Origin of the sequence: Sporosarcina sp. P25 (genome assembly GCF_002743235.1) — a bacterium.
Classification (GTDB): domain Bacteria; phylum Bacillota; class Bacilli; order Bacillales_A; family Planococcaceae; genus Sporosarcina; species Sporosarcina ureae_B.
This window is the reverse complement of the sequence record NZ_PDYV01000007.1, coordinates 57,672-146,294: the sequence shown is the minus strand read 5'-3', so window position 1 is coordinate 146,294 and position 88,623 is coordinate 57,672. Positions and strand designations below refer to the sequence as shown.

The following is an 88,623-nucleotide window of genomic DNA, read 5'->3' as shown; positions in this document are numbered from 1 at the left end:
CAAGCTTTACTCAAAGAGTCTAGTAACGATGGCGAAGAGGTCACACCCGTTCCCATACCGAACACGGAAGTTAAGCTCTTCAGCGCCGATGGTAGTTGGGGGTTTCCCCCTGTGAGAGTAGGACGTTGCTAGGCTTTATTTTTTTTGCTTATTTTCAGTGGTCCCGTGGTGTAGCGGTTAACATGCCTGCCTGTCACGCAGGAGATCGCGGGTTCGATTCCCGTCGGGACCGCCATATTCTAACATTCCAAAACGATTTCACCTTAATGGGTGCAATCGTTTTTTTATTGTAAATAAACAAGGTTGTCTTCTTAGCTTTTGTTTTGCAAGGTTTTTCTGTACACTAGTACTATAATAGGAAGAGAAGGGTGAGTTGGCTGTGTGGAAGAAAGAAATTAAGTCTGTTGTAGAGATGGAGAATTTAGCTGCCAAGATTGGTAGCTATCTAAGACCTCCTGATGTTCTGACACTTGAGGGCGATCTCGGAGCTGGTAAGACAACATTCACAAAAGCGCTTGCAAAAGCAATGGGCGTCACACGGACGGTCAGTAGTCCTACTTTTACGATTATCAAGCAGTATGAAGGGGATTACCCTTTCAATCATTTGGATGTATATCGGTTAGCCAATAGCGAGGAAGACTTAGGTTGGGACGAACTGTTTTATGGAGATGCGATTTCTGTGGTGGAATGGGCACAATTTATTGAAGAAGAGTTGCCTGAACATCGATTAGAATTGGTCATCCATCATACGGGGCCCGATTCCCGTAGAGTTGAATGTACGCCAAAAGGTGAACGATTTACACGTATTTGTGAGGAGATTTTTACATGATATGGTTAGGTATAGATACAGCAAATTCACCTTTATCTGTAGCAATCGTTAAAGATGATGTATTACTTATCGAAGAGTCAAGCATGATGAAGATTAATCATTCTCTACGTGCGATGCCAGCAGTGGAAGAGGCGTGTCGTAAAGCTAGTATTACCCCTTCGGAAATAGACGCTATTGCTGTTTCTGAGGGCCCTGGTTCGTATACAGGCGTTCGGATTGGCGTGACAATTGCGAAGACGCTAGCTTGGACGCTTGATAAGCCTCTTTATGGTGTATCGAGTCTAAAGGCTTTAGCGGTGAATGGACAACTGTTCAACGGTCTGATCTGTTCCATAATGGATGCTAGAAGATCTAACGTTTACACAGGTGTCTATCGAGCGAAGGGGACTGAATTGGTCAATGTGTTAGAAGATCAGCACTGTGCACTTGCAGAGCTGTTGGAGAAGTTAAAAGAGTATGAAGAGACGGTTTTATTTGTTGGAGAAGATGTGAAATTGTATGAATCAATTATTCGTGAGCATCTTGGAGAGCAAGCATATATTGCTTCATTTGCATTGAATGTGCCACGTGCATCTTCTGCTATCTTACTAGCGCAAAGTGAGAACCAACCCGAAACGGTCCATACGTTTACGCCACAGTATAAGCGGATTACTGAGGCAGAAGCTAATTTGGTGAAGAAGGAGTCTTCCCATGAGTAATGAAGTGCTATTCCGAAAGATGACGTATGAGGATATTCCAGCGGTTGCGGGAATAGAACTCGAATCGTTTGCGACGCCTTGGACAGAAGAGATTTTCGAGCATGAATTAACAGGAAATGAATATGCGCATTATATTGTAGCGGATTTAGACGGTGAAGTGATTGGGCATTGCGGTATGTGGATTGTTCTCGATGAATGTCATATTACCAATGTGGCCGTACTTTCGGCTTACCGAGGTAAAGGCTATGGAGAGGATCTGATGCGCCAAGCGATGGAGTTGTGCCGCTTGAATGAAGTGAAGTCCATGACGCTTGAAGTGCGTGTGAGTAATGAGCCAGCACGGATGTTGTATCGTAAGTTAGGTTTTCAAGAAGGCGGTATCAGGAAAAACTATTATACAGACGACCATGAAGATGGACTCGTCATGTGGGTGGAATTCTAATGGATAAAGATCATTATATTTTAGGTATTGAAACAAGTTGTGATGAAACAGCAGCTTCTATAGTGAAAAATGGTACAGAAATTATTTCATCTATTGTTTCGTCACAAATTCAGCAACAAAAGCAATTCGGGGGTGTCGTTCCCGAAATAGCTTCGCGTCTGCATGTGGAACAAATTACACTGGTAATTGAGGAAGCATTGAATGAAGCGAAGCTTGTACCAAGTGATTTGGAAGCGGTCACTGTGACAGAAGGGCCTGGATTAGTAGGAGCCCTGTTGATCGGTATCAATGCAGCGAAGGCTTTTGCATTTGCGAATCAGTTACCATTGATTGGTGTGCATCATATTGCAGGCCATGTCTATGCCAACCAATTGATTCATGAGATGGAGTTTCCTTTGCTGGCGCTCATCGTCTCAGGGGGTCATACCGAGCTTGTCGTCATGAAATCACATGGTTCATTTAAATTGATCGGTGAAACGCGTGATGATGCTGCAGGCGAAGCCTATGATAAAGTAGCTCGTGTACTTGGTTTGCCTTATCCAGGAGGTCCACAAGTAGATCGGCTGGCGCTAGCGAGTGATGAAAGTATTGACTTCCCACGCGCTTGGCTTGAAAAAGATTCGTATGATTTCAGTTTTAGTGGACTGAAATCTGCAGTTATCAATTATAAGCATAATATCGAGCAAAAAGGCGGAAAGATCAATCATGATCATGTTGCGGCGGGCTTTCAACAAAGTGTTGTCGACGTACTGACAGTCAAGACAGTGAAAGCGGCAAAAGAATATGATGTGAAGCAAGTGATTGCAGCAGGTGGTGTAGCTGCCAATCAAGGACTGCGAAACTCATTGACTGCTGCACTTGAAAAAGAAGGAATTCCTTTTTATGTTCCACCTATTTCATTGTGCACAGATAATGCGGCGATGATTGCCGCGGCTGGCTATGAGATGTGGAAAAGTGGTGTTCGAAGTGATTCTAGTATGAATGGTCGACCTGGAATGTCATTAAAATCATGGAATTAATGAAGATACACACAATTTGCTAACTTTCAGCAAATTGTGTGTTTTTTTGTTAGACGAATATTCGTTTGTCAAGAGGGAACGTTCGTACTTATGCACAGTTTGTGGATAGAATGTTAGTAACATTTGTAACCTGTGAATGGTAAACGGATACATAATGGATAACTATGTGGACTAATAAACATATAATTGTGGATAACGTGGATAACTATGTTCATATGTGTTCAAATGGGGATTTATTCTGTGGAGAAGATTGTGGAGAAATAAAGTGTATTTTAGCTACCATTTTTTAATGAAAGTATGAAAATGACGAATGATAGGAGGAACGGAGGGGTTCTTGTCGCAATTTGTCGTCTAGTTGTTCGGCAAAGATAGTTGAAGCATGGTGTTTATATACAAGTGTTCATAAAGTTTCTTGATTGCCCTATAGAATGTGATGTGCGCTTTATGTGATGCTGCAAACGCTCATAGTTTCTAGGCATCCGCCCTATGAGATAACATATCCGCTCATACCTCTCCGGCATATGCTCAATGCAACCGCGTACCCGCTCATACCTCTCCCGCATACGCTCAATAAAACCGCGTACCCGCTCATAACCAAGACTCTATAGACAAAAAAGCATCAAGAACCATTCAGTTCTCAATGCTCATTTCGTTTTAGACAATTTCAAGTTCCAGACGTCTTTACAAGTTCTCTAACTCATCTTGAAGTAACAACCACTCTTCGGATTGTTCGTCATGGGCAGTCTGGATTTCATCGATTTGACGTTGGATATCCATTAGTGCGATGTGATCGTTCGCTAGTTCGGGTTCTAGTAGTTTTGCTTGCAAAGATTCAATTTCTTCGTCGAAGGCTTCGAGTTTATTCTCTAAGTCTGCAATGGATCTCTTAAGCCGTCGTTCATGGCGTTGGTTTTCTTTATTCGTCACTTCTTTCTTGACGGTAGGTTGTTTTGCTCGTTGTTCGAGTTGTGTTGCCGCTAATATCTCTTCCGTCTCAGTTTTTTTCTCGACGAAGTAATCGTAATCACCCAGGTATTCCACTGCTCCATCGTCACTCATTTCGATAACTTTGGTTGCAAGTCGATTGATAAAGTATCGGTCATGAGATACAAACAAAATCGTTCCGGGGAAATCATCCAGTGCATTTTCTAATATCTCTTTGCTATCGAGATCTAAATGATTCGTTGGCTCGTCCAATATCAAAGTATTGGATTTCTCGAGCATTAATTGTGCCAATGAAAGACGCGCTTTTTCTCCACCTGACAGGGAAGAGACGCGCTTTTCTATATCGTCACCTGTGAACAGGAAGCGTCCGAGTAGTGAGCGGACATCTTTCTCATTCATTAGTGGCCAGTCGTCCCATATTTCCTGCAAGACGGTGCCGGAACCGATAAGTGTTGCTTGATTTTGATCATAGTAACCAAATTGGACATGGGTGCCGTAGCGAATTTCTCCGCCCATCAATTCGTTACGCTTTACTATAGTTTTAAGCAACGTGGATTTGCCGACACCGTTCGGTCCGACAAATGCTACGCGATCACCTTTATAAATACGCAGATTAATATTCTTTGATACAGGTTCTTCACCATAGCCAATTTTGACATCGTCTAGCGACAGTACATCGTTACCGCTTGGTCGGTCAATCGAGAAGGAGAAGTTCGCAGATTTCTCGTCGCCATCGGGAGATTCCATCCAGTCCCTACGCTCTAGTTGTTTCCGTCGACTCTTGGCCATTTTGGAAGTGGACGCACGCGCAATATTCTTCTGAATGAATTCCTCCAGCTTGGCACGTTCATCCTTTTCTTGAATGAACAACTTCTGATCGCGTTCATAGTTCTTCGCTTTCTCATCTAAGTATGAGCTGTAATTACCGCTGTATCTTGTGACTTTCCGTCGAGATACTTCATATACAGTAGTAACTACTTTATCGAGGAAGTATCGATCATGTGAAACGATTAGAATCGCACCTTCATAGCCTGACAAATACCGTTCGAGCCAATTCAATGTTTCAATATCCAAGTGATTCGTCGGTTCATCGAGTATCAACAAATCTGGCTTACTCAAAAGCATCCTCGCAAGCGCTAAACGAGTCTTTTGACCGCCTGATAGTAAGTGCACGGGCTTGTCGAAATCATCTGGGTAAAACCGCATGCCGTGAAGCACAGAACGGGCATCAGCTTCAAACTGATAGCCGCCTGCCTCCTTAAATTCAATTTGCAGTTCATCGTATTCCGTCATGATGCGAGCATAGCGATCCGCATCTTCATACACCGCAGGATTCGACATTTCATGCTCTAGAGCGCGCAGACGACTTTCCTTTTTACGAAGTGGCGCAAATACCGTCATCACTTCATCCCAAATCGCTAATTCCGAATCTAGTCCGCTGTGCTGCTCGAGATAGCCCATACGTACATCTTTAGGAATGATGATATCTCCTTCATCCGCGGATATTTCACCTGCAATAATTTTCAATAATGTTGATTTTCCAGCACCATTTCGTCCGACCAGTGCGACGCGGTCTCGATGCTGTACTTCGAGACGGACGTTCTCTAGTAGATCCGTGCCGGAAAAAGACTTGGTCAGTCCATTTACTTGTAAAATAATCAAGCCCCACACCTCTATTCCTTATTAGTTTAATGGAATGGGGCGTCCCATGCAATAATCGGCTTTACAATGAACTCGTTGTGCTGTACGATAAAAGCGGCTATACCCTTGTTCAGGGGTTGGTCATTGAAGTGACAATGGAGGTAGGGCACAGCTGTGAGTAAACCTAGAATTCCGCAGGCAACATCAAAACGGTTGCCTTTATATTATAGATTTTTACGAAATTATGCAGATAAGGGTGTACAACGCATTTCATCAGGCGAATTAAGTGAAGCAATGAAGATTGATGCAGCAACCATTCGCAGGGATTTCTCGCATTTTGGGGCGCTTGGACGTAAAGGATACGGCTATGACGTTGATTCGTTATTGCAATTCTTCCGCGAAACACTTGATCAAGATGAAGAAACCAAAGTGGCATTGATCGGAGTAGGTAGTCTCGGCAACGCTTTTTTGAAATACAATTTTCAAAAGATCCACAATACGAAAATTGTCGTGGCATTCGATCCGAAAGCACCGCATGAAGGTGAATTAAAGAACGAAATTCTGATTTATCCACCTGATCGTATTGAAGAGAAAATTAATGAACTAGGTATTGAAATGGTTATTTTGACCGTGCCATCACGTGTTGCACAAGAATTGACGGATCGTCTCGCTACAACGTCTGTGAAAGGGATATTGAACTTTACTCCAGAACGGCTGGCGGTACCAGATACAATCCGTATTCAGACCATCGACTTGTCCGTTGAGTTGCAAACACTGATTTATCTTATCAAAACGGACGTAAAAGATTCACAAATTACGTGACACCACGATAGTAAAATTATAGGTTTTCATGTAGAATAGACATATTATGAGGAGGTGGCCAACATGGCTCCAGGTATCGGAAGTTTACTGATTATCGCTGTGATTGCATTGCTTATATTTGGTCCTAAGAAATTACCTGAAATCGGTAAAGCATTCGGTTCTTCATTGCGTGAGTTTAAAAACGCAACAAAAGGCCTTACAGAAGACGAGGATGACGTAAAAAAGGTTGAAGACAAGAAAGAAGAAGTGCGCTGAGTTAGGGTGTTATTCTAATGGCAGATAAAGACTTAACAATCATTGAACATATAGATGAAGTTCGAAAACGGCTGATGGTAATCGTCGTTTTCTTTATTGTTGGGGCAATCGGTAGTTTCTTTTTAGCGAAGCCGTTGATTAATTTTATACAGTTCGATACACCGGCTGAACAAGTCACATTGAATGCATTTAACGTCGTGGATCCAGTTGTGATCTATTTGAAGGTCATTGTGTTTCTTGCGATTGTTATTATTTCACCGGTTATCATGTATCAATTTTGGGCCTTTATTTCACCGGGCCTTCGTGACTTGGAACGGCGTGTCACGCTATCGTATATCCCGTTTGCTTTTCTCCTGTTTTTAGCGGGAATTAGTTTCTCTTATTTTATATTGTTGCCGTATGTCATGAAATTCATGATTAACCTGTCAGGTCAATTAAACATTGAGCAGACAATCGGTATTAATGAGTATTTCTCTTTTTTATTCTCACTATTATTGCCGTTCGGTTTTGTCTTTCAATTACCGATCGTCATTTTATTTTTATCGCGTCTCGGCGTGTTGCAACCTAAAGTGCTCGTCAAAATACGGAAAGTCGCGTATTTCGTCTTGTTCGTTATTGCGGCGTTCATTACACCACCGGATATCGTATCGCATTTATTCACCTCGGTTCCGCTATTCATCTTATATGAGATCAGTATCGTGATTTCACGTCTAGGCTATCGGAAGTTCGAGAAATCTGAACGTCTACGCCAGATGGAAGAAGTGAAAGCAGAACAACAGCGTCAAATTGATGAAGTGATGAATAAACCGGATGATAATTAAATCAATTCAATTCAGATCCTCTTGCTAATGCGAGAGGATCTTTTTAGTTTACGTTGTAACGACCGAATATGGGTTCATTTACCAATGTCCCTATGGTAAACTATCTAAGAATAGAATGAGTAGGGGGAAATGAATACAAGTGAATAGAAAAAAGACTCCAACTAGATGGAGCAAGTGGCTACTAGGTGCAATGTTGCTTATGGCGAGTGTTACGACTCCTATTATAGAAGGTCAAGCAGCTGCGGCTCAGCAGTCGTATAAAGGATTAGAAATAGGAATTAATCAAGTTATGTCAAGTCAACGTATGCGTGGTACACGAAGCAGTGTCATTGTACGTGAAGCGGATACTAATCGCATTGTCTATCAATATCGTGGCAATCAAGGTGTCACACCCGCTTCAAACGTCAAAGTTCTAACAAGTACATCAGCCCTTGAAGTGTTAGGAAAAGATTATACATTCGATACAGATGTTCTAACGAATGGTACAGTGAAAAATGGCATTCTCGACGGTCATCTGTATTTGCGTGGGACAGGCGATCCGACATTACTTGAATCTGACTTATTGCGTATGGCCCGACAAATGCGTGAATCAGGTATCCGTTCCGTAACTGGACATATCGTGGCGGACGATACATGGTTTGATACACAACGTCTATCACCGGGTATTCATAAGTCAGACGAAACGTATTATTACGCAGCACAAGTTTCAGCACTGACGATCTCGCCAAATAAAGACTATGATGCAGGTACGACAATCGTTGAAGCGAAGCCGACACGAAACGGGAAAGCGGGAGCTGTCACATTGACTCCTCACACGGATATCGTAAAAGTCGTCAACCGCACACGTACTGTACCAAAAAACCAGCGCAACACAGTGACGATGAAACGTCAGCAAGGTACGAACACGATTATTGTTTCAGGAAACGTACCACTCAACTCAAACGGCAAGCGTCAATGGGTAACGGTATCTAATCCGACAGCCTATACAGCAGATGTCTTCAAACGCGCACTGGCTAAAGAAGGTATCAAGCTTCAACCAACTGCTCGTGTAACACGTGGAAAAACACCTGCGAGTGCAGAGTTACTAGCAAAGAAAGAATCGATGTCGTTGTACTATTTAATGATGCCGTTCATGAAATACAGCAACAACTCTCACGCAGAAATCTTGGCGAAGTCCATGGGCCGCGCGGTATATAATGAAGGAAGCTGGAATGCCGGCTTGCGTGTGGTGAGGGAAACGTTAGAAAAAAACAGCATTAGCACAAAAGGTATTTATTTAGAAGATGGTTCAGGTATGTCGCATAAGAATAAAATTCCTTCCGAGAAGATTGCGGAAGTGTTGTATGCAGCCCAGTCTAAAGAATGGTATCCGGCATTTGAGCGGTCGTTGCCAATCGCAGGTGTGAACGACCGTATGCTAGGTGGAACGTTGCGCAACCGTTTGACGAGTCCTATTGTCAGAGGCAAAGTGCAGGCGAAGACTGGTTCGCTCAACGGTACGGATTCGTTGTCGGGCTATGTGAAGACGAAGAGCGGACAAGAGTTGATCTTCAGTATCCTGACAGAGAACGTCAAAGGAACAGCAAAGCCTGATATTGATAAGATGGTACAGGTAATGGCTGCGCAGTAAAGACTTTGAGAGTGGGTAAGGCACCGTTGATCGACGTTCCAGGCGGACGCGTTTTGGAGGGCTCGCGGTGAGCCAACTAGTCACTTCGTTCCTTTAGTTGTCTCACCTGTCGAGCTGATCCTCCCAGAGTCGCCGCCTTCCACTTACGATCAACTAGTTTTCATTTCTAATTATAGTAAGTGAAAGTGAAGTTACACGAATTATATAATGACGTTATCATAATCTCCTTGTAGGGATTGGAGTGGAAGCAGGGGCCACGCCCTCAGGAAAGCGTCCCCTGCTGGAACTCCAATCCCCAAGCCCAATTTAACTTTATATATATCCACATTAAAAAATCTCCCCATTCACGGGGAGATTTTTTCTATTGCAGGAATAATACGATACTCTGTTGCATATCTTGTAATTGTTGCAGTTTATCCGCATTCCATTGCACGACAGTGACGAAACTGTTCATGAGGAAATGGGCAATCATCGGGGTTAGCAGACGCTTGGTCTTGTAATAGACGAAGGCGAACGCGAGACCTGGCATTAAGTACATCAGCAAGTGTTGCAACTCACCGTGCACAGCTGCAAATACGATGGCGCTGACAATCGCAGCGACCCAGAAGTTCGTCTTTGTGTACAAGCCACCGAAGATAATCCGACGGAACACAACTTCTTCAAGGAACGGTGCAAACAACACCATGGCAAAGATGATAATAGGAGCGGTTTTTGAGATATTCGACAATAACTCTGTGTTCTCGGAACCAGCGGTCACACCGAACACGGACTCAATCGCGGCGCCTACAATCTGTCCAGCCATGGCAAGGAAGAAACCGAGTACTCCCCATAGAAGAACGCTTCCGAATCCAGAAGGCTTTCCTTTAAATACAGGTAAGAACTTTTTATTTCGTAACAAGAACGCGGCGATTATGAGTGCTGCGACACCTTGCGTGATAAATAACGTCCAGGCGAAACCTTGAGAAACGGCTTCTACTTTAGACAAGCCTTTGCCGGTAAAGTACACAATTAATTCAGGGGCAAGAAAAATGCTGGCAATCTGCAGCAACACATACGACATGAAAATCATTAGAGCAACAACCCAGTTTTTCACGGTGCACAACCTTTCTTTCATACATGTTGACTAGTTTAACGCGAAAAAAGACGTTTTGCAAAAGAAGAAAATGTCGAACGCTTTTACTTGCAATTATGTGTGAAATTCTTTAATATAAGAGTTGTGTTAGCACTCGACATAAGTGAGTGCTAAGAAAATTAAAAACTACACATTATCTCGAGGAGGTTGTTTCATTTGTTGAAACCACTAGGTGACCGTATCATTATCGAATTAATCGAAGCAGAAGAAAAAACATCAAGCGGCATTGTTCTACCGGACTCTGCGAAAGAAAAGCCACAAGAAGGAAAAGTTATTGCTGCTGGTACAGGCCGTGTTCTTGAGAACGGACAGCGCGTCGAACTAGAAGTAACTGAAGGCGACCGCATCATCTTCTCAAAATACGCAGGCACTGAAGTGAAGTATGAAGGTACTGAATACTTGATCCTTCGTGAAAGCGACATTCTTGCAATTATTGGATAATTAATTTAAAAGTTAAAGTAGTAGAAAAATAGAAAACTCTGGAGGGTATCAAATACAATGGCTAAAGAACTTAAATTTAACGAAGATGCACGTTCCGCAATGCTCCGCGGTGTAGATACACTAGCAGACGCTGTAAAAGTAACACTTGGACCAAAAGGTCGTAACGTCGTACTTGAACGCAAATTCGGTTCACCACTTATTACAAATGATGGTGTAACGATTGCAAAAGAAATCGAGCTTGAAAATGCATTCGAAAACATGGGCGCAAAGCTTGTAGCAGAAGTTGCATCCAAGACGAATGACATCGCAGGTGATGGAACAACAACAGCAACTGTCCTTGCACAAGCCATGATTCGTGAAGGCTTGAAAAACGTAACAGCTGGCGCAAACCCGGTCGGTATCCGTAAAGGGATCGAAAAAGCGGTAATCGCAGCAGTAGAAGGCCTTCAGAGCGTTTCCGATGAAATTGAAAGCAGACAAGAAATCGCACAAGTTGCGGCTATCTCTTCTGGAGATGAAGAAGTCGGTGAGTTGATTTCACAAGCAATGGAGCGCGTAGGTAACGATGGTGTCATCACAATCGAAGAATCTAAAGGCTTCATTACAGAACTTGACGTGGTAGAAGGTATGCAATTCGACCGTGGCTACGCATCTGCTTATATGGCAACTGACACAGACAAAATGGAAGCAGTACTTGATAATCCATATGTCTTGATTACAGATAAGAAAATCAACAACATCCAAGAAATTCTTCCTGTGCTTGAGCAAGTTGTTCAGCAAGGTAAACCATTGTTGATTATCGCAGAAGACGTTGAAGGTGAAGCTCTAGCTACACTAGTTGTCAATAAACTTCGCGGTACATTCAACGCAGTAGCAGTTAAAGCACCAGGCTTCGGCGATCGCCGTAAAGCTATGCTTGAAGACATCGCTATCCTAACTGGCGGTCAAGTGATCACAGAAGATCTAGGACTTGATCTGAAATCTGCTGACCTTACTTCATTAGGACGAGCTGCGAAAATCGTAGTAACAAAAGATAATACAACAATTGTAGAAGGTAGCGGTGACGCAGGTTCTATCGAATCACGCGTTGGCCAAATTCGTTCACAGTTGGAAGAAACAACTTCTGAATTCGACAAAGAGAAATTGCAAGAACGTCTAGCTAAACTAGCTGGCGGTGTAGCGGTTATCAAAGTCGGAGCTGCAACTGAAACAGAGTTGAAAGAGCGCAAACTTCGTATTGAAGACGCATTGAACTCCACACGTGCAGCAGTAGAAGAAGGAATTGTATCTGGTGGAGGTACTGCACTAGTTAACGTCTACAAGCAAGTAGAAGCATTACTTGAAGATACTGAAGGCGATGTATCTACTGGTATTAAGATTGTACTTCGTGCACTTGAAGAACCAGTACGTCAAATCGCAACGAACGCGGGCCTTGAAGGTTCTATCGTAGTAGACCGCTTGAAGCGCGAAGAAGTCGGCATTGGCTTTAACGCAGCAGAAGGCACATGGGTAAACATGGTAGAAGCAGGTATCGTAGATCCAACGAAAGTAACTCGTTCCGCACTACAAAATGCAGCATCTGTAGCCGCTATGTTCTTGACTACTGAAGCTGTTGTTGCAGACCTACCAGAACCAGCAGGCGGCGGTGGAATGCCTGATATGGGCGGTATGGGTGGAATGGGCGGCATGATGTAAGTCGTTTTCCCACTATATATTTTAAAAGCGCCAACTCCATTATTATGGAGTTGGCGCTTTTGCGTCTGCTGAAATGTAAATGTTTTATATAGTAAATGGGGTAGAACGTAAGTATCCAAGAACTTGGATACCTTATAGATAAAGGTAGTGTATCTATGCGCTGAGAAGTTAAGAGATATTACGCAACTTCACTTTCGAATTGTTAGTAAAATATAAATATAGCTGTAACAGTCAATATAATAATCACTGGTAATGATAAAACATAAATCCACAGTAAATTGGAAAAGCTTTTTTTACTACTGTAACTTTTATTCTTGGAATTAGTACTGGAATTAGCAACGGATAGGGTCAAAATTAGTCCGACCACTAAAACAATGACAACAATAATCATTGTTGCAATAAGGGCTAGGTTCATGCCGTCCTCCTTTTCAGAAATGAATTTCTTCGTTCTCTACATTATGATTGTATCATATAAAGTCATTTCGAAGACCATCCAATTAGAGGTTATCAGATCGTCAAGAATTATGTATCAATAGGTAAAACCTCTTTTGCTAATTTATATGCGGACTATTCACTACTAGATAATCTGAATGTCATAGATATTGGGACAGGTAACGACGAAACCTATTTAGTTGAAGTATAGAAAGAATGATGATGAGCACCTTCAACCATCATCCATATAAAAAGAAGCAGGCATACGATACGACATGCCTGCTTTTTTCAAAGTAATACAAAGATGTTTTTCGGGGATTTTCAGTTCCTTTTTCCTATCTTCCATAATTATTTCTGCGAATGGATAAAATATTCTGATGAAATAAGAGGAGTTTATTGATGAGTAGCCATACTTGAAGACAGTAGTGGGATTGGAGTTTCAAGTGTCCAAGTATAGATAAAGGTACCTCGGTGAAACGAACGTAAATGTTTACACATTCACGTTTGCTTCGACCTCAGGTACCTTTTAATGTATTACTTAAATACAGTGGCCGCTTTCACAGCTTTTTGCCAGCCGCTGTAGAGTTTTTCACGTTCAGAATCCTCCATATTTGGTTGGAACGGTCGATCTATCGCCCATTGTGCTGCAATTTCTGAACGATCTTTCCAGAAGCCTACAGCAAGTCCAGCCAAGTATGCAGCACCGAGCGCTGTTGTTTCATTAATCGTTGGTCGTTCAACCGGTACATTTAGTAAATCGGATTGGAACTGCATAAGGAAGTTGTTCTTGACTGCTCCGCCATCTACCCGTAACGTTTTTAGGGAGATACCTGAATCCGATTCCATTGCATCAACGACGTCTTTCGTTTGGTACGCAAGAGCCTCTAACGTAGCCCGTACAAAATGCTCTTTCGTCGTTCCACGTGTTAAACCGAATACGGCTCCACGCACATCACTATCCCAGTAGGGGGTACCGAGACCGACAAAAGCTGGTACGACATAGACTCCATCTGTAGAGGAGACACGCTTTGCGTATTGTTCACTTTCAGCGGAGTTGCGGAACATGCGTAATCCATCACGTAGCCATTGAATAGCGGAACCTGCAACAAAGATACTACCTTCTAGCGCATACTCTACTTTACCGTCGATCCCCCAAGCGATTGTCGTCAACAGACCGTGATTGGATTTTACAGCTTTTTCTCCCGTGTTCATTAACATAAAGCAACCTGTCCCATATGTGTTTTTCACCATGCCAGATTCGAAACACGCTTGACCGAATAGTGCAGCTTGTTGATCACCTGCAATACCTGCGATAGGAACCGCGTGACCAAAAAATTGTTCTGGATCTGCATACGTATAGATTTCAGAAGAAGGACATACCTTAGGCAACATAGACGCTGGAACTCCTAGGATAGATAATAACTCCTCGTCCCATTGTAGTTCGTGTATATTGTACATTAACGTACGGGAGGCATTGGAGTAATCTGTTACGTGTGCAGCACCTCCAGATAACTTCCAAATAATCCATGTGTCAATTGTTCCAAACAGCAAATCTCCATTTTCTGCTTTTTCACGTGCGCCTTCCACATGATCTAAAATCCATTTTACTTTTGTTCCGGAGAAATATGCGTCAATCAATAGTCCAGTCTTGTCTCTGAATAGGTCATTGTAACCGCTTTCTTTGAGACTTTCGCAAATATCTGCAGTTTGGCGGGATTGCCATACAATTGCATGATAAATAGGATTACCTGTGTGCTTATCCCAAACAACTGTTGTTTCACGTTGATTCGTGATTCCAATACCTTCAATTTGTTCAGCTGATATATTCTTTTCAGACAATACCCCGGCAATGACTGATAAAATGGAGCTCCAAATTTCATCGGCATTGTGTTCGACCCAACCGGATTGCGGGAAATATTGAGTGAACTCTTGTTGTGCGGTATGAAAAATCTTTCCTTTTTTATCGAATAGGATTGCTCTTGAACTTGTTGTACCTTGGTCTAATGCCATAATATATTTTTTAGTCATGATTTTTTCCTCCTGTATGTATGAGTAGGTTAGTCATTCGTTGTTTTCGCTGTTTGCATTTGAAGATTTGATTGTGCGACTTCTTTACGGATTGAAAACTGTGCGGCAAGAAGAATCGCGAGTACGAATGCGCCGACAATCCAAAATGTTATGCTGTTTTCATTAAGGAAAAATTGTTTATAGAATAGGGCACCGAATGTACCGCCAACTATTGGACCTACTACTGGAATCCATGCATACTTCCATCCGGATGGACCTTTACCGGGAATGGGCAAGAAACTATGGGCAATCCGCGGTCCGAGATCACGTGCAGGATTGATCGCGTAGCCAGTTGTTCCACCTAGTGACAAGCCAATTGCGATGATCAACGCGCCAACGATTAACGGGTTGAGGCCTTCAGTAAATTCATTGGCACCAATAGATAGTAAACCAAGTACTAAAATGAACGTTCCGATTATTTCACTCGTTACGTTTGACAGTGGATTGTAAATGGCAGGTGTAGTAGCAAATACATCACGTTTAGCAGTTGGATCTTCTGTTTCTTTCCAATGAGGTAAGTAGTGGAAGTACACTATTACTGCACCTAGGATCGCGCCAATCATCTGCGCTAAAAGATACATAGGGACGTCCGCCCAAGGGAAATTACCTATAGTTGCGAAACCGATTGTGACTGCAGGGTTTAAATGAGCACCACTAGCTTGGCCCACTGCGTACACACCAAGTGTAACCGCAAGACCCCATCCTACAGTAATAACAATCCATCCTCCACTTTTTGCTTTGGACTTGTTTAGTGCTACACCAGCTACTACGCCACCACCAAATAGTATTAATATCATGGTTCCGATCAATTCACCTGTAAAGGGTGTCATCTATATCTCCTCCTACCCAAATTTAAGTCTGGTAGTTGAGCATATACGACGCAAAAAAAGTCCCCAATTAAATCTTGCTATGTGCAAGAACTTAATTGTGGACTCCTAAACTCAACCACTTACATTAACTTGTTTCCAAGTATAGAGTGGCAAGTTTATTCTGTCAACAATGACGCAAAAGTTCTCTATTTAAATAAAGTGTTCCCATAATTGGTTATCGGATGTTGTCACGGCTACAGCACCTGCTGCTAGTGCGTCCTCAATATGTTGTTTTGTACGAATGAGTCCACCGTTAATAATGGGAATACCTGTGCGCTCATACACTTCTTCGATGAGTTCCGGAATGACACCCGGTAGCATTTCAATGAAGTCTGGAGCAGTTTGATCAATTAGAGAATAGCTTTTTTCTAATGCGATTGTATCGAGTAGAAACATACGCTGAATAGCGATAATATTTTTAGACTTTGCTTTCAAAATCATATTGGATCGAGTGGAAATAATACCTGCTGGACGAACATCATTACATAAAAAGTCGGCTGCAAAGTTATCCGTTTTTAGGCCCTGCACTAAGTCGGCATGAATAATTAGTTTCTTGCCTCGCTTGTCTGCTTCTTGTTTTACGGTTTTTAAATTGCTGATGTGTACTTCTAATAGAACGATATATTCAAAAGTACTTTCTAAGAGTTTTTCAAATTGTTTTAGTGTACGTGCAGCTGGTAACACTTTTTGGTTATGAAAAGACATATGAAGTAACCTCCGTCTATAGATATACGTTTATATTATAGTATTTACACAACAGATGTTGACTTTCGTAACTCGTCTTCCAATTCTAACTGATAGCGTTGTTGTTCATCTGCAGACCAGTTCAACAGTTGGCCCATTTTAACTAGTACGTCTTCTTTTGCATCCTGTACATTTTTAATATTGAAGAACAAATCACCCGTGCGTCGAATGAAGAAGTCAGTCGGTTTCGCAGTCATCTCATGTTCAATCGCATAGCGTAATTTAACATAGAGAATACGTGGCATCGATTCGGATTCATCATAAGGAATTGTTAATACTTTGTCCACGTTTGAGCCATAAAGTGCAGCCAAATGTCGGCTTTCTTGTTCTGTGAAACCGAGCAACATGCCGCGGTTGACAGCTTGGTTGAAGTAACGAGAGTAATGAGCAGAGCCTCCAACATCGCCACCTGAGATGGGCATGTTCTTCGTGTTAGATCGTTTGAAGTGTAATCCTTTTTCTTGTTGAAGCAAGTCGGAGATCTTATTCACTACAGTTTCCGCCATTTTGCGGTATCCTGTTAGTTTACCCCCCGCAATGGTGATCAGTCCACGTTCAGATTCCCAGATTTCATCCTTTCTGGAAATCTCAGAAGGGTTTTTACCGTCTTCATGAATCAGTGGTCGAACGCCTGCCCAACTGGATTCAACATCTTTTTCAGTAACAGATACATCCGGGAACATATAATGAATGGCATCTAAAATATATGTGCGATCTTCTTCTGTAATTTGCATTTCTTTCGGATCACCATCAAAGAATGTATCCGTTGTTCCAACGTATGCTTTACCGTCACGTGGTACTGCAAAAATCATACGTTGATCAGGGGTATCGAAATAGATTGCTTGGTGTAGAGGAAATACGCTTTGATCGAATACAAGATGAATTCCTTTAGACAATATTAAGTTCTTACCGTTTGAGTGGCCATCGAACTCTTTTACTTCATCTACCCACGGACCTGCTGCGTTGATGACTTTTGTCGCTTGAACGGTCATCATTTCGTTTGTGATCATGTCGCGAACTTGGACGCCTGCTATTTGGTTAGTATCATTGTAGATGAAACCTTCTGCTTTTGCATAATTTAATAAAGTTGCACCTTTTTCAGCAGCAGATTTAGCCACTTCAATCGTGAGGCGAGCATCGTCCGTGCGATATTCTACATAATAACCACTACCTTGGAGACCTTCTCTTTTAATAAGTGGAGCTCGTTGGATAGTTTGTTCAAGATTCAGCATTTTTCTTCGTTCACTGCGCTTAACACCAGCTAGAAAGTCGTATACTTTTAATCCAAGCGCCGTAGATGTAGGACCGAATGTACCTCCTTTATGAAACGGTAGTAGCATCCATTCAGGTGTTGTAACATGTGGACCATTTTCGTAGACAATCGCGCGTTCTTTGCCCAATTGGGCCACTTCTTTTATTTCAAATTGCTTCAAATAACGCAAACCACCATGTACTAGTTTTGTTGAACGACTAGATGTGCCTGAAGCAAAATCCTGCATTTCAATAAGTGCAGTTTTCATCCCTCTTGCTGCAGCATCCAATGCGATACCAGCACCGGTAATTCCACCACCTATAATTAAAACGTCAAAGTTCTCGGTACGTAACGTGTTCGCAATCTTATGTCGATCCATTGATGAAAATGTTGTCAATTCCTTCATCTCCCTTTTATAGTGGATAAGAGAACAAAAAGACCCCAAGATAGTGATTGCTTTTTATCGCAATCACTTCTTGAGGTCTTCTCAGTAACTCAAACCCGGACTATTAACTTAATTCCTATAATAACACAGCTGTCATGAAATTCAACTCATTAAATTCCGAGTCTAAAATAAATAAAAAATGAGTACTTAATGTGCATACATGATGGCGTTATTAAGCTAAACTAGCCCGAATAGCTAACACATAGTGCCTTTTAATGGAGATGGTGGTGAAATTTCATCGCATGAGCACTGGCCGGTAGTATTGCTCCAAGTCTCTCATCGTACTCTTTGCTTCCTCATCCACTGCGTTGCTACATATTTCTCTCCGATTTCCACCGGTGCTCCGCCATGCAGCGTCAAGTCGTTCAACAGGGAATCGTTATAAAAATACTCGAAATAAATGGCCATTCCTTTTTTGGGTGTGACGGACAGTTTCAGATGAGGGAAAAACGTTTCGCCACCTTGTTCGACATCGTTCAAGTACATGACAAGTGTGCTGATTCGATTGTTGGAGACATTGCTCGCTGCCGAGAAGAAATCATGGTGTGCTTTATATTGCTGACCTGGCAGATAGTGAAGAATCTGTAGTCTTTCGCCGTGTTCGATAGGGATGTTCATAACCGCTTCAATCCGTTTTTCGATTCTCATAACCATCTGGTTGTCCTGTTCTTCAATAAACATACTACTACTTGTTCTAATTTCGTTTTCCGCATGAACCATGCCGATTTTGGATCGTTTTAACTTGTCAGTCGACAGCCTGATCAGTTCGTCACATTCTTCGTCACTCAACATATTGCCTAAAACGACGACTAATGGATCCTCCACTTTTGCAATAATTTCGATGTCACGGTCCGTTACAATTTTCTTTCCTATATGATTAAATATCGTTTGTTCTCTATTTTCTGTTATCAACTTCGAACACCTCTTTACTAGTTTGATTTCTATAAATCAAATACAGTGTAACGTGATGAGTATACAGCCAATATCGGACTTCTCTTGAGTTTCACACATCCTCTTTGGAATTGGATTCACTATATTTTAGCATGTAGGATTAACTGACGTATATTCTGAATATAGTCAAAAAGGTAGTGATATATAACTGTTTTTTACAATCTACTTTCTTTTGCCAAAATACCTGAATAGGTAGGAGATTTGCGAATGAAGTATTAATTAAAAGAAATTTTAGCTATAGTAGTCTAACAGCATGGTGTTTGAACTTCTCTACTTCCATACTGATTTCCAATCGGCCAGATAAGGACGATGGCGAGCTTTATTTTTATAAAATGGCATAAGCCGTAAAGGGTCTTCATATATTGAACCGCTCAGTCCTTAGTCTTACATATAGTTCAGTCATTTGATGGACTCCATTTAAGTGAGTTTCGCTTATGATATAGTAAAGGGGTGTGAATATGCGGAAAATACTGATAGTAATAGGTGTAATATTGTTGGGGATGGTAGGTTTTTGGGTGTATGGCTGGATGAAAACAGACCGAGTCTCCGGAGCATTGGCCATTGAAAAGGACGACGCGAAATCACTGGAAGTCGATATCGATTTTGGTGCGGGCGATCTTTTGATTGAGGGCGGTGCAACGAACTGGGTGGACGGTGACATTGATACTAACGTAAAGAAGTGGCTCCCATCCGTTATGTATAAAAATAAAAGAGATATTGGTTATGTTGAGATAGAGCAGAACATGAAAGGACTTTCTGCATTGGGCAATAAAAGAAACAACTGGAACGTTCAACTGACTAATGAAATCCCCGTTAATCTTGATGTCGAAATGGGTGTCTCCGATGCAGAACTGAACTTGTCTGGAATTCAACTCAGTCAGTTGTCAGTCGATGCAGGAGTGGGTGACACGACGATCAATTTGTCTGGTGATTGGCAGGAAAGCTTTGATGCTGAATTTGAACTTGGGGTGGGCGATGCGAAAATTCGTTTACCTCAAGAGACAGGAGTTAAATTGTCTGTTTCCAAGGGAATCGGAAGCGTAGGGACGAAAGGTTTCATTTCTAAGGGCAAAGGTGTCTATGTAAATGAAGCATACGGGAAAACGGATACTACTATTCATCTCAAAGTTGATGTGGGTGTTGGCGGAGTTGAATTCTTGCTTGTAGAATAGATGCCTTTCTCCGAAGTGTGATCGAGTAAAAATAATGCATGATTATGTACCGTGAAAAAGTTAGTATTTTGCAATGATCCTAGCACTTGCACTACGCTTTTCAAGTATTAGAAACACATAAAACGATAAGCTGTAATAACAAGAAACACCATAGCAGCTGTATAGGCTATGGTGTTTCTATGTCTTATGTTTTCCTCCTAGATCACTTTGAATGGAGCAAACTTCGCAAACGTCAACTGTTCTTTCGTACCAGACTATTTTGTGAGTGTATAGAGGTTGGAGAAAAACAGAGCCGGAACTGTGGCAATAATAAAAGGAGGGACAGGCAGTGAAGATTCATTTAGTGGCTAAGGATCATTTAGAAGCAGAAGGAATTCGTTGGCTTGTTGAATCTCAAATGACCGGAATGGAACTATACAGATGGGATTCCATCGAAGAGTTTGTGAAAGAGGGTATAGACGAGTTTCCTGATTTGCTTTTATTGGATATGGACACATGGGTGCAACAAGATGATAGTTTTGGGGAGTTGCTTAGAAAAAGTCATGTGCGCTGGTTGGGTATTTCATCGGAGCGCATTTTTCAAACCGCTTACCGTGGACTTCGTTATCGAGCGGAAGATGTCTTATTCCGTCCCTTTTCACCGGATGACTTAGTGAAACATATTCAACAAATTCGCTATCTGGTAAGAAGTGAAAGACATCGTTATAGTAATGACCTCTATAATGAAGATCAGTCCATGATGATTGACTACTCGGATCTTTTTCTAACGGACAGGATGACAACCCAACCAATTACGATGATTGCCATATCAACACCTGATTTAAATAGCTTACCGCGTTTATACGATGAGTTGCATCAATTTCCATTCACAGTGGAACAACAATTATTTGCGCTGGCGGATTGTGTGTTATGTGTGCAGTATGAGGGAGAAAAGAAGTTGTTCCATGAAGAGTACCATGCATTTCTTGCTTGGTGGAAAGGTGACAAGGGAGAGTCACTTGCAATTGTCATCAATGACCCACCGTCGTTTCAAACGCTAAAAGAAACGTATGCACAGACAAAGCAATTAAAAGAAAAAGTATTCTTTGATGGTTATGATATCATTCTATCAAATAGTCAATATACAGACTGGTCTGATCTGGATCCGTTCCTTACGCCATTGGAGCAAAGGCAATGGATTGAAATGCTTGAAAAACGGGACGCAAAAGAAATACGGAAATGGCTGGAGCAAGAGTTTTTCACGTATGGAGAACCCTATCCAGACCCTGAAATGGTTCGCATCCGCCTGACTAGTGTACTGGCACAAGTACGCCGATATATGAAGTCATATAATATTCAAACGATGGAGTGGGAAGATTGTTATCATGCAGTATTTCAACAGATTATCAAGAAACCTGTTATACATGAGATCGTGCAGGAGTTGCTTGCCTTTATTACTAGGCTTCTTTCATATGGAGATGGAGATGTGCACTTGCAAACAGAAGAACGTTCCCTTGTAGAAAGAGTAAAGACGTTGATGGAATCGAATTATTGGAACTCGCAGTGGAATTTATCGGATTGTGCGGATACACTTAGGCTGAATAAAAGTACTCTCAGCCGGCGATTCTCCGCTGAATCCGGACAGTTTTTTAGAGACGCACTACATCAGGTAAGGGTTCGCGAAGCCAAACGTTTATTGAAGGAAACGAATTTGTCGTTGGAAGAAATATCGGGATTGACAGGTTACTCCAACCAAAGCTATTTCACTATGAAATTTAAACAACTTGAAGGCAGGACTCCTTCTTCTTTTCAATCGAATGTATGAAAGAACTGTACATATGTATGGTTCTTTTTTTAGTCAAGATTCGACATATTAATTGATATATAAAGATAAAATGAAATATATTATAAAATTTGAAGACGATAAAAATTGAAATAGTGCACAGATTATAAAATTATCAATAATTAGTAAATAATAAACAGAATCTTTTATGTATACTAAAAGTATAGAAAAAAAGGAGGTTGTTTATTCATGAAAACAATTGCTGACGAAAAGGTAATTCGATATAGAGGGTCTGAGTTAAATACGAAAGGGTGGCTTCAAGAAGCTGCACTTCGAATGTTGATGAATAACTTGGATCCAGAAGTGGCTGAACACCCGGAGAATCTTGTAGTCTATGGTGGAATCGGAAAAGCGGCTCGTAACTGGGAAAGTTTTGACGCGATTGTAAAATCGCTAAAAGAGCTTGAAAACGATGAAACATTACTTGTCCAGTCGGGTAAACCCGTTGCCATATTTAAATCACATGCGGATGCGCCGCGTGTTCTAATAGCAAATTCAAATATTGTCCCGGCATATGCCAATTGGGATACTTTCCATGAACTCGATAAAAAAGGCCTCATGATGTACGGTCAGATGACTGCTGGAAGTTGGATCTATATCGGTTCACAAGGAATCGTACAAGGAACATATGAAACATTCGTAGAACTTGGCAAAAAGCATTATAATAGCAATTTGCAAGGAACGATTACCGTAACAGCAGGCCTTGGCGGAATGGGTGGAGCGCAACCGCTTGCAGTGACTATGGCTGGTGGCGTATGTATCGCAATTGAAGTGGATGAGACGCGTATCGACCGTCGAATCGAAACACGCTACACAGATTTGAAAACGGATTCATTAGATGAAGCGATCCGTCTTGCAGAAGAAGCGAAAAAAGATGGAAAAGCATTATCGATCGGATTGTTAGGTAACGCATCTGACATTTTACCGGAAATGATTGCACGTAACTTCATTCCGGATATACTGACTGACCAAACATCAGCACATGATCCGTTGAATGGATATGTCCCGTCTGGCATGTCTATGGTAGACGCTGATTTGCTTCGTTCAAGCGATCCGGAAAAATATGTACAATTATCCAAAGCATCTATGGCGAAACATGTGCAAGCAATGCTTGACTTGATGAATAAAGGTTCTATCACATTTGATTATGGAAACAATATTCGTCAAGTGGCAAAAGACGAAGGTATCGGAAATGCATTTGATTTCCCAGGATTTGTTCCTGCATATATCCGTCCCCAATTTTGTGAAGGAAAAGGCCCATTCCGTTGGGTAGCATTATCGGGAGATCCGGAAGACATTTATAAATTGGATGAAGTGATTTTGAAAGAATTTAGCTATAACGAACATTTATGTAACTGGATTCGCATGGCGAAAGAAAAAATTGAATTCCAAGGATTGCCTGCCCGCATTTGCTGGTTCGGTTACGGTGAACGTGCGCGTTTCGGAAAAATCATTAATGACATGGTAGCAAGTGGCGAGTTAAGCGCTCCAATCGTCATTGGCCGTGATCACTTGGATTCAGGTTCGGTTGCTTCACCAAACCGTGAAACGGAAGCGATGAAAGACGGATCGGACGTTGTGGCGGATTGGCCTATTTTAAATGCGATGATCAACGCGGTCGGTGGGGCAACGTGGGTATCGCTACATCACGGTGGTGGAGTCGGAATGGGTTATTCTGTTCACTCGGGAATTGTCATTGTTGCAGATGGAACAGATGAAGCGGCTGCTCGTATCGAGCGTGTGTTAACTACGGATCCTGGTATGGGAATCGTACGTCATGTGGATGCAGGATATGAAATTGCTGAAAAGACAGCATTAGAAAAAGGCGTTAATATTCCAATGCTGAAAAAAGGAAATGATATAAAATGAAAAATATAGTTTGGATTAAATACGCTTCCCAGTTGGCCACGTTGGCCTCGGGGAAGCATGGTCCACGCGCGAAAAAAGATATGTCGGATCTTGGGATTATTGAAGACGGTAGTGTATGGATTGAAGACGGCATCATTCAAGCTGTAGGAACAACAAAAGAGCTTGAAGGTACGTATGGTGAAAGAGCGCAAGATGCAGTAATTGTAGACGCGTCTGGAAAGCTAGTGACTCCAGGTTTAGTGGACCCTCATACACATGTGGTGTATGGAGGGAGTCGGGAGCACGAATTTGAAATGCGTCTGCAAGGCGCCACCTACATGGACATTATGAATGCCGGTGGCGGTATTCATGCAACGACTCGAATGACAAGAGAAGCTTCAGAGGAAGAGTTGATCGAGCAAACAACGCGCCGACTTGACTCGTTTCTAGCTCATGGAGTAACTACAGTAGAAGGAAAAAGTGGTTATGGAATGAATCTAGAAACGGAATTAAAACAACTTCGTGTGATGAAAAAACTTCAAGAAACCCATCCGATTGACTTAGTTCCGACATTCATGGGGGCGCACGCTGTTCCTCTTGATTATAAAGGCCGAGAAGATGAGTTCATTGATTATTTAATCGAAACAGTATTACCGATAGTGGTAGAAGAAGAACTAGCAGTATTCAATGATGTATTCTGTGAAAAAGGTGTATTCACACCGGAGCAATCCGAGAGAATGCTGGAGGCCGGAAAGAAAGTGGGCTTGATTCCGAAAATCCACGCAGATGAGATTGAGTCCTATGGCGGTGCAGAACTTGCAGCTAAAGTAGGTGCCATTTCAGCTGAGCACTTGTTAAAAGCATCTGAAGAAGGTATACAAGCAATGGCAAAATCGGGTACAATTGCTTGTCTTCTGCCGGCGACAGCACTTTATTTACGTGAAGAAGCCGCTGCTGGAAGACGAATGATCGACGAAGGAGTGCCTGTGGCCATCTCGACGGACTGTAACCCGGGGTCTTCCCCCACGACATCGATGCCACTCGTGATGAACTTAGCTTGCATCTCCATGCGTTTAACACCAGCAGAAGCTTTGACAGCTGCGACATATAACGCAGCCTGCGCGATTAAGAGCGAGGACAAAGTAGGTTCATTAGAAGTAGGTAAGCAAGGTGATGTGGTAGTATGGGACGCAAAAAATTATCAAGAACTCCAATACTTATTCGGCGTTAACCACGTCCAGTCGGTTTGGAAAAAAGGCGTGCAGGTCGTTGGTAACGCATCAAACTAAAGCGATACGAGTAGTAAGTAAAGGATTCGTAAAAATTATGTACGCAATATAACAAACTCGGACTACACATTTGACTGAGTGCCTGAGTATTCACTCAGGCACTTGAAAGTTTCACATAGTACTAAAAATGGTGTGAGGATTCAGTGAATAGATCCTATTATTTGTAAGCGTATTCAAGTTCTGTCATATAGATTTTTTTATTGTGACGTTACTTGAGCAACGGAATTGAAGGGAGAGAAAAAAGATGGTCGTATTAAATGGACAAACGCTTAATTTTACAGAGGTGCATAGCGTACTTTACGATGGTGACCACGTAAAATACTCAGAAGAAAGCATGAAAAAGGTTCAAGAAAGCCGAAAAGCAGTAGAAAGAATCGTAGATGAAGAAAGAATTGTATATGGTATTACAACAGGGTTCGGTAAATTCAGTGATGTGCTTATAGATAAAGACCATGTAGAATCACTGCAGTTAAATTTAATCCGTTCCCATGCATGTGGTGTCGGGGAAGCATTTCCGGAAATCGTTTCACGGGCGATGATTCTTCTTCGTGCCAACGCGTTATTGAAAGGTTTTTCAGGAGTGCGTCCAGTCGTAATTGAGAGATTGCTCGATTTAGTAAATGCGCATATTCATCCCGTCATTCCACAGCAAGGATCTCTTGGTGCAAGTGGTGACTTGGCTCCGCTATCGCACTTGGCGCTAGTTTTAATCGGAGAAGGAGAAGTGTTTTATAAAGGGGAAAGAATGCCTGCGAAGGAAGCTTTAACGAAAGAGGGAATTACGCCGATTGTATTAACGGCAAAAGAAGGTCTAGCTCTTATTAACGGCACGCAGGCAATGACTGCAATGGGAGTCGTTGCGTATTTGGAAGCTGAAAAATTGGCCCATCAGACAGAACGCATTGCTTCCATGACAATTGAAGGTTTACGCGGAATCATTGATGCGTTTGACGAAGATATCCACCTTGCACGTGGTTACAAAGAGCAGGTCGAAGTAGCAGAACGAATTCGGAATATTTTAGTTGACAGTGAGTTAACGACAAAGCAAGGAGAAATACGTGTGCAAGATGCGTATTCGATCAGATGTATTCCTCAAGTTCATGGCGCAACGTGGCAGACTATGAATTATGTAAAAGAGAAATTGCTGATTGAGATGAATGCGGCTACAGATAATCCGCTCATTTTTGATAATGGTGAAAAAGTATTATCAGGTGGAAACTTCCATGGACAGCCAATTGCTTTTGCTATGGATTTCTTGGCAATTGCAATAGCAGAATTGGCAAATATCTCAGAACGTCGAATTGAGCGCTTAGTAAATCCTCAATTAAATGATTTGCCACCATTTTTAAGTCCTGAGCCAGGGTTACAATCTGGTGCCATGATTATGCAATATGTTGCGGCATCCCTTGTTTCTGAGAATAAAACATTTGCCCATCCAGCAAGCGTCGATTCCATTCCTTCATCAGCGAATCAAGAAGACCATGTTAGTATGGGCACAATTGGATCTCGTCATGCATATGAAGTAATTAAAAATACACGTCGTGTGCTGGCAATAGAAGCAATTTGTAGTATGCAGGCAGCCGAGATTCGTGGAAAAGAAAAGATGTCCACATCCACAAGAGAGTTTCTAGAAAACGGAAGAAGTATCGTGTCATATATTGAAGAAGACCGCGTATTTTCGAAAGATATTGAAGCAATGAGTGAATGGTTGAAAAATAGCGATTTTCATTTCGATGCATACACAAACAAATAAATAGAATGTAAGATGGAATTTGTTACAATGGTTGAATCTATTTTCATCAGTACTAGTGGAATTAAGAGGGAGAGTTACCTTCCTCTCCGCCCGTGAATAACTGAATATTTGAATTTTCATTTTAGTTTAAAAAGAAGAGGTGAATCTATGTTTAGTACGGTAGTGATTTCAGTTATCGTCATGTCTGTGTTGAGTCTTCTGCGGGTTAACGTAATGTTTGCCATTATTATCGCGGCGGGTGTGGCTGGGTTAATGGAAGGTCTGTCACTGACGGAAGCAACAACAATGCTCGTCTCTGGAATGGGTGGACAAGCAAACACCGCATTAAGTTATATTTTGCTCGGAATGTTCGCCGTTATGATTAGTTTTTCAGGAATTACAGGCTTTCTCGTCAAGAGATTGATGAAAGTTTTAAGAGGGAAACGGTCAATTTTATTGCTAACCATTGCAGGAGTTGCTTGTTTCTCACAAAACGTGGTTCCTATCCACATAGCATTTATTCCGATTTTAATTCCACCTTTGCTTCATTTATTTGATAAGATGAAGATTGACCGTCGAGGTGTCGCTTGTGCGTTGACATTTGGATTAAAAGCGCCTTACATTATGATTCCGGCTGGGTTTGGATTAATATTCCACGGAATCATTGCAGAAGAAATGAAAGCAAGTGGTATGGAGATCCCTCTTTTATCAGTCACTTATTCCATGCTAATACCTGGAATGGGCATGATTATAGGTTTACTGATTGCCGTTTTCATCTCATACCGCAAGCCAAGAGAACTTCCGCATAGCGACATGGGAGTTATTGTTGCGGAAGAAATACCTGAAGAAGTCGAACTGAAATTCAACTTACGTCACGTCCTCACTATTGGAGCCATTATCGGCGCATTGATCGTGCAACTAGCTACGGGTTCACTTGTACTAGGAGCTCTTACAGGTATTGCGTTAATGTATATATTCACAGTCGTTCCCTTTAATGAAGGAGAAAGAGTTGTTAATGAAGGGATTAGCATGATGGGTATGATTGCATTTGTTATGTTAATTGCTTCCGGTTATGCAACTATTTTAAAAGAGACAGGTGCTGTCAATGATTTAGTAGAATCAGCTACAGCAATTTTAGGTGACAACAAACTGATTATTGCATCCGTCATGTTATTGATCGGATTATTAATTACAATGGGTATCGGTTCATCATTTGGGACCATTCCAATTATTGCAGCTTTGTTCGTGCCAATCTGTATAGCAGTTGGTTTCTCACCAATGGCAACGGCTTCCTTAATTGGGACTGCAGGCGCGCTTGGTGATGCAGGGTCACCGGCATCTGATAGTACGCTAGGGCCGACAGCTGGGTTAAATGCGGACGGAAAGCACCATCATATTTGGGATACGTGTGTACCAACATTTTTACATTATAATATCCCGCTTCTCATCTTTGGTGTCGTTGCGGCCATGGTACTATAAACAAATCATGCAAACATTACGTGATGCGGTGTGTTTTCAACACACCGCATCACGTATTTCGAAGTAATCAACGAGTGGAAAGGGAGGAGAAATAAAGATGAAATTGGATTTTGTAAAGGCCAGCCCTTCAAAAAACACTACCGTTTTTATAACGAACTATGTATCACCTGCACATTATGCGAAGATCGCCAGTAAAATTATGGACGATGAACATCTGCATGCAGAACAAGCGGGTTTTTTAGTGCAACCACAAACTGAAGATGCTGTACTAAGGTTGGAAATGTCGGGTGGAGAATTTTGCGGTAATGCTTTGTTAAGTGCTGCTGCATACTGTTCATATAAAGGGCTCACTAAAGATCGGACATTTTTGTTAGAGACATCAGGTTCGGATTTTCCGCTTGAGTGCGAAGTGGATGTAAAGTCACCCACTCATTTTGTCGCCAGAGCTGAAATGCCGCCACCATTATCAACGAATGAGATAGTAATTGATTTGAATGGCCGGAGTATTACAGGAAATGTCGTGAAATTGGATGGAATCACTCATTTCATAACGGACTATTGGCCAACTGAAGATCAGTTTAATCAATTGATTGAAGCAGTCACCGATAAGATTGAAGATAAAGCAATCGGGATTATACCTTACAAGCAGTTGAAAGAAGGCGAGTATGAAATATGGCCTTTTGTTTATGTAACGGAAACCGGGAGCAGATTTTTCGAGCAGGCTTGCGGTTCAGGATCTCTAGCCTTGGGTGTTCATTTATCAAAGGGAAGTCAAAATCAGACTTTGCAAATTCACCAGCCAGGCGGGATTGTATATGTAGAAACAGGCGGTAAAAACTATATTTCTACAGATGTACGTTTTACATCTGAAGGATTTGTGTATTTAGATATGTAAACCAATATATATGTAAGAGCATCAACTTCAAAATGGAGGTTGGTGCTTTTATATTTCTTAAATATGTGTAGGTAAAATGCTTTCTGAATGGATTGCATAATCCAAACCACTTGTCCCACAAGTGGTCGAAGGCGAAAAAAACGGAATTGAGTTAGCTGTAGAAAAAGGCAGTAGTGGTATAGAAGGGAAGGGCTTTATATCCTGCTGACAAACACTCTACCGTCAGGGGGATTTTACCACTAGATTTATGAATGGTACTATTTGCTTATACAATATCTTCCTATTCGTTATATATTTAATATAGCTGTAACATCTAGTAAAAGGCTATTTCAAATAATTTGTCGAATGACATAGTAAGATGTTATCTATCGATACATTGGATAGGATAGGAGGTATGAATAGTGAAAGATCAAACAAGATATCTTCGTCTAGCGAATATAACAAAGTTAATAAATACAAAGCTAGAGTTACGAGAAGTGTTAAATCACGTGATCACCGCTATATCAGAGGAGATTGTTCAATGTGACTCGGTCGGAATTTACTTGCCGCAACAAGATGGATCATTCAGGGGCTTCGTAGGAAAGCCTGAAGTGATCAATGGCATGACACTCGATATGCATACAATTGATACCGACTTCGATTTACTGGCGAAAGAAGTAATTGAAACAAGAAGAACAATCTATATACCGGATACATCTAAAGACTTTCGACCTGATCAAAGGGCAGTTGAAGGATTTAAGATAAAATCTCTCTTGGTTTTGCCTATTACTGGTGAAATGGAATTATTCGGACTCGTTTTCTTGTTCGATTATGGAATACCGATGAATTTAACAGAACTTGAAATTCAAACCGTCCAGTCCTACGTCAATATGGCAGCTGTTGCAATTCAAAATGCCAAGCTGCTGACAAGTAAAGAAGAATTGATTCAGGAAAAGCAATTGTTATTGGATATAACACGGGATTTATCACTGTGTTCTACGATGCAGGAAGCCTTGGATACTTGTTTTCTTTATATAGAAAGAGTGCTTGGAAACAATGACATAGGTGTACATCTAATCGATCCGTTGGTGCATATGAAGATTAAGCCTACAACAATTAATCATACTAGTGATTGGTCGCCAGAAGCATGGGTTAAATCTCATGACGAGATAAAATTTGATGATGAAAATGATAAAGTGTTTCAGGAAGTAATTGCATCTAGAAAAGCGGAATTCATTCCTGATGTCTTTGCGGACGATCGAGTGAACCATGAAGTATGTCGATACTTTGGTATTCAATCGATGTTTATTCTTCCTCTTGTATCTATGGGGAAAGTATTAGGTTTAGTAGTCATTGCAGACCTTCAACAAAAAAATCCGAATTACTCCCAGACCAGTCAACAACTGACGCAATCTATTGTCGATACAACGGCTTCCACTTTATTGAACTTATTGAATATGGAAAAACAAGAGTTGATCATAGAACAACGTACTGCGGAGATAACGGAAAAAAACAATGAACTTGAATCAGCGATGAAAGAATTACAGCGTCTTAGCCGGGAGAAAGAACTGATTCTCCATTCGGCAGGTGAAGGGATATTCGGATTAGATTTACAAGGTGTCATTACGTTTTGTAATCCAGCGGCAGCCATGATGCTAGGTTATAAGATTAAAAATGAGTTAATAGGCAAACCTGTCAGTATTATTTACAATGAAAACAATACAAATAAAGAGGATGTTACATTCTTTAGACAAGATCAGTCCAGTTTTCCTGTAGAATATGTTAGATCTTCCATCAAAGAAAGGGATAGAGTCGTTGGGGATGTCGTTACATTTAAAGATATCTCCGAAAGAAAGAAGATGGAGAAAGAAATCAGGTACCATGCGTATTATGATAGCTTGACCAATCTTCCCAACCGAGTGCTTTTAAAAGATCGCATGGAACAAGGATTGAGCTTTGCCCGTATTCATGAAGAAAAAGCAGCGGTACTGTTCATGGACTTGGATCGTTTTAAATCAGTCAATGACTTATTAGGGCATAGCTATGGTGATATTTTATTGGCACATGTAGCAAAACGTATATGTGCATGTCTTCCTGAGGGTGCCACGGCTTCGCGTCAAGGCGGTGATGAATTCATTATCTACTTGCCTTCTATTCGATCTGAAGCAGAAGTTGTTGAAGTAGCGGAAAAGATTGTGGATCAATTCAACAAGCCGTTCAATCTAAAAGGACATGAAATGCATATTCATAGCAGTATGGGAATTAGTGTATTTCCCCAAGATGGACAGACAGTGGAGTTATTGATTAAAAATGCTGATATCGCCATGTATCAATCCAAAACCGTATCCGGCAGCAGCTATCATTTTTATCAAGTAGCGATGGATATCAGAACGTTTGAAAATGTGAAGTTTGAAAATGCGTTATATAAAGCACTCGATCGTGAGGAGTTGGAAATTTATTTTCAACCTCAAATTGATTATAGTACACGTACTGTCATCGGTACTGAAGTGTTATTGAGATGGAATCACTCGACAGAAGGATTAATTACACCGGATAAGTTTATCGCACTGGCGGAAGAGACGGGGCTAATTGTTCCTATCGGAGAGTGGGTTATCAGAAGTGCGTGTAACCAAATGAAGAAGTGGCAAGCCAAAGGATATCCACCGATAGTAGTATCCGTAAATCTATCGGCTCGCCAGTTTGAACAAAATAATTTATTCCAAACAGTAAAAGATATAGTAGACGAAGAAGGAGTATCACCAGAGCTTTTATGTCTTGAAATTACAGAGAACCAAATTATTAAAAATACAGAGTTGACTATCCAGACGATGAAAGAGTTACAGGCGATCGGAATCAAGATGTCTATTGATGACTTTGGTACAGGCTATTCCTCCTTGGGCTATTTAAAAAACTTGCCGATCAATGCCTTGAAAATAGATAAATCATTTATTCAGGAATTGGAAAGCAATAACGACAATTCCGCCATTGCGAATACGATTATCACGTTAGCAAAAAATCTGGGATTGGATGTGGTTGCTGAAGGTGTCGAAACACTAGAACAAGCGGAATTTTTAGCCTCAAGAGAATGTTACATCATGCAAGGGTATTACTTCAATATGCCGTTGAAAGCAAGTGAATTCGAAAGCACATATCTAGCTACTAGAGGAGGGGTTTTATGAAAGCTGTTCGAGGAGTATTGGAATATTTAATGGCTAGCGGAGTACAACATGTTTTTGGTATCCCAGCAGGTTCTGTCAATGCGTTTTTTGATGAGTTGTATGAAATACCTGAACTGACACCGATTGTGACAAAACATGAAGGTGCGGCTTCCTATATGGCAGTTGCTTATGCTAAATACACGGCTTCTATGAGTGTGTGTATTGGATGTAGCGGGCCTGGCGGTACCAATCTACTAACAGGTGCCGCAAATGCCATGCGAGAACATGTTCCTGTATTATTTTTGACGGGCGCAGTGCCTGTCGATACTGTCGGTTTAAATGCCTCTCAAGAACTGAATGCTGAACCACTCTTTAAATCAGTGACGAAATATAGTGTAACTGTAACGGATTCTAATGATTTACTTGGCGAAGTGGCAAAGGCCTGTGAAATAGCAATTTCCGGTGTACCGGGGCCAGTCCATATCGCCATGCCAATAGATATTCAGATCAATCCAATTGAGTCTCCCGAAATACCGGCTCCGCCAAAAAGAACGCCGATAGTTCCGGATCAAAACATTATACAGTCTGTTGCAAGAGAGCTTGCCAGTAAACAGGATGGATATATTTTTGTAGGACAAGGTATTAGAAACTCAGTCGATCCGTTACTTAAGTTAGCGGAGATGCTCGAGTGGCCAATTATTACAACACCGCAGGCAAAAGGTTATATTGTAGATGACCATCCACTTCACGCTGGAGTCTTCGGCTTTGCCGGTCATGATAGCGCTTCTTCATTGATCAATGGGAGTAATGGTGAAGCTTTACTGGTGGTAGGCTCCAGTTTAGGCGAGACGGCTACGAATAATTGGAACGTCAATCTCACTAAAGATCGGTACACTATTCAACTGGATTACGATTCTTCCGTTTTTAATCGTAAATATGAAGTGGATGCTGCTGTTTTGGGAGATATAGATTTAAGCTTGACCGCGTTACTAGATGAATTAAAAACATTGAACTTGCCGACAAAAGATCAAGCATTTACGAAGCAAGAAATAGGGAGAGCGGATAGTGAAGAGTACAATACGAAAAATGTATTGATGCGCCTGCAAAAATACGCTCCTCGAAATACTAGATATACCATCGATATAGGTGAGTTCATGGCATATATCATTCATGATATGAACGTGCTGGAGTCCGATACATTTGATATTAATGTACATTTTGGGGCAATGGGGAGCGGTATAGGTTCTGCAATTGGTTCGAAGCTTGCTGAACCTGAACGTCCAGTAGTTTGCGTCACGGGTGACGGTTGTTTCTTCATGCATGGTATGGAGATCCTCACCGCCAAAGAACATAGGTTGCCGATTGTATTTGTTGTGATGAATAATGCACGTTTAGGAATGGTCTATCATGGACATTCGTTGCAATATAAGCGGTCCCATCCATCGTTTGAACAAGAACCGGTGAATATTGCAGCTATGGCTGCGGCTATGAACATACCGAGTAAACGAATTGAAAAAATGGAGGATCTAACCCAAGAAGTAATAGATGAGCTGATGAACGTGAACGGGCCATCCGTTCTCGAAATTTACTTGATTGATAATACAATACCACCAATGGGAGATCGCGTGAAGTTTCTATCTTCCTTTGGAAAGTAAATAACCCGACGAAGAGGCTATATCAGTCTCTTCTCGGGCTTTTTGTATTCATCAGATAGTTTTGTATAATACATCTGTAAGTTCTATAATCGCATCTATTGTCTTTCCTTTAAATGCATTAGAAACTGTAAGTCCTGAAGGATTTGAATAATAATACGCATCTACTTGCGCGTTATAACTATACCCCAAGCTAGCCAAAGATTGTTGTAATTCAATCGGTATATTTTTGGATCCAGTACAGGTCGTAAAGTAGTCTGTGCAGTAGATTTTTACGTCTACATCCATTGATCCGGTATGAATAACAAATAAATCTAGATCATCTCTCACGAGCCACTGTCCTTTTGAATACAAAGAAATTCTAGTTTTCCCCAACCCGTCAATTCCAACTAAATTCATACCGAAATAATGGTTAATCATAGTGCGGACTTCGTCACCTGTTACGTGATGATTGTGATGAGCTAAATATAAATCCAAAATGACTTGTGAAGGGAGACTGCTGCAAGTCTCCAAATCCGTTAATGGAGGAATCTCGAAAGTACCGATTTTCTCTGTAGTCAGCACAGGAACTCGTTCTAAGTGGAACTTGAAAGCTTGTGCAATTGCTTCATAAATGACTGGACTAGTTACTTGATCTTTATATTGATCGATATACATATCCATTACATCAATCTTGGCTAACTTGCTGATGTAATCAAGTAATTCTGTTTCCGAAATACGTGTATCTAATTGATGTGAACTTTTCACTATGTTCTGAACTTCATAGGAATACGTTAGCGGGTCCATATTCATGTGATGCCTCCTCATTGTAGAACCTCTGTATAATTATTAGATAATTATACAACAAAGAAATATGCATAGTACTAAGTTATTTGAAAAGTATCTATTTATAGACTTTATATATTAAAGTGAATAATGGTTTTTCGCATAAGGCAACTCCATGTTTTCGCGTAAAGTAGTCCCTTCATAATCTGATCTGAAAATCCCGCGCTTTTGAAGGATAGGGACAACTTTATCTACAAACGCTTCTAATTCGCTTGGCAAATTTGCAATGAGCATAAAACCATCCGCTCCATTCTGTTCGTACCAGACTTCGATAAGATTAGCGACGTGCTCCGGTGTACCCAGAAAAGGCGTGCGCGGTGTGGCTTCTCGTAAAGCTACTTGACGCAAAGTTAAGTTTTGCTTACGAGCTTCAGACTTAATGCGATCAGTATCGCTTCTGAAACTATTTTTGCCAATGCATCCTATCTCGGGAAAAGGTTCATCCAATGGATAGAGTGAAAAATCATGATGTTCAAAAAGACGACCTAAAAAAGCAAGTGCTTGTTCAATCGTTACCAAACCAGCAAGTTCTTCGAGTTTTCGCTCTGCTTCCTCTATCGTATCTCCAATAATCGGACTGATGCCTTGTAGAACCAACAAGTCATCGGGTTTACGTCCAAGAGCTTCTGTTTGCTCCTTTACATCTATGTAATAGCGCTGCGCTTCTTCTAAAGTAGGCATAATGGCGAAAACTACATCTGCTTGTTGTGCGGAAAATGCAATACCTGCTTTTGATGAACCAGCCTGAAAGATTACTGGTTGTCCCTGTGGTGATCGGCCGATATTTAGAGGTCCTTGTACAGAAAAGAACTCACCTTCATGATTCAATGTATGTAATTTATTTGGGTCGAAAAATTGCCCGGTCTGTTTATTGCGTATAAAGGCATCTTCTTCCCAAGAATTCCATAAGCCTTTCATGACGTTCACGAACTCGGCAGCCATCCGGTAACGCGTGGCATGATTAGGATGATCTTTAACTTCTTTAGAAAAATTTAATGCGGTCTTTTCCAATCCAGATGTCACTGCATTCCATCCTGCACGTCCACCGCTCAACATATCTAGTGAAGCAAATTGTCGCGCTGCAGAAAAAGGTTCGCCATAGGTAGTCGATAATGTGCCGACTAATCCGATATTCGACGTCACCGCTGCCAATGCAGAAAGTATCGTGAGTGGTTCGAATCGATTCAGGTAATGTGGATTCGATTTTTCATTAATATATAAAGCATCTGCGATGAAAACAAAATCAAATTTCCCGCGTTCTGACGTTAGGGCTTGTTGTTTATAAAATTCGAAGCTTACACTCGCATCCGATGGCATAGTAGGGTGCCGCCAGTCCGAAATCTTCTCACCAACACCGTGGATCATCGTTCCTATTTTTAACTTCTTCCTCACATGCATCGTCCTCTCCCTAGTCATGTGGATTGTTATATATAAATTATCCATTCATGTAAATTATCATGTGTGTCATGCCGGGTGTCAAGACATGAGTTTATATATCCTTTCGTGATGCAGTCTGATCAGACGTTCGACTATTAAAGATGGTGAAAGACAAGCCTTTAACAAGAAAGCCAGTTTTCATACTGCTTCTTTATACTGCGCGGAAACTTTTAGTTCATACGAAACACTAACTAATCTAAATCTATTATGACGTTATATTTTCAAGTTTTACGTAGGTACTATAATTGTTTGCAATAAGAGAACGAGTGGATATCATCCAACTCTCGGAAGAATTGAATGAAGTGCTTACGAGGATACGGAGGGATTTCGATGTACTAGAAAAGCAGAACAAGCTGATTCGCACACATGGCGGAATGGAATGAATAACATGAACTTAACTATTTTTTCTTGTTAGTTTGAAGGGTAGGTTAGAAATAAGTGCGTTGTAACTATTGGAATGGTTTCGTTCACAGATATGCATTATAATTCAGTACATAACTATACATATTATATATGGGGCAGCTGCATATGTATCAGACCGGAGGCGATGAGGTTGGAAAACAAGCCGAGTATGAAGACATCTGCAACAACAATTGCAGGAGCCGTCTGTTGGGGATTGATCGGTTTATTCATAGCGCCATTATATGCACGAGGATTCACGGCTTGGGATGTGGTAGCAATTCGAGGGATTTTCAGTTTTGTGTTTTTATTTGCTATTATGATGCTGTTTTTTCGTGATCAGTTACAGACACGAATAAAAGATCATTTATTTTTTGCAAGTGCAGGTATTTTCAGTCTTGCGCTATTTAACTACTTTTACTTCGAAGTATTTTCACGTTCCAGCTTGTCTCTTGCCGTGACGTTATTGTATACAGGACCGATATTCGTGATGATTTTATCGCGAATCTTCTTTAAGGAACCGCTGACCGCACGCAAAGTATTAGCATTAGCATCTGCTATTGTAGGTTGTGCATTAGTGGTTAGACTATTGCCGCTAGGATCGGAGAGTATTTCTAGTCAGACGCTGTTCATGGGAGTTCTTTCGGGTTTTTGTTATGCGCTGTACAGTATTTTCACGAAGCCAATAACGAAACGATATTCCGCCTTGACAATTACTACGTACACATTCTTTTATATGGCTTTGTTCATGTCGCTGACAAGTGATGTATGGCGTAAAGTTGATACATTCCGATATGCTGACGTTTGGATTGCCGCTTTACTACTGGCGTTGATTTCCACTGTGGCAGCGTATGTGTTGTATACATCAGGCTTGAAGCATTTAGAAGCAGGGAAGGCATCAATTCTTGCGACTATTGAACCTATTGTTGCAGTTGTAGTTGGTGTACTGTTTCTTGGTGATCAACTGCTTCCGCTACAGCTATTTGGCATCGCACTTGTATTATATTCAGCGATTCTAATAGTAGGTAGGAAAGTGAAAAGTGGTAAACCTATGAGAGAAAATCACTATTTTTGACGACGTAAGCAAAGAAAAAGTTTTCTCTCACAAGCGCGTATTATGCTTTACGTTTCCCTATTTCATCCGCAACCACAAATGCCAAATCATCATTCCCAAATAGTTGAAGCACATCCAGCATAGTTTCATTATCTATATGAAGTTCATCGAATTCATCATTGCTTTCCACGACTTCCTTTAAGGCGGAATTTGCTTGTTGTTCAGGGTATGCTTTCTGATAAAGTACTTGTGGATCTAGCTGATGATTCGCACACCACTGGACAAACAGGCGAATCATCAAATTTTCATCGTCTTTATATTTTTGAATGACTTGTTCCTCGATACTTTTAAACTCCATAGTGCAGACCTCCCTGGTCGTTTGGTTCTTTTAAGTATAAACGAAAGAGAGACTATCTAGTAGTGAATGTGATTGATTTGATTTGGATAGAAAAAACGTTGCTCAATTCTGGCAACGTTTTTTATCTATTAATTTTATTTCTTATGCTTTACAGCGGTTAACTCTGTATAAGTTTTCCCATTTTTATCTGTACTTTTGATAATTCCAATTCCTTTTGCAAGATATTCTCTGGAACCGTTCGGGTAACGAAGTATGACGACATTGCGGAAAGAACCGGCTTTCACTTTGATCGTCTTTGTCGTGCTTTCCACTAATACTTTATAATTTTCTTCTAAATTGTATCCGGTAAAGCTTTTCCCTTGTCTTAAAGGAAATGCGGCATCAACGAAAATAAAGTCAGATTCCGCCACTCCCATCATGAGTCTGTCTTTATCTTCATAATAGACAAACTCTGCATAAGAGAAAGGAGACTTTTTACTCGTATTGAATAAGTAAGTACTTTTTCCATCTCTTCTAGTAATAAAAGTTTCTTTAGTATCTTCCATGAATGAAGGCTCATAAGTGAGGGTCAGACCACTCACTGGCGATAAACCGCCGTTTACACTAGTGGGTGCTGCGTTAGGATTCTTTTTAGACAAAGCGGATGTATATACGAATCCCTTACTTTTGCCCGCTTGTACACGCGACCATCCATTAGATGAAGAAAAGACGGTTAGCTTAGAATGATTTTTAATAGTGCCCATTCTTTCTGCGTTTTGCGATGGCTTTGCGCGTAGAACGATATCGTTCTTTGCATTTACATACATACTAGTCGTTTTCGTTGCTGCACTTGTCTCGGTGGAGAGAGCGTTAGAAAAGCCAAGCACTACTAACATAAATACGAATATCATTTTTCTCATGTACATCACTCCTCGTTAATAGTTATATGTATGCATATTTACGAACAGCTCGTAATAGGACCATACTATCAAATTATACTATTCTATTTGTCATTTTAGCAAGCTAGCAATCAAGTATTTTATTTATATTGCACCAATTATCTACCACAGCGAAAGTAGACGAAAAATTTCGATTTCCTTTAAAGTTTGCTACACTAGTAGTATCACCGCTAGTCAATAATACGAAAAAAGTTAACGAACAGTTTTGATGATAAAGCGGATAGTATATTCAAGGAGGTTTTTGAAATGGCGGAAGATCGCTACCAACGTGGTTTGGAAAAGTTAATGGAACTTACGTTATCGGGTGAAGATAACCCGGCAGGTGAGATGGAAATTGGGGAGAGCTTCAAAGATGTAGCACCGGATTTGACTAAGTATGTTGTGGAATTTGCTTTTGGAGATATTTATTCGCGACCTGGACTGGATAATAAACAGAAGGTCCTTACAACGATTACGGCTCTTGTAGCACAAGGCAAGCCACAGATTCAAATGCATATCAAAACAGGCCTTGATGTAGGCTTGACGCCGGACGAGATTATCGGCTGTATTATGCACTTGATTCCGTATACAGGATTCCCGAGCGTGCTGAATGCTTTATCTGTCGCTCAAACCGTATTTGCTGAACGTGGAGTATCGATTACAAAAATGGACGAGAAGTGAGCATATGTGTTTCGAATGGGTACATCGTAAGTGGCTTCAACCGGTGATTTTCAAAACGGTTGAAGCCACTTTTATACTCAGCGAAACGGACTTAGTCATTACACTGATCAAATAAAGCTAAAACAGCGTAAATAGGAAATGAAGTATATGTAAGTGATACTTAGTCAAATCTGTCTTTCTTTTTACAACTTCATTATACTAAACACGTGATGATCAATAACCAACAGTACAGTATACGATTAGAGGAGAGATGTTACATGTTTTCAAATGAAGAAAGAGATGCAGTCTACAAAGTGATTTATAATAGAAGAGATGTGCGAAGTTTTTTGCCGACTCCCATTCCGGAAGAAGCGATACATAACGTATTGAAAGCCGCTCACCAAGCACCGTCAGTCGGCTTTATGCAACCATGGAATTTCATCATCGTTTCATCTGATGAAACGAAAGAGAAATTGGCTTGGGCAGCGGATAAAGAAAAACGTGCGCTAGCCATTCATTATGAAGACAATGGAGAAAAAGAAACAAAGTTCCTTGGCTTAAAAATACAAGGATTGAAAGAAGCACCCATTACTATTTGCGTAACATGTGATCCTACGCGTGGCGGTTCACACGTGTTAGGACGTAACTCCATCCCTGAAACGGACATGTTGTCGACTGCCTGTGCAATCCAAAATATGTGGCTAGCGGCATGTGCGGAAGGTCTGGCGATGGGGTGGGTGAGCTTTTATAAAAAGAATGATGTACGCGATATTTTGAACATACCCCCTCATGTTGAACCGGTTGCTCTTCTGTCTATTGGTTACACGGAGCATTATCCTACTGCGCCTATTCTAGAAACAGCTAATTGGGAGAAACGACGAAGTTTAGATGATTTGATTTTTACGGAGCAGTGGAATAAGAAAAAATAAATGAGTAGAGAAACGCACAAGAAATAATTATATAGTGTGAAGTGATTACAGTAGATGGAGAAAACCATGTCAACTGTAAGTAGTCTATATTTTTTTTGGTGGTAGCTCAAAGAAGTGGAATTCATCTGTGCATTTTTTGTATAATGGTAAGACTGACATCTGTAGGGAATAGGTATATGTAAAAAAAACATTTCTGTACACGCAGGTGAAAGTTATGAAGAGAGGATTTGAACGTAACGATGAGTACTAATTTTTGGCGTGATTTACCACGGCCATTTTTCATACTAGCACCGATGGAGGATGTGACGGATGTGGTTTTTCGTCACGTAGTAAGCGAAGCCGCTCGTCCGGATGTATTCTTTACCGAATTTACAAATACGGAAAGCTTTTGTCACCCAGAAGGAATCTTCAGCGTGCGTGGACGTTTGGCGTTTACGGAAGACGAACAGCCGATTGTTGCACATATTTGGGGGGACAAGCCTGAACATTTCCGTGATATGAGTATTGGAATGGCGGAACTTGGTTTTAAAGGATTGGATATTAATATGGGATGCCCTGTGCCAAATGTAGCAACAAAAGGTAAGGGGAGCGGTCTAATCAACCATCCTGAAACAGCCGCGGCAATTATCCAAGCAGCAAAAGCTGGTGGGTTACCTGTCAGTGTAAAGACTCGTCTTGGCTACACAGATATAGAAGAGTGGCACACTTGGCTCAGACATGTACTGGAGCAAGATATTGCGAACCTATCAATTCATCTCCGTACTCGTAAGGAAATGAGTAATGGGAGTGCGCATTGGGAATTGATTCCCGAGATCAAGAAACTTCGTGATGAAATAGCGCCTGACACGCTGCTGACAATCAATGGAGATATTCTCGATCGTCAAATGGGTCTGGAGCTTGTGGAGAAGTACGGTGTCGATGGGGTTATGATTGGACGCGGAATTTTTAATAATCCATTTGCATTTGAAAAAGAGAAGAGAGAGCATGATCATAAAGAGTTGCTGGATCTTTTGCGTCTTCATTTGGATCTTTTTGACAAATATTCGACAGAGCTAGAACCGCGATTGTTTAAACCGTTACGTCGATTTTTCAAGATTTACGTTAAAGGATTCCGTGGAGCAGCTGAACTAAGAAATGATTTAATGAGTACGAATACGACAGATGAAGTGCGCGCATTACTGGATAATGTAGAACTTGATTAATAGTATAGAGAATCTATAACTTAAATAATTTATTCATACATGTGAAAGCCTTCTTGCCATTCCAGAAATACTGGTATGAGCAAGGAGGCTTTTTGCATAATAGAGTCCAGGTGGAATTATATCTTCTTACTTAAATAAACCGAGTTTTTCAATTCGGCGAACTGCTTCTTGCAACCGTTCTTCACTTTCTAACAACCCAACACGAATATATCCTTCGCCGTAAATACCAAATCCGTTCCCCGGTGATACTGCGACGTCTGCTTTATCGAGTAATAAATCGGCAAAGGTTTCACTTGTAAACCCTTCTGGGACAGGTAACCAAGCGAAAAACGAGCCAGTAGGTGCTGTAACGTCCCAACCGATACGTTCACATTCGGTTAGCAATACGGTCAGACGACCTTCATAGAGCGCAACTAACTCTTCAACGCATTGTTGTGGACCTGTCAATGCTTCAATTGCAGCGCGTTGAACTGCTGGAAAGATACTAGTAAATAAGTGGTCTTGCAATACGTTTAAAGCTTCAATTATTTCAGAGTTACCGACTGCAAAACCGACGCGCCAACCTGCCATATTATACATTTTGGAAAGAGACAGCATTTCAATGCCGACTTCCTTTGCTCCGTCAGTTTGTAAAAAACTAATCGGCTTCTGACCTTCAAAACCAATACCACCATACGCAAAATCTTGTAAAACGGCAATCTGATGTTCTTTGGCAAATGCCACGGTTTTTTCATAAAACTCGGGTGTTGCTGTGACGCCAGTTGGATTACTTGGATAATTTAAGTACATTAGTTTGGCGTCTTTTTTCTGATCATCTGTTAATGTATCGTAATCAGGAAGAAATTCATTCTCCTTACGTAGTGGCATCGTGTCATATCGAATACCTGCTAAGCTGACACCTGATAGATAATCAGGGTAACCCGGGTCTGGTAACAGTAATAAGTCTCCTTCATTCATAATCGCTAAAGGGAGTTCTACGACGCCGACTTTTGTGCCACCGAGTACCGCAACTTCTGTTTCAGGGTCAATCGTAACATCGTATTCACGCAGATAGTATTCAGCCACTGCTTGCTTTAAAGCAAGTGTCCCTCTAAACGGAGAGTAGCCGTGTGTAGCTGGATCTTCAACGGCTTCTTGCAATGCTTTAATAATATGAGGAGGTGTTGGCTGGTCAGGGTTTCCACGTCCTAGGTTAATAACATCTCTACCTTCATCCATAGCCTTTTCTATTTTATTTAATAATAACGTAAAGAAATGCGGAGGGAGATTTTGTAATCGGTTGGACAAAGCCATAGTCTATTCCTTCTTTCTTTGATTGGGTATTTGCGTTAAGTATACATAGATCATACTAGACTTATCAATAGATGGATGGTTATTTGATTCCAGATGATTAAGAAAATTGTGCGAAAAAATAATACTTATAGAAAAAGTCGGAGATTAAAATGATTTGTCGTTATTGACCTTGACAGTTTTATTAATTCAGATTAGTATATATTTTACGCATATAATTAAATAGCAATCTCTTATCAAGAGTGACTGAGGGAAAAGGCCCGATGAAGTCCAGCAACCCCTTGAACGAAACGAGGAAGGTGCCAAATCCTACAGCATGGTTTTCCATCTGAGAGATAAGCTGAGAATATTTCAGTACTTCTTTCATTTAGAAAAATGAAAGAAGTTTTTTATTTAGAAAGAAATTTTAATTCCAGCTGTTTATGATTGTTTTTACTAGAATATAGAAAGAAGTGAGAACATGATCCAAATTCAACATTTGTCTAAGGTATATCAGACAAAAGATAAAGTGGTAAAAGGTGTAGATGATGTATCACTAGACATCGCGACTGGAGAGATATTTGGTATTGTAGGTTATTCAGGTGCGGGAAAAAGTTCTCTTATACGCTGTTTGAATTTGTTGGAAAAACCAACGAGTGGCACTGTTTTAATTGATGATGTAAATTTAACGAAATTATCAGGGGTACAACTTCGACAGGCACGGTTGAAGATCGGAATGATATTCCAGCATTTTTATTTAATTAGTCAAAAGACGATTTTTGAAAATGTCGCATTTGCTTTACAGGCAGCGAAAATGCCGTCAGATAAAATAGAGATTCGTGTAATGGAGCTTCTTGAAATGGTTGGTCTGTCTGAAAAACGCAACGTATATCCTGCACAGTTGAGCGGGGGACAGAAGCAACGCGTCGGTATTGCGAGAGCCCTAGCAAATAATCCATCCGTTTTGCTTTGTGATGAAGCAACATCCGCGCTGGATCCCAACACGACGATGTCTATTTTACGATTGTTGAAAAAGATTAATAAAGAATTGAATATCACCATTGTTTTAATTACTCACGAGATGAATGTTGTAAAAGAAATTTGTGATCGCATGGCGATTATGCAAGACGGAAAAGTGATCGAAGAAGGGCAAGTATATGATATCTTTTCTAACCCAGTTCAACCTTTGACGAAGGAGTTTATTAGCAGTGTGGTGTCTTACGACATACCCGAAACCGTCATGTCCAATTTGGTCGGTACACTAATAAAAATCACGTTTAAAGGTGAAGTAGCGATGGAGGGCGTGATTTCCGATACTATGCAGAAATATAGAGTGAAAGGAAACTTCTTGCATGGGTCGATCGAATATATTCAAGAACGAGCACTAGGGATTTTCTTGATGGAATTGCAAGGCGAGAGTGAAGAAGTAAAGCAAGCGATTGCATACATACTAGAACAAAATGCACAATTGGAGGTGATCCGACAACATGTTTGATCTATCTCACATCATGGAACTCATGCCGGATATTACAAAAGCATTTGGTGAAACTCTTTATATGATCGGCATCTCACTTACGATTGCGCTGATTATTGGATTGCCGCTTGGCGTTTTGTTATTTACTACAGATAAAGGACTATTTTTAGAGAACCGTGCAATTAATTCGGTTGTTGGATTTTTAGTCAATATTATTCGCTCCATTCCATTCATCATATTACTTGTGGCACTTATTCCTTTGACGAAACTAATTGTTGGAAACACAATTGGACCTGCAGCAGCTAGTGTATCGCTTTCTGTAGCAGCCATCCCTTTCTTTGCACGGATCGTTGAAACATCCATGCGTGAAATTGACAAAGGGGTGATAGAGGCGGCAATCTCAACGGGTGCTTCGCCATGGATGATTATCTGGAATGTGTTATTACCTGAATCGAAGTCGAGTATTATCCAAGGACTTACACTGACATTAATCAACTTAGTTGCTTATTCAGCAATGGCTGGATTTGTTGGCGGAGGCGGAATTGGAGATTTGGCAATTCGTTTTGGTTATTACCGATATGATGACAGTATTATGCTCGTCACCGTCGCCATTTTAATAGTGCTAGTGCAGTTGATTCAATTTGGTGGGGATCGTTTTTCAAAAATGATAGATAAAAGATAATAGGGGAGAGATGAACTATGAAGAAACTGGTATTTGCATTCATTCTCACTGCGTTGGTTGCGGCTTTAGCGGCTTGCGGAGAAGAAAAGTCTACTGAAAAATCGGATGACGATAAAAATATTCACTTTGGTGCAACAGCAGGTCCTTATAGTGATATGTTAAAAAAAGCGATCCAACCTGCACTTGAGGAAAAAGGATATACCGTTAAAATCACTGAATTCAGTGACTATATTCAGCCAAATATTTCGTTGGACAGTGGGGATATAGATGCGAACCTGTTCCAAAACATTACGTATTTGGAAAACTTCGAGAAAGAAAATAATATGGAACTCTCTGAATTAATTATAGTACCAACCGCACCATTAGGTATCTATTCAAATAAATATAAATCTCTTGAGGAAATTGAAGATGGATCAACCATCACTATTCCAAATGATCCAGTTAACGCAGCGAGAACGTTATACGTATTGGAAGATGCAGGGTTAGTGAAAATGGATGATGAAATTGACCAATTGACGGCATCTGAAAAAGACATCACGGAAAACCCGAAAAACTTGGTGATTCAGCCGGTTGAGGCGGGGCAATTGCCTCGTTCAGTAGAGGGAGCTGATTTGGCTGCAGTACCTGGAAACTTTGCAATTGCAGCAAATATGGATTTGTTAGACGCTCTGGCTTTAGAAGATATGCCTGATCAGTTCCGAAATGTTGTGGCAGTGAAAACAGAAAACGTAGATAAGCAATTTGCGAAAGATATTATTGAAGTAGTAGAATCCGAGCAGTTTTTAGAAGTGATTGAATCTGAATTTAAAGGTTTCGGTAAACCAGCTTGGATGGAAAAGTAATAGTTGTATGTAAAGTATTAAGGTAAAAAAATATACCAGACTTGAAGACGATAGAAAGTGTCTTCAGGTCTGGTATTTTCCTGTGCTTTTTACTCTGTTTCCACCAATACAATATCATCAATAATTGGCACATCACGTTTTAATTCCGTGAGCATTTCTTCATCTACAGTGCTATCGATTTCACATATTGTAATAGCGGGCCCGTCAATAGCAAAACGTTCATTTGCCATACGAGCAATATTGATTCCTCTTCTTGAGAGAATGCCTAAAAGGTCTGCAATAACACCTTTTTGATCGGTGTGGCGAATCAATAGTGCCGGACGTTCACCTGAGAATTTTAACGGATAATCGTCAAGTTCTTGTACTTCGATTTTACCTCCTCCAAGCGAACTGGCGAGGACTTTTATTTTATTGGTCGGTCCTGTTAACTCGACAAGCACGGTGTTTGGATGATAGCTACCGAGCACACGTTTCGTGAACTCGTATTCTAATCCTGTCTCTATCGCATGTTCTTTCGCATGCGGAATTCTTTCATCTGTCGTATTGTACCCCATGACACCAGCCAGAAGCGCCAAATCGGTACCGTGTCCTTGATAAGTAGTCGCAAAGGAACCCATTAGTGAAAACTTCGCATGAATTGGTTGCTCGTTCAATAGCTGAAACGCGACGTTTCCAATTCGAACAGCTCCAGCAGTGTGTGAGCTAGATGGACCAATCATGACAGGGCCAATGATTTCATAGGCACTTTGATATTTAGCAGGAGCACCGTTGCTTTTTTCTTTTTGCTCTTTTTCTTTCCCGAATACTTGGGTTTTCAGTCTTTGACCAGTAGGTGTACCAGCAAGTCCACCGATTCCAGTTTCGCGCAGTGACTCTGGCATATTCTGTCCTACTTCGTGCATGACATGGATCACTTCGTCTGGAGGAATGATGCTCACCACCCCTGCCATTGCCATATCTGCAGCAGCTTCAGCTGTGATAGCATGTAGTCCATTTCGAATGATACAAGGGATTTCTACAAGACCTGCCACAGGATCACAAACGAGTCCCAATGAGTTCTTCAGCGCAATACCTATTGCGTGACCGACTTGGTCAGGTGTGCCGCCAGCAAGTTCCACTAATGTTCCTGCCGCCATTGCAGTAGCAGAGCCGACTTCTGCTTGGCATCCTCCCGCAGCCCCTGAAATGGACGCACGATTCGCGATGACTAACCCTAGCGCAGAAGCCGTGAACATGGATAAGACGATTTGATCGCGTGTGTACTTGCCGCTATCGAGCGCATGTACAAGAACAGCAGGCAAAATCCCTGCTGATCCTGCAGTGGGGGTTGCGACAATTCGTCCCATATTCGCGTTTACTTCTGAGACCGCCAGTGCATTCGCAGCGGTGTGAAGGGTAGAAGGATGAACGAAAGAGTTCCCTTTTTCGGCATAGCTATATAAGCGCTGTCCGTCGCCGCCAGTTAGTCCTGTGCGTGACATAACAGAAGTAGTCGTCCCTTTGCGCACTGCTTCTTCCATCACCGTAAATTGTTCTGACATTTTCTTGATGATAGTTTCTCTCTGCATGCTTTTTTGCTTGATTTCCGATTGAATCATCAACTCGTAAATCGGCGTATGATCCTGTTCCGCATGCTCGATCAGTTGGTTTAAACTCGTGAATGCCATATGTGTTTGCTCCTTAAAGAGAACTGTTCAGATATAAAGATTCAAGAACCGTTCTCATTGTATTTAATATAAAACATTGCATCTATTGAAAGCGCTTACCCCCAATTATTTGTTATTTTACGTGAAATGTCAATTAATCGAAAAGATACCGAAGTACCTAATATCCAGTACCACGTATGTTTTTTAGCAACTTTGAAGATCTAATAGCAAATAATGAAATAAGTTGTTGAATGATTTCTTTAGTTTCCTTAGTATTCGGCCGATAAGCCATATAATTAACCTTTTTCTCATGAACGTTTACTAATTTATTCTATAGTGTTAAATGAATAGTTTCAATGATTTGCAACGAACTGGATAAGCCCAATACAATCATCTTATGGTATGATGAATCAATGAAAATAGAAGTAAGTAAATATATAATACGATTTCCAATGTAGGGGGATTTTTATATGAATGAAGAGACAAATTCAGTACAAGGAATTACAGAACTCAAAGAACAAATTATAAAGTATGAGAAAATCATAGAAGATTTATCAGCACCAATTATTCCTTCTATCGTACCGGAAACGATTTTAGTTCCGCTAACTGGTGCTCTTTCAGTAGGGCGTTTTATGCATATCCAGGAAAAAATTGTGCAAAGAATACCTGCTAACAACATCGTGACAGTAGTCTTTGATTTCACCGATATCAGCACCTTGGCAGTGGAAGAAAATATGGGATATGAGCTATTGAGTGAAAAAATCAATGAATTAGTCAGCGTATTACAATTGATGGGCACAGAAACTATTTTTGTAGGTTTTTCACCGGCATTTGCTCAAAATTTAATTCTATCCAATGTATCGAACTTTAATCAAATCCGTGCATTTACGAATTTCCGTGAAGGTCTTCGATACTTATTAGATCAAAAAGGCATGGAAATTGTTTATAAAAAATAAACTAATGCCTGTGCAACAGCGGATTTTTAGTCTACTGTTATACAGGCATTCATTTATTACTTTACACTACGTCGAACGACCAATACGTCACATGATGCAGTCAAAACAATTGCCTCAGAGACAGAGCCTAGAAAAAAATGCTCAGCGTTCTTTACTCCTTGCGCCCCGCAAACGATTAAGTCAGCTTCTACTGCTTGTGCAAGGTCTTTGGAAATATTTACTTTTGGATCGCCATGTGTGATGTATGTTTCCACATGGTCAATACCTTCTTCTTTAGCAATGGTTTTATAGCTATTCAGCAAATCCCTTATGTGTTGCTCTTCCCGTTCGCGATAAGAAGTGTCATCTTCGTCAATCGAAAACATATCAATGACGCTGACGATGTGCAATCTCGCATTTTCTTCCAGCTTTACAATGTCTATCGATTTATAAAAAGCCAGTTTTGCTTCACTTGAACCATCTACCGCGACCAGAATATCCATATATTCATTCATCTGTCAAATCTCCTCTCAAAAATCAGGATAACCTTTCATTCGTCTGATGTAATAAATTTAGTATGGTAATAATTTACTTCTTATTATACCATGCTTATAAGTGAATTTTTATAACATTCAGAAAAACGGATCAACTAGTTGTATAAAAATTTAAAATGAACATACTACACGTATTAACAAGGGCGTTAGAATAAGTTAGGAGGTAAAGAACATGACAAATCTAAATAAGAAGTTATCAACAGAGCAACAGGAAAAGATACTCGAAACACTTCAATCACGTTTCGCTAGTAATATGGTTCGCCACACAGATATGGACTGGTCATCATTACATGACAAGCTAATAGAGAATATGGACAAGCTATGGTCCCTCCATGAGATGGAAGTCACTGGAGGTGAGCCGGACATGGTAGACTATGACGAAACCACAGACCAATACATCTTTTTTGATTGTTCAGCAGAGAGTCCTGTAGGTCGTCGAAGCGTTTGTTATGATCGAGAAGCTTTGGAATCTAGAAAGAAGAACAAGCCGGAAAATAACGCGCTGGATATGGCGAATGAGATGGGAATTGAATTATTAACAGAAGAACAATACAGATGGCTCCAACAGTTTGGAGAATTTGATAGAAAAACATCGAGCTGGGTACAGACACCAGAAGAAATCAGGAAACGTGGTGGCGCTCTTTTTTGTGATCGTCGATATGATCAAGTGTTTTTGTATCACAATGGAGCAGAGTCGTATTATGCCGCGAGAGGATTTCGAGGCTTACTCAGACTGTGAAATGAGATAGTAATACAGTTTGCGTAGATTCGATTAATCATTCTCTTTTTAGTGTATTTCATCTATGGTAAGATAGAGAAAAGAGTAGTTTGATATGGGGATATAGTATGAGATATAGAGGTAGAGTAGTGGCTGTATGTATTGTGATATTGTTCAATATTTTGCGTTACGGCTATTACAATATCTATTTAGGTTATCTTTTTGAGAAGAGTTTCTTTGTTTTGACAGGGATTTTTTTGCTGGTTGCCTGGATAGGTGGTAGACAATACGATGTAGCCAAGTTTTATGCAGAGAAAGATCCGCTAACCAACGCCTACAACCGGCGGACAATTGATAAGGTATTTAAGAAACAGATTTCTCAATATAAGAATCAAAGGAAGAAAATTGGCGTAGTCTTGATAGATCTTGATAATTTTAAGTATATTAATGATACATTCGGGCATCAAACAGGTGATGAATTATTACGTTGCGTCGCTGAATGTATTATGAGTAACTCAAAAAAAGAGGACTATGTTGTACGCTGGGGTGGCGACGAATTCGTGCATGTAATTCTCGATCTAAAAGAGGATACTATTTCAGAATATGTTCGAAGTTTAAGAAGTAAATTATCTGATTTGGACGTAGAATCGGTCAGCGCGGTAAGTGCTTCGATCGGAATCGCAGTTTATCCAGATGACGGAGAGACTTTTGAGGTGCTGATTCAGAAGGCAGATACATCCATGTACGAAATGAAAAAAGCATAATTAGTTTCTAATCCTTGTTCAGTCTGCATAACAGAATGAACAAGGATTTTTGAAATGAAAAAATGGTGGAGAGGTATTAAATGTAATGTGGACTTCGGTAATAAGTTGATGAATGATGCTACTCGGATATATAAGCTAGCTAATAATTACGCTTAAACTTCTTATGTTCTTTCAATGGTCGCCGTAATTTCCACTCCCGTCAAAGCTTGCGTAGCTAAGCGATCAGCTTCGCTGTTTTTCTTGCGTGAAATCAGTTCATAACGTGGATGGAGCCCTAAAGATTCCATCTTTTTTTCAACTGTATTGGCCCAACTGTATAGTTCTTCTTCAATTACAGGCCATTCTTCGCTTAAATGATTGATTACGACCCGTGAGTCACCCTTAATCGCAATGGGTAAGTGGTGCGCTCCAAGTGTTTCAAGTTCTTGCAAGCATAGATGAAGTGCTGCATATTCTGCTTCGTTGTTTGAAGATAAGTGTGTAGCAATGGCGTTTTTTCGTAGTCTATAAGATTTACCATTTTGGTTATAATAAAGTACGCAACCGAGACCGGCCAACTTTGTATCCCAATCGAAACCACCGTCGAAGTATACAATGATATTATGTGGCTCTGTTTCAATGCCCTTCAAATAGCCTTTTAATTCCTTAATAGTCCAGGAACTATCAAACTGGTCTGTGAATTTTATTTGTTTTGTGCGACCTGTTTTCTCTAAGTCCTCAGCAATTAGCAGTGCTTGGTCTGCAGGTAATTCTTCGGACTTGAAAACGGTTGGTGTTCCTTTTTTTGATGTATAGTGCCATTCAATTAAAACATTCAAAGTGATCCCTCCCATATACTCAGTTTAGCCAATAAAAATAGATAAAAACCCATTAGTATGTAAATTATATTTACATAAAGGAGATAATGAATATGACCTTGTATAGCTGTTCAGAATGCAAGAAAGCGTATCCTATTGAAGCCACATGGTGGAAATGTGAATGTGGTGGTCTGCTGGATTTAGTACAGTCGGAATCAGACAAGAAGTATGATAATTGGACGAGCCAAAGATCCATTTGGAGATATTTTTCTTCAATGGTAGGTAGTGAGTATTTAACGGGTTGGCGTTCTATTACACTTGGAGAAGGTCAAACACCTTTACTTGAATTAGATGAATCCACATCAAACACGTTTATCAAAGTAGATTTCATGATGCCGACACTTTCTTTTAAAGATCGAGGTGCAGCAGTACTCGTGACGCTGGCAAAACAGTTGGGTGTGAACAAGTTGATTGTAGATAGCAGTGGTAATGCGGGAACAGCCATTGCTGCATACAGTGCCAAAGCAGGAATAGACTGTGATGTTTATGTAAGTGTGAATACATCACCCAATAAATTGGCGCAAATTCAAGCGCATGGAGCAAATATTAAAACAGTGAGTGGAACAAGGGAAGATGTGGCGATTGCAGCTCAATCTGCAGTTGAGGAGGAGCAAGTATTTTACGCAAGCCATGTCTACAATCCGTATTTTTACGAAGGTACAAAAACGTATGCTTATGAAGTTTATGAACAATTGGGGACAGTACCTGATACAGTATTGATACCAGTAGGAAATGGAACGTTGTTATTGGGTGTTTACTATGGCTTTAAAGAGTTGCTTGAAGCAAAGAAAATTGACTATATGCCGAAGATCATCGCGATTCAAGCTGAGAAATGTGCACCGCTTGCGAAAGCATTTGAAAGTGGGGAACTTACAGCCAAGTCGGTCGTGAATGAAGGAACTCTTGCAGAAGGTATTGCCATTGCGTCACCAGCCAGGTCCAAACAAATAGTAGAAGCTGTTAGGGAGACTGATGGTACGTTCATTACTGTTTCTGAGGATGAAATTTTAGAAGCTCGCGTAAAGCTTGCGGCCAAAGGGTTCTATGTAGAAATCACTTCTGCTATTAATTATGCTGGATACACTAAATATGGGAATTCTAAAGATGAAGTCATTGTCATCCCGTTATGCGGAGCAGGCATCAAGTCTTCAACATAAAAAATCCTGCGCGGAAAGCCGCCATGTATAGTACACATGATTACTTTCCGTACAGGAATCATTGATTATTATGCGGTTTCCGTATTACTTTGACTCTCTTCGACATCTGGCTCACCTAACACACCTTCTGTTTGCGCAACGACAACAGCACATGCAGCATCACCAGTAATGTTGACAGCTGTGCGTACCATATCAAGTAGGCGATCTACTCCGAGTACTAGCGCAATTCCTTCAACCGGAAGCCCGACTGATGTCAGAACCATTGCTAACATGATTAATCCTGCACCTGGAACAGCAGCTGTTCCAATACTAGCCAGTACTGCAGTTAAAACAACAGTAAGTAACTGTCCTATAGTTAACTCGATACCATAAGCTTGTGCAATGAATATAACGGCTGCACCTTGCATGATCGCGGTGCCGTCCATATTAATAGTAGCTCCAAGCGATTGAGTGAATGAACTGATAGACTCGGGTACTTTTAACTTCTCCTGAGCTGTTTTCATTGAAATTGGTAGTGTCGCAGCAGAACTTGCCGTACTGAACGCGACAACCTGAGCCGGAAAGAAGTTCTTGAAGAACCAGAGCGGACTACGCTTTCCAATAAATGCGACCGATCCACCATAGACGACAATCGTATGGATTAGAAGAGCCCCGAGAACGACCCCCATATACATACCCATTACCTTAAGTGCGTCAATCCCTTGACTTCCCACAGCAGACGCAATCAAACCGAATGCTCCGTATGGCGCGAATTTCATAACAAATGTGATCAGGTACATAATGAGTTCATTAACTTGCTCGAATAATACTTTCACTCTTTCAACTTTACTCCCCATCATTGCCATTCCAAAGCCAACCAATGCTGCAAAGAAGATAATCTGAAGCATATTGCCTTCTGCCATAGCACTAATCGGATTTGTAGGAATAATGCCTAATAGTGTTTCCGCTACTGGAGGAGCTTCTTGCGCTTCATATGTGGCATTAGCTGTTTCAAAGTTACCTCCTACACCCGGCTTTAGCAATAGACCGAGAGAAATCGCGATGACAAGAGCAATGGCTGTTGTAATCAAGAAAAATCCAAGGGTCTTTCCACCAATTCTACCTAATTTCTTCGGATCACCAATTCCAACCGTTCCAAGAACAATTGAAATGAATACCACAGGGACAACTAGCATCTTCATGAGATTCAAGAAAATTGTACCAAGTGGTTTAAATAGAAATGCATCAGCTGTTGTAAAAATACTAGGCATGAAAATATTTAATACTAAACCGACGACTACCCCTGCAATAAGTGCAATAATGATATTTCTGGCCAACTTCATAAATATCCCTCCTTAATATAAGGTATTCAATAATCAACATACATATGAAAGCGCTTACTTTCTATTATTCGACATACTTGGTAGATTGTCAACCTAATTAGGTAGATACTTAACCAGTTATTGAATAGTTCAAGAGAAACAAAGAAAGTGAGTACGGTCGGTGTGTTGATACATTCATAACTAAATAATTCGCAGAAGAAAGAAATTGATGTAAGTTAAGTTTCTGAAGAGGACATTGCATAGAAAACGTACAATCAGGAGTATAGACATTATTACATCATCGCGAGTCTTAAGTTATGCGGGTAATGTTGCATGAGAGGCAAAGGGGCAGGTATTCATCAGTATCTTATGTAAATCAAACTGTATAAATAAATTGATATCTTTCAAAATTCAAAGTATTATTTGGTTTTTAATGTGAGTCGCTGTACAATTAGGTTATCTATGAATTAATTCTTATATTAAGATAGGAAGTGTGTCAACTGAAAAAGAGAGGCCGCCGAGTGGGAGCTGATGGCGAGAAAAGTCGTCAATTGCTTTTAGAAATTTCTGCAATGCAATTCGCTATTCATGGTTTCCATAAAACGAAGATTAGTGAAATCGTGAAAGAAGCAAACGTCACACAGCCAACATTCTACTTATATTTTAAAAATAAAGAAGCCGTATTTCAGGAATTAGTCGATATGTTTAAAGAAAAATTATATCATCATGTAGCACAAAGCAAACTTCCCGCAGATATAGCAGAAGAAGGTCTAAAGGGGCGAATTGCTTATGGGTTGTGTGCTGTTTTTGAGCTCTTTCAGCAACACGAAGAAGTTGCACGAATTGGTTTTGTCATTTCGGAAGAAGCAGCTAACATTAAAGAACAAATGACTGCACAAATAGAAAGTAATCTTAAAGAAGAAGCAGAGCTTGGATATTTTCATACAAATATAAACTTTGGCGTTGTCGCTGCTGCAATGGTTGGCGCGATTGAATATCTGGCAATCACCAAACTTTGGACAGGAACACATAAACCAGAGGAATTGGCCGAAGAGATTACAAATTTATTTTTAATCGGATTAAAAAATAACTATTCAATAGAGATTTCTTAAATAAAATGTTTGATATCGACTTCTATTGAACGACTAACTAAATAGCAATCTTATTTTTTATATGCTCTTTGAGTAAACAAACCTGTAAAAAGTATTGACACATATATTTGTTTACTATAAAATCAATGTCAACATTAGTTAGAATAGGGTTTACTCAAAGGGGATCATACATATGATGGATTCAAGAAACAGATTAAAAATGATGATTGTAACCGCATTATTCGCTGCCATTATTGGTATTATGGCACAGCTAACGATTCCACTACCTTTAGTTCCGATTACAGGACAAACACTTGCAGTCGGTTTAGCAGCGACTATTTTAGGTTCACGTTATGGAACCATCTCTGTACTAGTATATTTAGCGATGGGCGCGGTAGGGATACCGGTATTTTCAGGCATGTCTTCGGGTTTAGGTGTGATTTTTGGACCCACTGGTGGATTTCTGATCGGCTTTATCCCAACCGCATTCATTACGGGGTATTATATGGAGCGCACAAGTTTCAAACTACCAAATGCAGTTATTGCAAATATCATTGGCATGTTCGTCGCCTTAGCGTTTGGTACAGTATGGCTAAAATTTATTGCGGAACTTTCTTGGACAGCCGCTGTGATGGCTGGCTTCGTGCCATTTTTAATCGGTGGTTTCATCAAGGCATTTCTTGCGGCATGGGCAGGTATTACGGTTCGCGGGAGATTGCTTGCTAACCGACTATTGCTTGCTTAATTTTATTTCAGATGATGTAAAACGTTAATTCATATAATATGAGTTAACGTTTTTTTAATATGTTAGTTCATTATTGCTTCACATTAATTGGATAAGAAAAGCAGTTGGATTTTTGTTGAGTAATTGGTAGAATGATTTTGTAATGATAGAACAGATACTTATTACTAGACTAGATGATCCGTGAAGAGGGTATACAACTTGAGATTGGAATGATATATCGGTGGCGGAAACTAAGAGAAGATCCCCATTGGAAAAATGAGGGAAGCAGTTTTAGGAGGTATTACCATGAAGATTGCTGTGGCGGTAGATGGCTCAAATAATGCATTACGGGCAACAGATTATGCAATCATGTTAGTGAAACAATTTTCTGAAGCTAAACTGGAATTGATCCATGTGATCGACTTCAATAAAGAAGATGAGCGATTATTAAAACAAAGTCCTCATAGTCTTGCTATGTATCAAAAGAAGAAGATGCAATCTGCACTGAAATTAGTAAATGATAGTGGAATAGTAGCGGAAGTTACAATGCTTCGTGGGAATCCGCATCAGCAAATCATTAAACACGTAAATGCGAATGATATCGATCATCTCATCCTAAGCAGTCGCGGTTTAAGATTACTTAAGAAGTTAGTTATGGGTAGTGTAAGTCAAAAAGTCATCAAACATGTAAATAGCTCTGTGACGATAATTAAATAAACAATATAAACCAGAACTGCCGTAGCGTATCCTACAGATATGTTACGGCAGTTTTTTTAGGATCTTTTACTGTCGGCATATGCCGGTTCTGGTCTTTGCATTTTCATATCGGTGATTGAAGAATTACCTTCCCACTTATCCAGTATCACAGCATTGGCTGTGTTGCCAAATACGTTCAACAATGTACGGAAGCCATCAGTCAAGCGATCCACTCCAGCGACAAGCGCAATACCCGCAAGAGGTAAATTGGCTGCGGCAAGTACAGTGGACATCATAATGATACCTGCACCTGGCACACCTGCTGTACTAAATGACACGACAAGTGCACTGACAATGATGGCTAGGATTTGTGCGCCACTCAGCTGGATATCAAATAGCTGAGCAACGAATAAAGCATTGAATGTCTGCAAAATGCAAGCACCGTCACGTTTCAAGGCAGTTCCTAAAGGTATCGCAAAACCTGCAATCTCTTCTTTCATTTTAAATTCTTTTTTGCTATTTTCCATGGCGACCGGCAATGCTGCATTAGAGCTAGCCGTACCGAATGCGATACCGAATGTCGGCTGGAAGCTTTTCCAGAAGTGCTTTGGAGACACATGTAGGAAGCTTAGAATAACAAAGTACGCGATAGCCATCAGTGTCAAAGCTAAGATTAATCCTAAAATATAAACAAATAATTTTTGCACAATATCAAGACCTTGTGTGGCAATTACAGAACTGATTAAGGCGAAAACACCTATTGGAGACAATTTCAAAACAAGCATCGTAATCTTTTCTACGATAGTGTGCACGCTTTCTACGAATGAAAGAAATGGTTTTGCTTGACTGCCAGCCATACGAATTCCGATGACAACAATAATTGCCGTGAAGATAATCTGCAACAAATTCCCTGTGGCGAACGCTTCGAATGGATTGGTAGGAACTATCGAAATCAACCATTCAAGAATACCTTGTCCTTCCTTTGCCTCTCCTGCTGCCACTTCCCCTAAGCCATCTACTATATTCCCGGGTTTCAATACTGAAGCGGTGATATAACCAATGACAAGCGCGAGTATGCTAGTGCTGATGTAAAGGAACAATAGCTTCCCTGTTAACCGTCCAACTTTTTCAGAGTGATCTATACTAGAGAAACCTACAATTAATGATGTAAACACAATGGGTACTACTACGAACTGGATTAAGCTCAAGAAAATTTTACCGATTGGAGAAAGTACGTATTCATTCAATTGCGGTACTGCTTGCGGGAGGAAGATATTTAGAATAATCCCAAAAATAATACCTAACACGAGACCGACTGTGATTTTTGTTGAAAGTTTAATAGAAAACAACTCCTTAAATCCTTATTGATATAGTAGGTTTAATATAATGAAATATATATGTTTTGTCAATACTAATAATTCTAACTATTGCAAGAGTGTATAGTAGTCGCTAATTTTATTGAGTCTTGTTCAATAAGATCAAATGGTATTATGATGAATTGAAACAACTATCTTAAGAAAGAGCAATTATGTATACAACTAATATTAAATCATATAAGATACCCCTATAGGTATGTAAGGGGGGACGAGATGAAAGAACAATCGTATGAAAATCATACACGGGTAACACCTTTGCAACACTATATTTGGTTACCATTAAGCGTTCTATTGCTTTTGACAACAGCGATCTATGGAATTTATCAATTTGTAAAGCATGGGTTTTCAATGCAGATTTTACTATTATTCGCTGTCATCGTTCTTGCTATTATTCCAGGGATGCTCGCACGGATTTATGCGTTGTCTTTGCAAGATCGATTAATCATCACAGAGGAGCAGCTTCGTTACTTTATGTTGACGGGTAACCGTTTAGCTGCACAATTGACGAAATCACAATGGATTGCATTACGATTTGCTTCAGATGAAGAGTACGTGGAACTTGCGAATCGGGCAGTAGTGGAAGATCTGTCACCAGATGAAATTAAGAAATCTATAAAGTCATGGAGAGCAGATCATCAGCGTGTGTAATGAAAATAGAGAACACAGGATCTGAACTAGATCTGTGTTCTCTTTTAAGTTGGTTACATATTATATATCGCTAATTATCGATATATTGATAGCAAAAAGGCTGAAGATAAACTACATATCATGACAAGTAAAAATACCATATCTATCCCAGTATACCGTGTAGGATAATAATATGTCCTTGCAGCACCCATCTGATACTGTTTCGCTTCCATCGCAACTGCAATGCGTTGCGCGCGCCGTATACTTTGGGCAAATAGCGGAACTGTATAGGACTGCAATCGTTCATAGAAACCTCTAAATCCTTTTGAAAACTGGATATTTCGTACTTTTAAAGCATTCCTACGAATTTGTAGCTCTTCAGTTACAGCAGGAATTAAACGAAAAGCTGCAATAAAGCTATAGGCATATTTGGACGGCAGACGAAACTGTTGCATCATAGCATAAAAGAATAGTACAGGTTGGATAGTTAAGATAAACGTAAAGCCAACGAAGCCGAATGAAAGTGACTTACTTCCGAGCAAAAGCGCGTGTTGAATACTCTCTTCAGAAATCTTGAATAGCCCCCATTGCCAAATTACCGCTTCACCCTTACCGAACAACAACATGGTCAACCCAGTGGATAGGAATGAAATAGCTAACGGAATGGAAAGCAATGAAAGTTTCTTCAGCGAATAACCGCTAAATACATAAAATAATATTCCATATAAAATAGCTTGTGAGATAGCAAAAGATAAACTTTGATTTACGAGCGTAATAATCAAGAACGCAAAAAATACGATAAATTTTAACGCAGGATTGACTCGGAATAACCAGGTTTCGCGTTTAGGTGTGAACCAATTGAACACTCTTCGCACCTCCTACTCCATTAGCCGTATGCACAACACCATCAACTACAGTCCAAACAGCAGTAGCGAAGTTTTCTACTATTTCTGTATCATGCGTAACCATCAAAATTGTCATGCCTTCAGTGCGCAATTGTTCCAGCTTTTCAAGAATGGCGAAGGTGTTTCGTGCATCCTGCCCGAAAGTAGGCTCATCCAGTAACAAAATGTCTGTACTAGGAGTAAGAGCAGTTGCGACACTCAAACGACGCTTTTGACCCGTAGATAGCTGGTAAGGATGGCGCGAAACAGAATCAGGTAAGTTAAATAAACACATCAATTCTTTCGCATAAACGTCTGCATCATCTTTTGGCATGCCGTGTAAAGATACGGTTAACTCTTCCGTAATCGAGTTCGTCACAAATTGTAGTTCGGGATTTTGAAAGACGAGCGACAGACCTTGCGGGAGTTGCCGTTTCTTCTTTTTCCACGCAATGGGTACACCGTTCACTTCATAGATACCGCTAGTCCGAAGTAATTGCATGAGAGATAAAAGTAATGTACTTTTACCAGAACCATTTTCGCCAACAATCGTAATCCAGTCACCGGCCTGTACAGTCGCATGTTTGGCAGAAATCTTTTCCATTTGACCACGATAGCCGTGAAAGTCCTGGATTTGAATTTTCTTTTGTGATGAAACGGCTTGACGATTTATCATCATTAATTGAAACGCATCAGATGTTTTATATTCTTCCCATACCCCTGGGTACCAAATACCATATCGTTTCAGTTGTTCTTGAAAGTTTGCAAAAATATATGCTGGTGAACCATCTGCGATTATGACGCCATGATCATTAAACAACACAACACGATCTACCCAGTCAGCAATCAAATTGATTTTATGCTCCACAATGATCACAGTTTTATCAGCGGTTGCCTCTTTAATAGAAGACCAAATCTGTTGCGTGCCTTCCGGATCCAATAATGCAGAGGGTTCATCCAGAAATAGCACGTCAGGTTCTAATAATAAAACAGAAGCCAATGCTAACCGTTGTTTCATACCTTGAGACATTTCATTGATGGGCGTGTGGACATCTTTCAAATGCAAGTCCACACGCTTTAACACTTCTTCAATAAGAAGTGCCATTTCTTCACGCGGAACTTGAAGATTCTCTAAAACGAATGCAAGTTCTTCATCTACATAGGTCATACAGAATTGTGTGTCTGGGTCTTGGAAAACGAACCCCCATGAGTCAGGTAACTGAATGTCTGTTGCTTTCATTGGCAGTTCGATGGAGCTTGGTATAATGCCGCTCAGTACTTGGAGTAAAGTGGATTTCCCACAACCACTAGGACCAAGCATGAGAACTTTTTCGCCAGACTGAACAGAGAAGGAGAAGTCTTTAAAGACCAAAGCATCTTCTCCTGGAAACTTCAGTCGTAAATCTGTAACGCTGATGTTATTCATAGTTGGATCATACCTCCGCTTTTACTGATCAAGCATCGTATATTCTTTCTTATCAACAGGTCGAATGAGCGACGTCACACCTGTTGCTTCTAGCGCCCTTACAATGAGCACAGCAAAAATACCCGTGAAGATGAATGCGCTGATTGCACGTAATCCGTATTTTACAATGAGTGCCCATGTTTCGAGTGCTGCGTAACCATAAACCAAGTCAAGTCCGAAACTTGCAAGACATGACGTGATTCCTGCTAATCCAGCAATTAAAATAGAATAGCGTTTATAACGGAATGCAGCGAACAATAATTCCGCAGCAAGACCCTGTGCGAGTCCATACATCAATACTTCAATACCATGACCAGCAAACGCAGATAAGGAAGCCCCTGCAATACTTGCGATGAGTGCAGTACCTGGTTTTCGTAATAATAAAAAGGCGAACGGCCCGACCATGAACCACATACCGTAAAGCAGTTGACGCGCGACAGGCATGATCGGTTTGACGACAGTGTATAAATCATCCCAAAACTTCATCAGCACGCCAAACACAACGCCAATCATGATGGTAATCAATAAATCGGTGAACTTTAACTTTTTCAAACTCTTCCACTCCTTGTTATTTTTTCATACAAAAAAGCCGTCTGAAGAGCAGACGGCCGAGGAAGGAAAGAGATTCCTGTATAATTCCATCGATCACGCTCTCTACGCTGGCATTACCCAGATCAGATTAACGGTCAGCAGTGGATTCATCTGCTATCTCAGCCTGATTCTCTCAAGCACCCGGACGGACAATCATGTAAGCAATCCTAGTATACAGCACGTTGAATTGTGTGGCAACTTATGAAATGACTACATGTTCAATAAAATGCTTGCAGTTTAAATTGAACATATTGTACTGAAATCCTGATATACTAATAGGATAGAAATGTTCATAATTATATTCTCGATATAATGGAAATAGAGTGTAAAAGGAGTTTTCACATGACAAAACATATAGCGTTTATTGACGTGGAGACGACAGGTATGAGTGCCGAGGCGAGTGAAGTGATCGAGTTAGGCGTTATGCTGGGAGAGTATGAAAATAACCGTATTGTTCGGGTCGCTGATGAGTATTGCGAGTTTCAAGAACCGTTCTATTCCATTTCTCCGACGATTACGAATCTCACGGGCATTACCGATCAGATGGTAAGAGGGAAGTCGCTTGATATGGATAGAATTCTAAAAATACTTGATCAAGCAGACGGTATAGTAGCACATAACGCATCATTTGATAGGGGGTTCGTCAGCCGGCTATTACCTGAAACGCTCGATATGGACTGGTATTGCTCCGTCAGACAAATCAAATGGAAAAATTACGGCTTTGAAAACGGTAAACTGCAACAATTGCTGAGAGCGCACCGAATTCAAGTGCATAATGCCCACAGAGCACTTGACGATGCAAAAAACCTAGCACTCTTACTGAACTCGTCCAATCCGAATCTGACGGATGATACATTCATCTCCTATTTGATGAATAAAGCACCGATGAAGAAACCAGCCAAATCAAGATTTTAATAGTAGCGAATGATGTCCGGGAATACTTCACCGGGCATCTTTTTTGTATGGTTTAAGGTTTAAATCATAGGAAAGTGAATCTTATAACAAAATCAAAGTATAGAGTGATGACACAAAGACGTCATGGAAGTATGCTGAATTCTTGTGTATAAACCAATCTGCACATCTTTTTCATAATCTTTTTCTATACTTAAAATATAGATGGCTAGGAAGTTTATCTTGAAATACGCAGATTTTCAAATATACCGACGATCATGCTAGAAGCAAGAACAGATAAGACAAATTGAATGAAGGGTCTAGACAAAAGTGCAGATGACTATATTGTAAAACCATTTGATGCACGGGAACTTATAGCGAAAGTAAACGCTATTTTGCGACGATCTGAGAAACTGGAAGAGGACTTGGATCATCCTGACTGTGGTGAGTAAATAGTGCTCCATATTCGTTGCACTATAAGGATAAGAGTACACAACTGTCATAGAAAGGGTTTTACATTATTGAGACGCCCATTACTCAATCCAAGAGACCGTTGACGAGAGATCAATTGATGCATGCCGCCTAGTATCATAATAGGTATCTCGATATTCGAACTGTCGACTATCCATACAAAATTTAAGGGATAAATAAAAAGATTTCCTAATGATGAACTTATAAAGGTGGTGCTATCTATCATGTACAATATATTGTCAAGTGTAAGTCAGCTCATCATGGAACCTGTAGATATCTTACTTCAATCATTTGAAAATAGTCCAATCATTGTCGCATTACTCCTTGGTTTATTAGGAGCTGTAGCGCCTTGTCAGTTGACGGGGAATATGAGTGCTATTACTTTGTTTGGTAATCGTTCTATCCAATTAAAACAAAATGTAAGTGAAGTGATTTCATTTATAGTAGGTAAAGTGGTTGTTTTTAGCGGACTTGGTTTGCTTGTTTGGTTTTTGGGAGAGACATTCCAAAATACTTTAATTGAGTATTTTGCTTTATTTCGTAAAATAATAGGTCCACTCATTATAGCTACTGGACTCGTCCTGCTAGGAATTATGAAGCTAAAGTTTCTAACTAACATACCACGGTACATCCCTGTTCGAATGCGAAATGGGATAGTAGGATCTTTTTTCTTGGGAGTTAGCTTTTCTTTGGCTTTCTGTCCTACGATGTTTGTATTGTTCTTTTTATGGTTGATGCCACTCGTTGCAACTACAACTTATGGATTTGTGTTGCCGGCTGTTTTTGGTGTAGCTACGTCTATTCCGTTAATCATGTTATTTCTCTTCATCTGGTTAGTGGATGCGAAAAGGCTTGTTATGAAAAGTAGCATGAAAGTAGGAAGCATTATACAGCGAACTGCAGGAGTTATACTAATCGTGATTGGCTTAGTAGATACAATCACCTATTGGCAAGTGTAAACTAAGTACGGATGGTATTTACATCTGAGTCATGTGGTACTACTGATTGTTACTTATATATATTGAAGGGAGCTTTTGATAAATGCTTGAAAATATTAACTTATTCCTAGCTTTTGGTGCTGGGTTTTTAAATTTTATCTCACCTTGTACATTGCCATTGTATCCTGCCTTCATCTCCTATATAACGGGAATGTCATTAAATGATATGACATCAGATAGAGTGAAGATTAATAGAAGTGGAATAATACATACTATTATTTTCTTGCTTGGATTTTCGGTTATTTTTATATTTTTAGGATACAGCTCGTCTCTAGTAGGGACATTCTTTTATCAGTATCAAGACTTGCTACGTCAACTAGGTTCCATCTTCATTATCATCTTTGGACTTATAATTCTAGGATTCTTTTCGCCCTCATTTTTAATGAAAGAGAAAAAAATACAATTTAAAAACCGCCCCGTTGGATATTTCGGCACATTTCTAATTGGTTTGGCATTTGCAGCAGGATGGACACCATGTACCGGACCAATTACGGGAGCTGTATTCCTAATGGCGGCTCAAAATCCGGGATCTGGAATATGGTACATGCTCGTATATGTCCTAGGGTTTGCCATTCCATTCCTACTCTTATCTATTTTTATTACACGTGTAAAATGGATTCAAAAGTATAATCGTCTTATAACAAAGGTTGGCGGTTATATAATGGTCGTGTTGGGTTTCGTATTATTTTTTGATGGTTTAACCTATATTATTATATGGCTTAGTCCATTCTTTAGTGGTTTTATGGGTTTTTAAAAGATGTCGTAGTCTGAATGAAAATACAAAAACTCCATGAAATATTATGGAGTTTTTATTCTGATAGTATTGCAGTTACTCCACTATTAAATCTGTAATAACCACGCATTTATTGGGGAAATTACGGTGCTTCATAACAATAAGATGGCGCTTGTAGCTAGGCTGAAGGCCATTCCGAACGCAAAGAGTGCTCTAGTAGCTAATGGAATAGCATGGTAATTATAGGCGGTTGCCTTAAGTTATGCTTCGTTTTTTTAATAGGTATCTTTTGAAAGTGTTCAATCTCCTTTCTTGAATTTTATGAACGAATATGGGCGATGCCGCTTAAAAGCTTTTCATGTGCAAAGTTTTTTCATATATTTTTGCTATACTACTTTTGAAATAATTAGATAAAGGGGATATGAAAATGAGTAAAAAAATTCAAATGGGTATATTTTTGCTGAGTGCGATACTGATCAGTGGATGTAGTAACGATGCACAATCGAATGATCAGAACAATCAACACATGATGAATCAAAATAACAACGAAGGAAATCATCACATGATGGGTGACTCTGCAATGGATAACGGGCATATGAGCCATGATGACGTAGTGCGTTTAGAAGACTCGACAGGTGAAAATGAATTATATATTCCACCGTTATTAACTAGTGAAACGACAGAGGGGACTGAGTATATTGTTAAGGCGCAAAAAGGTAAGGTGAATATATTTGAAGGTGTGACTACAGAAACTTTAGGATATAACGGTGATCTATTAGGTCCGGTTCTTCAATTTAAAAAAGGTGAAACCGTTAAAATTAAAACAATAAATGAATTAGAGGAGGAGACAACGTTTCACTGGCATGGTTTAGAAGTGTCTGGTGAAGCAGATGGAGGACCGCATAAAACACTAAGTCCAGGTGAAGAGGCACTAATAGAATTTGAAGTGACACAAGAGGCGGCTACATTGTGGTTTCATCCTCATCCAGAGGGCAAGACATCTGAACAAGTATATAAAGGACTCGCAGGGCTGATTTATATTGAAGATTCTAATTCGGACAAGTTAGAAATCCCTAAAGAATACGGAAAAAACGATATACCATTAGTTTTCCAAGACCGAATTTTCGATGAGCAAGGGCAATTAGATTATAAAGCGGTAATGAACGAAGATGGGACGATAGGTGATACGTTATTGGTCAATGGTACAGTAAATCCTGAATTAACAGTAGGAAAAGAACAAGTACGTCTACGCTTACTAAATGGATCAAACGCGAGAAATTTTACGTTCAAATTGAATACAGGTGAATCATTTGTTCAAATTGCGACAGATGGAGGCTTCTTGAATGACCCCGTCACATTGAATGAAGTAACTTTGACGCCATCGGAGAGAGCGGAGATAATTATTGATTTCTCGCAACTTAATTCTACAGATGATTTGTCTTTGATTAATGAAGATGGATCTATTCTTTTACCGTTTGATGTGTCAAATCAAGAAGTAGATCGTACGCAAACATTGGGGCAATTAAATGATTTTGCCGTAACGGAAGAAGAAAAAAACATGCCGGTTACGAAGAATATTGAACTCTTTGGTATGATGGATCATGTGACAATCAATGGAAAGAAATTTGATTCAAAAAGAATAGATTTTACACAAAAGCAAGGCGTAACAGAGATATGGGAAATTTATAATAGGAAAGATATGATGGGTGGAATGATTCATCCATTCCATATTCATGGTACACAGTTCAAAATACTCTCGAGAAATGGGATAGAACCTGAAGAGAATGAAAGAGGATGGAAGGATAGTATTGCTGTTCATCCAGGAGAAAAAGTGAAAATCGCTGTACAGTTTAAGCATAAAGGTGTGTATATGTTCCATTGTCACATTTTGGAGCATGAAGACAATGGAATGATGGGACAAATAGAAGTGAAGTAAAAGATATGCCCAAAGTAGCCAGTGAAATATTCATTTCACTGGCTACTTTGCGTTTTCATAAAATGTAAGTAGTACAAGTTGAGTTCGTCAGGCGGGAATACTAAAAAGTGAATGAAAAGAAATAAACTCATAATGAAAAAACGCTAGAAGAACGGTCAGACGAAGATATAAACATGAGAGATTTACGCGATGAAAGAGTGGAAATCAGAAAAAGTTAATAGAGAGAGGGTTTTCTAGAAAAAAACTCCAAACTTCTACTTTCCATGGAATAGTTTATATGGATAAAAGGGTATGGTAAATAGAAGCATGTGACTTACTGAATAACTGAAAGGAATGAGAAGATGAAAGTAATTACTAAGAAGTCACATAAGAAGTTACGACTTTTGTATCAAGCCTTTTTCGTCATGCTGGGTGGAGTGATTACAGCGTATGGACTTGAATCAGTCCTTATTCCGAACAATGTATCGGATGGTGGGGTTACAGGCCTTAGTATTGTAGGTTCTAAAGTTTTCGGACTTCCGTTAGGTGTTTTAATTGCGGTTTTAAATATACCGTTTATCTTTCTTGGTTATAAACAGATAGGCAGGCGCTTTGCGGCGCTTTCTGTAGTAGGTATCGTATCTTTAAGTGCCAGTACAAGTCTAATGCATCATATTCCCATCATTGTACAAGATGATACATTATTGGTAACTGTCGTTGGTGGAATTATTATTGGAGTCGGAATCGGAATAGCTTTGCGTAACGGTGGAGCACTCGACGGTATTGATATGCTGGCAGTGTTGCTGTCAAGGAAACTTCCGTTTGGTACAAGCGATCTTATTTTGTTTCTGAATATTTTTGTCTTTATCGTCGTTTCAACTGTTTTTGGACTGACAGGTGCCATTATGTCAGCAATTGCTTATTTCATCGCATCGAAAGTCATATCAATCATGGAAGTAGGATTTAGTGGTTCCAAAACGTTTAAGATCGTAACTGAAAAACCTGAATTGATGATCGAAGAGATTCACGGCCGTTTAGGTCGAAGTGCTACTTACCAAATGGTGCAAGGGAGTTATACCAATAAACAGTTCATGGAAATCACTTGCAATATTCATCATTTGGAAGATAGTAAAATGAAAGAAATCATTCGTGACGTAGACAAAAATGCATTTGTGGCGGTATATGAAGTTGCAGAAATTAAGCGAGGGAATTTTGGCGGGGGGCAAGTGCGTTAAGTAGGTGTGGATTGAAAATATATTTGTACATAAAGCAAGTCTAGCTTTATGGAAACTGCTGAATTAAATACAGTTTAAATTTTCAGTGTAATAAGTTATTATGGAATAGACAATATATAGATTTGGATTTATTTTTTTGTTTGTATATTATGGTCGCTCTCTGTATGGAGAGTGTGGATTGAAATTATGGAAGTATAAATCCTCAACTTGCTGAACGTAGTCGCTCTTTGCAAAATAAAACGAATCACGTAAAAGCGTCTGCATATTAACAGACGCTTTTTTCGGTTCTATAATAAATCTTGGGGTCTTCAACCAATTGAGCTAAGTCATTGGAGTTGTTTGCTATTTCCTCCATTGCGCTGCTTGCTTGTTACGAAGATATCGCGTGTCTCGTTAACGAATAAAGTGGGTATCTATAAAATACAAAGTCCAATACTTTTGCTTCTAGGACGAAGTTTATCCAGACATTTGATGATTTAAATGAAGAACAGAATGTTATTGATTTTGAAAAAAATAGCGGTGGGATGAATCTGCAGTTGGTGCAATTTTAAAAGTGGTAACTAATCTTGAAAGTAAAGCTATGGCGGTCACGATTTGTGGACTAAATTCTTCAAAGGAACAATTATTTAAAAAATTATTATGAGGGAGTGAACGATATGAAAATTGCTGTAGCGATTGATGGATCTGAAAATGCGATGCGTGCCGCAAAACATGCGATTATGCTAGCGGAATATTTACCTCAAGTTACGTTAGAGATTATCTATGTAGAGGATCTCAGCGAGGCGAAGATCAACAGACAGTTATCACAAAGTCGGGAAAGCCTAGCACTGAAACGTGAACAAAAGATGCAACCAATTTTAGCTATGGCGAAGGAAGCAGCGGTGAATACGAAAGTGATTATGCTTAAAGGGAATCCTAGTCAGGAAATAATAAGATATGTGAATGATAGGAAAATCAACAAATTAGTCATCGGCAGCCGCGGTTTAAATTCAATTCAAGAAATGGTGATGGGCAGTGTCAGTCATAAGGTAATGAAACATGTTGCGTGCCCTGTGACTATAGTGAAATAAATTAGAAACGGCGGCTCCACATTGATGGAGCTGCCGCTTCTTTTATTCTTGACTGTCTATCCATTTGATGACATCATTAAATATTTTCTTACCCTCTTGTTGAGCAACAGGATAGGATAGGGGATCAAAAGTGACTATAGTTTGTGAATGAAGCTTGAGATCGTCAATGGGTTTGTCGAAATGGAACCAAACGAAATCAAAAGCGGCAGACTCTATTTCTTCAGGTGTCATGTTTACATAGTCGTGTGGTTCAAGACCCTGTACAACCAATACTTGCTCGTTATCTATTGATGCCGCAACACCATCGTACTCTTGAAATTGAAATCTTTCAGATAAATCAGGAATAGATTTATTGACCATGAACTTTTTGATAACTGGCCAATTTTTCTCTTTAAAAGTATCCAAGACTTGTCGTTGCGTTGTTTCATCTTCTATATCATTTTGTTGTAGCCAGTTAGATGCATTCGAATATCTGTGAGTATATGTCAAGATGACTTTAAAGTATTGGTCATAATTGTAACCGAAATTTTCTAATTGCTTTTTTTCAATGCTTTTTAGTTGTTGTTCAGTAAGATCATCAAAAAATAATTGCTGTTGTTCCTTTATTATTGAATCAATTTCATCTCTGTCCTCTTCGTAGCCGAGGGAAGATGCATAATCTATAACCGAGTCCGTTTCGAGGATACTTTGAAAGACTCTATACCGTAATTCATCAGAGTCACCTTGATCAAGCCGTTCACTATGAAGCATAAGATCATATAATGTCTCGTCTACTTTATATGTACTGCCATTTGTGCTAATAGAACCGTTTTGTAAGACATTAAACGTGATAAATACTATAGCAGCTAAAACGATAGCAGAGGCAACAACGGGAAATGGATTTCTTCGTTTTGGTTTACGTCCACCGTTAAGGACTCGTTGCTTTAGTTCTTCCTTATCATCGAAAACGTCTCCTGCAGCAGCATCTAAACTCTTTTTCACTTTATTCAATGGAAAGCACCTCCCAATAATCATTTGACAGTTTGCCTCTTAACAAAGTACGTGCCTTGGTCATTCTGGTTTTTACGGTGTTTTCCGACAGATCAAGAAACGTAGCAATCTCTCTCATATTTAGTTCCTCGTAATAATAAAAAAGTATAATTTCTCGATATTTTATAGGTAATGCTAATATAGCAGTAGCAATCGCAGACTGTTCTTCCTTCAAAATCAAGCGATCGTGTTCAGTATGTATGATTTCTAGCCGCTCTTTATTGAGTTTCAAATGTCGGAAAGTCCAGCTTCGCAAATAATCTTTACAACGGTTGACTGTTAGTTTGGTTAAATAAGCACGTAACTTTCCTTGTTCTTGATAGTTCGACTTCTCATAAAAAGAGATAAAGACTTCCCGTACGATATCCTTCGCCATTTCACGGTCACGTAAATAAAAGTAGGCCATCTTCAATAAATGCTCTCCATATGTATCCATTACGTGTTCCAGTTCCGCCGAATTCATTTCCACCACCGCCCCTCTACTACTATAACGAAGATCAAATAGAAATAGTTTTAAATTGCAAGGCTTTTACTGGATAAATGAAAAAAACACGACGAGAGAGTTCCCGTCATGTTTTCATGAAAATTAGTTTACGACTTGATCTTCGAGGTTTTTCCACAAATGGTGTGCTTCTCTCGCAATGTGTTCGAGCAAATCAGGCGGAGCAGTCGTAACCGCGGCACAGGCTTTGATCAGTTCACTCAATTCCAACTTAAAAGCTTCTAGAGCCTTTGCTTCTTTTATCACCATTTGATTGAATGTATTCAAAACAGGTGATACTTCATTGCGTGGTCTGCGAATAATCGTCTTCAAAGCTTGCGCTTGTAGTAGAAGGTTTTCGAATTTTTTAGTCATCGCGCGTACTTGATCGTGTAATTCATAGTTAGAAGCATCTACGTAATGGCTGATGAATAATAAGTGATCGAGCATTTGACGAAGCCAGAAGTTGCTCTCATGTAGTGTCGCATCGGCTGGCGTAATATAAGAATTTGTTTCAATTAATTTGAACACACGCTCTGCTTCCTCGGCTTCTCTAATCATATGATCAAGAAGGGAAGTAGGGGTAGAAATGATTACATCGCAATGCAATGCACGATCCATCGTGTGAATTAGTAGATCAGCGAACTCTTTTGTCGAACTCTTTGCCTCATCGATAATTAATCCAATATCGCCGGTTTTGGATTCAGTCTTTTTAAAGATTACCCCCATGCGATCGATCATTTGCTGATTGGCGCGTGCTAACTCTAACTCATGGTGACTAATTTCTCTATCGAAAAATTCCCCATGCTCAAAGTTGTTACGCACCCAAAAATCGATAATCCCGTACGTATCCCGTTCATAATTATCAGTATAACCAGCCATTCATACATACCCCCTAATTTTTCTATCAGTTATCCATATCATCTTATTCGTACCTTGTGTTGTTTATGTATAGCCCGGGTAATGTAGTAGAAAGTCATCTATTTCTGGAAGAAGTGTATATACTGATAGAAGAGGTGTTGTAAAATGAAAATCGGTATTATTGGGACTGGCAATATTGCGCAATATCTATTAGAAAGTATCAATGGGGACGGCAAAGTGGTCGGTGAAATTGTCTCGATATTCGGACGTAACCTAGAGGTGGGTCTAAGGCTAGAATCACAGTACAGTGCAAAGTTCTATACAGACTTTCAGCAGTTCATTCAGTCTACTATGGATGTAGTCGTGGAAGCTGCAACGATTGAAGTCGCGATAGAACGTGTGGAAGAAGTACTGGACAATAAGAAAGATCTGGTATTGAGCAGTATCGGTGCATTTAAAGACATGGAGTATTTAAATGAAATGATAGAAGTCGCGCGGAAGAATCAGCAACATATTTACCTACCTTCAGGAGCGATCGGTGGACTGGATCTTCTGCAATCAGCTAATTCCCTAGGTGGATTAAAGGAAGTTCGCATTACAACTAGGAAATCCTACCAATCATTGGGACTAGATGTGAAGCACGTAGAACAATGTATTTTTGAGGGTGTAGCTCTAGATGCAATTGAAAAGTTTCCTAAAAACGTCAACGTTGCATTGTTATTATCAATTGCAGGACTTGGTGCAGATAAAACGGCAGTACGCGTTATAGCAGATCCGAATATTCAACGAAATACACATCATATTGAAGCAAAAGGTGATTTCGGTAAAATGAACTTACTAATAGAAAATGAACCGATGCCAAACAACCCTAAAACGAGTTATCTGGCAGCATTAAGTATAGTATCTACTTTACAAAATAAAGGGAATGCGATTACTATAGGAAGCTAAATAAAGCCTGTTTCATATGTTTGGAGATAAAAAAGAAGAAGCATAGATGCGATACTATGTGAAATCGACAGACGATATCCCAGCTGTAGGAAGAATAACTATATTAGTCGATCGGAATACGTGAGTAAACTATCTTCATACATGGATTGGTCATGTAATGGAATTACTGCATTACTAGATCAGAATGGAAATGTAGTAGTAGACCAGGTATAGTATTGAGATTTCTAACAAGCACACGATAACCTGCAAGTAAAAGAAAAGGCTATCCATCATTGCGATGGATAGCCTTTTTGTTATTACAGCATTTAACTACTTGTCTAGCATCACGATAGTGGTTGTCTAATCCTTGTACAGTATTTTGAAAATATATTCAAGAAATTATTCATCAAACGAGTGGATAAGTGTTAAAAGGGGTAAGAGAAGTAGAAAGGTTACTGAAAATAATTACTTAATCCAAATGTATAACGTTATGTAAAAGGTTAGACAAGAATAAAAAAATAAAATTTTAAACAATTATGGAAAAAGTCATGGGTTAGATGGTTAAAAGCTTCCTATTACAGTCACACTGTTACATAAAGAGAACAATGATTCGTTATTATGAATTGAGGGGATGTCTATATGGATACTAATATAAAGAAGTTACATGAAATAAAAAAGGCATTGAACGCAAAGTTCTTTGAACGTGAAAATGAAGTAGAAGGAATTTTAGTAGCTCTTCTATCTAAACAACATATGTTAATGATTGGGCCGGCTGGGACAGCGAAATCTGCACTATCAGTTGAGTTAGCAAAAATCGTGAACGGTACGTCCTATTTTCAATGGTTACTGACCAGATTCAGTACCCCTGAAGAAGTATTCGGACCTTTGTCGTTAAAAGATTTAGAAGAAGGCGTTTATAAGCGCAACACTGCTACTAAAATGCCAGAAGCGCATTTGGTGTTTTTGGATGAAATATTTAAAGCAAACTCTGCCATATTAAACAGTTTATTAACCTTAATCAACGAAAGGTTATTTTATAATGATGGACAACCTATGGAAGTGCCATTAATGTCAGTCATTGGCGCTTCCAACGAATACCCCGAAGAAGGTGAGGGGCTTGAAGCATTATTTGATCGTTTCCTATTACGTTTCGAAATCAATTTCATTGCAGATGAAACAAATTTTGTATCGATGATGAAAGATGAAGGTGAACATATTGAAATCCCGACGATGCATTTGGATGACTTAGTACAACTTCAAAACATGACCAACAAAGTACATCTTCCAGATGAAATATATGAGACATTGTCTACCATTCGAAGAGAACTCCAGGACGAAGGAATTCAGCCGTCGGATCGTCGATTCAAACAATCTTTAAGTATCTTGCAAGCGAGGGCTTTGATCAATCAAAGAGAATCCGTACAGGCAGATGATATGGTGATTCTTGAGAATGCACTCTGGGAGACTTTGGATCAAAAAGAGACTGTTTGTACTATTGTTCGCAAACACTCACAAGATGTATTAGCACAAAGGCTTTCAGCGATTGAAAATGAAGCGAATGAAATCTATGATTCCGCAGTACGTGATCAATCAACAGAAGCAGGTATGGAAGCGGTCCAGAAGATTTCTGCTTTATCAACCGAATTAAATAATCTAAAAGAGCAAAATATAAGCCGTACTACTGAAGTGGATCACTTACAAAAACAAATTACTTCCTTGAAAAATGAAGTAGAAAGTAGTCGAATGGATACTGCATACTACGGTGAAACGAACGAAAAGAAAGACGAAAATGGTGAGCAACGTGGTGTCTTCTTCAGAATGTAAAAGGAGTGATAGTCTATGAAAAGAAGTAAAATAATTAGAGATCATCGCTCCGTACTGAATACAGATGCATTTGATAAAAGACGCTTTAAAGAACTGTTTGAGATGTCAGACGGTTTGCAAAAGGTCTGTGAGGAAGGACAATTACCTACTACGGAAGCGCTGCTTGGCGATGTCTGGGCAGCATTATATAAAATGAAACCACGAATTTTACTTGAGCGAATAAATTCAGCACTGAAACCGAATAAGACCATTATAGAAAAGCTAATGAAAGATGAACATTTTGAAGAATATAGAAACTTTACTCGATTGGACGATTTGGCCGCAACTGTCTGTACCATAAAGTTGATTGAGAAAGTCAATCTATGGCTCGCGGAAGCAAAAGCTATGGATGAAGAGTTACTGAAGAAAATGGAAGCCGTAGAAGCGCTACAAGATGATGTGCCGGTTGAACAGTTGAATCGACAACAGGACGAAATAGAAGATGGACCTGTCCAAGAATTAGCCGATGCTTCTGATAAGTTAAATGAACAGCTAGAATTTACATTTGAAACGAATGGCGAACGATTTTTGCAAGCAATCGATGAAGCGGTTGAAGAATCGATCAAAGTAAAAGACAGTCTGATTTCTCTGATGGGTGGGAGCAGTGCAGGTAAAGGGGACGCAGAGTTAAAGAAAGTGCCATTGCGTGATCAACTTGCAGTGGCAGATCAAGTAGCGATGGATCCCAAAATGCAAGAAATCGCAGAGTGGGCTGGTCGTTTTCAAGAAGTGGCGCGAGAAAAGCAGAAGACGAACTATGTGGAGGCAATCGAGAGGCGTGGCGTTACGATTGGCAATGAAATGGAACGTCTTCTACCGATGGAATTAGGACTCTATTCAAATGACTCAACGAAAAAAGATTTCCTGCGCCGCTTTGCGGAAGGAAACACGATGCAGTTTGAACAGAAGAAGCGAGAGAACCTTGGCAAAGGCCCAATTATTTTTTGTCTTGACCAATCGGGAAGTATGAAGTTGCTTGATAATCAGTCAAAAGGGTTTATCTTGGCGCTGCTATCTATCGCCAAGAAACAAAGCCGGGATTTATGCGTTCTATTATTTTCTACAACTATTCAAAAAGAAGTGTTCACTAAAGGTAAGATCACTTCAAATGAACTTGCACGACTTGCCAGAACGTTTTTGGGTGGGGGAACAGACTTTACACTGTCATTGCAAGCCGCCCTTGAAGTAATAGAAGACAGTACATTCAGACATGCAGATGTCATTTTTGTTAGCGATGGAGAAGACGAGATTAGCGAAAGTTTTCTAATTGAATTCAATGAGAAGAAAAAACAAAAGGAATTCAATGTACTTACTCTAGCAATAGGGAAAGATACAGTTGTCGCAGAATCATTCTCAGACCGTGTCCTTCATATAACCGATTTTGATGACGAAGGAAGTTTTATCGCTTTTGAAATTTAATAGATGCATGATCTAAAACCCTTCATCTATGGAGGGTCTTTTTTGTTTATCATAATATTTTCTTTTCTGGGTATTCTAATCAAAACATACAAGCTAGTTGAGGTGATTGGAATGCTAATTGAAAGATCTTCTTCTTGGAGAGAAGGATTTATTCAACGACTTGAAAACCATGAACCATGGAATAATTCGGTGCTGTATAACATGAGCTATGACATCACGAAAAATAACTTAATCACTGATTTTGCTGGATTGCAGTCACTTGCTTACTTACCAAACGTAAAACCGTTACCTCATCAAATAAAAGCGGCTGAACGAGTGATTGAACAGATGAATGGCAAAGCGATTTTAGCGGATGAGGTAGGGCTAGGTAAGACTATTGAAGCAGGCCTGATTATTAAAGAATATTTGCTGAGAGGACTTGTGAAAAAAGTACTGATATTAGTACCCGCTTCTCTCGTTAATCAATGGGTGGAAGAGCTATATACGAAATTCCACATCCCTGCGCTGTTGTACAAAAAGAATTACGAGCTCGATTATGTGGACGTAGTAGTCATGAGTATGGACACTGCTAAACGCAGTCCACATAAGGAGAAAGTATTCGCGCAAGACTATGATTTGATTATCGTAGATGAAGCGCATAAATTAAAAAACCATCAGACGATCAGTTATGAATTTGTACAAAGCTTGAAGAAGAAATTTTGTTTATTGCTTACAGCAACACCGATCCAAAATGATACGTTTGAATTGTTTTATCTGGTGACGCTACTTAAACAAGGTCATTTAGGAAACTATGATGAGTTTTCATCAGTATTTTCTGCTAAAAACCGTGATGAAGAACGAGATAGTTATTTAAAGGAACTAGTTAGCCAAGTCATGGTACGTAACAGGCGCCAAGACACGGGTGTGGAATGGTCTACACGAAAGATTCATACAGTTCCTATCACATTTACTGACAATGAAAGGCAGGCCTACACAGCTATATCCAATCTGAAACAAATATCCCCGGTATTTTCAGATGCATTTTCCACGATGACTTTACAAAGGGAAATGTGTAGTAGCCCTGAAGCCACCATGGGCACATTAAGAAAAAAACTGCAGGAATGTAAGCAAGTGGAAGAAGTCTCATATGTAGAAAATATTATCGAACAATTGGAAAAGTTGTCGATTCATTCAAAAGCTAAAAAGGCAGCGGAATTGATTATACAAGCGAACGAAAAGGTGATTATTTTCACTGAATATCGCATGACGCAATTATATTTGAGTGACTATTTGTATGCGAACGGTATATCGAATGTCATTTTCAACGGTAAGTTAAGCAAAAGCAGCCGGGAGTGGATTAAACATTTATTTAAGTCACAAGCGCAAGTGCTAATTGCGACAGAGTCTGGAGCAGAGGGAATTAACCTACAATTTTGCCATCATGTCATCAATTATGATCTCCCTTGGAATCCAATGAAATTAGAACAACGGATTGGTCGTGTTCATCGATTAGGACAAGAACACGATGTACAGATTTATAATTTGGCTGTAAAAGAAACAATTGATGACCATGTGATGAAAGTGCTGCAAGAAAAGATTGAGACGTTCGAACAAGTAGTAGGCCAACTAGATGATATTTTGGAAATGAAAGAACAGTCTGTGTGAAGGAGGAGAATGGATGCATTCGACAGAAATCCATACGTATCTTCACAGATTCTTCACGGAGAATGACTGTGAAATACTTCATGGAAATGATCATTATTTAACTGTGCAACTAACAATCGAAATGGATAAAAAAATCATGAACCGCCCTTTTTATTGGCGGTATATTGAAAGCGTCAATGAGATACCGAATCCGGCACAGCTCACGCTAATTACCAATATGAAGCAGTTGCAAAACGGAATGAAAGGGGAAGTAATTCATCTGGGATCTCCACGGCTGCATCAATTATTTCGATTGACCAAAGAGATGGGACAGTTCGTGAAAATGTACGAGCGCATAGTAGACACTAACGAACAGCTGATTTTGACTCCGTGGGTGGGTGTAAATTATAAAGTGTCATTCACCAGTCATCAAACGAAGGAGATGTTGTATTCAATAGGTATCAATTTGATGACGGGTGCTGTCGTAAATGAGTTCCAGGAGACGATTGGTATGCGGGATTTATCTGACCAATCGTCTGAAAAAGTATTTCATTTACCTTATATCATCACTCCTGTTCGTGCGCTTGATCGATTGGATACTGTGATCATTCAAGTAATTGAAGGTGAAGACCTTACGTGGATGGAGGAAGCAGAAAAGAGATGGAAGAAAGACCAAGCGGTATTAGATTATTTTTATGAAGGACAAGATCCTAAACCTGAATGTTATGAGATAGAGAAGCAAGCAATGGAAGAACGTTTTAAACCCAGGATTACGGTGGATGTTGTGAATGGCGGGTTATTTTATTTGAAATAGAAATCAAAACAGCGCGTAAGTGAATCTACTTTCACTTGCGCGCTGTTTTGATTCTGATTGCTTATAGGATAAACTAATAGCAATTAAGAAAAGTGTGGTGAGTTCATTGTTTACAATTATGTTGATTGAAGATGATCAAACATTATTTGAAGAAATAAAAGAACGTTTAACGCAATGGTCCTACTCGGTGGCGGGAATCCGGGATTTTGGGAGTGTACTGCAAGAATTCACGGAAATCAAACCGGATCTTGTCATCATCGACATCCAATTACCAAAGTTCGATGGATTTCATTGGTGTAGGATGATCCGAACGCATTCAAACGTCCCAATTATTTTCTTGTCTTCACGTGATCATCCGACTGATATGGTGATGTCGATGCAACTCGGAGCCGACGATTTCGTTCAAAAGCCATTTCACTTTGATGTATTGATTGCAAAAATCCAAGCGATCTTACGCCGTGTGTATAGCTATAGTACTGATCAGACATTGGAAGTGAAAACGTGGTGTGGTGCCGCAGTGGATTTTGTGAAAGGTACGCTCACCAATGAAAAAGGGACTATTGAGTTGACGAAAAATGAAATATACATCTTGAAAGTATTGATAGAAAGAAAGAATGAAATTGTATCAAGAGAAGAAATCATCACCAGTCTTTGGGATGATGAACGATTTGTCAGCGATAATACGCTGACAGTCAACGTGAACCGTTTGCGTAAACGGATTGCGGAAATCGACTTGGTAGATGTGATCGAAACAAAAGTGGGGCAAGGGTATATGGCGAAGGAAGAACAATTATGATTCGGTTATATCTTAAGGAACGTGCTAGTTGGATACTGTTCTTCATCTTCTCGCAACTGCTCGTTCTAGCAATGGGCTATTTGGACACAAGTATTCCGCTTTTGTCTACTGTCTATATTGCATTCATTTCCTGTTTATCTTTCGTTATTTTTATAGTCATGCGTTATGAAAAAGAATCGAGATTCTATAAACGCTTAGAAACATTAGAACCATCATTTGATCTAACTGCAATACCTGAAGCTAACAGCCCTTTCGAAGCCATTGTCTCAAACAGGATGTCCGAACAAATTCAAGAGTTTAAACACCAGTTGGATCAATTGCAAATTAGTGTAGAACAAGAGAAAGATGACATGTTGAATTGGATACATGAAGTGAAAACACCGCTGACAACGTTGCAATTAATGATAGATCGCACGGATCCTGTGCTCCGATCCCAGTTAATGTACGAGTGGCTTCGGATTCATCTATTACTTGACCAACAACTACATCTAAAGCGCATCCCATTCATCCAAAATGATTTATATATCGAAAAGACAGATGTGCGGAAGTTGCTATTTCAAGAGATAAAATCGTTAAGACAATGGTGTATGCAAAAGCGTGTTGGTTTTGATGTATCATTGGAAACAGAAGAAGTATTGACTGATGCCAAATGGCTTGGCTTCATTATCAGGCAGTTGCTGGCGAATGCGGTGAAATACAGCGAGAATGCGGACATAAGTATCCAGAGCACTAGTAAGGATGGAATCACTACGCTAACGATCGAAGATGTTGGGCAAGGAATTGCTTCAAGGGACTTGTCTCGTATATTCGATAAAGGCTTCACTGGAACAGCAAACCATCAAAATCATGCTGCCACGGGAATGGGGTTGTACTTAGCAAAACAGGTAGCAGAATCCCTCCTGATTACGATTGTAGTAGAGTCAACAGTAGGAGAAGGTACGCGGTTCTCTTTGATTTTTGCGATGGAAAACGAATTGATTCGAATAGCGCGTATGTAGGAGCATGTGACATGATCGTCACATGCTCTTTCTAATTGTCATATTAAAGGCGGGAGAAAAATCTATACATTGAGTAAGATAGAATGAACAAGGAGTGATGGACATGGTAATCTTACAAGCAACGAAAATCTATAAGACATACGGCAATAAATTCAATAAACAAGAAGTATTAAGTGCACTGGATCTAAACATACAAAAAGGTGAATTCGTCAGCATCATGGGGGCATCGGGCTCGGGAAAAACGACTCTACTGAACGTACTTTCATCCATTGACCGCGTCAGCCAGGGGACGATCAGCATAGAAGGGCAGAACCTTAACAACATGAAAGAAAAGCAAATGGCGGAATTTCGAAAACGTCATCTGGGCTTCATCTTTCAGGACTATAACCTACTCGACACGTTAACAGTAAAAGAAAACATACTACTTCCATTATCTGTGCAGAAAGTGCCTAGAAAATTAGCCAATGAAAAATTCCTTGCAGTAGCGGAGGAATTGGGTATTTCAGAAATTGCTACTAAATATCCAAATGAAATCTCGGGTGGACAAAAGCAAAGAACGTCTGCCGCACGAGCATTCATACATGATCCGAGCATCATTTTTGCGGATGAACCAACAGGCGCTCTTGACTCAAAGGCGGCATCCGATTTGTTGAACAAATTAAGTGATCTCCATACGAAACGAAATGCCTCTATCATTATGGTCACTCATGACCCTCTTGCCGCAAGTTTTAGTGAGCGTGTCGTGTTCATCAAAGACGGACAAATTTATACGCAACTGAATAAAGGAGACCAAACGCGGAACGAATTTTTCAATGATATTATCAAAACGCAAGGTGTACTGGGTGGTGTGCAACATGACGCTTAATCAGCTAATCTTCCGCAATATCAAGAAAAATCTTAAGCATTATTATGTGTATATCTTTGCACTGATTTTTAGCGTAGGCTTATACTTTTCATTCGTAACGTTGCAATTCGATCCAGCATTAGACGATGCAACAGAAGGAAGGAAAGGTGCGGCAGCTATTAAGTCAGGTTCAGTTTTTCTGATTGTTATCGTGTCTGTATTCTTGCTATATGCTAACAATCTATTCATTAAACGACGCAGTAAGGAGATTGGATTATTTCAATTGATTGGAATGACGAAAGGAACTGTTTTCCGTATTTTAAGTGTGGAGAATTTCGTTTTATACATCGGTTCTCTCATTGTAGGGATATTCTTAGGGTTTTCGATGTCACGATTACTCATGCTGATTCTATTTAAGGTCACCGGTGTAACGGATGTTGCGACTTTGCGTTTCTCTTCGGATGCATTACTTCAGACGTTGATAGTCTTTGCGGCAATCTTTGTATTGATTTTGATCATGAATGCACTATTCATTAAACGTCAAAGTATATTGTCTTTGTTCCGTGTGACCACCGTGACACAACAGCGGGTGAAAAAGATGTCAATATTCCAGGCGATCATCGGTGTGTTCGGTATCCTTCTCATTGTATTCGGCTATTATTTATCATCTCGATTATTTAGTAGTGTGTTTCTTGGAAATCAGCTATTTCTAGTGATGATCGTCATACTAGCTTCTGTGGTCTTAGGAACCTATTTATTTTATAAAGGCTCCGTCAGCTTTATCTTTAACATGATTCGCAAACGTAAAGGAGGATATTTGAACGTTAACGACGTGCTGTCTCTCTCATCCATTATGTTTCGAATGAAATCCAATTCTCTTTTATTGATGATTATTACGACGCTATCTGCGCTATCCATTACGTTATTGTCGTTAAGTTATATATCGTATTACTCAGTAGAGAAGTCAGTGGAGCGAACTATTCCTGCCGACTTTACCATTCCTGATATTACGCGTGCAATGGAATTTACGCAGTCACTTGACAGTGAAGGCATAGCCTATTCAGAGTCAGCTATTGATCTATTGACTATACCTGTTGATTTATCGACAGTTCTATCTATTTCAGGTGGGGAAAGTGAAGAGATGAGTTACACTGATATGCAAATGATTGTCATTAGTGATGAAGTAATGCCGGAGATAGACGTAGAAGAAAAGGAATTGCTCTTCGTTAACTCTGATAGTTTTACGGAAAACTTTATGAAATTCCAAGCGAATCAGCAAATCGTATTTCAAGGCAAAGAGCATATGTATGATCTGACACTGAAAGGGACGGAAAGAGTAGCTGTTCTTCCAACGCGTGTAGCTTATGGTTTTGTTGTCGCGGTAGTGGATGATCAAGTATTTCAGAAAATGAACGTAGATAAGGACCCTTCCATAACGCCTGAATTTACTGAGTATCATGGAGTGGATATCAAGAATGAAAATGATCTAGAAAAAGCGAATGAACTATTTAATGTGTTGGGAATAAATGAATGGGCAGGGCATGAATCGAAGCTTGAGGAGAAAACGAAACAAATACAAGGTGCAGGCATGATTATGTTCATCGTTGGATTCCTTGGTCTCGCTTTCCTTGTTACGTCTGGCTGCGTCCTATACTTTAAACAGATGGACGAAAGTGAAGATGAAAAATCGAATTACACCATTCTTCGTAAACTAGGCTATACACAAACAGATTTACTAAAAGGGATTCAACGAAAGCAGGTATTTAATTTCGGTATTCCATTAGTCGTCGGTCTCTTACACAGCTATTTTGCTGTAAAATCCGGCTGGTTCTTATTCGGTACTGAAATGCTGACACCAACGATTATGGTGATGTTAATCTACACAGCGCTATACTCTATATTTGGTTTGCTTTCTGTGTTCAATTATAAGCGCGTGATTAAAGATTCGTTATAATACAGTAATACCCCCTGACACAAAGGTCAGGGGGATTTTAGCGCGAATTAGTTACTACCTACTAACTCAGCTACTACGATTTGATAGGCTTTATCTAAATTAGCCAATTGTTTAGCTTTTTCTGCTATGTCATTCGTGGGATCTTCGGAAATTTGTTTTTTTACATCTTTCACTAGTATGGGAAGGGGGGTAGAGTGTGTGCTCACACGTTCCGACATTAGGGTGTCCTTTAATAAGTTTGTAAAGTCATTGATTGTTTGATTGTGCATAATTCATTCTCCTCATCGTGTTTGTAATTTTTCGTTGACAGTAAAAAACATCCATCCGGTATATACCAGGATAGATGTTAAGTGGGAAGCCATGACGAATTAAACGGTTCGGCAGGAAATACATTTGTGTAGGATCGACAGAAACTATATCGAATCCACCTAAAGAATGTCCTGATTTCGTTTGTTCGTACGTCGGCTTTTGTATGATTTTTCATAAGCCGCACTTGACACCTCCTATCCGCGTAGGGTATTGGTGTGTACTGATCTAGGCAGGTCTCCTGGCTCGTTTTCAACGTATAATTCACCTTCCCATTTCCCTTTGCGGTGAAACAGTGGTAACGAATTATACTCCAACTCACAGTTGCGGGACAGCATCGGTTTTTCACCGATTTCCCTTTTAAGCGTTTACGAACGATAAACGCACCTATCTCTAACACGATATTCAGTTGCTCTTTCAGTATATCATTCTTATTTACGAAAGGAACAAAAATAATGCAGCCTCTTCCAAGACAACAAAAACGCACCCTACTCCTATGGAACGTATTACTTGGAACGATGATAAATAGTTCCGTCCGGTTCTATGACGTACTATTTATCCAATTAAGGAATGTCGAGTAGCATTCCTTTGATATAGGTAGACACCAATAAATACGACAAACTCAGAGGCTGGAATGGACAACCAAATACCATTCAAACCAAAGAAACGAGGTAAAATCATCAAGAAGAGCAACATGATGATGATTTCGCGTGAAGCAGTAATCCAAGTTGCCATCCGTACATTGCCGATAGACTGATAATATGTCATCATCACAAAGTTCGTACCGGTGAACAAATAAGCAAAGAAGAATAGATTAATTCCGGAAGTAGCCAAATCTCTTACGGCTTGTGGGAAGTCTCCAAAGATCGATACGATAGGGCCCGCCGCGAATTGACCGACAAGGAAAAACACGGCACCTGCGATGACAACGGTAAGTGTGGCTTTTTTTACGGTTTCTTTCATCCTTATCCGGTTGCCGGAGCCTTGATAGTAACTGATAAGTGGCTGAATCGCACCGCCCATTCCGAGGAATAGCATTAGCATGACACTGTGTACATAGTTCAAAATAGAGAAGGCCGCAACACCTTCCGTGCCCGCCATCCGTTCGAACGCGATATTATGTGTAATGGTAAAGAAGGAGATTCCTAACTCGGAAAGGAAACTCGGAAATCCAACAAAAAGAATGGCCAGGAACAGCTTTTTATTGAATTTCAAGCGAATTAGTTTCAAGTTATTATTTTTCTTGAAAAAGTGTGTTGCGAGTACTAGCATACCCATGAAAGAAGCAATAATGGTGGCGGATGCAGCACCGGCAACGCCGTAATCAAAAATGAATAAGAACACATAATTCAAGATAATGTTAACGACAGAAGTCACAATTAGCCCGGCCATTGAAAGATTCGGTGCTCCATCATTGCGTACGAAAATACTAAATGTGTTTTCTACAGTAAAGATAAAGCCAAATAGTAAAATCACAAATAAGTATTGCGATACATAAGGGAAAGTAGTCGCATTGGCTCCAAGTGCGTAAGCTAACGAATCTCTAAAAATAAAGGCGGTTAAACCTAATATAATGGTGAATAAGAAAATGGAGAAAATAGCATGTGTAAAAATTGATCGAGCTTTCTGCACATCTTTGGCACCCATTGCCATCGAATATTTCGTGGCGGCACCTATACCAATCCATAGGGAAATAGCAAAAAAGATTGTATAAACGGGAGCCGAAATTCCGACTCCCGCTAATGCTTCTGCACCCAATCGATTACCGACCATGATGCCGTCCACCACAATATTGATCGCCATTAGCAACATACCGATAGTTGATGGTATTAAATAACGTAAAAAGATACGTCCTACGGGCTCAGTATCCAAAGGACTTAACGTGGGTGAAGAATTCATTGCAAAGGACTCCTCTGAAGGTCAAGTTCCATAATGAGACAAGGGAATTCACCTAAATCATCAATTTGTCCATTTAACTCAAATCCGAACTTTTCATATAAGTGTTGTGCTGCTATATTATCTGGATATATACTCAAATAAATCTTGTCACATTGATATTTTTCTTCCATTCTGGTAAGTAAAAGTTTAAGGAATCTGCTGGCATAACCTTTTCCTTGGTGGTGCTGATCGATCATAAAGCGATCAAGCCATACATGGCCACTATCTGCATCACGTCCATGCATTGCATAGCCGACTAAATCTTCTCCGTCGTATAATCCGATGGACTTCCATTCTGGTTCAAATTGTGATTGTGCTAGTGAAAATGAATTGCTTTCAATAAAGTTCTTTTGGTTTTCGTGTACGGATAAATAGGCAACATCCTGCCAATTTTCATTCGTTACCTCACATGCGTGGAGGCTCATAATTCCATCTCGCTTTCAATTTTGTGTGAAACAGTAAAACTACTTTTGTTTTATCAGTTTATTTAGATATCGCTTTTTTTGATAAATCCAAACAGCAGAATATCCACTATAGAATCCAGTGCTTCGGTTACAGTAATGCGATTTTCATAAAAAAACTTCCGATCAAGCGTGGAGTTCGTTGCATCTATAATCAACTTCATAAGTAACTCTACGTTTTGATCTGCAATGATTCCTTCATGAATTCCTTGTTCAATCAATTCGCGAAGTTCATCCCATTCATGAAGTGCAGTGTGGACTCGCTCCCATTGTTCGGGATGAGTTTTTTTCATCTGATCAAGGATTTGCCAGTTATAAAAATCATTGTATTTCGGTATAACTGTAATGACTTTCTTAATCTTATCTACAAGATGTAGGTCAGTGTCTTTCATAATCATATTGGTTTTTTCATCGAACTCATATAATGTCGAGTCTATAATCGCATCTAGAATTTCCGTTTTGGAAGAAAAGTGTTCGTATAATGTTCGTTTACTGATACCTAGTCTTTTGGCCAGATCATCCATTGTGAACTTCATACTTTTCTCATGAATTTCTTCGAGGAAAGCTTTCATAATACGTGCTTTCATTTATCGTACCCCTATCTTTTTATATAGAAATAAAACTAAAAAAACATATATAGTTTTCATCGTTCTTTTATGAGTATAACTACTTTTTACATAAAAAGCAAAGGCTATTGCTTAAATTAGTATTGTTTTAATAAATAGGCTTATATAACTCTTAAATTGGGTAATTTTATTGTATACGTACAAGAGAGGGGTGGGACTGTATGGAAGAAAGGAAATTGGTTGTAGCCGTTGCGGGTGCGAGTGGATATATTGGCAATAATCTATTAAAAAAACTTAAAGGGAAAGCCAAAGTGATTGGTTTGTCGCGGAATGGAGATCAGCGGGAGAATACGGAAGACGTAGAGTGGCGATCTTGTGATTTGTTTTCTATGAAAGATGCAGAGAAGAGTTTGGCTGGTGCTGATATTGCGGTATATCTAGTTCATTCCATGCTGAAATCGGCGAAATTATCTCAAGGTAGTTTTGAAGATATGGATGTCATTTTAGCGGATAACTTTGCGCAAGCAGCCAAAAAACAAGGAATTAAACAGATTGTCTACTTGGGTGGAATTATTCCCGATGAACATGAAAAAGATTTATCACGACATTTGAAAAGCCGATTGGAAGTGGAGCGTGTTCTACGCTCGTATAACATTCCTGTCACCGCATTACGTGCAGGGCTAATCGTCGGTCCAAAAGGTTCTTCTTTCCCGATTTTATCGAAGCTAGTTAAACGGCTTCCCATAATGATTTTACCCAAATGGACACGCTCTAACACACAGCCTGTAGCACTCGATGATGTGATGAAATCATTAAGCTCATTAATACTGGACTTTGAACCAGCACAACGATCTATCGATATAGGTGGCCCCGAGGTCATGACATATAAGTCGATGATGGAGAAGACAGCAGAAGTAGTAGGTAAACCATCAAGAATGTTGGATGTACCATTCTTCTCTTTAAGTCTTTCTAGGCTCTGGTTACGTTTAGTTACACAAACACCAAAAGAGATTGTATATCCATTGGTGGAAAGTCTGAAACATCCGATGGTCGTCAATTCCAAGCGCTATGTGGAAGGTATCAGTGACGGAGAAATTCCATTCATACAAGCTGCAAGGGAAGCACTAGAGGAGGAAATGAAAGAAAGAGACATCCCAAAGAAGAAGTCGAAAATGGGTCCACTTAAGCAGGATGTTCGTTCAGTGCAGAGAATTGAATTACCTTACAGCTGGACTGCAGATGAAACAGCACGTTACTACGTCAAATGGCTTTCCACATTCTTGAATCCTTGGGTGAAAACCGATGTAGACGACCATTTGAATTGTCATATCGGTTTCCTCGGTAATCGGACATTGCTCGAATTAAGTTATTCTGCAGATCGTAGCACCAAAGATCGCTCGCTATACTATATTACAGGTGGTCTATTGATGGATCCTCATTCCAATGAACGTGGTAGAATAGAATTCCGAAAGATTCCAGGATCGAATGAAGTAATTATTGCAATACACGACTATTTGCCATCCATTCCATGGTTTATCTATTACGTAACGCAAGCCAATATGCACGCATTTGTCATGTCTTGTTTCCGTCAACATATGTATAAGCTTAGTAGGATTGAACGTGATCGATTAGGAATTGTCGCTTCTAATGTACGATGAAGAAAAATCCAGATTTGCAGTGTTGCACTACGAATCTGGATTTTTGATTATTTGAATTCAATAAGTACATAAATAGACGATAGAACCAGATGTTTTATTATGCGTTTAAAGTTGCTTGCTTCGCTTCTGCAAGCTGGCCGCCTTCTTTTAAATACTTCTCTACGCCTTCTGCTGCACGATATGCCAACGCGCCAATGGTTGAAGTAGGGTGATGACCTCCGAATTGAGGAAACGCTGAACCGCCCACTACGAATAGGTTGTCCATCTCCCACATTTGAAGATAATTATTCACCGCAGATGTCTCAGGATCTGCTCCCATGATGATGCCGCCCGCATAGTGACCGCCTGAATAAATGTGGTCGAACTCTTCGGGAACTTCATCTTCGTCAATAATATCTGCACCCATTTCTTTCATGATTTCACTGCATTTCTCTATCCCGAATTTTGCCATGTTGCGATCGTGATCTGTGTAACGATTCGTAACACGTAATAGAGGATCACCGTATTCATCTTTGTATGTTGGATCTAAATCCAAGTAGTTATGCCACCACGACATAACAGCAGGTGTATACCAAGCTACTAACGAACGATTCGCGTAATGGATCGAGTTTTTCTTAAACTCAGGTCCCCATTTTGGTGTCCCTTTAGGAACATGGTTCGTTGAAATAGCGCCATCACCGTACTGACGCATTTCGATGCCACCACCATTAATGAACTCTACATCGGAGTGATCAAAGTTATCACCAGCGAAGTCACTCATCGTACCACCAAGAGCACCTGCACCCATATAGAGATTAAACTTCTTCTTTTCAAAGTATCCTCGTGCTCCCAGGAATGTGATGTTAAATTGTCCATTAAAGTTACGTCCAATTGTTCCTTTGCGTGTGGTTGGATCATACTGTGTCCCGATATCAGAAAGCATCAACAAACGATTATTGGTGAAGGAAAACGCACCTAATACGACAACGTCTGCGGGTTGTTCATATTCAATTCCTGTACGTGTATCAGTAAACATTACACCGGTTGCTTTTCCGTCTTTATGCAAAACGCGACGCACTAAAGAGTTGGTGCGAATTTCGCAGTTTCCTGTTTTACGGGCAGTTGGAATAACTGTAGCCAATGGATCCGACTTAGCCGTGAAATCACAGCCGTACATCGTACAATAAGAGCAAAACATACAAG

At 39.9% G+C, this 88,623-nt stretch carries 80 protein-coding genes, 1 tRNA gene, 1 rRNA gene and 3 riboswitches (1 of these 85 cut by a window edge); of the genes, 54 read left to right on the top strand and 28 right to left on the bottom strand.

Annotated features, from left to right (window positions below):
* Window positions 1-18 precede the first annotated feature (18 nt).
* The 6 genes from rrf (at window position 19) to tsaD (ending at window position 2,988) form a co-directional block, all read left to right on the top strand.
* A 5S ribosomal RNA gene (gene rrf, locus CSV70_RS08575) occupies window positions 19-134 on the top strand.
* A gap of 25 nt (window positions 135-159) precedes the next feature.
* A tRNA-Asp gene (locus tag CSV70_RS08570) sits at window positions 160-235 on the top strand.
* A 144-nt stretch (window positions 236-379) separates the two neighbouring features.
* Window positions 380-829, top strand: coding sequence for a tRNA (adenosine(37)-N6)-threonylcarbamoyltransferase complex ATPase subunit type 1 TsaE (tsaE, locus tag CSV70_RS08565; protein WP_332308456.1), 450 nt, complete (start codon window positions 380-382; stop codon window positions 827-829).
* Window positions 826-1,527 (top strand): tRNA (adenosine(37)-N6)-threonylcarbamoyltransferase complex dimerization subunit type 1 TsaB, encoded by a 702-nt coding sequence (gene tsaB / locus CSV70_RS08560; protein WP_099628842.1) that lies wholly within the window; start codon window positions 826-828, stop codon window positions 1,525-1,527. The genes tsaE and tsaB overlap by 4 nt, the downstream gene beginning before the upstream one ends.
* Window positions 1,520-1,969, top strand: a complete 450-nt coding sequence (rimI, locus tag CSV70_RS08555; protein ID WP_085131894.1) for a ribosomal protein S18-alanine N-acetyltransferase — start codon at window positions 1,520-1,522, stop codon at window positions 1,967-1,969. The genes tsaB and rimI overlap by 8 nt, the downstream gene beginning before the upstream one ends.
* Window positions 1,969-2,988 (top strand): tRNA (adenosine(37)-N6)-threonylcarbamoyltransferase complex transferase subunit TsaD, encoded by a 1,020-nt coding sequence (gene tsaD / locus CSV70_RS08550; protein ID WP_099628841.1) that lies wholly within the window; start codon window positions 1,969-1,971, stop codon window positions 2,986-2,988. Before rimI ends, tsaD begins: the two co-directional genes overlap by 1 nt.
* A gap of 681 nt (window positions 2,989-3,669) precedes the next feature.
* Here tsaD and CSV70_RS08545 read toward each other — a convergent pair.
* Window positions 3,670-5,595 carry an ABC-F family ATP-binding cassette domain-containing protein gene (locus CSV70_RS08545; RefSeq protein WP_099628840.1) on the bottom strand — a complete coding sequence of 642 codons (1,926 nt, stop codon included), beginning with the start codon at window positions 5,593-5,595 and terminating at the stop codon, window positions 3,670-3,672.
* Between the two features lie 153 nt (window positions 5,596-5,748).
* On the opposite strand from CSV70_RS08545, the gene CSV70_RS08540 reads away from it, so the two are divergent.
* From CSV70_RS08540 to dacB, 4 genes are all read left to right on the top strand, one after another.
* Window positions 5,749-6,396: a redox-sensing transcriptional repressor Rex gene (locus tag CSV70_RS08540; RefSeq protein WP_085131891.1), complete on the top strand. Its 648-nt coding sequence runs from the start codon at window positions 5,749-5,751 to the stop codon at window positions 6,394-6,396.
* Between the two features lie 63 nt (window positions 6,397-6,459).
* Window positions 6,460-6,651 (top strand): twin-arginine translocase TatA/TatE family subunit, encoded by a 192-nt coding sequence (locus CSV70_RS08535; protein ID WP_085131890.1) that lies wholly within the window; start codon window positions 6,460-6,462, stop codon window positions 6,649-6,651.
* Window positions 6,652-6,668: 17 nt separating this feature from the next.
* Window positions 6,669-7,472 carry a twin-arginine translocase subunit TatC gene (tatC, locus tag CSV70_RS08530; RefSeq protein ID WP_085131889.1) on the top strand — a complete coding sequence of 268 codons (804 nt, stop codon included), beginning with the start codon at window positions 6,669-6,671 and terminating at the stop codon, window positions 7,470-7,472.
* A 139-nt stretch (window positions 7,473-7,611) separates the two neighbouring features.
* Complete coding sequence (dacB, locus tag CSV70_RS08525; RefSeq protein ID WP_085131888.1) at window positions 7,612-9,102, top strand: D-alanyl-D-alanine carboxypeptidase/D-alanyl-D-alanine endopeptidase; 1,491 nt, start codon at window positions 7,612-7,614, stop codon at window positions 9,100-9,102.
* A 361-nt stretch (window positions 9,103-9,463) separates the two neighbouring features.
* On the opposite strand, the gene CSV70_RS08520 is transcribed toward dacB, so the two are convergent.
* Window positions 9,464-10,195 (bottom strand): CPBP family intramembrane glutamic endopeptidase, encoded by a 732-nt coding sequence (locus CSV70_RS08520; protein WP_158232398.1) that lies wholly within the window; start codon window positions 10,193-10,195, stop codon window positions 9,464-9,466.
* A 195-nt stretch (window positions 10,196-10,390) separates the two neighbouring features.
* Here CSV70_RS08520 and groES point away from each other — a divergent pair, with 195 nt between their 5' ends.
* A complete protein-coding gene (gene groES, locus CSV70_RS08515) occupies window positions 10,391-10,675 on the top strand; it encodes a co-chaperone GroES (RefSeq protein ID WP_085131887.1) in 285 nt (94 codons plus the stop codon).
* Between the two features lie 57 nt (window positions 10,676-10,732).
* Entirely contained in the window at window positions 10,733-12,370 is a 1,638-nt protein-coding gene (gene groL / locus CSV70_RS08510) for a chaperonin GroEL (protein ID WP_085131886.1), read from the top strand.
* A 966-nt stretch (window positions 12,371-13,336) separates the two neighbouring features.
* On the opposite strand, the gene glpK is transcribed toward groL, so the two are convergent.
* From glpK to CSV70_RS08480, 5 genes are all read right to left on the bottom strand, one after another.
* Window positions 13,337-14,830 (bottom strand): glycerol kinase GlpK, encoded by a 1,494-nt coding sequence (glpK, locus tag CSV70_RS08500; RefSeq protein WP_099628838.1) that lies wholly within the window; start codon window positions 14,828-14,830, stop codon window positions 13,337-13,339.
* A 29-nt stretch (window positions 14,831-14,859) separates the two neighbouring features.
* Window positions 14,860-15,699: an MIP/aquaporin family protein gene (locus CSV70_RS08495; protein WP_085131871.1), complete on the bottom strand. Its 840-nt coding sequence runs from the start codon at window positions 15,697-15,699 to the stop codon at window positions 14,860-14,862.
* Between the two features lie 189 nt (window positions 15,700-15,888).
* Window positions 15,889-16,443 (bottom strand): glycerol-3-phosphate responsive antiterminator, encoded by a 555-nt coding sequence (locus tag CSV70_RS08490; protein ID WP_085131870.1) that lies wholly within the window; start codon window positions 16,441-16,443, stop codon window positions 15,889-15,891.
* Window positions 16,444-16,487: 44 nt separating this feature from the next.
* Window positions 16,488-18,140 carry a glycerol-3-phosphate dehydrogenase/oxidase gene (locus tag CSV70_RS08485; protein WP_099628837.1) on the bottom strand — a complete coding sequence of 551 codons (1,653 nt, stop codon included), beginning with the start codon at window positions 18,138-18,140 and terminating at the stop codon, window positions 16,488-16,490.
* Window positions 18,141-18,455: 315 nt separating this feature from the next.
* On the bottom strand, window positions 18,456-19,091 hold the full coding sequence (locus CSV70_RS08480) for a 2OG-Fe(II) oxygenase (protein WP_099628836.1): 636 nt from the start codon (window positions 19,089-19,091) through the stop codon (window positions 18,456-18,458).
* A gap of 497 nt (window positions 19,092-19,588) precedes the next feature.
* Between CSV70_RS08480 and CSV70_RS08475 the strand changes: the two genes are divergently transcribed.
* The 9 genes from CSV70_RS08475 to CSV70_RS08435 all read left to right on the top strand — a co-directional run bounded on the left by CSV70_RS08475 (window position 19,589) and on the right by CSV70_RS08435 (window position 34,159).
* Window positions 19,589-20,302, top strand: a complete 714-nt coding sequence (locus tag CSV70_RS08475) for a toast rack family protein (protein ID WP_233191781.1) — start codon at window positions 19,589-19,591, stop codon at window positions 20,300-20,302.
* 328 nt (window positions 20,303-20,630) lie between these two features.
* The gene (locus tag CSV70_RS08470; protein WP_085131867.1) at window positions 20,631-22,106 is read left to right on the top strand and encodes a helix-turn-helix domain-containing protein; all 1,476 of its coding nucleotides are present in this window, start codon (window positions 20,631-20,633) and stop codon (window positions 22,104-22,106) included.
* 207 nt (window positions 22,107-22,313) lie between these two features.
* The gene (gene hutU, locus CSV70_RS08465; RefSeq protein ID WP_085131866.1) at window positions 22,314-23,993 is read left to right on the top strand and encodes a urocanate hydratase; all 1,680 of its coding nucleotides are present in this window, start codon (window positions 22,314-22,316) and stop codon (window positions 23,991-23,993) included.
* Entirely contained in the window at window positions 23,990-25,261 is a 1,272-nt protein-coding gene (gene hutI / locus CSV70_RS08460; protein WP_099628834.1) for an imidazolonepropionase, read from the top strand. Before hutU ends, hutI begins: the two co-directional genes overlap by 4 nt.
* A 244-nt stretch (window positions 25,262-25,505) precedes the next feature.
* Window positions 25,506-27,014, top strand: coding sequence for a histidine ammonia-lyase (hutH, locus tag CSV70_RS08455; RefSeq protein WP_099628833.1), 1,509 nt, complete (start codon window positions 25,506-25,508; stop codon window positions 27,012-27,014).
* A 147-nt stretch (window positions 27,015-27,161) separates the two neighbouring features.
* Window positions 27,162-28,472, top strand: coding sequence for a Na+/H+ antiporter family protein (locus CSV70_RS08450; RefSeq protein ID WP_085131863.1), 1,311 nt, complete (start codon window positions 27,162-27,164; stop codon window positions 28,470-28,472).
* Window positions 28,473-28,569: 97 nt separating this feature from the next.
* Complete coding sequence (locus CSV70_RS08445; protein ID WP_085131862.1) at window positions 28,570-29,367, top strand: histidine racemase CntK family protein; 798 nt, start codon at window positions 28,570-28,572, stop codon at window positions 29,365-29,367.
* A 398-nt stretch (window positions 29,368-29,765) separates the two neighbouring features.
* Window positions 29,766-32,525, top strand: coding sequence for a bifunctional diguanylate cyclase/phosphodiesterase (locus tag CSV70_RS08440; protein ID WP_099627200.1), 2,760 nt, complete (start codon window positions 29,766-29,768; stop codon window positions 32,523-32,525).
* Window positions 32,522-34,159 carry a thiamine pyrophosphate-binding protein gene (locus CSV70_RS08435; RefSeq protein WP_099628832.1) on the top strand — a complete coding sequence of 546 codons (1,638 nt, stop codon included), beginning with the start codon at window positions 32,522-32,524 and terminating at the stop codon, window positions 34,157-34,159. The genes CSV70_RS08440 and CSV70_RS08435 overlap by 4 nt, the downstream gene beginning before the upstream one ends.
* Before the next feature lie 51 nt (window positions 34,160-34,210).
* Here the strand turns inward: CSV70_RS08435 and CSV70_RS08430 are convergent, their stop codons facing one another.
* Both CSV70_RS08430 and CSV70_RS08425 read right to left on the bottom strand, forming a co-directional pair.
* Window positions 34,211-34,948: a hypothetical protein gene (locus CSV70_RS08430; protein ID WP_099628831.1), complete on the bottom strand. Its 738-nt coding sequence runs from the start codon at window positions 34,946-34,948 to the stop codon at window positions 34,211-34,213.
* 111 nt (window positions 34,949-35,059) lie between these two features.
* Entirely contained in the window at window positions 35,060-36,379 is a 1,320-nt protein-coding gene (locus CSV70_RS08425; RefSeq protein ID WP_199171605.1) for an LLM class flavin-dependent oxidoreductase, read from the bottom strand.
* 305 nt (window positions 36,380-36,684) lie between these two features.
* Between CSV70_RS08425 and CSV70_RS16700 the strand changes: the two genes are divergently transcribed.
* Both CSV70_RS16700 and CSV70_RS08415 read left to right on the top strand, forming a co-directional pair.
* Window positions 36,685-36,801, top strand: a complete 117-nt coding sequence (locus CSV70_RS16700) for a DeoR family transcriptional regulator (RefSeq protein WP_255397445.1) — start codon at window positions 36,685-36,687, stop codon at window positions 36,799-36,801.
* Between the two features lie 170 nt (window positions 36,802-36,971).
* Window positions 36,972-37,892: a DMT family transporter gene (locus CSV70_RS08415; RefSeq protein ID WP_233191780.1), complete on the top strand. Its 921-nt coding sequence runs from the start codon at window positions 36,972-36,974 to the stop codon at window positions 37,890-37,892.
* A 40-nt stretch (window positions 37,893-37,932) separates the two neighbouring features.
* On the opposite strand, the gene CSV70_RS08410 is transcribed toward CSV70_RS08415, so the two are convergent.
* Window positions 37,933-38,229 carry a hypothetical protein gene (locus CSV70_RS08410; RefSeq protein ID WP_085131856.1) on the bottom strand — a complete coding sequence of 99 codons (297 nt, stop codon included), beginning with the start codon at window positions 38,227-38,229 and terminating at the stop codon, window positions 37,933-37,935.
* Between the two features lie 134 nt (window positions 38,230-38,363).
* Entirely contained in the window at window positions 38,364-39,128 is a 765-nt protein-coding gene (locus CSV70_RS08405; protein WP_158232313.1) for an SH3 domain-containing protein, read from the bottom strand.
* A 285-nt stretch (window positions 39,129-39,413) separates the two neighbouring features.
* Between CSV70_RS08405 and CSV70_RS08400 the strand changes: the two genes are divergently transcribed.
* The 3 genes from CSV70_RS08400 to CSV70_RS08390 all read left to right on the top strand — a co-directional run bounded on the left by CSV70_RS08400 (window position 39,414) and on the right by CSV70_RS08390 (window position 41,937).
* Window positions 39,414-39,827 (top strand): carboxymuconolactone decarboxylase family protein, encoded by a 414-nt coding sequence (locus CSV70_RS08400; protein ID WP_085131854.1) that lies wholly within the window; start codon window positions 39,414-39,416, stop codon window positions 39,825-39,827.
* 257 nt (window positions 39,828-40,084) lie between these two features.
* On the top strand, window positions 40,085-40,735 hold the full coding sequence (gene bluB / locus CSV70_RS08395; protein WP_085131853.1) for a 5,6-dimethylbenzimidazole synthase: 651 nt from the start codon (window positions 40,085-40,087) through the stop codon (window positions 40,733-40,735).
* 239 nt (window positions 40,736-40,974) lie between these two features.
* A complete protein-coding gene (locus CSV70_RS08390) occupies window positions 40,975-41,937 on the top strand; it encodes a tRNA dihydrouridine synthase (RefSeq protein WP_085131852.1) in 963 nt (320 codons plus the stop codon).
* Window positions 41,938-42,063: 126 nt separating this feature from the next.
* Here the strand turns inward: CSV70_RS08390 and CSV70_RS08385 are convergent, their stop codons facing one another.
* Window positions 42,064-43,230, bottom strand: coding sequence for a pyridoxal phosphate-dependent aminotransferase (locus CSV70_RS08385; protein WP_085131851.1), 1,167 nt, complete (start codon window positions 43,228-43,230; stop codon window positions 42,064-42,066).
* Between the two features lie 227 nt (window positions 43,231-43,457).
* A riboswitch (SAM riboswitch) is annotated at window positions 43,458-43,569 on the top strand.
* Between the two features lie 118 nt (window positions 43,570-43,687).
* Here CSV70_RS08385 and CSV70_RS08380 point away from each other — a divergent pair.
* Genes CSV70_RS08380 through CSV70_RS08370 form a run of 3 tightly spaced genes read left to right on the top strand, consistent with a single transcriptional unit; the run spans window position 43,688 to window position 46,204 of the window.
* Window positions 43,688-44,701: a methionine ABC transporter ATP-binding protein gene (locus CSV70_RS08380; protein WP_099628829.1), complete on the top strand. Its 1,014-nt coding sequence runs from the start codon at window positions 43,688-43,690 to the stop codon at window positions 44,699-44,701.
* Complete coding sequence (locus CSV70_RS08375) at window positions 44,694-45,362, top strand: methionine ABC transporter permease (protein WP_085131849.1); 669 nt, start codon at window positions 44,694-44,696, stop codon at window positions 45,360-45,362. The genes CSV70_RS08380 and CSV70_RS08375 overlap by 8 nt, the downstream gene beginning before the upstream one ends.
* Window positions 45,363-45,379: 17 nt before the next feature.
* Window positions 45,380-46,204, top strand: a complete 825-nt coding sequence (locus CSV70_RS08370; RefSeq protein ID WP_085131848.1) for a MetQ/NlpA family ABC transporter substrate-binding protein — start codon at window positions 45,380-45,382, stop codon at window positions 46,202-46,204.
* 89 nt (window positions 46,205-46,293) lie between these two features.
* On the opposite strand, the gene sdaAA is transcribed toward CSV70_RS08370, so the two are convergent.
* Window positions 46,294-47,871 carry an L-serine ammonia-lyase, iron-sulfur-dependent, subunit alpha gene (gene sdaAA / locus CSV70_RS16895; protein WP_099628828.1) on the bottom strand — a complete coding sequence of 526 codons (1,578 nt, stop codon included), beginning with the start codon at window positions 47,869-47,871 and terminating at the stop codon, window positions 46,294-46,296.
* Between the two features lie 449 nt (window positions 47,872-48,320).
* Between sdaAA and CSV70_RS08360 the strand changes: the two genes are divergently transcribed.
* Entirely contained in the window at window positions 48,321-48,806 is a 486-nt protein-coding gene (locus CSV70_RS08360; protein ID WP_085131846.1) for an STAS domain-containing protein, read from the top strand.
* A 56-nt stretch (window positions 48,807-48,862) separates the two neighbouring features.
* Here the strand turns inward: CSV70_RS08360 and CSV70_RS08355 are convergent, their stop codons facing one another.
* Complete coding sequence (locus CSV70_RS08355) at window positions 48,863-49,300, bottom strand: universal stress protein (RefSeq protein ID WP_085131845.1); 438 nt, start codon at window positions 49,298-49,300, stop codon at window positions 48,863-48,865.
* A 211-nt stretch (window positions 49,301-49,511) separates the two neighbouring features.
* On the opposite strand from CSV70_RS08355, the gene CSV70_RS08350 reads away from it, so the two are divergent.
* Together CSV70_RS08350 and CSV70_RS08345 are read left to right on the top strand one after the other, a co-directional pair.
* Window positions 49,512-50,078, top strand: coding sequence for a DUF4256 domain-containing protein (locus CSV70_RS08350; RefSeq protein WP_099628827.1), 567 nt, complete (start codon window positions 49,512-49,514; stop codon window positions 50,076-50,078).
* Window positions 50,079-50,185: 107 nt separating this feature from the next.
* Complete coding sequence (locus CSV70_RS08345; RefSeq protein WP_099628826.1) at window positions 50,186-50,821, top strand: GGDEF domain-containing protein; 636 nt, start codon at window positions 50,186-50,188, stop codon at window positions 50,819-50,821.
* Between the two features lie 161 nt (window positions 50,822-50,982).
* Here the strand turns inward: CSV70_RS08345 and CSV70_RS08340 are convergent, their stop codons facing one another.
* Window positions 50,983-51,639: a reverse transcriptase-like protein gene (locus tag CSV70_RS08340; RefSeq protein ID WP_099628825.1), complete on the bottom strand. Its 657-nt coding sequence runs from the start codon at window positions 51,637-51,639 to the stop codon at window positions 50,983-50,985.
* A gap of 92 nt (window positions 51,640-51,731) precedes the next feature.
* On the opposite strand from CSV70_RS08340, the gene CSV70_RS08335 reads away from it, so the two are divergent.
* A complete protein-coding gene (locus CSV70_RS08335; RefSeq protein WP_099628824.1) occupies window positions 51,732-52,835 on the top strand; it encodes a threonine synthase in 1,104 nt (367 codons plus the stop codon).
* A gap of 68 nt (window positions 52,836-52,903) precedes the next feature.
* Here the strand turns inward: CSV70_RS08335 and CSV70_RS08330 are convergent, their stop codons facing one another.
* Window positions 52,904-54,157 carry a dicarboxylate/amino acid:cation symporter gene (locus tag CSV70_RS08330; protein WP_099628823.1) on the bottom strand — a complete coding sequence of 418 codons (1,254 nt, stop codon included), beginning with the start codon at window positions 54,155-54,157 and terminating at the stop codon, window positions 52,904-52,906.
* 500 nt (window positions 54,158-54,657) lie between these two features.
* On the opposite strand from CSV70_RS08330, the gene CSV70_RS08325 reads away from it, so the two are divergent.
* From CSV70_RS08325 to CSV70_RS08315, 3 genes are all read left to right on the top strand, one after another.
* The gene (locus CSV70_RS08325; RefSeq protein WP_099628822.1) at window positions 54,658-55,248 is read left to right on the top strand and encodes a TetR/AcrR family transcriptional regulator; all 591 of its coding nucleotides are present in this window, start codon (window positions 54,658-54,660) and stop codon (window positions 55,246-55,248) included.
* Window positions 55,249-55,420: 172 nt separating this feature from the next.
* Window positions 55,421-55,972, top strand: coding sequence for a biotin transporter BioY (locus tag CSV70_RS08320; RefSeq protein ID WP_085131838.1), 552 nt, complete (start codon window positions 55,421-55,423; stop codon window positions 55,970-55,972).
* A gap of 285 nt (window positions 55,973-56,257) precedes the next feature.
* Window positions 56,258-56,668, top strand: coding sequence for a universal stress protein (locus CSV70_RS08315; protein WP_099627186.1), 411 nt, complete (start codon window positions 56,258-56,260; stop codon window positions 56,666-56,668).
* A 56-nt stretch (window positions 56,669-56,724) separates the two neighbouring features.
* Here CSV70_RS08315 and CSV70_RS08310 read toward each other — a convergent pair whose 3' ends face one another.
* On the bottom strand, window positions 56,725-57,996 hold the full coding sequence (locus tag CSV70_RS08310; protein WP_199171604.1) for a dicarboxylate/amino acid:cation symporter: 1,272 nt from the start codon (window positions 57,994-57,996) through the stop codon (window positions 56,725-56,727).
* A gap of 240 nt (window positions 57,997-58,236) precedes the next feature.
* Here CSV70_RS08310 and CSV70_RS08305 point away from each other — a divergent pair, with 240 nt between their 5' ends.
* Window positions 58,237-58,671, top strand: a complete 435-nt coding sequence (locus CSV70_RS08305) for a DUF6526 family protein (RefSeq protein WP_099628821.1) — start codon at window positions 58,237-58,239, stop codon at window positions 58,669-58,671.
* A gap of 74 nt (window positions 58,672-58,745) precedes the next feature.
* Here the strand turns inward: CSV70_RS08305 and CSV70_RS08300 are convergent, their stop codons facing one another.
* From CSV70_RS08300 to CSV70_RS08290, 3 genes are read right to left on the bottom strand one after another with little or no spacing between them, the layout of a single operon-like run.
* Window positions 58,746-59,516: an energy-coupling factor transporter transmembrane component T family protein gene (locus tag CSV70_RS08300; protein WP_099628820.1), complete on the bottom strand. Its 771-nt coding sequence runs from the start codon at window positions 59,514-59,516 to the stop codon at window positions 58,746-58,748.
* Window positions 59,494-60,960, bottom strand: a complete 1,467-nt coding sequence (locus CSV70_RS08295; protein ID WP_099628819.1) for an ABC transporter ATP-binding protein — start codon at window positions 60,958-60,960, stop codon at window positions 59,494-59,496. The genes CSV70_RS08300 and CSV70_RS08295 overlap by 23 nt, the downstream gene beginning before the upstream one ends.
* 21 nt (window positions 60,961-60,981) lie before the next feature.
* A complete protein-coding gene (locus CSV70_RS08290) occupies window positions 60,982-61,551 on the bottom strand; it encodes an ECF transporter S component (RefSeq protein WP_255397444.1) in 570 nt (189 codons plus the stop codon).
* 82 nt (window positions 61,552-61,633) lie between these two features.
* A riboswitch (TPP riboswitch) is annotated at window positions 61,634-61,745 on the bottom strand.
* A 187-nt stretch (window positions 61,746-61,932) separates the two neighbouring features.
* On the opposite strand from CSV70_RS08290, the gene CSV70_RS08285 reads away from it, so the two are divergent.
* The 7 genes from CSV70_RS08285 to CSV70_RS08260 all read left to right on the top strand — a co-directional run bounded on the left by CSV70_RS08285 (window position 61,933) and on the right by CSV70_RS08260 (window position 68,903).
* Entirely contained in the window at window positions 61,933-62,505 is a 573-nt protein-coding gene (locus CSV70_RS08285) for an exonuclease domain-containing protein (protein ID WP_158232312.1), read from the top strand.
* Window positions 62,506-62,792: 287 nt separating this feature from the next.
* Window positions 62,793-62,933 carry a response regulator transcription factor gene (locus CSV70_RS16340; protein ID WP_143560416.1) on the top strand — a complete coding sequence of 47 codons (141 nt, stop codon included), beginning with the start codon at window positions 62,793-62,795 and terminating at the stop codon, window positions 62,931-62,933.
* A 243-nt stretch (window positions 62,934-63,176) separates the two neighbouring features.
* Entirely contained in the window at window positions 63,177-63,911 is a 735-nt protein-coding gene (locus CSV70_RS08280) for an urease accessory protein UreH domain-containing protein (RefSeq protein WP_099628818.1), read from the top strand.
* Window positions 63,912-63,993: 82 nt separating this feature from the next.
* Window positions 63,994-64,704 carry a cytochrome c biogenesis CcdA family protein gene (locus tag CSV70_RS08275; RefSeq protein ID WP_099628817.1) on the top strand — a complete coding sequence of 237 codons (711 nt, stop codon included), beginning with the start codon at window positions 63,994-63,996 and terminating at the stop codon, window positions 64,702-64,704.
* Window positions 64,705-65,110: 406 nt separating this feature from the next.
* Window positions 65,111-66,619: a multicopper oxidase family protein gene (locus tag CSV70_RS08270; protein WP_099628816.1), complete on the top strand. Its 1,509-nt coding sequence runs from the start codon at window positions 65,111-65,113 to the stop codon at window positions 66,617-66,619.
* A 341-nt stretch (window positions 66,620-66,960) separates the two neighbouring features.
* Window positions 66,961-67,833 (top strand): YitT family protein, encoded by an 873-nt coding sequence (locus CSV70_RS08265; RefSeq protein WP_099628815.1) that lies wholly within the window; start codon window positions 66,961-66,963, stop codon window positions 67,831-67,833.
* Window positions 67,834-68,489: 656 nt separating this feature from the next.
* Entirely contained in the window at window positions 68,490-68,903 is a 414-nt protein-coding gene (locus CSV70_RS08260; RefSeq protein ID WP_099628814.1) for a universal stress protein, read from the top strand.
* 42 nt (window positions 68,904-68,945) lie between these two features.
* On the opposite strand, the gene CSV70_RS08255 is transcribed toward CSV70_RS08260, so the two are convergent.
* From CSV70_RS08255 to CSV70_RS08245, 3 genes are all read right to left on the bottom strand, one after another.
* On the bottom strand, window positions 68,946-69,893 hold the full coding sequence (locus CSV70_RS08255; RefSeq protein WP_099627174.1) for a hypothetical protein: 948 nt from the start codon (window positions 69,891-69,893) through the stop codon (window positions 68,946-68,948).
* On the bottom strand, window positions 69,886-70,395 hold the full coding sequence (locus CSV70_RS08250) for a sigma-70 family RNA polymerase sigma factor (protein ID WP_233191782.1): 510 nt from the start codon (window positions 70,393-70,395) through the stop codon (window positions 69,886-69,888). The genes CSV70_RS08255 and CSV70_RS08250 overlap by 8 nt, the downstream gene beginning before the upstream one ends.
* Window positions 70,396-70,518: 123 nt before the next feature.
* Complete coding sequence (locus CSV70_RS08245; protein ID WP_085131825.1) at window positions 70,519-71,295, bottom strand: DUF2935 domain-containing protein; 777 nt, start codon at window positions 71,293-71,295, stop codon at window positions 70,519-70,521.
* A gap of 144 nt (window positions 71,296-71,439) precedes the next feature.
* Between CSV70_RS08245 and nadX the strand changes: the two genes are divergently transcribed.
* The 9 genes from nadX to CSV70_RS08200 all read left to right on the top strand — a co-directional run bounded on the left by nadX (window position 71,440) and on the right by CSV70_RS08200 (window position 82,512).
* Window positions 71,440-72,222, top strand: coding sequence for an aspartate dehydrogenase (nadX, locus tag CSV70_RS08240; RefSeq protein ID WP_099627172.1), 783 nt, complete (start codon window positions 71,440-71,442; stop codon window positions 72,220-72,222).
* 618 nt (window positions 72,223-72,840) lie between these two features.
* The gene (locus CSV70_RS08235) at window positions 72,841-74,025 is read left to right on the top strand and encodes an AAA family ATPase (protein ID WP_099628812.1); all 1,185 of its coding nucleotides are present in this window, start codon (window positions 72,841-72,843) and stop codon (window positions 74,023-74,025) included.
* A gap of 15 nt (window positions 74,026-74,040) precedes the next feature.
* A complete protein-coding gene (locus CSV70_RS08230) occupies window positions 74,041-75,483 on the top strand; it encodes a vWA domain-containing protein (RefSeq protein ID WP_099628811.1) in 1,443 nt (480 codons plus the stop codon).
* Between the two features lie 111 nt (window positions 75,484-75,594).
* Window positions 75,595-77,127 (top strand): DEAD/DEAH box helicase, encoded by a 1,533-nt coding sequence (locus CSV70_RS08225; RefSeq protein WP_099628847.1) that lies wholly within the window; start codon window positions 75,595-75,597, stop codon window positions 77,125-77,127.
* A gap of 13 nt (window positions 77,128-77,140) precedes the next feature.
* Window positions 77,141-77,920 (top strand): YqhG family protein, encoded by a 780-nt coding sequence (locus tag CSV70_RS08220; protein ID WP_085131819.1) that lies wholly within the window; start codon window positions 77,141-77,143, stop codon window positions 77,918-77,920.
* Between the two features lie 106 nt (window positions 77,921-78,026).
* Complete coding sequence (locus CSV70_RS08215) at window positions 78,027-78,716, top strand: response regulator transcription factor (RefSeq protein WP_099627225.1); 690 nt, start codon at window positions 78,027-78,029, stop codon at window positions 78,714-78,716.
* Window positions 78,713-79,714, top strand: a complete 1,002-nt coding sequence (locus CSV70_RS08210) for a sensor histidine kinase (protein WP_085131817.1) — start codon at window positions 78,713-78,715, stop codon at window positions 79,712-79,714. Before CSV70_RS08215 ends, CSV70_RS08210 begins: the two co-directional genes overlap by 4 nt.
* Window positions 79,715-79,817: 103 nt before the next feature.
* Window positions 79,818-80,579 (top strand): ABC transporter ATP-binding protein, encoded by a 762-nt coding sequence (locus CSV70_RS08205; RefSeq protein WP_085131816.1) that lies wholly within the window; start codon window positions 79,818-79,820, stop codon window positions 80,577-80,579.
* Complete coding sequence (locus tag CSV70_RS08200; protein WP_085131815.1) at window positions 80,569-82,512, top strand: ABC transporter permease; 1,944 nt, start codon at window positions 80,569-80,571, stop codon at window positions 82,510-82,512. The genes CSV70_RS08205 and CSV70_RS08200 overlap by 11 nt, the downstream gene beginning before the upstream one ends.
* A 47-nt stretch (window positions 82,513-82,559) precedes the next feature.
* Here the strand turns inward: CSV70_RS08200 and CSV70_RS08195 are convergent, their stop codons facing one another.
* The 4 genes from CSV70_RS08195 to CSV70_RS08180 all read right to left on the bottom strand — a co-directional run bounded on the left by CSV70_RS08195 (window position 82,560) and on the right by CSV70_RS08180 (window position 85,804).
* Entirely contained in the window at window positions 82,560-82,781 is a 222-nt protein-coding gene (locus CSV70_RS08195) for a hypothetical protein (RefSeq protein WP_085131814.1), read from the bottom strand.
* A 251-nt stretch (window positions 82,782-83,032) separates the two neighbouring features.
* Window positions 83,033-83,224: riboswitch (cobalamin riboswitch) on the bottom strand.
* A gap of 149 nt (window positions 83,225-83,373) precedes the next feature.
* Window positions 83,374-84,717 carry an MATE family efflux transporter gene (locus CSV70_RS08190; RefSeq protein ID WP_085131813.1) on the bottom strand — a complete coding sequence of 448 codons (1,344 nt, stop codon included), beginning with the start codon at window positions 84,715-84,717 and terminating at the stop codon, window positions 83,374-83,376.
* Window positions 84,714-85,181, bottom strand: coding sequence for a GNAT family N-acetyltransferase (locus tag CSV70_RS08185; RefSeq protein WP_085131812.1), 468 nt, complete (start codon window positions 85,179-85,181; stop codon window positions 84,714-84,716). The genes CSV70_RS08190 and CSV70_RS08185 overlap by 4 nt, the downstream gene beginning before the upstream one ends.
* 62 nt (window positions 85,182-85,243) lie before the next feature.
* The gene (locus tag CSV70_RS08180; protein ID WP_099628810.1) at window positions 85,244-85,804 is read right to left on the bottom strand and encodes a TetR/AcrR family transcriptional regulator; all 561 of its coding nucleotides are present in this window, start codon (window positions 85,802-85,804) and stop codon (window positions 85,244-85,246) included.
* 200 nt (window positions 85,805-86,004) lie between these two features.
* Here CSV70_RS08180 and CSV70_RS08175 point away from each other — a divergent pair, with 200 nt between their 5' ends.
* Entirely contained in the window at window positions 86,005-87,441 is a 1,437-nt protein-coding gene (locus CSV70_RS08175; protein ID WP_099628809.1) for an NAD(P)H-binding protein, read from the top strand.
* 97 nt (window positions 87,442-87,538) lie between these two features.
* Here CSV70_RS08175 and CSV70_RS08170 read toward each other — a convergent pair whose 3' ends face one another.
* Window positions 87,539-88,623, bottom strand: partial view of a GMC family oxidoreductase gene (locus CSV70_RS08170; protein WP_099628808.1) — the 3' portion only. 661 nt of this gene lie beyond the right edge of the window; 1,085 of the gene's 1,746 nt are visible here — the last part of the coding sequence; its start codon lies off the right edge, out of view — the gene reads right to left on this strand; it ends in the stop codon at window positions 87,539-87,541.

What these genes read in the sequence shown, in the direction of transcription:
- CSV70_RS08200 (WP_085131815.1), top strand. Translation starts at nt 80,569, where the DNA reads ATGACGCTTAATCAGCTAATCTTCCGCAATATCAAGAAAAATCTTAAG.
- CSV70_RS08385 (WP_085131851.1), bottom strand. Translation starts at nt 43,230, where the DNA reads ATGGCTTTGTCCAACCGATTACAAAATCTCCCTCCGCATTTCTTTACG.
- CSV70_RS08450 (WP_085131863.1), top strand. Translation starts at nt 27,162, where the DNA reads ATGTTTAGTACGGTAGTGATTTCAGTTATCGTCATGTCTGTGTTGAGT.
- rimI (WP_085131894.1), top strand. Translation starts at nt 1,520, where the DNA reads ATGAGTAATGAAGTGCTATTCCGAAAGATGACGTATGAGGATATTCCA.
- CSV70_RS08410 (WP_085131856.1), bottom strand. Translation starts at nt 38,229, where the DNA reads ATGGAGTTTAAAAGTATCGAGGAACAAGTCATTCAAAAATATAAAGAC.
- CSV70_RS08260 (WP_099628814.1), top strand. Translation starts at nt 68,490, where the DNA reads ATGAAAATTGCTGTAGCGATTGATGGATCTGAAAATGCGATGCGTGCC.
- CSV70_RS08225 (WP_099628847.1), top strand. Translation starts at nt 75,595, where the DNA reads ATGCTAATTGAAAGATCTTCTTCTTGGAGAGAAGGATTTATTCAACGA.
- CSV70_RS08250 (WP_233191782.1), bottom strand. Translation starts at nt 70,395, where the DNA reads ATGAATTCGGCGGAACTGGAACACGTAATGGATACATATGGAGAGCAT.
- CSV70_RS08285 (WP_158232312.1), top strand. Translation starts at nt 61,933, where the DNA reads ATGACAAAACATATAGCGTTTATTGACGTGGAGACGACAGGTATGAGT.
- hutU (WP_085131866.1), top strand. Translation starts at nt 22,314, where the DNA reads ATGAAAACAATTGCTGACGAAAAGGTAATTCGATATAGAGGGTCTGAG.
- CSV70_RS16340 (WP_143560416.1), top strand. Translation starts at nt 62,793, where the DNA reads ATGAAGGGTCTAGACAAAAGTGCAGATGACTATATTGTAAAACCATTT.
- CSV70_RS08180 (WP_099628810.1), bottom strand. Translation starts at nt 85,804, where the DNA reads ATGAAAGCACGTATTATGAAAGCTTTCCTCGAAGAAATTCATGAGAAA.
- CSV70_RS08335 (WP_099628824.1), top strand. Translation starts at nt 51,732, where the DNA reads ATGACCTTGTATAGCTGTTCAGAATGCAAGAAAGCGTATCCTATTGAA.
- CSV70_RS08490 (WP_085131870.1), bottom strand. Translation starts at nt 16,443, where the DNA reads ATGTCTTTTCATAACCAAAAAGTGTTACCAGCTGCACGTACACTAAAA.
- CSV70_RS08475 (WP_233191781.1), top strand. Translation starts at nt 19,589, where the DNA reads ATGCGGAAAATACTGATAGTAATAGGTGTAATATTGTTGGGGATGGTA.
- CSV70_RS08320 (WP_085131838.1), top strand. Translation starts at nt 55,421, where the DNA reads ATGATGGATTCAAGAAACAGATTAAAAATGATGATTGTAACCGCATTA.
- CSV70_RS08275 (WP_099628817.1), top strand. Translation starts at nt 63,994, where the DNA reads ATGCTTGAAAATATTAACTTATTCCTAGCTTTTGGTGCTGGGTTTTTA.
- tsaD (WP_099628841.1), top strand. Translation starts at nt 1,969, where the DNA reads ATGGATAAAGATCATTATATTTTAGGTATTGAAACAAGTTGTGATGAA.
- CSV70_RS08375 (WP_085131849.1), top strand. Translation starts at nt 44,694, where the DNA reads ATGTTTGATCTATCTCACATCATGGAACTCATGCCGGATATTACAAAA.
- CSV70_RS08535 (WP_085131890.1), top strand. Translation starts at nt 6,460, where the DNA reads ATGGCTCCAGGTATCGGAAGTTTACTGATTATCGCTGTGATTGCATTG.
- CSV70_RS08280 (WP_099628818.1), top strand. Translation starts at nt 63,177, where the DNA reads ATGTACAATATATTGTCAAGTGTAAGTCAGCTCATCATGGAACCTGTA.
- CSV70_RS08355 (WP_085131845.1), bottom strand. Translation starts at nt 49,300, where the DNA reads ATGAATGAATATATGGATATTCTGGTCGCGGTAGATGGTTCAAGTGAA.
- CSV70_RS08330 (WP_099628823.1), bottom strand. Translation starts at nt 54,157, where the DNA reads ATGAAGTTGGCCAGAAATATCATTATTGCACTTATTGCAGGGGTAGTC.
- CSV70_RS08185 (WP_085131812.1), bottom strand. Translation starts at nt 85,181, where the DNA reads ATGAGCCTCCACGCATGTGAGGTAACGAATGAAAATTGGCAGGATGTT.
- CSV70_RS08235 (WP_099628812.1), top strand. Translation starts at nt 72,841, where the DNA reads ATGGATACTAATATAAAGAAGTTACATGAAATAAAAAAGGCATTGAAC.
- CSV70_RS08305 (WP_099628821.1), top strand. Translation starts at nt 58,237, where the DNA reads ATGAAAGAACAATCGTATGAAAATCATACACGGGTAACACCTTTGCAA.
- CSV70_RS08245 (WP_085131825.1), bottom strand. Translation starts at nt 71,295, where the DNA reads ATGGCTGGTTATACTGATAATTATGAACGGGATACGTACGGGATTATC.
- CSV70_RS08175 (WP_099628809.1), top strand. Translation starts at nt 86,005, where the DNA reads ATGGAAGAAAGGAAATTGGTTGTAGCCGTTGCGGGTGCGAGTGGATAT.
- CSV70_RS08425 (WP_199171605.1), bottom strand. Translation starts at nt 36,379, where the DNA reads ATGCATGTGAGGAAGAAGTTAAAAATAGGAACGATGATCCACGGTGTT.
- CSV70_RS08495 (WP_085131871.1), bottom strand. Translation starts at nt 15,699, where the DNA reads ATGACACCCTTTACAGGTGAATTGATCGGAACCATGATATTAATACTA.
- glpK (WP_099628838.1), bottom strand. Translation starts at nt 14,830, where the DNA reads ATGACTAAAAAATATATTATGGCATTAGACCAAGGTACAACAAGTTCA.
- CSV70_RS08370 (WP_085131848.1), top strand. Translation starts at nt 45,380, where the DNA reads ATGAAGAAACTGGTATTTGCATTCATTCTCACTGCGTTGGTTGCGGCT.
- tsaB (WP_099628842.1), top strand. Translation starts at nt 826, where the DNA reads ATGATATGGTTAGGTATAGATACAGCAAATTCACCTTTATCTGTAGCA.
- CSV70_RS08220 (WP_085131819.1), top strand. Translation starts at nt 77,141, where the DNA reads ATGCATTCGACAGAAATCCATACGTATCTTCACAGATTCTTCACGGAG.
- hutI (WP_099628834.1), top strand. Translation starts at nt 23,990, where the DNA reads ATGAAAAATATAGTTTGGATTAAATACGCTTCCCAGTTGGCCACGTTG.
- CSV70_RS08485 (WP_099628837.1), bottom strand. Translation starts at nt 18,140, where the DNA reads ATGAAGGAATTGACAACATTTTCATCAATGGATCGACATAAGATTGCG.
- CSV70_RS08390 (WP_085131852.1), top strand. Translation starts at nt 40,975, where the DNA reads ATGAGTACTAATTTTTGGCGTGATTTACCACGGCCATTTTTCATACTA.
- CSV70_RS08295 (WP_099628819.1), bottom strand. Translation starts at nt 60,960, where the DNA reads ATGAATAACATCAGCGTTACAGATTTACGACTGAAGTTTCCAGGAGAA.
- CSV70_RS08430 (WP_099628831.1), bottom strand. Translation starts at nt 34,948, where the DNA reads ATGAATATGGACCCGCTAACGTATTCCTATGAAGTTCAGAACATAGTG.
- CSV70_RS08265 (WP_099628815.1), top strand. Translation starts at nt 66,961, where the DNA reads ATGAAAGTAATTACTAAGAAGTCACATAAGAAGTTACGACTTTTGTAT.
- CSV70_RS08350 (WP_099628827.1), top strand. Translation starts at nt 49,512, where the DNA reads ATGACAAATCTAAATAAGAAGTTATCAACAGAGCAACAGGAAAAGATA.
- bluB (WP_085131853.1), top strand. Translation starts at nt 40,085, where the DNA reads ATGTTTTCAAATGAAGAAAGAGATGCAGTCTACAAAGTGATTTATAAT.
- CSV70_RS08210 (WP_085131817.1), top strand. Translation starts at nt 78,713, where the DNA reads ATGATTCGGTTATATCTTAAGGAACGTGCTAGTTGGATACTGTTCTTC.
- CSV70_RS08270 (WP_099628816.1), top strand. Translation starts at nt 65,111, where the DNA reads ATGAGTAAAAAAATTCAAATGGGTATATTTTTGCTGAGTGCGATACTG.
- tatC (WP_085131889.1), top strand. Translation starts at nt 6,669, where the DNA reads ATGGCAGATAAAGACTTAACAATCATTGAACATATAGATGAAGTTCGA.
- nadX (WP_099627172.1), top strand. Translation starts at nt 71,440, where the DNA reads ATGAAAATCGGTATTATTGGGACTGGCAATATTGCGCAATATCTATTA.
- CSV70_RS08360 (WP_085131846.1), top strand. Translation starts at nt 48,321, where the DNA reads ATGAATGAAGAGACAAATTCAGTACAAGGAATTACAGAACTCAAAGAA.
- CSV70_RS08405 (WP_158232313.1), bottom strand. Translation starts at nt 39,128, where the DNA reads ATGAGAAAAATGATATTCGTATTTATGTTAGTAGTGCTTGGCTTTTCT.
- CSV70_RS08315 (WP_099627186.1), top strand. Translation starts at nt 56,258, where the DNA reads ATGAAGATTGCTGTGGCGGTAGATGGCTCAAATAATGCATTACGGGCA.
- CSV70_RS08345 (WP_099628826.1), top strand. Translation starts at nt 50,186, where the DNA reads ATGAGATATAGAGGTAGAGTAGTGGCTGTATGTATTGTGATATTGTTC.
- CSV70_RS08205 (WP_085131816.1), top strand. Translation starts at nt 79,818, where the DNA reads ATGGTAATCTTACAAGCAACGAAAATCTATAAGACATACGGCAATAAA.
- CSV70_RS08445 (WP_085131862.1), top strand. Translation starts at nt 28,570, where the DNA reads ATGAAATTGGATTTTGTAAAGGCCAGCCCTTCAAAAAACACTACCGTT.
- CSV70_RS08195 (WP_085131814.1), bottom strand. Translation starts at nt 82,781, where the DNA reads ATGCACAATCAAACAATCAATGACTTTACAAACTTATTAAAGGACACC.
- CSV70_RS08380 (WP_099628829.1), top strand. Translation starts at nt 43,688, where the DNA reads ATGATCCAAATTCAACATTTGTCTAAGGTATATCAGACAAAAGATAAA.
- groL (WP_085131886.1), top strand. Translation starts at nt 10,733, where the DNA reads ATGGCTAAAGAACTTAAATTTAACGAAGATGCACGTTCCGCAATGCTC.
- CSV70_RS08190 (WP_085131813.1), bottom strand. Translation starts at nt 84,717, where the DNA reads ATGAATTCTTCACCCACGTTAAGTCCTTTGGATACTGAGCCCGTAGGA.
- CSV70_RS08435 (WP_099628832.1), top strand. Translation starts at nt 32,522, where the DNA reads ATGAAAGCTGTTCGAGGAGTATTGGAATATTTAATGGCTAGCGGAGTA.
- sdaAA (WP_099628828.1), bottom strand. Translation starts at nt 47,871, where the DNA reads ATGGCATTCACGAGTTTAAACCAACTGATCGAGCATGCGGAACAGGAT.
- CSV70_RS08400 (WP_085131854.1), top strand. Translation starts at nt 39,414, where the DNA reads ATGGCGGAAGATCGCTACCAACGTGGTTTGGAAAAGTTAATGGAACTT.
- CSV70_RS08230 (WP_099628811.1), top strand. Translation starts at nt 74,041, where the DNA reads ATGAAAAGAAGTAAAATAATTAGAGATCATCGCTCCGTACTGAATACA.
- hutH (WP_099628833.1), top strand. Translation starts at nt 25,506, where the DNA reads ATGGTCGTATTAAATGGACAAACGCTTAATTTTACAGAGGTGCATAGC.